This is a genomic window from Kitasatospora sp. NPDC001132, from assembly GCF_053598415.1.
In genome coordinates, this window is record NZ_JBSFKF010000002.1 from 114329 (window position 1) to 228347 (window position 114019).

Below are 114019 nucleotides of genomic sequence, written 5' to 3' on the forward strand. Positions count from 1 at the left end.
CGCCACCCCGACCGGCGACCCGGCGGTGTGGACCCGCTCCACGCTGCGCAACAAGCTGATGGCCGAGATGGACGCCACCGACCCCGGCGTCGCCCTGGCCGACCTCGACAAGATCACCAAGGAGAAGCCGTACACCGTGCGCTTCTGCCACCCGATCGCGCACGAGCTCGGCCACGCGGCGGTCAAGCGCTTCAACGCCGACTTCCAGAAGGTCATCTCCTTCCCGCACGAGACCTGCGCGGCCGGCTACCTGCACGGCGCGGTCGAGGAGATGCTCAACGCCTCCACCCAGCCCGAGACGGACCTGCTCAAGCTCTGCGCGCCCAAGAACAACGGCCCCTGCATCCACGGCGTCGGCCACGGCACGATGTTCGTCGCCAAGCAGGACGTCGCCAAGGCCCGCGACCTGTGCAACAGGTTCCCCTCCGACCAGAACCGGATCCGCTGCTCCGAGGGCCTGTTCATGCAGCTCTTCGGCCCCGACGAGGAGGACGAGCAGGCCAAGGCCAACCTCCCGGCGGACAAGCTCGCCCAGGACCCGCTCTACCCGTGCAAGGACCAGCCGGCGCTGTTCCAGTCCGCCTGCTTCTTCTACGCCCCGACCTTCTACCTGTCCTCGCACGACTACCCGAACCACCCCGAGGTCTACGCCGAGGCCCTCAAGTGGTGCCTCAACGGCAAGGCCGGCGGCGGAGCGGTGGACTGCAGCCGCGGCGTCGGCTCGCGCACCATGAAGTACAACCTGGACCGCGAGGACTGGGCGGCCCAGCAGTGCGCCACCGCCGCCGACGGCTGGCAGCGCAAGGCCTGCGCCGAGGGCCTGGTCAGCTACTACACCGTCAACTACACCGACGGGGGCGCGGCAGGACGGCTCTGCGCCAAGATCACCAACAAGGAGATGCAGGGCTACTGCCGCTCGGCGAGCGGCCTGTCCAGCTCGCTGGACTGAGCCCCGGTCACCCGGACCGACACCCCGCTCTCAGCACGAGGGCCCGCGCCGCACGGCGCGGGCCCGTTTGCGTAGGATCACCCGATCATCGCCTGATCAGGGTGCGCCAAGGACGCCGCGCCCCGCCCCTCCCCGGCCTCCCTGGAGCACGCCATGACCACCGAGGACATCCCCGGCGCCGATTTCCGCCGTGCCGCCCATGCCACCGCCGACCTGGTCTCCGACTACCTCGCCGAACTTCCCGGGCGCCCGGTCTGGCAGCCCATGGACGAGGCCGCCCGACGGGCCCTGCTCGACGCCCCGCTGCCCGCCGAGGGCCGCCCGCTCGACGAGCTGGTCGGCGCCATCGGGCGGGACGTCCTCCCGTACCCGATGGGCAACGGCAACCCGCGCTTCTTCGGCTGGGTCAACTCCGCCCCCGCCCCCGCCGGGGTGCTCGCCACCCTCGCCGCCTCCGCGATGAACCCCAGCTCGGCCGGCGGCGACCACGCCGACGTCCACCTGGAGCGCACCGTGGTCCGCTGGACAGCCGAGCTGGTCGGCTTCCCGCACCCGACCGGCGGCGGCCTGCTCACCTCCGGCACCTCGATGGCGACCATCGTCTGCCTCGCCGCCGCCCGCAACCGCGCCGCCCGGCGGGCCGGCCGGGACGTCCGCGAGGAGGGCCTGGCCGGCCTGCCCCCGCTGGTCGGCTACGTCACCGGCGAGACCCACTCCTGCGTCCGCAAGGCCGCCGAACTCCTCGGCCTCGGCAGCCGCCACCTGCGCACCGTGGCCACCGCCCCCGACGGCCGACTGGACACCTCCGATCTGCGGTCGGCCATCGAGCGCGACCGCGCGGCCGGCCTGCTGCCCTTCCTGGTGGTCGCCTCGGCCGGCACCGTCGGCGCCGGCGCGGTGGACGAGTTCGGCCCGATCGCCGACCTCTGCGAGGAGCAGGGCCTCTGGCTGCACGTGGACGGCGCGTACGGCGCCTTCGGCCGGCTCGACCCGGCCATCGCCCACCGCTACGCCGGACTGGAGCGCGCCGACTCACTCGCCCTCGACCCGCACAAGTGGCTCGGCGTCCCGGTCGACTGCGGCTGCGCGCTGGTCCGCGACACCGAGGAACTGCGCGGCACCTTCAGCCTCGTCCCGTCCTACCTGCGCGACGAGTCGGCCGGCGCGCTCGGCTGGTTCTCCGAGTACGGAACCGAGCAGACCCGCCCCTTCCGAGCCCTCAAGGTCTGGGCCACCATCGCCCACAAGGGCCGCGCCGGCCTCGCCCAGGACATCGCCCACTGCACCGCGCTGGCCCGACGACTCGGCGAACTCATCAAGGCGGACGAGGAGTTGGAGCTGCTCGCCGAGGTGCAGACCTCGATCGTGGCGTTCCGCCACCGCGCCCCCGGACTGGACGAGGCCGCCCGCGACTCCCTCAACCGCGACCTCCCCGTCGCCGTCCAGCGGCGCGGCCGGGTCTTCGTCACCGGCGCCCGCCTCGGCGCCGCCGAGATGCTCCGCGCCTGCTTCCTCAACGCCGCCACCACGGAGGACGACCTGCACCTCCTGCTCGCCGAGGTCAAGGCCGCGGCCGCCGAACTGCTCGGATAGCGGCACCGGATCCGCGCCCACCGCCCCGGCCCGCCTTGCGGGCGCGGATCCGGCCGGCGGTCAGTCCCGCGCCTCAGTCCTCCGCCTCGACCTCGACCTCGACCTCGACCAGGAACTCGTTCACGGAAAGGCTCCGTTCTCCAGGGGTCCGCGGCGGGGTCACACCTCTCGCCGCCCTTCGCACTACCAGGTCTCGCAACTGCCCTGAGCCGCCCTCACCGCGCCGGCGGGGGCGCGGTGAGGGCGGGCCGGCTCAGCCCCGCCCGGCGGGGCGCACCGTGCAGGCCGCGTTGGCGAGCATCGGCCCGAAGCCGCCGAGCAGGGCGCCGATCACCTGGTGGCAGGCGGCGGCCTCCTCGGGCGTCTTGGGGCCGTTGTCGGCGGCGCCGGCCGGCCGGGCGAGGGCGAGCGGCACGGCCAGCAGCAGGGCGCAACAGGCCGTCGCCAGTGCGGAGTTCCTCACGGACGTGGAAGCGGACATCGGAAAGCCCCTTCGGAAGGAGTCGGGATCGGCGGAAAGCCGAGCCATCCCTATCCGAAGGGGCTCCCCCGCTCAGGGATCCTGGGCCATCCGTGAGCGTTTCCGGAGCATTCGATCAGAAGCGGCATCCGGTCAGCGGTGCCGTCCGGTCAGCGCCCCGGGCGCTCGCCGGGCACCGTCCGCTCCACCTCCCGGATCGCGGCGGCCAGCTCGGCCACCCCGTGCTCCCGCAGCACCCCGTAGTGGTCGCCGGCCAGGTCGACCACGGTGGGCGGGGCGGCCGAGTAGCCGCTGCGGCCCTCGATGAAGGAGTAGTCGTCGCCCGCTGCCTTGAAGAGGGTCACCGGCGCCTCCAGCCGCCGCTCGGCGAGTTCGCGGAAGCTGTACTCGAACTCGTAGGTCTCACCGACGATCCCGGTGATCCGCCGGATCAGCTCCTCGTCCAGCTCCGGCAGCATCCGGTGCACGACGGCGACGAAGGTCGACTCGTCCACCGTCTCGGCCAGGCAGCGTTCCAGTTCGGGGCCGCCGATCCGACCGGTGAACACCCCGAACAGGATGGTGAGGTACCCCGGGTCGGTGTACGAGGCCTCACGGCCCCGCCGACGGCCGTCGCCGTGACGCACCTTCGGGTTGCCGGGGCAGATCAGCAGCAGGCGCTCCACCCGCTGCCCGGCCCGCTCCAGCTGCCAGGCCGCCTCGAACGCGACCCGGGCGCCGAAGGAGAAGCCCCACAGCGTGTACGGGCCCCGCGGCTGCACCCGGCGCAGCTCGGCGACGTCGGCGGCGGCCATCTCCCGGATGGTCGGGTACGGCGTCTCGCCGGGGTTGATGCCGTACGCCTGGACGCCGTAGAACGCCCGGCCCCCGCTCGCCTCGCGGCCGAGCGGCCGCAGGTTCATCGGGTAGCCGCCGAGGCCGGGCCAGCAGAACACCGCCCGGCCGGCGTCGCCCGGGTGCAGCGGTATCAGCCGGGAGGCCGCGCCCCCGCCGCCGCTCTCCCCGCGGCCCCCGCCGTCGCCCTCCCCGCGCGCCCGCTCGATGCGCCCGGCCAGGTCACCCAGCCGGGGGCACTCGAAGAGCACCTGCAGCGGCAGGGCGACGCCGAACTCCCGGTTGATCCGGTTGACCAGGGCGACGGCGATCAGCGAGTTCCCGCCGACGGCGAAGAACTCGTCCGTCACCGACACGTCCTCGTAGTTCAGCGCCCGCCCCCAGGCCTCGGCCAGCCACCGCTCGCACCCGGTGGCCGGGGCGACGAACTCGCCGCGCACGTCGGCCGTGCGGACGGCCTCGGACGCGGCCAGCGCCTTGAGGTCCACCTTGCCGTTCGCGGTGAGCGGCAGGGCGTCCAGCACCAGCACCCGGCCCGGCAGCATGTAGTCGGGCAGCAGGGTGGCCAGTTCCTCCTTGATGATCTCGGCCGGGCCCTTCATGTGGACGGTGTCCTCGTGCATGCCCTCGCTGCGGATCTGCTCCTCGCTCACCTTGCCGCCGAGGAAGAAGTACGACGGTCCCGGCGTGATGCCGCGGCCGGCCAGGATCTCGTCGATGCGGCGGGCGGCGGGCAGCGGGTGGCCGGATTTGGAGCTGTAGCCGGAGGACATGAAGCCCATGGCCAGGCCGTTGCGCTGGAGGCGGTGCAGCACCGCGCCGAGTTCGACGTACTGCAGCCACTCCTCCTCGGTTCGGCTGACGGCGGTGATGCCGAACGAGGCCCGGGCGTAGACGGCCTGGTTGATCGCGATCACGTGCCGGGACTCCACCACCTCGTCCGAGCAGTGCGTCAACTCGCCGTCGGCGTACCGGTAGAGGCCGCCGGGCAGGCCGTCCACCCGGCCCTCGTGGGCCTGGACGTACAGCTCGACGCGCTCGGCCCGCGCCGGGCCGCCGGCCCGGACGACGGCGAAGCCGCCCAGGTAGTGGTCCTCCTCGGCGACGTCCAGCCGGTCCTTGACCGCCGGGTCGAGGCCGAGCGGGCGCACGTCCAGCCCGTACCCGGGCAGCACCTCCGCCAGGACGCCCAGCATGTGGCCGGTCTCGAACTCCAGCACCTCCCGGATGTTGTTCTTGTAGACCGGCTCGACGGCGCCGTGCTTCCCGGAGAAGTGCAGCGTCAGGTAGGGCTCGGACGCGGGCTCGGCGGGCCCGATCCGGACCAGGACGTGCTCGACCGGGTGGTAGTAGTACAGCCCGGCGGCGAGCCCGTCCAGGCCGTCGGTCTCCAGGTACAGCTGGGTCGCGTACAGCGCGCCGGGCGAGGCGTAGGAGTACTTGGGCAGCAGCCGCTCCTCGCTGTGGAACTGGCCGAACCACCGCAGGACGCGGCCGAGTTCCGGCAGGCCCAGGAGCTCCGGGTCGCGGCCGCAGGCGCCGGCCGGGCGCGGGGCGAGCAGCGCGGTGAGGTCGTCCCGGGTGACGGCGCCGCCCTCGTAGAACCGGTAGGTCTTGCGGGCGAAGGTCTCCCGGCGCTGCTCCTCGGTCTCCTTCCGTCCGGGCAGCTCGACCCGTTCGCGGCCGGCCAGTCCGCTCCGGTCGCGCAGGCCCGGGTCGGACAGCTGGGCCTTGACCTGGAGCTTGCTGGCCTTGGACTGGTGGTGGCCGCCGTGGCTGCCCTGGTCCATCAGGGCGGCCTCGCGCGGGTTGAGTTCGACGCAGGCGACCAGGTTCGGGTGCCCGGTGCGGTCGTCCCCGGTGACGACCGCGGCCGCGCGGCGCACCCAGGTGTGCTCCTCGATCGCGCGGGCGATCTCGTCCAGCTCGACCCGGTACCCGCGCAGCTTGACCTGGTTGTCCACCCGGCCGGCGAACTGCAGGGTGCCGTCCGGGTTCCACTGCACGAGGTCGCCGGTGCGGTACAGCCGCTCGCCGGGGTCGAACGGGGCGCGGACGAACCGCTCCGCGGTCAGCTCCGGCCGGTTCAGGTAGCCGCGGGCGAGCTGGACGCCGCCGATGTACAGCTCGCCGACGCCGTCGGCGGCGACCGGCAGCAGCTCCTCGTCGAGGACGTAGCACCGGGTGTCGGCCACCGGCCGGCCGATCGGCACCGAGCCCGCGCCGTCGCCCGGAGCGGCCGGGTCCACCAGGTGCGAGGTGGCGTTGATGGTGCACTCGGTCGGGCCGTACAGGTTGACCAGCGCGGCCTGCGGCAGGGCCTGGAGCAGGTCGCGGGCGAGCCGCCGGGAGAGTGCCTCGCCGCCGGCGAACACCCGGGTCAGGCCGGTGCAGTCGGTGAAGCCCTCGGTGTCCAGCAGCGCCCGCAGCAGGGTGGGCACGCACTGGAGCGCGGTCACCCGGTGCCGCCGGACGGCGGCGACCAGCGCCTCCGGGTCGCGGTACAGGCCGGGCGTGCCGGCCACCACCCGGGCGCCGACGGCGGGGGCGAGGATCTCCCACTGCGCGGCGTCGAAGCTCATCGGGGTCTTCTGCAGCACCGTGACCTCGGGGTCCAGGTGCCCGGCGGAGTGCATCCAGCGCAGCTGGGAGACCACCGAGCGGTGCTCGATCATCACGCCCTTGGGCCGGCCGGTGCTGCCCGAGGTGTAGATCACGTAGGCGAGCGACTCCGGCGCGGCGGCGTCCTCCGCCGCGTCCGGCAGCGGCTCGGCGTCCTCGAAGGTGACGACCGCGGTCCCGGCGGGGGCCAGTGCGGCGAGCCGCTCGCGCAGGTGCGCCTGGGTGAGCACGATCCGGGTGCCGCTGTCCTCGAGCATGTAGCGGAGCCGGTCCTCGGGGTACTCGGGCGACAGCGGCAGGTAGCCGGCCCCGGCGTGGAGCACGCCCCAGGCGCCGGCGACCAGCTCGACGGACGGCTCGACGTACAGGCCGACGCAGCCGTCCGGGCCGGCGCCCAGCCGGCGCAGCCGTACGGCCAGCCGGCGGGCCGTCCCGGACAGCTCCCGGAAGGTGAGGCCGCCGCCCTCACCGAGGACGGCCGGCGCGTCGGGCCGGATGCCCGCCTGCCGGTCGAGCAGCCCGGTCAGCGCGGTGCCGACCGGAGCACGGCGGGCGTGCGGGACGGCGGGGGTGGCGGTGTCGGTGTCGGTGGTGGGGACGGACGGGGTGTCGCGCATGAGGAATGACTTTCGATGGTGCGTGGACGGACGGGCCCGGTGCTCCCGCTCACCAGGAGCACCGGGATCGCCACCCACCGTCGGCCGCCCGGCGTCCCGGCCGCATGAGGCACCGGTCGGGACCTGCGCGGGTGCCGTCCCGGCCGACCCGCCCGACGTCCCGGGCGGGAGCCCGCCCGGTCCCACGCCTCCCGAGCGCCGCCGGGCATTCGCGCGTTCACGATCACGTAACCGAACGGAAGCGCACCGTCGGTAGCGTCGGCGGCATGAAGGCATCCCGCACGCGCCCCGAACGGCTCTGGCACCGGCCCTTCCGCAGGTCCGACCGCAGGTGCGCGGCGCCCCAGGGCCAGGCCACCCGGCTGCCCGCGCTCACCGGCGGCCCGTACCGGACCGGCCGGCCGCAGCCGCCCGCGGAGCATGCCGCCGGCCAGGCACCGGAGGCCCCGTCCCGGCTGTCCCTGCCGGACGGGACCGAGCTGCTGCTGCGCCCGGCCGGGCCGGCCGACCGGGCGGCGGCACTGGCGATGCACGGCCGCTGCTCCCCCGCCGCGCTGCGGCTGCGCTACCACGGCCCGGTCCGCGACGCCGGCCGCTACCTGGACCACCTGCTGGACCCCCGGCACGGCCGCAGCCTCGTCGTGACCGCCCCGGACGGGCGGATCGTCGCGCTCGGGCACCTGATGTGGGACGACGGCGAGGCCGAGCTGGCCGTCCTGGTCGAGGACGCCTGGCAGCGGCGCGGGCTGGGCCTGGCGCTGCTGCGGCGGCTGTCGGCGGCGGCCCGGGCGGCCGGCGTGGGGACGGTGTACGCGGTGACCCACGGCGACAACGCCGGGCTGATCGCCGCGATGCGGCGGCTGGACGCGCCGCTGGACTTCCGGGCCGAGGACGGCACCCTGGTGATCACCGCCACGTTGGCCGCCGCGGATCCGGCCGGATGCGCCCACCGTCCGCACCGCTGATCATTTCTTCACCAGATCCTTACCCGGGTCGCTCGGGAACCCCGCGGTGCCCGTGGAGCGTCGTGAAGGAGTGGGGGTTTGGAGCCGATCCCTTGGGGCCGCTCCGTACACCGCTCTCCCCGGCAGGCCGTCAGCGACGCCCGCGAACGCGTCGCAGCAGGCGGCACGGGGTCCGGATCGTCCGGTCGGGCTACGGAGTCGGTAGGCTGACCCCCGTCCCCGCCGCCCGTCGGCCCGTTATCCGGCCACGGGTGGTGCCGCAGCAAGGAGGAACCACTGAGCATGGCAGGCACCGAATCGGAGCCCACAGGCGCACGCGACGCCTCGCTGCCGGCCCGCGCCAAGATCGCGGTCACCGCCGGCCGGGTCGCCGCCGCCGTGTCGCGCAAGGCCGGGCGCGGGAGCGGCTCGGTGATCGGCGGCAAGGTCGCCCTCAAGCTCGACCCCGACCTGCTCGCCACCCTCGCCGACCACCTCGACGTCGTCCTGGTCAGCGCGACCAACGGCAAGACCACCACCACCCGCCTGATCGCCGAGGCGCTGCGCGCCGCCGGCCCGGTGGTCTCCAACGCCCTGGGCGCCAACATGCCGGCCGGCATCACCTCCGCCCTGGCCGGCGGCACGGACGCCCGCTTCGGCGTGATCGAGGTCGACGAGAAGTACCTGGCGACGGTCGCCCGCGACACCCGCCCCAAGGCGATCGCCCTGCTCAACCTCTCCCGCGACCAGCTCGACCGCGCCGCCGAGACCCGGATGATGGCCGAGAAGTGGCGCGAGGGCCTGCAGAACACCGAGGCCGTGGTCATCGCCAACGCCGACGACCCGCTGGTGACCTGGGCCGCCTCCTCCTGCAAGAAGGTGGTCTGGGTGGCCGCCGGACAGGCCTGGAAGGAGGACGCCTGGTCCTGCCCCGCCTGCGGCGGTGTCATGCAGCGCCCCGGCGACGACTGGTTCTGCCAGGACTGCGGCTTCCGCCGTCCCAACCCGCACTGGGCGCTCCAGGGCACCCACGTGATCGACCCGCAGCGCGGCGCCTGGCCGATCCAGCTCCAGCTGCCGGGCCGGGCCAACCTGGCCAACGCCACCAGCTCCGCCGCCGTCGCCGCCGTGTTCGGCGTCGCCCCGCAGGTCGCCCTGGAGCGGATGCGCTCGGTGGCCGCCGTGGCCGGCCGCTACGACGTGGTCCAGTACCAGGGCCGGGACATCCGCCTGCTGCTGGCCAAGAACCCGGCCGGCTGGCTGGAGACCTTCTCGCTGATCGACGGCCCGCCCGCCCCGGTGATCCTCTCCGTCAACGCCCTCGACGCCGACGGCACCGACACCTCCTGGCTGTGGGACGTCGACTACGAGCGCCTCGCCGGGCACCCGGTCTTCGTGATGGGCCAGCGCAAGCTGGACCTGGCCGTCCGCCTGGAGGTCGCCGGGCTCCAGTTCCACGTGGTGGACACCCTGGAGCAGGCCGTCCGGATGGCCCCGCCCGGCCGGATCGAGGCCATCGCCAACTACACCGCCTTCCAGCAGCTGCGGAAGGTCGTGGCCGGCTGATGCCGCGCCCGCACACCAGTCTTTACGTGACGGAAGGCCTTCGAGGATGAGTGAGAGCAGCCTGCGCGTGGTCTGGGTCTACCCGGACCTGCTCAGCACCTACGGCGACCGGGGCAACGCCCTGGTCGTGGAGCGCCGGGCCCGCCAGCGCCACCTCAACGTGACCCGGATCGACGTCCGCTCCGACCAGGCGATCCCCACCAGCGGTGACATCTACCTGATCGGCGGCGGCGAGGACCGCCCGCAGCGCCTGGCCGCCGAGCGGCTGCGCGCCGACACCGGCCTGGTGCGGGCCGCCGAGAACGGTGCGATCATCTTCGGCGTCTGCGCCGGTTTCCAGATCATGGGCCACGAGTTCATCAACGACCTCGGCGAGCGCGAGCCGGGCCTGGGCCTGCTCGACGTCTGGACCACCCGCGGCGAGGGCGCCCGCTGCGTCGGCGACGTGCTCGCCGACGTCGACCCCCGGCTCGGCCTGCCGCAGCTGACGGGCTTCGAGAACCACCAGGGCGTCACCCACCTCGGCCAGGGCGTGCAGCCCTTCGCCACCGTCAACGTCGGTCGGGGCAACGGCACCGGTGACGGCACCGAGGGCGCCTGGCGGGACACCGTGTTCGGCACCTACCTGCACGGCCCGGTGCTGGCCCGCAACCCCGCCGTGGCCGACATGCTGCTGAAGCTCGCGCTGGACGTCAGCGCGCTGCCGCCGGCGGACACCACCTGGTACGACGCGCTGCGCGCCGAGCGCATCGCGGCCGCGACGCGCCCCCAGTAGTACATCCGTACGCCCCGGCCGGGTGCCCGCCATGCGGTCACCCGGTCCGCGGGCGGCCCCGGAAGTACCACAATGGGGCTGCCTACTGCACACCCTCCTCGGCAGCAGGCTGCAATTCCGCGCGGGGGCGCCGACGGCGCCGCTCCCGCGTCGGCTCCTGCCCGGCCGGACCAGGGGCCGTATGCTCGACTTCGCGGCCGTTTTCGGACGTTCTGTCCGGATCGGCCGGTCCTTCACCCCTCGGCCACCTCCCCGCCACCCCGGTGTGGGAGCGACCCGTTACGGTGACGGCTCGTCGTCCCAGCCTGTAGTCCGGCCGTTCCTCGGTTCTGCTCGGGAGTTGCAAAGCTAATGCGTATTGGAGTGCTGACCAGCGGCGGTGACTGCCCCGGCCTGAACGCGGTGATCCGTTCCGTGGTCCACCGGGGGGTGGTCGACCACGGCGACGAGATCATCGGGTTCGAGGACGGGTGGCGCGGGTTCCTGGAGGGCCACCACCGCCCCCTGACCCTGGACTCGGTGAGCGGCATCCTGGCCCAGGGCGGCACCATCCTCGGTTCCTCCCGGGTCCAGCCGAGCCACCTCCGGGACGGCGTCGAGCGGGCCAGGAAGTACTGCTCCGACCTCGGTCTGGACGCGGTCATCCCGATCGGCGGCGAGGGCACCCTGAAGGCCGCCAAGCTGATGAGCGACGCGGGCCTGCCGATCGTCGGCGTGCCGAAGACCATCGACAACGACATCGCCGCCACCGACGTGACCTTCGGCTTCGACACCGCCGTCTCGGTGGCCACCGAGGCGCTGGACCGTCTGAAGACCACCGCCGAGTCCCACCAGCGGGTCATGGTCGTCGAGGTCATGGGCCGCCACACCGGGTGGATCGCGCTGAACGCGGGCATGGCGGCCGGCGCGCACGCCATCGTCGTCCCGGAGCGCCCGTTCCACATCGACAAGCTCACCGAGGTCGTCCGCGAGCGCTTCGACCGGCAGAAGAAGTTCGCCATCGTGGTCTGCGCCGAGGGCGCCAAGCCCGAGCCCGGCACCATGCACTGGGAGGAGGGCACCAAGGACATCTACGGCCACGAGCGGTTCACCGGCATCGCCACCCAGCTCTCCCGCGAGCTGGAGCACCGTCTCGGCAAGGAGGCCCGCCCGGTGATCCTCGGCCACACCCAGCGCGGCGGCACCCCGACCGCCTACGACCGGGTGCTCGCCACCCGCTTCGGCTGGCACGCCGTCGAGGCCGTCCACAAGGGCGCCTTCGGGCACATCACCGCACTGCAGGGCACCAACATCAACCTGGTGCCGCTGGCCGAGGCGGTCGCCGAGCTGAAGACCGTGCCGCAGGACCGCTACCTGGAGGCCGAGACGGTCATCTGACCGCCCGCCCGCACCCACAGGCCCCCGGCCCCCGCCCCGCGCGGTCCGGGGGCCTCGTGCTCGCCGGATCCGGTGGACGACGGCCCCGGCTTCGGGTGGGCGCGGTCTCCCGCCTCGGGTGGGCGCGGCCCGACCCCGGCCGTTAGCGTGTCCGGCATGGAGATCCTCGCGTACGGAGTGCAGGCCGACGAACGGCCACTGCTGGAGCAGGCCTTCGCCGGCCGGCACGGGCTTCGCTGCCTGGACGTGTTCCTCAACCGCGACACCGCGCCGCTGGCCGTCGGCTACCCGGCCGTCAGCAGCAGCGTCAACGCCGTCCTCGACCCCGAGACCCTCGCCATCCTCGCCGCCGGCGGCACCAAACTCGTCGCCCAGCGCTCCACCGGCTTCAACAACATCGACCTCGACGCCGCCGCCAAACTCGGCCTCACCATCGCCCGGGTCTCCCACTACAGCCCGTACTCGGTGGCCGAACACGCCTGGGCCCTCGCCCTGGCCGTCAACCGCCGCCTCACCCGCGCCGCCAACCGCACCCGCGAGTTCGACTTCCGCCTCGACGGCCTGCTCGGCCGGGACGTCCACGGCATGACCGTCGGCGTGATCGGCACCGGCAAGATCGGCGAGTGCTTCGCCCGGATCGCGGCCGGCTTCGGCACCGAACTCCTCGGCTGGGACATCGCGCAGAACCCGGCCTGCCTGGAACTCGGCATGACGTACACCGAGCTCCCCGAACTCCTCACCCACGCCGACCTGGTGAGCCTCCACGTCCCCCTCCTCCCCGCCACCCACCACCTGATCGACGGGGGCGCGCTGGCCCGGATGAAGGACGACGCCATCCTGATCAACTCCAGCCGCGGCGGCCTCATCGACAGCGCCGCCCTGGTCGAGACCCTGCGCGCCGGACGCCTCTCCGGCGTCGGCCTCGACGTCTACGAGGAGGAGACCGGCCTCTTCTTCACCGACCGCTCCATCCAGGGCATCACCGACGACACCCTCGCCCGCCTCGTCACCTTCCCCCAGGTCGTGGTCACCAGCCACCAGGCCTACTTCACCCGCACCGCCGTCGGCCAGATCATCGACGCCACCGCCCGCAACATCGACGACTTCGCCGCCGGCCGCCGCAACGAGAACACCCTCGTCCCCACGAGCAGGTGAGCCGCGGTGCGGCGGCATCCCGGGCCCCAACACGGCGCAGTAGCATGGCCCTTCGGGCACGCCCGCCCCAGTGAACCGACTGGAGGGTGGAACATGGAGCTCGTCGGCCGGCACCAGCAGGTGGGCCTCCTGACCCGTCTGCTGTCCGAGTCGCGGAGCCGGGGCAGTGCCGTGCTGGTCCGTGGCCCGGCCGGAATCGGGAAGACGGCCCTGCTCGCCGAAGCCGCCGTCCTTGCCGAGGCCTCGGGATACCGGGTGTTGCGCACCAGCGGCGTCGAGGCCGAGAGGGGCATCCCCTACGCCGGCCTGCGGATGCTCCTGCGCCCGCTGGCCGCCGGGACGGCGGAGCTCGCGGCGCCGCACCGACAGGCGTTGGAGGCCGCCCAGGGGCACGCCGAGGCCGACATCCCGGACGTCTTCCTGGTCGCCCTGGCGGCCCTCAACCTGATCGCGGACACCGCGGCGGTCGCCCCGGTGCTGGTGCTGCACGACCCGGCGGACCCCGCGTTCCAGGTCGCCCTGCGGCTGACCACCCTCGGCGACCTGGTCGACGCCGCGACGCACTGCGGACGCACGGCGGAGGTGCTGCCCGTCGTGGCGGAACTGGAAGCGGTGGCCGAACTGACGCCCGCCCCGGTCCTGCACGCCGACCTGCGCCTGGCCCGGGCGCTGCTCGCCGCCGACGGCGACGCCGGACCGCTGTTCGAGACCGCGCTGGGCACCGACCTCAGCGCCCTGCCACTGGTCCGGGCCCGCACCCACCTGGCCTTCGGCGAGTGGCTGCGCCGCCGCCGGCGCAGCGTCGAGTCCCGGGACCACCTGCGCACCGCCCGCGACATGTTCGACGCGCTCGGTGCCATCCCCTGGGGGGAGAAGGCCCGCCGGGAGCTGCGGGCGGCCGGCGAGACCAGCCGCGGCCGGGCGCCGGACGTGCGCGACCGGCTGACCCCGCACGAACTGCAGATCGTCCGTCTCACAGCCGACGGCCTGACCAACCGCGAGATAGGCCAGCGGCTCTACCTCTCGCACCGGACGGTCAGTTCGCACCTGCACCGAATCTTCCCCAAACCCGGCGTCGTCTCGCGCACCGAACTGCGCACGGTGGCCGGCGTGCTGCGCCGATCGGCCGTCATGTGACGCTCGATCATCACGCCACGGTGCGCCTACCGTTCCCCCGTCGGGGTTGCGAGGACGAGGGGGTCTCCATGGCGGGGCACGGGCCGCGGACCGGCGCGGGACGGCCACTGGTCGGCCGCTCGGCCGAACGCGAGGTGATCGGACGGTTGCTCGACGCGGTGCGCGAGGGGCTCGGCGGCGTCCTGGTGCTCGTGGGCGAGGCCGGGATCGGCAAGACGCGGCTGCTGGACCACGCGGCGGCCCTGGCCGCCGGCGTGGAGCTGACCAGGCTGGTCGGCGTCGAGGCCGAACAGCCGCTGGGCTACGGCGCGCTGCACCGGCTGCTGCGCCCGCATCTGCACCGCGTCGACCGGCTGCCCGGCAGGCAGCGGGACGCGCTGAACGCGGCGTTCGGCCGGGCCGACGCCGCCCCGCCGGACCGGCACCTGGTGGCCCTCGCGGCCCTGACCCTGCTCTCCGACGTCGCCTCCGAGCAGCCGATGCTCTGCCTGGTGGACGACGTCCACTGGCTCGACCGGGAATCGGCCGAGACGCTGGCCTTCGTCGCCCGGCGACTGCACGCCGACTCGCTGGGCCTGATCTTCGCGGCCAGGGACGACCCCGGCGGCCGCACACTCTTCGAGGCCGTGCCGCACCTGCGGGTCGGCGGGCTGCCCGCCGCCGACGCCCGGCACCTGCTCGCCCTCGCCGTGCCCGGCCACCTGGACTCCGCGGTCGCGGAGCGGATCGTGGCCGGCACCGGGGGCAACCCGCTGGCGCTCATCGAACTGGGCGCCAACCTGGGCGCCGAACAGCTGGCCGGGGTCGCGCCGGTGCCCGAGCCACTGCCGGTGGGCAGGCTGCTGGAGGAGCACTTCCGGCAGTCGGTCGCCGCCCTGCCCCCGGACACCCGGACACTGCTCCAGCTGATGGCGGCGGCGCCGACCGACGACATGGCGGTGGTGTGGCAGGCGGCGGGCGTGCTCGGCCTGCCGGCCCGGGCCACCACCGCGGCCGTCGACGCGGGAATCCTCAACCACGGGGCCGGCGGCGGGTTCCGGCACCCGCTGATCCGGTCGGCGGTCTACGCGGCCGCCTCCGGGGAGGACCGGCGGCGGGTCCACGCCGCGCTCGCGGCGGCCAGCGATCCGGCCCGCGCGCCCGACCGGCGCGCGTGGCACCGGGCCGAGGCGGTCCCCGGCCCCGACGACTCCGCGGCGGCGGACCTGGATGCCGCCTCCGACCGGGCCCGGGCCAGGGGCGGCCACTGCGCCCAGGCACTGTTCCTGTCCAGGGCCGCCGAACTCACCACCGACCCGACCCGACGCGCCGAACGCTACCTCGCCGCGGCCGAGGCCCACCTGGCCTCCGGCGACCACGCCGCGGTGCAACCGCTGCTCGACCTTGCCGTACCCGCCCTCGACCGTCCCGCCGCCCGGGCCCGCGCGCTGCGCATCCGGGCCACGGTCGAGCTGTTCAACACCCGGATCGACCGGGTCCCGGCCATGATGCTCGACGCCGTGGCCGAACTCGGCGACGCGGACCCCCGAACGACCCGGGAACTGCTCTACGAAGCCGTCCACGCCGCCCTCATCGCCGGAGGCCCGGTCTACCGCACCACCTCGGCCGCCGTGGCCCGGGCCGTGACGGCCGCCCCGCCTGAGCCCGACGACCCGGCCTGGAGCCCCGGCGGGCTGATCGAAGGCTTGTGCCTGCGCTCGACCGGCGACTACCGCGGCAGCGTGACGGCCATCCGGGCGGCCCTGGCCCGGCTCCGCTCCGCGGCCGAACCGCGCAACACGGCAAGCCCGTTCAGCGTCATGGTGAGCATCGCCGCGATCGAGGTGTGGGACATCGAGGCGTACGTGGGGATCGTCGGCCGACTGGCGGCCGTGGACCGCGGCAACGGAGCGCTCTACGGCCTCAGCCTGTCCCTGTCGGACCTGGCGTACACCGAGATCTGGAACGGCCGGCCGGACGTGGCGGAGGCGCTCTACGCGGAGGCCGACGACTACGCCACCGCGATCGGGCTCACGACGCACGGGGACCTGCGCCGGGCCCTGCTGTACGCGTGGACGGGCCGGGAGGCCGAGGCGCGCGCCGCCGCGGCGATGACGGAGGCCGTCGCCGGTGCCCACGGACTGGGCCTGCTGCGCCAGTTGGCGCTCCACGCACTCTGCGTCCTGGAACTCGGCCGGGGGTGCTACGAGGAGGCGCTGCGCCATGCGCTGACCGTCTGCCGCGAGGACGCGCCGTCCCAGGGCAACCAGGTGCTGCCGCTGCTGGTCGAGGCCGCCGTCCGCACCGGCGACCGGAGCACGGCGGCGCGTGCGCTGGAGCGACTGGAGGAGCGTGCGCCGCTCGCCGGAACGCCGTGGGCGCTGGGGCTGCTGGCCCGGTGCCGGGCGCTGGTGGCCGAGGGCGACGAGGCGGAGGGGTGGTACGCGGAGTCGGTCGATCTGCTGGGGCGGGTGCCGTTGGCCGCGGAACGGGCCCGGTCGCGCCTGCTGTTCGGCGAGTGGCTGCGGCGGCGCCGGCGCCGCACCGAGGCCAGGGTCCAGCTGCGGGCCGCCTACGAGCAGTTCGAGGCCGGGGGCGCGGCGCTGTTCGCCGAACGGGCCCGGACCGAGCTGCTCGCGACCGGGGAGACGGCGCGCAGACGCGTCCCGGGGACCAGGCTCGATCTCACCCCCCAGGAACGGCGGGTGGCGCTGCTGGCCGTGTCGGGACTGACCAACGCCGAGATCGCCTCCCGGCTCTTCATCACGACCTCGACGGTCGAGTTCCACCTGAACAAGGTGTTCCGCAAGCTCGGCATCACCTCGCGGCGGAAGATCGCCGCCGCCCTCGACCCGACCGCCCTCGACCCGACCGCCCTCGACCCGACCGCCCTCGACCCGACCCGGCTCGCCGACGGTTCCTCGACCTCCGGGTAGGGCCCGCCTCCTGGACTCCGACGGATCACAGCGCGGGCACGGGCCCGTGGCTGCGGGTCTCAGGCAGGGGTCGTTCTCCTCCCGCGGCGAGGGCGGCGGGACCGCGCGTCGTCGCGTGGTCCCGCCGCCCCGGAGCCGGTCCTCGATGGTCAGGGCCGACCGAGGAAGTCGAGCAGTGCGGCGGTCAGCTCCTCGGGGTGCTCCTCGTAGATCCAGTGGCCGGAGTTCGGGACGGTCACGCCGGTGACGTCGGTGGCGTACGCCTTGACCTGGTCGCCGACGGCCGGGCCGAGGCTGCCCGACGCGCCGATGGCGAGCACCGGCATCGGGAGCGGGGTCCGCTGGAACCGCTCGTCGTCGTGGATGTCCTGCGGGAACACCCGGAACCAGGCCAGGCTTGCCGCCAGGTGGGCGGGGTCGCGCAGGTAGTGGGCGTACACCCGGATGTCGTCCTGGCTCACCGCGCCCGGAACGCCCTCGAACCCGCCGATGAAGCCGGCGGTCCAGGTGACCTCACGGCCCCGGATCATGTTCTCCGGCAGGCCGTCGGTCAGGTTGAAGAACCCGAAGTTCCAGACCCCGGGGCCCCGCTCGGTCAGCGAGGGGAACTGGTAGATGCCCTGGTCCGGGATCGGCGCCTCGCTGAGGACCAGCTTCTTGACGGTGGCGGGGTACTGCGCGGCGTAGGAGTAGGCGACCATCGTGCCGATGTCGTGGCCGACGATCCGCACGTCGTCGTCCTTGCCGAGCGACACCAGCAGCGCGTGCAGCTCGGCGGCCATCGTCTTCTTGTCGTAGCCCGAGGGCGGGGCGTCGCTCTGCCCGGCGCCGGGCAGGTCCGGGGCGATGACCGTGTAGTGCTCGGCCAGGGCGGGCATGATGCGGTGCCACTCGTACCAGGTCTGCGGGTAGCCGTGGAGCAGCACCAGCGTCGGCCCGTGGCCGCCGGTCACGTAGTGCAGGCCGATGCCGCCGGCCCGGGTCCGGTGCTCGCTGAACCCCGCGGGGATCCGTTCACCGGCGGACGAGAGGGAGGAGGCGGACGTGGGGGCAGCGGCGGTGCTGACCGCCGTCGTGCCCACGGCGACGGCCACGGCCAGGGCCGCGCCGAGCAGTCGGCGGTTGCCGCGGGTTCCGGGCAGGGGGAATCTCACTGGGCGCTCCAGGGCGGGTGACGGGTGACGGAGGATCGGCGACCCCTGGCTGGGTGCCGGGTTCGGCGGACGTCGGTCGTGCCGCCGTCCGCGAGGTGGTCAGGCCTGCCGGCTCTGGCGGCGCAGCCAGGTCAGCGCCGCGTCCGCGACCTCGCGCCAGCCGCTGTCGATGGTCAGCGAGTGCCCGCGGTCGGGAAAGGCCATGAACTCGGTGACCGCCTCGGAGTGCCGGTACTGCTTGAGCGTGGCCCGGGTGACCGACTCCGGGACGGTGTGGTCCTTGCCGCCGGACACCAGCAGCAGCGGGCCGCGTCCGGAGTTGGCGGTGGCGACCTTGGCCGGCGAGTGGGGGTTGAAGTTCGCCGCGGCGGCCTCGAACAGGGGCTTGCCCGGTGCCGGGATGGTCCACCGCTCGAACAGCCCGTCGGACTCCTCCTCGCTCAGCGCGTTGCCGAACGCGAAGCGGAACTGCTCGGCGGTCAGGGACACCGCGCGGTGCTTGTTCGCCGGGTTCTTGAACACCGGCAGCGTCGACCGCAGTGCGGACAGCGGAAGCGGCAGGACGCCCTTGATCTGGGCCGCGTCGATCGCCACGGCCGCCGCCGCCAGGTCCTGGCCGAGGAGCTTCTGGGCGATCATGCCGCCGAAGGAGTGGCCGATGAGGATCGGCGGTGTTGCCAGGCCGCGGATGATCGTCGCGTAGTGCTCGACGACGTCGTCGATGCCGTGGTCGGCGATGCTCTCCGGGTTCTGCCGGGCCTCCTCCACAGTGTCCGGGTCACCGGGCCAGCCCGGCGCCGACGGGGCGTAGCCCTCGTCGTGGAAGAGGTCGATCCACGGCTGCCAGGAGGCGCTGTGCAGCCACAGGCCGTGGATGAAGAGGACGGGGGTCGGGCCGGTCATGGTCGTGTGCCCTTTCTCGGGAACCGGATCGGGTGGCACTCGGGCCGCTCCTGACGAAGCGGCAGAGACACGTCAGGGGCGGGTGCTGAAGGGGCCGAGGGTCCCGGCGTCGATCCGGAGGGACTCGACCATGGCCGCGGCGTTGTCGAGCGTGAACACGTCGGCCGCGGCGAGGACGCCGGTGTACTTCGCGATCACCGGTGCGGCGGCCCGCTCCGCCACCGCGTCGAGGTAGGTCTTGAAGATCGCCCACGAGTTGCCCTGCGGGCCGTACTTCGCGAAGTACGGGGTGGGGTCCAGGTTCATCGAGGCCCGGGAGGAGGCTTCGAGGTCGGCCGTGTAGGCGCGCTGGAGGTCGCCGTCGGCGCGCACGCCCAGCCGGCCGAGGTGGCCGCCGACCAGGGTCCGCCACGGGTAGCCCATGGCGATGTCCTGCGCCCGCAGCCAGGCCGGGATGTCCTGGGAGACCGCGAGGTTCTTGAACGGCACCCAGCCCGGGTACAGGACGTCGACGACCATCAGGGTCCGGTGTTCCGGCGCGTGGATGAAGATGTTGTCCGGGCTGTGGTTGGGGCCGTGGTAGGCCAGCTCCAGGCACTCGCCGCCGACCTCCAGTGTGTAGCGGTCCTCGAAGGTGACGGTCGGCGCGGGACGGTTCGGGTCGCCGTCGCGCAGCAGCAGGCGCCGGCATTCGGCGTGGCCGATCCGCACGACGTCCTTGCCGAGGATCGACGAGGCGCCCGCGTGGTCGGCGTGCGAGTGCGAGTAGACGAGGTGCGTGACCCGCGACGGCCGGCCGTTGGCCCGCGTCACGTCGGTGATCGCCCGCAGCAGGTTGTGCCCGATGGTCGGCGGGGCGTCGACCAGGACGACGCCTTCCCGGGTGCTGAGGAACATCGCCTGGTAGTTCCCGTCGGTGACCCAGTGGAGGTTCCCGTCGATCCGGCCGACGTGGTAGCCCGCGTCGTTGATCGCCGGCCCCTTCGCCGCGGGCGGGACCGGTGCGAAGTCGGGGAGGCCGGGGGTGCCGGTCGGGGCGGCTGCCGCTGTGCCGCCGAGGGCGGTGCCGGCGGCGGCGACCGCGGGCAGCACGGCAGCCGTGCGCAGCAGGGTCCGGCGGTTCGCCGGGGCGTTCATCGGCTGGCTCATGGAGTGGCCTTTCGCTTCGGTGGGCACTCCCGACAGGACAGCACCGGACCCGGTCCGTTCGAACCGTGGAAAGACCCCAGTCCCAGGGCGCCGTGACCGCATGGCACGACTGGGGACGGCCCCGGTGACGACCGCCGGCCCCCTTCCCGCCCCCGAACCTCACGATCGCCTTCTGAGCGGGATCGGCCGGCGGTGCCGGCACGATGACCGACGTCCTGGTCGTCACGGGCGTGCAGAGGAGCACCCCGACCGCGCTGCCGGCCCGGGTGCGCCGCCGACCCGTGTTCCGTCGCCGTTCTCCGAGCCTCCCTGCCGACCGGTCGGTCGGTCCGGCCAGGACGGGCGCGCGGTGGGGAGCCACCCGTACGGAGGGGGCGGGGGTAGGCCCGAGGTAAGGCCCGCCTAGGCTGTATGCCAAGCAAAAGGGGCGAACCGGACCCGCACCAGGGACCACGAGGACGGAAAGCAGGACCCGCCGATGGGCGACGGAATGTCAGGAATGCACCACCACGGCGGGATGACCCAACTAGGCCCGTTCACCTTGTCGAACGTCTGGACCTGGTCCCCGGACTGGGTGTTCCTGCTCGGCGGTCTCGTCGTCCTGGCGCTGTACGCGGCGGGCGTGGTCCGGCTGTACCGGCGCGGCGACCGCTGGCCGATCGGCCGGATGGTCGGCTGGGCCCTGGGTGTCGCCAGCATGCTGCTGGTCACCTGCACCGGGCTGAACGACTACGGCATGGTGCTGTTCAGCGCGCACATGATCCAGCACATGGTGCTCTCCATGCTGACGCCGATCCTGCTGCTGCTCGGCGCCCCGATCACGCTGGCCCTGCGGGCGCTGCGCCCGGCCGGCAAGGGCCGTCCGCGCGGGCCGCGCGAGCTGCTGGTGGCGCTGCTGCACAGCCGGTACATCCGGATCGTGTCGCACGCGGCGTTCACCATCCCGATGTTCATCGCGAGCCTGTACGGGGTCTACTTCACCCCGCTGTTCGACTTCCTGATGCAGTACCGCCTCGGGCACATCTTCATGATGGTGCACTTCCTGCTCACCGGTCTGGCCTTCTTCTGGCCGATCATGGGCGTGGACCCGGGCCCGCACCGCCCCGGCCACGTGATGCGGATCATCGAGCTGTTCATGGGGATGCCGTTCCACGCCTTCTTCGGCGTGGCGGTGATGATGGCCGGCCACCCGCTGGTCACCACCTTCACCGTGGAGGGCGCACCACCGGGGACGAACCTGCTGGAGGACCAGAAGCTGGCCGGCGGCATCACCTGGGCGTTCGGCGAGATCCCGACCGCGATCGTGCTGATCGCGCTGGTCTACCAGTGGATGGGCTCCGAGCAGCGGCAGGCCCGCCGCCGCGACCGTTCCGAGGAGCGCACCGGCGACGCCGAGCTGGAGGCGTACAACGCCTACCTGGCCTCGCTGCACAAGCGCGACCGCCGCGCGGGTGCGGCTCCGGCCGCCCCGGTCGCCGGCGCCGCCCCGGCGGCCGACGCGGGCTGAGGCCCGCCCTCCGCCGCGGAACGCTCGTTCCCGGGACCCCCGTTCCGCCTCCGGAACGGGGGTCCCGCCGTTACCGGGGCCCGGGACAGCGGTGCCACCCGGTGCGGAACGGTCGTTCCGGCGCGGGCGTTCGAACAGACATGCACGTCCTGCTGATCGTCGCCGTCCTGCTCTGCGGGTACGTCCTGCTCTGGCTGCTCGGCTTCCTCGGCTTGGCGCTGTACCACCGCCACCGCCGGCCCGCGCCGACCGGCTCGGACTACCTGGTGGTCCTGGGCGCCGCGCTGGACGGCTGTGAGCCCGCGGCCCCGCTGGCGGCCCGGCTGGACGCCGCGCTGGAACGTTTCGCCGCCGAGGAGGCCGCCGGGCATGCCCCACTGGTCCTGGTGACGGGTGGGAAGGGCCCGCACGAGGAGTGCACCGAGGCCGCCGCGATGGCCCGCTACCTGGTGGCCAGGGGCGTCCCGGCCGAGCGGATCCGGCGCGAGGAGCGCGCCGTGAACACCGCCCAGAACCTCCGCTTCAGCGCCGCCCTGATGGCCGCCGAGCGCCCCGGCTACCGCTGCACGGTGGTCACCAACGGTTTCCACACCGTCCGCTCCGCGCTGGCCGCCCGCCGGGCCGGCGCCCCCGCAGCGGTGCTCGGCGCGGACGGCCCGCTGGCGCACGGCCCGTACCTCCTGCTGCGCGAGGCCGTCGGCACCGCCCTCGCCCTGCTCGGCCGCGCCTGAACCGGGACAGCCCGAAGGCCCCGGGTCCGATCCGGACCCGGGGCCTTCGTCAGCTCGACTCGACCGGAATCAGCCGAGGTTGGCGAGCGCCTCGTTGAAGGTCTTCGACGGGCGCATCACGGCGGCGGCCTTGGCCGCGTCCGGCTGGTAGTAGCCGCCGAGGTCGACCGGCGAGCCCTGGACGGCGATCAGCTCGTCCACGATGGCCGACTCCTGCTCGGTCAGCGTCGCGGCCAGGCCGGCGAAGGCCTGGGCCAGCTCGGCGTCGGCGGTCTGCTTGGCCAGCTCCTGGGCCCAGTACATGGCCAGGTAGAAGTGGCTGCCGCGGTTGTCGATGCCACCGAGGCGGCGGCTCGGCGACTTGTCCTCGTTGAGGAAGGTGCCGGTGGCGCGGTCCAGGGTGTCGGCCAGCACCTGGGCGCGGGCGTTGTCCGTGGTGCTCGCCAGGTGCTCGAAGCTGGCGGCCAGCGCGAAGAACTCGCCCAGGCTGTCCCAGCGCAGGTAGTTCTCCTTGACCAGCTGCTGGACGTGCTTCGGGGCGGAGCCGCCGGCGCCGGTCTCGAACAGGCCGCCGCCCGCCATCAGCGGGACGACCGACAGCATCTTGGCGCTGGTGCCCAGCTCCAGGATCGGGAACAGGTCGGTCAGGTAGTCACGCAGCACGTTGCCGGTCACCGAGATGGTGTCCTCGCCGCGGCGGATGCGCTCCAGCGAGAACTTGGTGGCCTCGACCGGGGACTTGATCTCGATCTGCAGGCCGGCGGTGTCGTGCTCCGGCAGGTACTGCTTGACCTTCTCGATCAGCACCGCGTCGTGGGCGCGGGTCTCGTCCAGCCAGAACACCGCCGGGACGCCGGTGGCGCGGGCGCGGGTGACGGCCAGCTTGACCCAGTCCTGGATCGGCAGGTCCTTGGTCTGGCAGGCGCGGAAGATGTCGCCCGGCTGGACGGCCTGCTCCAGCACCACGTTGCCCTCGGTGTCGACCAGGCGGACGGTGCCCGCGGCGGCGATCTCGAAGGTCTTGTCGTGCGAGCCGTACTCCTCGGCCTTCTGGGCCATCAGGCCGACGTTCGGCACCGAGCCGATGGTCGCCGGGTCCAGGGCGCCGTGGGCGCGGCAGTCGTCGATGACGGCCTGGTACACGCCGGAGTAGCTGCTGTCCGGCAGCACGGCCAGGGTGTCGGCCTCCTTGCCGTCCGGGCCCCACATGTGGCCGGAGGTGCGGATCATGGCCGGCATCGAGGCGTCGACGATGACGTCGCTCGGCACGTGCAGGTTGGTGATGCCCTTGTCGGAGTCGACCATGGCCAGGGCCGGGCCCTCGGCCAGCTCGGCCTCGAAGGAGGCCTTGATCTCGGCACCCAGGTGCGGCACGTTGTCGAGGCCGGCCAGGATGCCGCCGAGGCCGTTGTTCGGGTTCAGACCGGCGGCGACCAGCACCTCGCCGTACTTGGCGAAGGTCTTCGGGAAGAACGCGCGGACCACGTGGCCGAAGATGATCGGGTCGGAGACCTTCATCATGGTGGCCTTGAGGTGCACCGAGAACAGCACGCCCTCGGCCTTGGCACGGGCGACCTGCGCGGCCAGGAACTCGTTCAGGGCGGCGGCCCGCATCACCGAGGCGTCGACGACCTCGCCGGCCAGCACCGACACCTTGTCGCGCAGCACGGTGGTGGTGCCGTCCTCGCCGAGCAGTTCGATGCGCAGCGCACCGTCGGCGGCGATCACGGCGGACTTCTCGGTGGACCGGAAGTCGTTCTCACCCATGGTGGCGACGTTGGTCTTGGAGTCGGCCGACCAGGCACCCATGCGGTGCGGGTGGGTCTTGGCGTAGTTCTTGACCGACTGCGGGGCGCGGCGGTCCGAGTTGCCCTCGCGCAGGACCGGGTTGACGGCGCTGCCCTTGACCTTGTCGTAGCGGGCGCGGACGTCCTTGTCCTCGTCGGTCTGCGGGTCGTCCGGGTAGTCCGGCAGGGCGTAGCCCTGGGCCTGGAGCTCGGCGATGGCGGCCTTGAGCTGCGGCACCGAGGCCGAGATGTTCGGCAGCTTGATGATGTTGGCACCCGGCGTCTTGGCCAGCTCACCCAGCTCGGCCAGCGCGTCGCCGATCCGCTGCGCCTCGGTCAGACGCTCCGGGAAGCTCGCGATGATCCGCCCGGCCAGGGAGATGTCGCGGGTCTCCACCCGCACACCCGCGGTCGAGGCGTAGGCCTGGACCACCGGCAGGAACGAGTAGGTCGCCAGGGCCGGAGCCTCGTCGGTGTGCGTATAGATGATGGTCGAGTCAGTCATCGGTACTCCGCTTCACGTCTCCAACGTCTTGACGTCAAGATATCTCGTCACAGGCCTCCGACTCCACCTCCCCCCGTCTTCGGGCGCCCACCGGTCCGGCGGAGGGCGTGACCGGGGGAGGCGAGGGAGGCCGAACTCCACGGTGGTCCGGGTCGGGACGCGTGGCAAGCGGAGGGCCCGGGCAGTGGTTTGGCCAGTCGGGTGAGCCGGGCGTCAGGAGTGCGTCAACGCACGACCCCATTCGGTCAACGGCGCGTCAGGACCGGGGATCCCCGGGCCGGGCCGCCCTAGCGTCGAGGCAGTAGTTCCGGCAGGCACCACCACCCCACTCGGGAGCATCCGCATGGCCCGCGTCGTCTGGCACGTTCCGGTCACCACCTCCGGCACCGGAAGCACCACCGCCCTCCGCCTGTTCCGCCTGCGCGACGGCCGCCGCTGCGCGGTCGGATTCTCCAACCCCGAGGCCCTCGCCGCCCTCCTCGGGCCCGGCCAGGCCCACACCGAGCTCGCCGAGCCCGCCCTCCGCGAGCTCACCGCCCCGCTCGGGATCGACACCCTGGTGCTGGACCCGCGAATGGTCGCCCCCTCCGTGTCCACGCCGTCCGCGACCACACGGTCCCTGACGGCCCCGCCCGGCACCGCCCCCGTCGCCCCGGCCCCGACCGTCCAGTTCCAGCACCGGTGACCGCCCCGCTCCAGCTCGTCCCGGACGATCCGGCCCAGGGCCGGCCGGGACCGGGGCGGGCCCGGCCGGCCCGGGCGCTGCACGCGATCGCCCGGATCAGCCACGGACCGGTCCCGCTCGACTTCGACCGTCTCGCGGCGCAGTTCCCGGCCGTCCAGAGCGGTCTGGCCCTGGCCGGCGAGGCCGACCTCGAGCTGCGCCTCGCCTGTACCGGCCCCGAGGAGTTACGGGCGATCGCCGCCGCCCTGCACCGCGCGGGCGCCGCCAGGGTGCACATCGACCTCGTCCTGCGCTCCCTCACCCCCGCCCCGGTCACCCTGCGCCCGGTGCCGTGACGCCGGTGGGGACGGCGCCCCGCTCCCCTGCCCGGGGGCGGGGCGCCCGGCCGTGCTCACTCCTCCCCGGGGCGCGGATCCGGGTTGATCGCCTGGCCGTCGATGGGCTGGCCCCAGGCGTCGTCGCCGGCCGCGTCGACGCAGTAGCCGCTGCCCTCGACGTGCCCGCCCGCACTCCGGCACTGGTCGGCGGTGACGTCCCGGCGCCCGCTCGCCGCCGCCGGTCCTGCGGCGGCGAGCAAGGCCCCGGCGGCGCCCCCGGCGACGGCGGCGAGCAGGAGGACGGAGGCGGCCGCGGCGGCCGACCGGGCCGGGAGTGAGCTGTTCATGCGGACCACGACAGCACGCCGCCAGGCCCCCCGGCGACCACAGGACGCCCGCCCGGGTGGCCGCCGCCCACCGCCCGCCGGTCTACGGCCGCGCCAGCGCCGCGATGGCCGCGAGCAGCAGCGCCGAACCCGCCAGCAGGCCCGCCGTCAGCGGCTCGCCGAGGAACAGCACGCCGATCACCGCCGCGGTCGCGGGCTCCAACAGGACCAGCACCGCGGCCGTGGTGCTGGGCACGGCGGTCAGGCCGGTGAAGTACCAGCGGTAGGCGAACAGGGTGGGGACCGTACCGAGGAAGAGCAGCGCCACCGCGCTCACCACCGGGTCCCCGCCCGTCGGCAGGACGCCCTGGGCGCCCTGGACGGCCGCGAGCGGCAGCAGGCAGAGCAGGCCGGTGGTGAAGGCGCCGGTACCGGCCCTGGCCGAGCCGCCGCCGCGGGCCCAGAGGGTGAGGCCGCTCTGGCCGGCGCCCGCGAGGACGGCCAGCGCGACGCCGAGCGCCGGGCGCGGGCCCGCCGCCGGGGCGGCGACCAGCAGGGCGAGGCCGGCCAGGGCCAGGGCCACCGCGGCCGCGGCGCGACGGGTCAGCCGCTCGCCGATCAGCAGGTGGGCCCCGAGGCTGGTGAACACCGGGCCGGCGCCGATGGTGATCAGGGTGCCCAGCCCGAGCCCGGCGTACCGCACCGAGCCGAAGTAGGCGCACTGGCTGACCGCCAGGGCGAGTCCGGTCAGCCCGGCGGCGCGCCACCGGGCTGTGCCGCGCTCACCGCGCGGTTCACGGCTCGGCAGCAGCACCAGGCAGAGCGCGGCGACGCCGAAGCGCCAGCAGGAGACGCCCGCCGGGCCGAGCCCGCCGGTGCGCATCAGCAGCGCGGACACGGCGCCGCCCACGCCCCAGGCGACGGCGGCGGCGGAGATGGACAGGAGGCCGTGCCGGAAGGGCACGGCGGCGTTCGAGGTCATGCGTAGGTACTCCACGATGAGTTGCCGGTTCGGGTCCGCGGGGTACGCGGGCGGCAGTCATCGCCCCGGCTGCGGGCTGGTCCCGTCAGGCCGGAGTGGGTGGAGTGGGCCGCCCGCTAGCGGGCCGGCGGGGCGAGGATCACGAGACGCACCGGAACAGCCTATGCCGCCGTTCGGTGATCGCTTCAGGCCCCCTCGGGCCACCTACGGGACACCACGGACCAGCCGACCTGCGGCGAGATCGGGTCGGCCGGGCGTCGGCCCCCGTCGAGCGGCGGGCGCTCCCCGCGCCCGCCCCGGCACAGCCCCTCGGCGCGAACCTCGGTGCCCGCGATTTGGCAGGCCGTCATTCCGGTCCGCCATCGCAGGCAGGCCGACAGCACTCCAAATGAGCGAGGGGGGCGGGGCGCGATCCCGCCAACCTCGTCCGCACCGTCAACTCGCGTTGGAGTCAGGGGATTTGAGGCAACGTGACAGCCAGACAAATCGGCCCGGGGGACAGTTCGACGGCGCATCTGACCACCCATTCGGCCCCCGCCGTCAACCATTTGGCACGGATTAATATGACAAGGAATTAGCCAGTCGATACGTTCATTCATGTCGGCACCAAGCCGATCCAGTCCAGAACAGGAAACCAGGAGAAGGTCCATGAAGAACATGACCACCGCCATTGTCCTCGCGGCGTCGGCGGCCGTGGCCGTGACCGGCATCACCTACGCCTCGGCCGCCTCCGAGCCCGTGACTCAGGCGGCCCCGGTCGTTCAGAAGGCCGTCCCGGCGGCCGCTCCCGCCCCGGCGGCCGCCCCCGCCCCGGCGGCCGCCCCCGCCCTGGCTCCGCTCGACGGCGGCTCGAAGGGCAACGAGGGCAAGGGCAACGAGGGCAAGGGCGAGGAGCGTCGCCACCACAAGGGTCACGAGCGTCGCGGCATCATCCACGTCAACGAGCGGTCGTACTCCGCCGACGACTTCGGCTGCATCACCGTGATCAGCGGCCTGGGTGCCAAGTCGCTCAACGTCCGCAACGACAGCCACCGGTCCGTCGAACTCTTCAGCGGCGCGGTCTGCGACAACGGCGCCCCCATCGCCACCGTCGGGCCCCACAGCTCCAGCGACGGTGTGCGCCCGCGCCTCCACCACGGTGAAGGCATCGAGGTCGAGGACGGCGTCGTCGGCAGCTTCCGCGTCGTGAGCCACGACTTCGGCTACGGCTACGGCGAGCACGGCGGCGGCGGGCACGGCGGCGGCTACGACAAGAAGAACTGATCCAACGGCATAAGTGGAGCCCCGGCCCGCCGTAATCGGGCCGGGGCACCGACATGGGCATCCTCCCACAGGTCCACGCGCTCCGCCGCGAACGATCACCGCTGCGGCGGCGCGGCAGCGACCGCCCTCCCCCTGATCCGGATACCTGAACTCACCACATCCACAGCACCTCGGGGCGACGCTGCGCGGAGGTCCCGCGATCCGGTCGATCGGATCGCGGGACCTCTTCACGGTCACCCGCGGCCACCGCTCGACACCCGCCGGCCCGCGCCCGCCCACCCCGTGTCATGGCTATGCGAAAGCTGCCATTCCCATGCGCGGCTGGGCGCTCCACCTTGCCAGGACCGAAGAGGGAAGCTCAATTCGCGCTCAAACGGTGAACCTACCCACCGGTCACGTAACAGACGACTGAACAGACAGCCTCCTACCTGCAAGGACGTCCAGAAAAAAATGTAAACATTCAGTAATGAAATCTGTGCAGGGGCACCTGAAAAGTCCTACTGTGTGGCAACTCTCATCGCTCCGCCCACCTCGGGGCCCCCACCCACAGAGAGATCGTTCATGGCTTCCCTCAACCAGATCTCACCGCCCGATCAGGGCACCGGCTCCGATTCCGGGACCACCCACCGGTCGCTGCGTCGCCACGTCGGGCTCGTCGGCCTCATGTGGGCCTCGGTCGGCTCGATCATCGGCTCCGGCTGGCTCTTCGGCGCGAAGGAGGGCGTCATGGCGGCGGGCCCGGCCGCCGTCCTGTCCTGGGGCATCGGCACGGTCGCGATCGTGCTGCTCGCGCTCGTCCACGCCGAGCTCGGCAGCATGTTCCCGGTCTCGGGCGGCACCGCGCGCTACCCGCACTACGCCTTCGGCGGCCTGGCCGGCATGTCCTTCGGCTGGTTCTCCTGGCTCCAGGCGGCCACCGTCGCGCCGATCGAGGTCGAGGCGATGATCGGCTACGCCCGGCACTGGCCCTGGGCGGCCGGCCTGCTCAACGACAACAACACCCTCACCGTCAGCGGCTTCGTCGTCGCCACCGTGCTGATGGCGGTGTTCGTCGCGGTGAACTTCCTCGGCGTGCGCGTGCTGGCCCGCACCAACAACATCGCCACCTGGCTGAAGATCTTCGTCCCGCTGCTGACCATCTTCGTGCTGGCCGTGACCAACTTCCACGGCTCCAACTTCACCTCGCACGGCTTCGCGCCGTTCGGCGCCAAGGGCGTGCTCGCGGCGATCAGCACCAGCGGCATCATCTTCGCCCTGCTCGGCTTCGAGCAGGCCATCCAGCTCGCCGGCGAGAGCCGCAACCCCAAGCGCGACATCCCCCGCGCCGTGCTCGGATCCGTCGCCATCGGCAGCCTGATCTACACCCTGCTCCAGGTCGTCTTCATCGGCGCCCTGCCGGTCAGCACCTTCGCCAACGGCTGGGACAAGCTCGACTTCCCCGGCATCGACGGCCCGTTCGCGGGCCTCGCCACCCTGGTCGGCCTCGGCTGGCTGGCCTGGGTGCTGTACGCCGACGCCGTGGTCTCCCCCGGCGGCAGCGGCCTGATCTACACCACCTCGACCTCCCGCATCTCCTACGGCCTGAGCCGCAACGGCTACGCCCCGCAGCGGTTCGAGGAGCTGGACAGGAACGGCGTGCCGTGGTTCGGCCTGGTGATCGCCTTCGTCACCGGCGTGATCTGCTTCCTGCCGTTCCCGAGCTGGCAGGAGCTGGTCGGCTTCATCACCTCCGCCAGCGTGCTGATGTACGCCGGCGCCCCGCTGGCCTTCGGCGCGATGCGCCGCCGCCTGCCCGGACACGAGCGCCCCTACCGGCTGCCGGCGGGCGGGCTGATCTCCCCCGCCGCGTTCGTGGTCTCCAGTCTGATCATCTACTGGTCCGGCTGGCACACCCTCTCCCGCCTGGGCATCGCGATCGTGCTCGGCTACCTCCTGCTCGGCAGCTACGCCGCGTACGCGATCAGGAAGGGCCTGCCGAACGCGCCCCGGCTGAGCTGGAAGTCCGCCCAGTGGCTGCCCCCGTACCTGGTGGGCCTCGGCCTGATCTCCTGGCAGGGCGGCTTCGGGGACGGCACCGGCCGGATCCCGATGTGGGGCGACATGGCCCTGGTGGCGGCGTTCTCGCTGGTCATCTACTACTGGGCGATCCGGGTCGCGCTGCCGACCGAGGCGATCGAGCAGGAGATCGCCGACGTCGAGGTGGTCGACGAGGGCGGCCACTGACCGACCCCGGACAGACGCGGAAGGGCCCGCCGGCCGTGCGACCGGCGGGCCCTTCCGCGTCCCGTCCTCAGAGGCCCAGAACCGTCCGCAGCACCGTGGTGAACTCGGCCTCCGCGTCCTGCGCCGGGCCGGTCGAGCGCCAGGCGACGAAGCCGTCCGGGCGGACCAGCACCGCACCCTGGGGGCCGATGCCGTGCAGCGCGGCGAAGTCCGCGCCGGGCTCCGGCGCCAGGTCGTCCTCGGCGCCGTCGCCGATCCGCAAGCCGTCCAGCGGGACGGCCAGCCGGTCGGCCGCGCGCCGGGCGCCCGCCTGCCAGGCGCCGCCCTCCGGGCCGGTCAGCAGCACCATCGCCTGCTCGTACAGGTCCAGCGTGGACAGCCGCACCCCCGCCCGCAGCAGCCACTGGTGCGGGGCCCGGCTGCCCGGCTCGCCCGCCGACTCGAACTGCTCGGGGACGACCGGGCCGTCGCGGTCCGCGCCGACCACCGCGCCCACCGGGTAGCGGTAGCCCAGCGCCACCGCCAGCACCCCGGCCTGCCGGCCGACGCCCGGCACCACCGCGTAGCCCGGGTGGCTGTGCTCGGCGGAGCGGGCCGAGGCCCGCTCACTGGTCACCCGGGCGACCGGGCGGCGCTCCTGCCCGTACGACTCCAGCAGCCGCGGCCCGGCCCAGCCGCACAGCACGGCGGCGATCTTCCAGGCCAGGTTGTGGGCGTCCTGGATCCCGGTGTTGGAACCGAACGCGCCGGTCGGGGACATCTCGTGGGCGGAGTCCCCGGCGAGGAAGACCCGCCCGGCGCCGTACCGGTCCGCCACCCGCTCGGCGGCGTGCCAGGGCGCCCGGCCGGTGACCTCGACGTCCAGCTCCGGCAGCCCGACGGCGGTGCGGATGTGCCGCTCGCAGCGCTCGTCGGTGAAGGCCTCCAGCGCCTCGCCGTGCTCGGGGTGCCAGGGCGCGTGGAAGACCCACTCCTGCTGGTTGTCCACCGGCAGCAGCGCGCCGTCCGCCTCCGGGTTGGTCAGGTAGCAGGCGATGAAGTGGCGGTCGCCGACCACCTCGGCCAGCCGTTTGGACCGGAAGGTGATGCTGACGTTGTGGAACAGCTCGCCCTTGCCCGACCGGCCGATGCCCAGCCGCTCACGGACCGGGCTGCGCGGGCCGTCCGCGGCGATCAGGAACTCCGAGCGCACCACCCGCTCCTCGCCGCTCTCCCGGCTGCGCAGTACCGAGGTGACGCCGTCCGCGTCCTGCTCGAAGGAGACCAGCTCGGTGCTGAACCGCAGGTCGCCGCCGAGCTCGCGGGCGGCGCGCCGCAGCACCGGCTCCAGGTCGTTCTGGCTGCACAGGCACCAGGAGCTGGGGCTGAACCGGACCAGCCGGCCGCCCGGGTCGATCTCCCGGAACAGCCACTCCTGCTCGGCACCGGTCAGCGACGGCGCCTGGAGGATGCCGTGGTTGGGGGCGAGGATCGAGGCCGCCTCGCGGATCGCCGGCTCGACCCCGGCCACCCGGTACAGCTCCATGGTGCGGACGTTGTTGCCGCGCCCCCGCGGATGGTGCGAGGTGTCGGCGTGCTTCTCGACCAGCAGGTGCCCAACCCCGAGCCGACCGAGGAAGAGTGAGGCGGACAGCCCCACCAGCGAGCCGCCCACGATCAGGACCGGCACCCGGTCGTCAACCTTCGGATTCATCGATTGCTCCGCCCTGTCAGGGGATTCCGCGGCCCGGCGGTTGGGCTCGGCGCCGCCCACGACGGGCCCGCTCAGCCGGGGGCCCCGCTCTTCCATCCCCCGCCGGAGGGGGCCTGTGGCGCCCCTTCGCCCGGATGGCCCGCAAATCTCGCGCCGCGCCCGGTGCGCCGCCCACGATCGACCTCAGGCCTGGCGCCGACTCGCCCGGCCGAACCGCCGTCGCACCGCACTCCCAGGCCGGGGAGCACCCGCCGGACACGGCCGACACGGCCCGCAGCGTGCGGCCCAGAGCAGAAAGTGGATCATGACGACTCTGTCAGAACCCCAGCCGAAGCAGCAGGACGAGGCCGACACCCGGCTGCGGGTGGTGCTGATGCTGGAGATCCAGGACGGCGCCCAACAGCGCTTCCTCGACGTGTACGAGCAGCTGCGCCACCAGGTGGCCTCGGTCCCCGGCCACGTCAGCGACCAACTGTGCCAGTCGATCAACGACCCGCGCCAGTGGCTGATCACCAGCGAGTGGAAGGACCAGGAGACCTTCCTGGAGTGGGTGGACAGCCCGGCCCACCGGGAGATGGTCAAGCCGATGCACGGCTGCGTCAGCGACAACTTCCGCTCGCTGCGCTACGCCGTGCTGCGCGAGACCTCGGCGGCCGGCTCGACCGGCACCCGGGCCCCGATGGAGGTGCCACCCGGGCTGCCGCGCACCGCGCCCGCCGGGCACGTCGGCCCGCCCAAGGCCGAACCGGGCCCTGACGGCATCGTCCGCCACGCGCTGACGTTCACCGTCAAGCCCGGCAGCGAGCCCGAGGTGGCCCGCATCCTCTCCGGCTACTCCTCGCCCCGGGCTGACGTGGACCAGCACACCCGGCTGCGCCGCACCTCGCTGTTCATGCTCGGCAACCGGGTCGTCCGCGCCGTCGAGGTGATCGGCAACCTCGGCGACGCGCTGCGCCACGTGGCGATGCAGCCCGAGGTGCGGGCCGTCGAGGAGGCGCTCAACCCGCACCTGGAGGAGGCCCGCCAGCTGGGCGACCCGCAGGCCGCCCGGGCGTTCTTCGCCAGGGCCGCGCTGCCCGCCCGGCACCAGGCGATCGCCAGCTCCCCCGCCTCCGCGCGGCTGCACCGGCACGCCGTGCTCTACCCCGTCCGCCCTGGCCGCGGGCAGGCCGTGGCCGAGCTGCTGGCCGAGCACGACAACCTGGCCACCGCCGACCCGACCGGGCCGGTCGCGGCGGCCACCGTCTTCCACCGCGAGGACGTGGTGGTACGCCTGGTCGACCTGCGGGTGCCGGCCGAGGCCGACCCGGCGGCCGCCCTCGGCGTGGCCGACGACGAGCGGGCCGCCGTGCTCGCCGGGCTGCTCGACCTCGGCCCGCACGGCGACCTGCGCACCGCGGCCGGACTCGGCGCCTTCCTCGCCGCCCGCGCGATGAACCCGGTCACCGACCGCACGTCCCCCGATCCGATCAACAACTGACGCTCCGACACCTTCACGGGAGAACTCCATGACCACGCAGTCCCCACGGATCGTCAGCGTCCACGAGGCACCGGAGAACCGCCGCCACGGCGCCGAGCTGCGCACCATGCTCACCCCGACCACCTGCGGCGCGACCAGCGGCTTCATGGGCCTGGCGATCGTCAAGCCCGGCGAGCGGATCGGCGAGCACTACCACCCGTACTCCGAGGAGTTCGTGTTCGTCGTCTGCGGCGAGCTGGAGGTGGACCTCGACGGGAAGCCCCATCCGCTCAAACCGGACCAGGGCCTGATGATCCCGATCAACATGCGCCACCGCTTCCGCAACGTCGGCGACACCGAGGCCCGGATGGTCTTCCACCTCGGCCCGCTCGCCCCACGCCCCGACCTCGGCCACGTGAGCACCGAGGGGACCGCGGCCTCCGGCCCGCCGGAACACGCCAAGGTGGGCTCGTGACCCGGCGCGTCGCCGTCACCGGGATCGGTGTGGTCGCACCCGGCGGGGTCGGCGTCCCGGCGTTCTGGGACCTCCTGACGGCCGGCCGCACCGCGACCCGGGGCATCACGCTCTTCGACCCCACCGGGTTCCGCTCCCGGATCGCCGCCGAGGTCGACTTCGACCCGGCGGCCCACGGGCTGGGCCCGGAGGACGTCCAACGGGCCGACCGCTACGTGCAGTTCGCGATGGTCGCGGCCGACGAGGCGATCGCCGACGCCGGCCTGGACCTGGCCACCGAGGACCCGTGGCGGATCGCCGTCTCGCTCGGCACCGCCGTCGGCGGCACCACCCGGCTGGAGCACGACTACGCCCTGGTGAGCGCGTCCGGCACCCGCTGGGACGTGGACCACCGGCAGGCCGAGCCGCAGCTGCACCGGGCCTTCGCGCCCAGCACGCTGGCCTCCGCGGTGGCCGAGCGGACCGGCGCGCACGGCCCGGTGCAGACCGTCTCCACCGGCTGCACCTCCGGACTGGACGCGATCGGCTACGGCTTCCAGGCGGTCGAGGAGGGTCGCGCCGACATCTGCGTCGCCGGCGCCTCCGACTCCCCGATCTCCCCGATCACCGTCGCCTGCTTCGACGCCATCAAGGCCACCAGCGAGCGCAACGACGACCCGCAGCACGCCTCCCGCCCCTTCGACGCCGACCGGGACGGCTTCGTGCTCGGTGAGGGCGGCGCCGTCCTGGTGCTGGAGGAACTGGAGCACGCCCGCCGCCGCGGCGCCCGGATCTACGGCGAGATCGGCGGCTTCGCCACCTTCGGCAACGCCTACCACATGACCGGCCTCACCAAGGAGGGGCTGGAGATGTCCCGGGCGATCGACCACGCGCTCGCCCACGCCCGGGTGGACCGCACCGAGGTGGACTACGTCAACGCGCACGGCTCGGGCACCAAGCAGAACGACCGGCACGAGACCGCCGCGGTCAAGCGCTCACTGGGCGGGCACGCCTTCGGGACCCCGATGAGCTCGATCAAGTCGATGGTCGGGCACTCGCTCGGCGCGATCGGTGCCATCGAGGTGGTCGCCTGCACCCTGGCGCTCGTCCACGGCGTGGTGCCGCCGACCGCCAACTACGAGACTCCGGACCCGGAGTGCGACCTCGACTACGTGCCGCGCACCGCGCGCGAGCTGCCGCTGAGCCACATCCTCTCGGTCGGCAGCGGATTCGGCGGATTCCAGTCCGCCGTCGTGCTCAACAGAACGGGGTGAGTTCCATGACGTCACGTCAGCAGGGCCGCCGGGCGGTGGTCACCGGCCTCGGCGTGGTGGCGCCGAACGGCGTCGGGGCCGACGCCTTCTGGAAGGCCACCAGGCAGGGCGTGAGCGTCCTGGACCGGATATCCCGCGAGGGCTGCACCGATCTGCCGCTGCGGATCGCGGGCCAGGTGAACGGGTTCGATCCGCATGCGGCGATCGACAACCGCTTCCTGGTGCAGACCGACCGCTTCACGCACTACGCGATGGCCGCCGCCGACATGGCAGTGTCGGACGCCGGGTTCCGGCCCGACCCGGAACAGCCCTTCGCGGTCGGCGTGGTGACCGCCGCCGGCTCCGGCGGCGGCGAGTTCGGCCAGCGCGAGCTCCAGCAACTCTGGGGCCAGGGACCGAAGTTCGTCGGCCCGTACCAGTCCATCGCCTGGTTCTACGCGGCCAGCACCGGCCAGATCTCGATCCGCGGCGGCTACAAGGGCCCCTGCGGGGTCGTCGCCAGTGACGAGGCCGGTGGGCTGGACGCCGTCGCGCACGCCGCCCGGGCGATCGAACGCGGCACCGACGCGGTGGTGGTCGGCGCCGCCGAGGCCCCGCTGGCGCCGTACTCGATGGTCTGCCAGCTCGGCTACCCCGAACTCAGCCTGGCCGAGCGGGCCGATCGGGCGTACCTGCCGTTCACCGCGCAGGCCTGCGGCTTCTCCCCCGCCGAGGGCGGCGCGATGCTGCTGCTGGAGGACGAGCAGTCGGCCCGCCTGCGTGGCGCCCGCGTCCGGGCGCAACTGGCCGGCCACGGCGCCACCTTCACCGGGGCCTCCCGCTGGACGGAGTCCCGGGAAGGACTGGCGGCCGCCATCCGGATCGCGTTGGAGGACGCCCGCATCGCGCCCGAGGAGATCGACGTGGTCTTCGCGGACGCCCTGGGGCTGCCCGCCGCCGACCGCGCCGAGGCCCTGGCACTGGCCGACGCGCTCGGCCCGACCGCCGAGCAAGTGCCGGTCACCGCGCCCAAGGCCGGTACGGGGCGCGCCTACTGCGGCGCGCCGATGCTCGACGTGACCGCCGCCGTGCTGGCCATGGAGGACGGCGTGCTGCCGCCCACCCCCAACGTCACCGAGATCTGCCACGACCTCGCCCTGGTGACCGGCCGCGCCCGCCCGGCCGAACTGAACACCGCGCTGGTGCTCAGCCGCGGGCTGATGGGCTCCAACTCCGCGCTGGTGCTCCGGCGCGCGCGGCCCTGAACCACTCCTCACACCTCCGAAGGGAAACCCCGTGAGCAACACCCTCAGCTATCCGGAACTCGCCGAGCTGCTCCAGGCCCGGGCCGGCGTCACCGTCGCCCCGGGCGACCTGGCGCAGCCGGGCGCGGAGTTCGACACGTTCGGCATCGACTCGCTCGGCCTGCTCGGCGTCGTCGGCGAGCTGGAGAACCGGCACGGCTTCAAGGTCACCTCGGGCGCCGAGTCGGCCAAGACCCCGGCCGAGTTCCTGGAGCTGGTCAACTCCTCCCTCTCCGCGAAGGCTGGTGCCTGAGATGCCCGGACACACCGACAACGAGATCGTCATCGCCGCTCCGCTCGACCTGGTCTGGGAGATGACCAACGACCTGGAGAACTGGCCGCAGCTGTTCAGCGAGTACGCCTCGGTGGAGGTGCTGGACCGGCAGGGCTCCCGGGTCCGGTTCCGGCTCACCATGCACCCGGACGAGAACGGCCAGGTGTGGAGCTGGGTCTCCGAGCGGGAGACCGACCGGGACGCGCTCTCGGTGCGCGCCCGCCGGGTCGAGCCCGGCCCGTTCGAGTTCATGGAGATCCGCTGGGAGTACGCGGAGGTGCCGGCCGGCACCAGGATGCGCTGGATCCAGGACTTCGCGATGAAGCCGACCGCCCCCGTCGACGACGAGGGCATGACCGGCCACATCAACCGCAACTCCAAGATCCAGATGCAGCTGATCCGGGAGAAGGTCGAGAAGCGGGCGGCGGAGCTGTGACCGGCGTGCACAGGGCGCTGATCGTCGCCCGGATGAAGCCCGAGGCCGCACCGGACATCGCCGAGGTGTTCGCCGAGTCCGACCAGGGCGAACTGCCGCACCTGATCGGCGTCACCGGCCGCAGCCTCTTCCAGTTCGGCGACGTCTACCTGCACCTGATCGAGGCCGACCGCCCGCCGGGCCCGGCCGTCGCCAAGGTCGTCGGACACCCGGAGTTCCGGACCGTCAGCGACCGCCTGACCGCCTTCGTGCAGGCGTACGACCCCGCCACCTGGCGGGAACCCAAGGACGCGATGGCGCGGGAGTTCTACCGCTGGGACCGGTGACCCCGCGCCCCCGCTGATCCGCGGCTCCCTGATGGGCCCGCCCCCGGCCGCGTGCCGGGAGCGGGCCCACGCGTGTCCGGCGGCCGGGTGACCGGACGGATTCACCCGGATCGACCGGCCGACCGGGTGAACACTCCCGGGACTCCACCCGAAGGGCGCACGCTGCGCACCGGCGCTGCCACGCTCCGGTGGCAGGCGGCCGCACGGTGGATGACGGTGGATCAGGCGCACCCACCGCGAGTCCCCTTGTCCGACGCCGTGTCGGACAGTCGCGGTCCTGCGCGCCGGAAGGATCATCCTCATGCGTTCTGCACGCACGCTGCTCGCCGGGGCGGCCGTCGCCGCCGCGCTCACCGTCGGCACCCCCGTCGCATTCGCCGACGGAGCCGCCGACCAGGGCAAGAACCTCACCTGGCAGGAGAAGCAGGACAAGTCCGAGAGGGCCTCCGACAACGAGCGGAACTCCGGCAATTCCAAGGGCGACGACGACAGGAAGGGGGGTGGCTCCGAGGAGCGCAAGGGTTCCGACGAGCGCAGGGGCGAGGACCACAAGGGCTCCGACGAGCGCAAGGGTTCGGACGAGCGCAGGGGCGAGGACCACAAGGGCTCGGACGAACACAAGGGCGAGGACCACAAGGGCTCCGACGAACACAAGGGCTCCGGCGAGCACAAGGGCTCCGAGGCCAAGGGCGAGGACCACAAGAGCCCGCACGGAGGCGTGCACACCGGTGGCGGCGGCCTGGCGCTGTCCGGTGGCGGGCTCGCCTCCGGCGCGGTGCTGCTGCTCGGCGGGCTCGGGGCGGGCGCGTTCGCCCTGCGCCGCCGCCGTTCCTCCGGCGCGGTCGCCTGATCCCCGGCGCCATGCTTCCGCCGCCTCCGGGCGCCCGCCCCGCACGGGGCGGGCGCGCCGGGGGCGGCGGGCCGTTGCGGAACCGGTCGATCGGAGGACAGGAATGACGGGCGCTCCCGCCTCTGGAATGCCCCGGCTGCTGCGCGCGGGAATGGGCGCGGCGGCGGTCGGGCTGCTGCTGATCTACAACTCGGTGGACACCGGGCCGAACGCCGGCGCGCAGGACGGCCGGCCCGCTCCCCCGGCGGCCGCCGCGCCGGCCGCCGCGCCGGCCGTCCCCGGGCCTTCCGCCGCCGCCTCCACGGCCCCGGGCGCGACGTCACAGGCGCCGGTGCTCAAACGCGCCAAGCCGACCCGGCTGCGGATCCCGCAGATCGCCGTGAACGCGCCGTTCACCGAACTGGCCCTCAACCCGGCCGGCCAACTGGACGCGCCGCCACCGAACGACAAGAACCTGGTCGGCTGGTACCGGGACGGCGTCAGCCCGGGCGAGCGCGGCAGCGCGGTCGTCGCAGGGCACGTGGACACCTCCAAGGGCCCGGCGGTGTTCCTGCTGCTGAGCTTCCTGCTGCCGGGCAACAAGATCGAGGTGAGTCGCGCGGACGGGACGGTCGCGGTGTTCTCGGTGGACTCCGTGGAGACCTTCGCCAAGAAGGACTTCCCCGACGCCAAGGTGTACGGCAAGACCCCCGACGCCCAGCTCCGGCTGATCACCTGCGGCGGCACGTACGACAAGAAGCGGCGGGACTACCTGGACAACGTCGTGGTCTTCGCCCACCTGGAGTCCTCGCACCCCGGGTGACCCGGCCGGCCGCGCGTGTACGACCGCCGGCCCCCGGGGAATCCGGGGGCCGGGGGCCGGCGGTCGTGCGGCCGTACGCGCGTAGGGGTGTACGGGCCGGGGCGGCGGTTCAGCCGTTCACGACGGCCTCGAAGGCGTGCAGATAGGGGTTGACCGGGCAGACCCCGGTGACCGTCAGTCCGGCCTCGGCCATCAGCCCGACCATGCTCTCCTCGGAGTGCTTGGCACCTCCCACGTTGAGCATCAGCATCAGGTCCATGGCGGTGGTGAAGCGCATCGACGGGCTGTTGTCGACCAGGTTCTCCACGACCACGACGCGGGCGCCGGAACCGGCCGCCTTCACCACGTTGGAGAGGGTGCGGCGGGTGCTGTCGTCGTCCCACTCCAGGATGTTCTTGATGATGTAGAGGTCGGCGTGGACCGGGATCTCCACCCGGCAGTCGCCGGGGACCAGCCGGGCCCGGGCGGAGAAGACGCCGCCCTCCTGGAGCCGGGGATCGGCGCCGGCCACCACCTTGGGCAGGTCGAGCAGGGTGCCGTGCAGCCCCGGGTGCTTCTCCAGCAGGCTGGCCAGCACGTGGCCCTGGCCGCCGCCGATGTCCGCCACCGAGTCGATGCCGGTGAGGTCCAGGTACTCGGCGAAGTCCTCGGCGGACTGCCGGCTGGAGGTGGTCATCGCCTTGTCGAAGACCTTCGCCGAGTCGCCCGCGTCGCTGTGCAGGTACTCGAAGAACTCCTTGCCGAACAGGTCGGGGAAGACGTTGCGGCCGGAGCGGACCGCCTCGTCCAGCTTCGGCCAGGCCTCCCACGTCCACGGCTCGGTGCACCAGAGGGAGATGTAGCGCAGCGAGTTGGGGGCGTCCTCGCGCAGCAGCCGGGACATCTCGGTGTGCTCGAAGCGGTCGTCGCCGCTCTCCGCGAAGATGCCGTAGCAGGCGAGCGCGCGCATCAGACGGCGCAGCTGGCGGGGCTCGGTGTCGAGGGCGACGCCGAGGTCGGTGACGCTGGTCGGGGTGTCGCCGAGCACGTCGGCGACACCGAGCCGGGCGGCCGCGCGGACGGCCGCGGCGCAGGCGGCGCCGAAGACGAGCTCGCGCAGCCGCATCGCGGCCTGGGAGGTGGTGTGGGCGGTTGCGGTGGTCATGGCTGGGTTTCCTCGGGTCCTTGGAGTTCCTGGGCGGCGGGCGGCGAGGGGGTGCCGGGGCTCAGCAGCGGTCGTCCGGCTCGGAGCGCTCACAGGTGTTGTGGGCGAAGGTGTTGTCCGCACCGGAGTCGCGGTCGGCGAGGTCAGCCGGGCCGTTCCCGCTCAGCGTGTTGCCGATGATCACGGCGCGGGCGTTGGAGACGCCGACGACGCTCCTGAAGAGGACGATGCCGCCGGAGAAGTCCGAGGTGCCCGTGTTGTCGCGGACCTCGTTGTCGGTCACCCGGACGTCCTCGGTGCCGGTGAGCACGATGCCGGCGCCCTGGATGGCGCCCAGGCGCGGGTTGGCCGGGCAGAACTTGTTGTTGGCGACGACGGTGTTGCGCCGGACGTCGAGGTCCCCGGCGCGCGGCACGCCCTCGTCGCCGACCACGAAGACGCCGGCGCAGTTGCCGCTGATCCAGTTGTCCTGGACGGCCAGCCCGCGCAGCCGGCGGACGGTGACGCCGACCCGGTTGCCGGTCAGCTCGTTGCCCTCGACCACGGTGCCGCCGGTGTCGGGCGAACCGCCCTCGCGATAGGCGTAGTTGGCGAGGAAGACGCCGGACTGGCCGTTGTCCGTCGAGCGGTTGTCGCGGATGGCGGCCCGGGTGGACATCTCCTGGCTGATGCCCTGCTGGGCGTTGTCGTGGACGTAGGTGCGGCTGACGGTCAGACCGGTGGTGCCGCTGGCGTCGATGCCGTTCTTGCGGAAACCGGTGACGGCGAGGCTGTCGATGGTGACGTCGGACAGTGGCTGCTCCTCGGTGCCGACCACGCAGATGCCGTGCCCGGCGGTGGCGCAGGCGTTCTCGGTGCTGTCCCCGGGGGTGATCACGGTGTCGGCGCCGGAGCCGCGCAGGGTGAGGCCGGGGGTGGTGATGCGGACGCTGCCGTGGAAGGTGCCGGGGAGCACCTTGACGGTGTCGCCGGGGCTGGCGGCGTCGACGGCTTGCTGGATCGATTCGCCGGGGTGGACGAAGTGCATCGGGAAGCCACTGTCGGCGTGGGCCGCGGGGGCGGCGGCCAGCGTGGTGAGGACGGTGGCCAGGACGGTGGTCAGGGCGGTGGCGGCGGCGGTGGCCGCGGCGAGGTGGTGGACCCGTCGCGTGGGCATGAGTGGTGACCTGGTTTCTCTCGGCGCGTTTCTTTCGGCGCGCGCGGTGTTCGTGCGGGTGTGTCGTGGTCTCCCGCACGGTCCGGCGGTGTGCGCTGACGCGCTGTGCACGGGCGGGGACGGCCGGTGGGTGCGGCCGTGTCGACGGTATGGGCGGCCGGGTGGGCCCGCCACCAGGGCTGGGCTGCGGGGCTGAACGGGGCGTCGACCGGAGGTGGGACGGCCCGGCGTGGCGCGGGGGCGGGCGCGCCGGGCGTGGCGCGGGGGCGGGGGCGGGCGGGCGACGGGGGGTGGGCGACGGGAGGCGCCTTGGTGTGAGCCTTGGGTGGATCTTGGGTGGGGGATGGGGCGACGCGCCCGACCGCGGGTGGCGGTCGGGCGCGTCGGGCGCGTCGGGTGCGCCGGCTATGTCGCGTGTGTCAGGTCGCGGCCTGCGGCCCGAGGCGGACGGGCAGCGCGGCGAGGTGCCAGGCGGCCGGGTTCGGTCCGCGCTCGACGGCCTCCGGCCCGACGGCGAGCGCCAGCTCCGGGTACGTCCGCAGCAGCGTGCCGAAGGCGACCACCGCCTCCTGGTGCGCCAGCACCGCGCCCAGGCAGCGGTGGGTGCCGTGGCCGAAGCCCAGGTGAGCCTCGTGGTGCCCGGCGCGGTCCGGCCCGCCCGCCCGGCAGACGTCCAGGCGCTCCGGCTCGGCATAGGCCCGCGGGTCGTGGTTGGCCCCCGCCAGGATCGGCATCACCGCCTCGCCCTTGCGGACCGGGGTGCCCGCCAGGATGAGGTCCTGCGTCGCGTAGCGCGGCACCCCGCCGATCGTCGGGCCGCACCAGCGCATCAGCTCGTCGACGGCGGCGGGCAGCAGGCCCGGGTCGGCCCGGACCAGCTCCCGCTGTTCCGGGTGGGCGAGCAGCGCGGCCGTGCCGTCGCCGATCAGGGTGGCGGTGGTCTCGTGGCCGGCCACGATCAGGTTGAGGATCAGCGAGACGGTCTCCACCGGGGCGAGGGTGTCGCCCTCGGCGGCGGCCAGCCGGAAGACCAGGCCGTCGGCCGGCGGCGCTCGACCAACTCCCGGGCGGCGGCCACCATGGCGCGCAGCGCCTCGTCCAGGCCGGGCCCGGCACCCCGGCCGAGGTAGGAGCTCCAGCGGCGCCACTGCGGGCGGTCCGCCTCGGGGATGCCGAGCAGCTCGCAGATCACCGCGACGGGCAGCGGGTAGGCGAAGTGCGCGACCAGGTCGACCACGCCGTCCGGGCCGGCGTGCTCGGGCAGCGCCCGGGCGTACTCCGCGGCGAGACGTTCGATCCTGGGCCGCAGCCGCTCCACGGCGCCGGCCGTGAAGGCGGGGTGCACCAGGCCGCGCATCCGGCGGTGCCGGGCGCCGTCGGCCCCGAAGACCCCGGCGCGCAGGTGTTTCCGGGCCGGATTCACTCGATCGGGGACAGCGGATCGTTTCTCCGGTTCGCCGGGCGCCCGGCCTCCGGGCCCCTGACCTGGCCCGCCCGACGACCGCGTCCGGGCGCGTGACATGCTCGGGGCCATGACCACCGTGCCCGTGCCGTCCGTACCCTCCGTCGCCGCCCTCCGCAACCCGATCGGCGCCCACGTCCCGGTGGCCGGTCGCGGGCTGGCGGGCACAGGACTGGCGTACGCGGACCGGGTCGGCGCGGAGACGGTGCAGGTGTTCGTGGCCAACCCGCGAGGCTGGGCCACTCCCCCGGGCAACCCGGCCCAGGACGAGGAGTTCCGCACCGCCTGCGCCGAACAGGGCGTCCCGGCCTGGGTGCACGCCCCGTACCTGATCAACTTCGGCTCGGACAACCCGGCCACCCGGGAGCGCTCGGCCGACTCCCTGTGGCACTCGCTGCGCCGCGGCCACGCCATCGGCGCGCTCGGCGTCGTCCTGCACACGGGCTCGGCGGTCGGCACCGCGCCCGGCGGCGGCTCGCGCCGGGCCGAGGCGATGGCGCAGGTCCGGGCGGACGTCCGGCCGTTGCTGGAGGAGCTGGACAAGCTCGGCGAGGACGCGCCCTGGCTGCTGCTGGAGCCGACGGCGGGCCAGGGCAGCTCGCTCTGCTCGCGGCTGGAGGAGCTGGCCGAGTACGTGGAGGCGCTGGACCACCACCCCAAGGTGGGAGTTTGCCTGGACACCTGCCACGCCTTCGCCGCCGGGCACGACCTGGCGAAGCCCGGCGGGGTGACGGCCGCGCTGGACGCGCTGGCCGCCGCGGCCGGGCCCGGCCGGCTGCGGCTGATCCACGCCAACGACTCCGAGGACGTCGTCGGCGCCCGCAAGGACCGGCATGCCAACATCGGGGCCGGGATGATCGGTGCCGAGCCGTTCCGCGAGCTGTTCGAGCACCCGGAGACGGCCGGGGTGCCGCTGGTGGTGGAGACCCCGGACCGCAAGCACGGCGGGGACGGCACCGGGCACGCGATGGACATCGCGGTGCTGAAGGAGCTGCGGGACCGGGCGGCGGTCCGCGCCTGAGACCGCCTGGCCGGACCAGCCACCGTCTGGCCGCAGGGCCGCGGCCGGACAGCCGTGAGCCCGGAGGCCGACGGACGGCCTCCGGGCTCGGGGAGCTGAGGAGATCAGCAGCCGCAGTCGCTCTCGCCGTGCTCGGCGAAGTTGAACCAGGTGGCGTGCGGGCCGAACAGGCCGACGCCCGCGCTGCCGGACTCCAGGCTCTGTCCCTCCGACTGCGTCGGAGCGAAGCCCCCCGCCATGGCCGAGGTCGGGACCGCCACCACGGCACCGGCCACGGCGACGATCACGGCGAGCTTGCGGATCTTCCCACGAAGCGACATCTGATGTCCTTTTGGTTCGTCTCTGGTCCTCGGACCCGTGCCCCCGACCGGCCGGACCGGCCGCCCGACGGACCGGGCGACGCCCCACCGGGGAGGCGCCGGGCCCACGCTTGCACACGAACCCGCACCTCAGGGCACGCGCCGCAACCGGGCTGAGGCATTCGGGTGAGGCAACTCCCCCGGCCGGGCGAACCCGGGCGCACACCGGACGAATCCGGGCGTACATCCGTGAATCCGATCGAACGGCCTGCCGGAGGGCGCCCGGACGAGTGCCCGTCCGGGCGCCCCGCGACCGCAAGTCTTGCGGTGACGGACCGGGCGAACTGAACAAATCCCGGCGATTTGGCGCACGGTCCAGCCTCATCCGAGCATGAAAAGTCGCTCCACGGCGCTCCACCGGGAGCGAGCAGGACCACGAAAGGCGCACCACCCTCATGCAGACCAGTCCCGCCGCACCCCCGCAGGCGGCTCGACCGAGCGTTCCGGAGACCCCGGGGCCGGTCGGCTCCGCGTCCCCGGGCCCGACGCCCCAGAAGAACAGCCGCCGCTTCGGGCTGGCGACCGCCACCGCCCTGGTGATGGGCAACATCATCGGCGGCGGCATCTTCATGATCCCGGCCGCCGTGGCCCCGTTCGGGACGGTCAGCCTGCTCGCCTTCGCGGTGCTCACCGTCGGCGCGATCGCGCTGGCGCTGGTCTTCGGGCAGCTGGCCCGCCGCAGTCCGCGCACCGGCGGACCGTACGTCTACGCCCGCGAGGCCTTCGGGGACTTCGCCGGCTTCCTGTCCGCCTGGTCGTACTGGATCACCACCTGGGTCAGCAACGCCGCGCTGGCCGTGGCCGCCGTCGGGTACCTGGACGTTCTGCTGCCGCTCCACCACTCCATCCCGCTGGAGATCACCGCCGCGCTGGCCTTCCAGTGGCTGCCGGCGCTGGCCAACCTGGCCGGCACCCGTTACGTCGGGGCGGTCCAACTCGTCTCCACCGTGCTGAAGTTCATCCCGCTGGTGCTGGTCTCGATCGGCGGCCTGTTCTTCTTCGACCCGAAGAACCTCGGTCCCTTCGACGCCACCGGCCACGGCTGGGCGGGCGGCATGTCCGCCGCCGCGGCGATCCTGCTCTTCAGCTACCTGGGCGTGGAGTCGGCCGCGATGAGCGCCGGCCAGGTCCGTGACCCGGAGCGCAACGTCGGCCGGGCCAGCGTGCTCGGCACCACCGGTGCGGCGGCGGTGTACCTGCTCGGCACGGTCGCGGTGTTCGGCACCGTCGCGCACGAGCAACTCGTCCACTCCAGCGCGCCGTTCTCGGACGCCGTGGACGCCATGTTCGGCGGTACCTGGGGCGGCACGGTGATCGCGGTCGCCGCGCTGGTGTCGATGGCCGGCGCCCTGAACGGCTGGACCCTGCTCTCCGCCCAGGCCCCGTACGCGGCCGCCAAGGACGGCCTGTTCCCCGCCGCCTTCGGCAAGGAGCGGCGCGGGGTGCCGACCTTCGGTGTGGTGGTCGGCGTCTCCCTGGCCTCGGCCCTGACCGTGATCAACTTCGCCAGCGGCGCGAAGGGCGCCTTCGAGATCCTGGTGCTGGTCACCACCTTCACCGCCACCGTGCCGTACCTGCTCTCCACCGCCGCCCAGCTGTACTGGCTGGTGCGCGGGGCCGGCGAGCGGGTCGACCGCGGACGGCTGGTGCGGGACGCCGTCCTCGGCCTGGGCGCCTTCGGCTTCTCGCTCTGGCTCGTCGCCGGAGCCGGCTACGCCGCCGTCTACCAGGGTGTCCTGTTCCTGTTCGCGGGCGTCCTGGTCTACGTCTGGATGGCGGGCCGCCGCCGCGACTGAACGCCCGGCCGCACCTTGGCAGCGGCCGGAAAACCGGACACATCAACATGAACCACCGTGACGCGCACCGGACTTGTCCGGTGCGCGTCCAATATCCACGAGGATTTCACTTCCCCGATCTACCCGCGTAGGTGACGGGATCGCCACACTGGCGCACGCAATTCAGCAGTTCATCCGATCTGATGATGGAGCGTCCGCCATGGCCCCCACCGCACCCGCGCGCCGGTTCCTGTCCGTCATACCGGCCGCCGCCGCCCTCGCCGCCGTGACCGTGGTCACGGCCGGCACCCCCGCCCAGGCCGCCCTGCCGACCCCGATCTCCGCCGCCACCGCCCGCAGTTACCTCGCCGCGATGCCCGCCACCGCGGAGACCCACGGGGACACCTACGACCGCACGCTGTTCCCGACCTGGATCACCATCAGCGGCACCTGCGACACCCGCGAGTGGGTCGTCAAGCGGGACGGCAGCAACGTCGCCACCGACACCTCCTGCAAGTCCACCAGCGGCAACTGGTCCTCGCCGTACGACGGCGCGACCACCACCAACGCCTCCTCCTTCGACGTCGACCACCTGGTGCCGCTCTCCGAGGCCTGGGCCTCCGGCGCCTGGTCCTGGACCACCGCGCAGCGCCAGGCCTTCGCCAACGACGTCACCCGCCCCCAGCTGCTGCTGGTCTCCGCCAGCAGCAACCGCTCCAAGGGTGACCGCGACCCGGCCGAGTGGCTCCCCCAGGCCTCCTACCGCTGCACCTACGCCCGCGCCTGGGTGCAGGTGAAGCAGTACTACGGCCTCAGCGTGGACAGCGCCGAGAAGACCGCGCTCACCGGCATCCTCGACAACTGCTGAACCCGGCAACCACCGCGGCCCGGCGCTCACCCCGCGCCGGGTCGCGGTGCCGTGCGCGTCGGACCGGTCGACCGGTGCTCGGGGCAGCCGGCCCCGGGCCGGTCGACCGTCGAACCGGTCAGTCGGTCGAGTCCGGCGGGAAGGCGACCGGGTAGGCCTCGGCGAAGTCGGCCGAGCGGGCCACCTCGCGCCACCTGGTGTCCTCCGCCAGGAGCTGTCGGTCCATGGCGATCGAGCCCTCGGCCGCGTTCACCCCGAGCGGCAGGTGGTGCGGGATGTCGCGGCGCTTGGCCACCCGCACCAGGATCTCGGCGGCGCGCACCGGGTCACCCGCGGCGCCGGCGCCGCCCTGCCGCAGCCGCCGGTTCATGGCGCCGACCGTCTCCTCGTAGGCCTCCGGGACGTCGTGGACGACCATCGAGGAGCCGGCCCAGTCGGTGCGGAAGCCGCTGGGTTCGACCACCAGCACCCGCACGCCGAACGGCGCGGTCTCGGTGCGCAGCACCCGGCTGAACCCGTCGATGGCGAACTTCGCGGCCTGGTACGAGGCGATGCCCGGCGAGCCGCCGACCCGCCCGCCCACCGAGGAGAACTGCACGACCAGCCCGCCCTTCTGCTCGCGCAGCAGCGGGAGCGCGGCCTTCGTGACGTGGTAGACGCCCCAGAAGTTGGTCTCGAACTGGGCGCGGAAGTCCGCGTCCTCGGTGGTCTCGATCGGCGAGACGTTGGCGTAGCCGGCGTTGTTCACCAGCACGTCGATCCGGCCGAAGGCGGCCCGCGCCTCGGCGATGGCCGCGCGGGCCGCCGCCGGGTCGGTGACGTCCAGCGCGATCGGGTGGATCCGGTCGCCGAACTCCTCGACGAGATCAGCGAGCTGCTCGGGCTTGCGGGCGGTCGCCGCCACCCGGTCGCCGGCTTCCAGCGCGGCGCGGACGAGGGCGCGGCCGAAGCCGCGCGAGCTGCCGGTGATGAACCACGCCTGTTCCGTGCCCTGCTCCGTGTTCTGCTCCATGCCGCTAGTAAAACACCGTTGCGTTATTAGTGCAACAGCGTTGCGCTAATACGGCAACAGCGTTGCCCTACCATGGGTGAGTGGATGAAGCATCGGAGTTCCAGCGGGCGCGCTCTCCCGAGGCCAAGCGCCGGCGCGAGGCCGCGATCCTGGCGGCGGCGCGGTCGCTCGGCCGCGAGCAGGGCATCAGGGACATCACCCTGACCGACATCGCCGCGGCCGTCGGGATGCACAAGTCGGCGCTGCTGCGGTACTTCGAGACCCGCGAGGAGATCTTCCTGCGGCTGACCGCCGAAGGCTGGGCCGAGTGGTCGGACGCCCTCACCGCACGGCTGCGGAAAACCACGGAACCCGGCCCGGCCGCCGTGGCCGGGGCGTTCGCCTCCACCCTCGCAGCCCGCGGGATGTTCTGCGACCTGCTCGCCCACGCACCGCTCAACCTCGAACGCAACGTCTCGCTCGACGCCGTACGCGACTTCAAACTCGCCACGCTCGCCGCCCGCGTGCCGATCAGCGCGGCCGTCCGAGCCCAGCTGCCCGCCCTGGACGAGCAGGACGTCGTCGACCTGGTCGCCACCGCCGTCTCGCTGGCCGGGGCCATGTGGCAGATCGCGAACCCGGGCAGCGAGGTCGCCGCCCTCTACCGCTCCGACCCCCGGCTGGCCCACGCCGTCATCGAGGTCGAACCCCGGCTCACCCGCATCCTGACCGCCACCATCACCGGGCTGGCCACCGGACGGAGCTGAGCGCGGCCCGCCCCGTCCGCCTGCCCCGTCCGCCCGGGCCGGCACCCGTTCCGGGCCGCCGCTGTGTGCACTCGGATGGATCATCTGACGTGCCGCGCAAGGGATTTGACCCTACGGTGCAGTGCCAGGGGGTCATCCGAGCGGAAGGCTGATTCTGAACATGGCTGGCAAATTCGAGCTGTTCGTGGACGAGGGCGGCATGCACCGGTTCCGGCTCAAGGCGAGCAACGGGGCGATCGTGGTGACCGGCGACCCGAAGGAGAGCAAGGACGACTGCCTCAAGAGCATCGAGTCGATCCGCAAGCTCGCGCCGTACGCGGAGCTCAAGGAGACCGCCGGATCGGTGTGACGGGCCGGACTTCCGAGGACGCGGGTCGGTGGTGCAAATCGCCGACCCGCGTTCGCCTCCACGACAGATCCCTTTGGCCGGGTGCACGCCGGACGCGGACAGAACATCGGCATGCGCGTCGTCATCGTCACCGAATCCTTCCCGCCCGAGGTCAACGGAGTCGCCCACAGCGTGCTGCGGACGGCCGAGCACCTGGTCCGCCGGGGCCACCGGCCCCTCGTCGTCACCCCCGCCCCGGCACGGGGCGCCGAGTGCCCGCCGGAAACCTTCGGCGGCGGGCACTCGGCCGGGGAGATTCCCGTGGTGCGCATCCCGTCGGTGCCGCTGCCGGGGTACCCGCAGGTGCGGATCGCACTGCCCAGCCGGCAGCTGGCGGCCGCCGTCGCCGGGCACCGGCCCGACATCGTCCACCTGGCCAGCCCCTTCGTGCTCGGCGCGCGCGGGATGCAGGTCGCGGCACGGCTCGGGGTGCCCGCCGTGGCCGTCTACCAGACCGACCTGGCCGGGTACGCCCACGCCTACCGGGCCGGGCGGGGCCTCGGCGAGGCCGCCGCCTGGCGGCGGATCCGGGCCGTGCACCGCGCCGCGGCCCGCACCCTGGCACCCTCCACCCCCGCCGCCCAGGACCTCACCGCGCACGGGGTGCCCCGGGTGCAGGTGTGGCCGCGCGGAGTGGACTCGGCGCGGTTCCACCCCCGGCACCGGGACGAGGCGCTGCACCGGGCGCTGGCACCGGGCGGGGAGGTGCTCGTCGGGTACGTCGGACGGCTGGCGCCGGAGAAGCGGGTCGACCTGCTGGCCGCCGCCTCGGCGCTGCCCGGCGTCCGGGTGGTGGTCGTCGGGGACGGCCCCTCGGCGCCCGGCCTGAAGGCCTCGATGCCCGGCACCGTGTTCCTCGGCCGCCGCACCGGTGACGAGCTGGCGCGCTGCTTCGCGACCCTCGACGTCTTCGTGCACACCGGCCCGCTGGAGACCTTCTGCCAGACCATCCAGGAGGCGATGGCCAGCGGCGTGCCCGTGATCGGCCCCGCGGCGGGCGGGCCACTGGACCTCGTCGCCCACCACCGCACCGGCCTGCTGGTGCCGCCCCGGGACGGCACGGCGGTGGCCCGGGCGGTCGCCGAGCTGGCCGCCGACCCGGCGCGGAGGGCCGCGTACGGGCAGGCCGGGCGGGCCGAGGTGACCGCCCGCACCTGGGAGGCGGTCGGAGACCTGCTGCTGCGGCACTACGCCGAGGTGCTGGCGGAGCACCGCGGGCTGCCGCTGCCGGCGGCCGCCGCCGCGCCGGCCGAGCCGGTGGCGCCCGTCCTGCCGGAGGAGCTGCCGGCATGACCTCCGGAACCGGCCGCGAGACGCCGACCGCTTCCGACGACGGGGCGCCGACCGCTCCCCACGGTGCGACGCCGGCGGTCGGCCGGGCGTCGGAGGTCGGCGCGGCGCCGAGCGCGGGTGAGGCCCTGACGATCGTCCGGCTCGCCAACTTCGTCACCCCGGTCTCCGGCGGCCTGCGCACCGCGCTGCGCCACCTGGGTGCCGGGTACCGGGCAGCCGGGCACCGCCCGGTACTGATCGTCCCCGGGGAGCGGCGCTCCGAGGAGGAGACCGAGCAGGGCGTGGTGGTCACCCTGCCCGGCCCGGTACTGCCGGCCAGCGGCGGCTACCGGCTGCTCACCGACCGGCGGGCGGTGGCCGCCGAGCTGACCAGGTTCTCCCCCGACCGGCTGGAGGTGTCGGACCGCACCACGCTGCGCTGGACCGGCGCCTGGGCGCGGCGGCACGGGGTGCGCTCGATGATGGTCTCGCACGAGAGCGCCGCCGGAGTGCTGCGCACCCGGGGCCTGCCCGGCCCACTGGCGGACGCCGCGGCCGACCGGCTCAACGCGGCCACCGCCCGCGCCTACGACTCGGTGCTCTGCACCACCGACTGGGCGGCGGCGGAGTTCCGGCGGCTGGGCACCCCGAACCTGGTCCGGGCCCCGCTGGGAGTGGACCTGGACGCGCTGCGACCACCGCCGCCGGCCGCACGGGCGGCCGAGCGGGCACGGTACGCCGCGCCGGACGAGACCCTGCTGGTGCTCTGCTCGCGACTCTCGGCGGAGAAGCGGCCCGAACGGGCGATCGACACCCTGGCCGCCCTGCGGGCCGGACGGCGGCCCGCCGTCCTGGTGGTGGCCGGCACCGGCCCGCTGCGGGAGCAACTGGCGGACCGGGCCGCCCGGCTACGGCTGCCGGTGCGCTTCCTCGGGCACCTCGGCGGACGCGCGGAGCTGGCCCGGCTGCTGGGCTGCGCGGACGTGGTGCTCGCCCCCGGGCCGGTGGAGACCTTCGGGCTGGCCGCGATGGAAGCGCTGGCCTGCGGGACCCCGGTGGCGGTCAGTCGCTCCTCCGCACTGCCCGGCCTCGTCGGGCTCGCCGGGGTGGCGGCCGTCGACACCGGCAGTGGATTCGCCTCCGCCGTAAGGCAGTTGCTGGACCGGCCGGAGGAACTGCGGCGGGCCGCCGCCCGGGCGCAGGCCGAGCGGTACGGCTGGCCGGCGGCGGTGGCGGCGTTCCTGGCGGCGCACGGCGTACGCGACGACGAAGCGGTGGACGGGGGTCGGGATGAGCATGCTGGAAGCCGGGCGTGACCGGACGGCGCGGGAGCACCCTGCGGCGGGCGAGCCGCTGCGCTTCGTCGCACTCGGGGACTCGCTCACGGAGGGGGTCGGCGACCAGGTCGGCGAGGGCTGGCGCGGCTGGGCCGCCGTGCTGGCCGACTCGCTGGCGCCCGAGGGGCGGAGCGTCGAGTTCACCAACCTGGCGTACAGCGGGGCGCTCACCACGGACCTGACGGCACGTCAACTACCGGAGGCGATCGCGCAGCGGCCCCAGCTCACGGCGGTGGTGGTCGGCGGCAACGACACCCTGCGCACCGGCTTCGACATCCGGCGCGCCACCCTGGAACTGGACGCCACGATGGGTGAACTCTCCGGCTACGGGGCCAGGTTGCTGACCGCCTGCCTCCCCGACCCGGGCAGCCTGCTCCGGCTCCCCGCGCCACTCGCCCGCCCGCTGGCACGCCGGATGCGGGCGGTCAACACCGTGGTGCACGCCCTCACCGAACGCCACCGGGCGGTGCACCTGCACATCGCCGAACTGCCCTGGCTGACGGAACGACGGCTGCTGAGCGTGGACCGCCTGCACCCCAGCGCCGAGGGCCACCACCTGATCGCCCGACGGTTCCACGACCTGCTCACCGAGGCCGGCCACCCCCTCGGCCCACCCCCGGCCGCCGCACCCGCCGAACCCCCACCGACCCTGGCCGCCGACCTCTGGTGGATGGCCACCCGGGGCACCCGCTGGCTCGCCGCCCGCAGCACCGACCTCCTGCCGGGCCTCCTCGCCCTCGCGGCCACCGAAGGCGCCGCCCGCCTGCGCGGCGGAAGCGGGCGACACGACGAGCAGATGGCCCGGGCGGCGGCACAGGCGCTCGCCTCCCTGGGGTGAGGAGCGCGGCAGGGGCAGAAACTCACCGGCCCCACGGCCCCCACCACTTCGGCGGCAGCGGATCAGCCGGGGGCGTTCGCCCCGGGAGCCCAGGGCCTGCGCTGCTTCGCGGGCCGTCTGCTCGTCGAGCCGCCCGCCTGCGTCGAGGGGCCGGGCGTGTCCCGGCCGTGAACCCCGGGTCGCCCGATCGTGGTGGTCGGGGGTGCCGTCGGGTGGGAACCATCGGGGTGGCCCGGGTGGTCGTGTCCGGGGAGGGTGCGGCGGAGGGAGTCAGGGTGGAGAGCGCGGGTGCGGGCGGCCGGGAGGTCATGGCGGCGGCGGGGGTGCTGTTCCCGGACGGGGCGGGGCGGGTGCTGGTGGTGCGGCTGCCGTACGACCGGAAGCATCCGGTGGCGATCCCGGGCGGCGGCTGGGAGCCGGCCGACCGGTCGCCCCGGGAGACCGCGCTGCGGGAGATCCGCGAGGAGTTGGGCTTCTCGCCCCGGCTGGGGCCGCTGGCCGGCGTGGACTGGGCGCTGCTGCGGGACGGCGACCGACCGATCGTGGTGTACCTGTACTGGGCCGAGCCGCTGACGTCCGAACAGGTCGCGGCGTTCCGGCCGGACGCGGCGGAGGTCGGCGGCTGGACCTGGCTGACGACGGAGCAGGCCGGGCACGCGCTGCCGCCACGGCTGTCGCGCCGGATGACGGCCTGTCTGCGGGCGCCGCGCGAGGCCTGGCCGCTGGAAATGGAGGACAGCCGGCCGGTCGGGCACACGCTCGGCTGGCTGCCCGCCGACGGTCCGGTACCCGCGTACGCCGGGCTGGCCGCCGCCCCCGGGCTGACGCCGTCGGCCGAGGAGCGGCCGGAGCCGCCGATGGACCGGGACACCTACTACGCCACCCGGCCCCGCATCCGGGCGAAGGCGCGGGCGCTGTTCACCGACGACGCCGGCCGGGTGCTGCTGGTGCGGCTGCGGCCGTGGGACGGGCCGCGCGGGCGGGTCCCGTACTGGACGCTGCCGGGCGGCGGGGTCGAGGCGGACCGGGAGATGCCCCGGGCGGCGGCCCGGCGGGAGATCCGCGAGGAACTCGGCTGGGAGGTCGAGCCGGGGCCGCTGCTGGCACTGGACTGGCAGCCGGGTGCGGCGGCCGACCCGAAGGCGGACCCGGCGACCGGCCGGGACACCGCCGTCCTGGTGTACGTGTACGACGGGGGCACGGTGACGGAGCGGATGCTCGGTTCGATCGTGCTGCCGGAGGCCGAGCTGGTGGAGTGGCGGCTCTGCGATCCGGCCGAGGCGCGGACCCTACTGACCGGCCCCTCCTGGGACCGCACGGCCGCCGCGCTGGCCGCCCGGGAGCGGCCGGGCGGGCCGGTCGAGCTCGTGCGCGGACGGGCCGTGGAGCCGGACCCGCCCCGGGGGTGAGGACTGACGGAGGGGACCCCGGCGTGCCTGAGCCGCCGGGGTCTCGTCCGGTCCGGAGGTCCGACCCGCCGGGAGCGGTGCGTCAGACCTCCAGATCGGCCTCGATCCGGCTCAGCTGGTGGCGGGCCATCGCGAGGTTGGCGCGCGACTTGTCCAGGGCGAGGTAGAGGAACAGGCCCTTGCCGGTGCGGCCGGTGAGCGGGCGGATCAGGTGGTACTGGCTGGTGAGGGTGATCAGGATGTCCTCGATCCCGTCCTGGAGGCCGAGCATGTCCATGGTGCGCATCTTGGCGCGGACCACGTCGGTGTTCCCGGCGGCGGCGACGTTGAGGTCCAGGCCGCCGGGGCCGTCGAGGGTGGCCAGCGCCATGCCGCTGTTGTAGTCCACCAGGGCTGCGCCGATGGCGCCCTCGATGCTGGTCATGGCCTGCTTGAGCGCGCCGGCTGCGTCGGTCATCTGGGTAACTCCCGTTCGATGGTGGGTGGTTCGGGTGGGTTATGGCGGCGGTGGTCGGCCCGGGTCAGCCCGCTTCGCGCGGGTCCTTGGGCACGAGGGCTTCGTTGAGCAGCCCCGCGATGCGCTGCGCGCTGCGGCGGGCCTCGAGGTGCAGTCGGCCGACGTTGACATCGGGGTGCGCCAGCAGGGTCAGCACGCAGCTGCCGCCGGCCGCGTACGTGGCGACGTAGCCGTTCTCACCGCGCACCAGCGACTCGCGGAACTCGCCCTGGCCGGTGGTGTCGGCGAGCCGCTGGGCCAGCGAGAGCGAGGCCGCCGTCATCGCGGCCAGTCCGGAGGGTTCGGTGCCGTGGGTGTCGTGCGCGATCAACAGGCCGTCCACGCTGGCGACCAGCCCACCCGCGAGGTGCGGGACGCGGTGTTTGACGGCGCGCAGTTCGGCGAGCAACTCGCTCTCCAAGGCGATCAGTTGTCTCCTTCCGACACGCTGTTTGAGGGCCCGCCTCATGGCCGGAAGAACGGGGTCGCGGGCGGGGAGTGGGTCAAAGTCGGGCCTCCAGAAGGTTTCGGACCCGGGTCAGCAGCGCGATGTCCGGGTCGGGGACGGCCAGCGGGTGGGCCGCTGCCGCGGTGGGCGGGCGTTCGGAGCGTGTGGGGGCGTCGGGGGTGGCGTGGCTCCCGGCTTCGGACCCGGCGTGGGTCCCGGTGCGGGGTGCGGCGGGTGCGGGCGCGAATCCGGGTGTGGCCGTGATCGGGGCGCCGGGGAGTCCGGCACCCCGCAGGCTGGCGCCGGGGACCCTTCGGTGCAGCCCTCCGGCCGGTCTGCTCGCGACTGGCGGGCCGACTCCGGCCGCGGGTGAGGATGTTGACGGATCATCGGGCAGCAGGGCCGCCTTCGGCGCGGCGGCCGGATGCGTGGCGGCCGGGTGCGTGGCGGCCGGGTGCGTGGCGGCCGCTTGGCGCGAGGCGCCCGGCGGACGCTGGACGTCGGACGGCCGCTGCGCGTCCAGCAGTCCGGCGGCGGCCAGTCGGCGGACGTCGGCCGTCACGCCGAAGCCGGAGCGGCCGAGCAGTCGGGCCAGGTCCGCCGGGGTCCTGCGGCCGTCGGCGTGGTCCAGCAGCTCGCGGCGCCGGCGGCCGGAGGGGCGATGGGACGGCCGGCGGCCGTGCACGGCCGGTCGGACGGGCGCGGTGTCGAGCTGCCCCCCGGGCCAGATCCCGTCGAGGAGTCGGCGTCGGCGCTCGACCTCACGGCGGATCCGGGCGGCGGCGACCTGGGCGACCGGTCCGAGCCAGTGCCTGGCGTCGGCCTCGAACCGCCAGACGCCGCCGCCCGGGTCGGCGAGGACGAAGAAGGCGGCGTCGAACAGCGTTCCCAGGTGGCCGAGTTCGAGCTCTCCCCGGGTGAGCAGCCGCCGCTCGACGAGCGCGTCGCCGACCGTGGCGCGCGGGCCGTGGACCCGGAGCAGCTCCGTCCAGTCCTCGGGGGTGATCCGGCCGCAGCCGGTGAGCAGGTCGGCCAGGCCGGGCGCCCGGGGGGATTCGGCGGCGGTCACCTGGCCGTCGACCAGGTGGAGGCTGCCGAGCGGCCCGTGGAGGGCACCGGTGGCGCGGCGGTCGGCGAGCAGGGTGAGTGCCTCGCCCGGGGTCCTCGGGGTGGCGGTTTCCAGCGGGGGCGGCGGCACGGTGCCGGTTGCGGCGGTCACGCGCTCACCCCAGCACCAGTTCCTCGGTGAGCGCCTGGAGGCGGAAGCGGGCGGCGGCGAGGTTGCCCTCCGCCCGGTCCAGCCAGAGGTGCAGGACGAGCCTGCTGTCGAAGACGGTGTCGATGAAGCGGATCAGGTGGTAACTGCTGCCGGCGGTGACGATGATGTCCTCCAGCGGGGCCCGCCGGTCCTCCGCCGCGGTGAAGGTCTGGCTCTCGACGGCCGCCCGGACCAGGTCGGTTGCCTCGGCGGCTGAGGTCTCGTGCTCTCCGGTCGGGCTGTCGCCGAGGCTCCCGAGGGCGAGCCCGCTGCTCCAGTCGACCAGGCTCGCGGCGCGGGCCCCGGGGATCGCCATCGCTCCGGAGAGGCATTCGTCGATACCGGGCACACCGGCTCCTTCGCGGGGTCTGGGCGGCCGGGCACGGCGCCGACCGATTCACCACCAGCAGTGGCTACTTCGACACGGAAGGCTACTGCCGGATTCCGTACGACGAACATTCCAATGGCATATTCACATCAGTAGAGGCCAGTTCCGGCCAAGAACTGAGGTGGCATCAGAACGGGTCGGACGGCCGCGCCACTGGTGGACCGGGACCGTTGGGGCACCGTTCATCGGCCACCTGGCACGGCACCTTGGCCGACATCGAGCCCCGAGAGAGGGTTTCGAGCCTGAAAGTGCGATAAGAGGACATGGCCTTGGGGTGCGAACACGACGAAGGGGCCCGTTCCGCTGGACGGAACGAGCCCCTTCGATGGGAGCGCCAGGCCCGGATCGCACGGACTCTCCCTACTGAAAGTAGGGCGTGCTCTGGTAGCACCGCTGACGCCTGTTCGAGATCCGTTTCCCGGAAGGTCACTTCCTCTCGACGGGAAGAACACTAGCAGGTCATCACGCCTGGTCAGAAATCCCGGCCGGGGCGCCCGGACCGGCCTGAAGCGGTCGGTCCAGCAGCGCCCGGTAGCCCTCGACCAGCGCGGTGAGCCCGAGCCCGAAGGCCCGGTCGGCGCGCTCGCGCCCGGCGGGGACGGCGCCCAGGGCCCCGGCCAGTCGCGGGGTGGCGGCGCGGTCGACGGCGTCGACCATGACGTCCGGGGCGACGAGGTCCAGCGCCGAGCCCAGGATGAAGCTCTCCAGGGCGGTGATCAGGCCCATCACGTCCTGGGCGGCGAAGCCCGCGTCCTCCAGGGTGGCGACGGCCCGCTCGTACAGCTCATGCATGAACGATTCGGCAAGCGGCGCGGTAGCCAGCAGCCGGACGATCCCGGGGTGTTCGGCGAAGGCGTCCCGATACGCGTGCGCCCAGGTGCGCAGCGCGGCGTCCCAGGGCTGGTCCCACATCGACTGCTCGCCGATCGTGCGCACCAGCTCGGCGCGCATCAGGGCGACGATCTCGGCCCGGCCGGCCACGTGGTGGTAGAGCGCGGACGGGCTCACCTTGAGCGCACCGGCCAGCGCGGGGATGGTGAGGTCCCCCGCCTCGTCGACCAGCCGGAGCGCGGTGTCCACGATGCGCTGCCGGTCCAGCAGGGGTGTGCGCGGCCTGGGCATGCCCGGTTCCTCACCTTCGGGGTCGCCGAGCCGCCCGTCGGCCCCGGCAGACCAAGATCGTCGTTATCCAAGCGTTACTGAACGGCTTTCAGTAAAACCCTTCCGCACCCGCCGGTGCCGCGCCTACGGTAACCGAACCCCATTCGGTTAGGCAGGCCGCGCACCCGTCGGCCCGCCCTGCCCCGGAGAGGACGCACACCCCCGCATGCGTGCCGAAACGATCTTCAGCGGCGGCCGGATCCACACCGGTGACCCCGCCCTCCCCCGCACCCACGCCCTCGCCGTCAGCGCGGGGCGGATCGCCGCCCTCGGCGACGCCGCCCTCGCCCTGCGCGACGAAGGCACCGAGACCGTCGACCTCGGCGGCGGCGCCCTGCTGCCCTCCTTCGGCGACGGCCACGTCCACCCGCTGCTCGGCGGCATCGGCCTGCGCGGCGTGCCGGTCCGCGACTGCACCAGCCTGGAGCAGGTCGTGGCGGCCGTCCGCGACTGGGCGCAGCGCCACCCAGAGGCCGAGTGGATCACCGGCGACGCCGTGGACCCGTGGCTGGCCGAGGGCGGACTGTTCGACGCCCGGCTGCTCGACGCCGCCGTCCCGGACCGGCCGGTGCTGCTGCGCACCATGGACCACCACACCGGCTGGGCCAACAGCGAGGCGCTGCGCCGGGCCGGGTACGGGCCGGACACGCCCGAGCCGGTGGGCGGCGAGATCGTCCGCCGGCCGGACGGCAGCCCGCTCGGCACCCTGCGCGAGTTCGGCGCGCTCAACCCCGTCCTCGCGCTCGTCCCGCCACCGCCGTTGGCCGAACAGGTCACCGCGCTGCGGGAGACCACCGCCGCGCTCGCCGCCGCCGGACTCACCTGGCTCCAGGACGCCTGGGTCGAGCCCGCGCAGGTGGACACCTGGCTGGCGGCCGTCGCCGGGGAGGGCCTGCCGGTCCGGGCCGGGCTCGCCCTGCTGATCGAACCGGACGGCTGGCGCGAGCGGCTCCCCCGCCTGGCCGCCGACCGCGACCGGGTCGAGGCCGCCGGACGCGGGCAACTCACCGCGCGGGCGGTCAAGTTCTTCGCCGACGGCGTCATCGAGTCCGGGACGGCCGCGCTGCTGGAGCCGTACAGCGACTGCCCGCACTCCCACGGCGTCGCCAACTGGACCGGCGCCGAGCTGGCGGACGCCGTCACCGCCGTGGACGCGCTGGGCTTCCAGCCGCACATCCACGCGATCGGCGACCGCGGTGTGCGGATCGCGCTGGACGCCGTCGAGGCCGCCGTCCGCCGCAACGGCACGCGCGCCCGCCGGCCGGTGATCGCCCACGTCCAGCTGGTCCACCCGGACGACCTGCCGCGCTTCGCCGAACTCGGCGTGATCGCCAACTTCGAGCCGCTGTGGGCACAGACCGACCCGCTGATGACCGAGCTGACCCTGCCCCGGATCGGCCAGGAGCGCGGCTCCCGGCAGTACCGGATCGCCGCCCTGCTGCGCGACGGCGCCCGGGTCTCCTTCGGCAGCGACTGGCCGGTCACCCGCTACGAACCACTGGCCGGGCTGGCCACCGCCGTCACCCGGCAGACCCCGGACGGCCTGCCTGACGGCGGCTGGCTGCCCGAGGAGCGGATCGGGCTCCCCGAGGCGCTGGCGGCGTACTCGGCGGGCGTGGCGCACCAGGCCTTCGAGGAGACCGAGTGGGGTGTGCTGCGGCCGGGCATGCGGGCCGACCTGGTGCACCTGGCCACCGACCCCTACGCGGTGCCGGCCGGCGAGCTGGCCTCGATCGAGGTGGCCGGCACCTGGCTCGGCGGGCGGCGCACCCACGGTGGGCCGCCCGGTGGCGGCCGCGGCCGCGGCCGCTCGACGGGCTCGGCGGGCTCCACGCGCGAGAGCCGCTGAGGCGTCCCGTTCGCCCGGCCGTCCGGCCGCGTGCCCGCTCCGACGGGCTCGCGACCGGTTCCGGCTGGTTCCGACTGGTTCCGGCCGTCCCCCACGGTGGCCGTGCCTCGTTCCCCGGTCGGCGGCCGACGCCCCGTCCGCCGCCGACCGTCCCACCCCCGTTCGTACGACCCCAGGAGAGCTCCCCCATGACCCCGCCCTCCGACGCGGCCTCCTCCTCCGCACTCCGTCCGCCCGGCTCCGCTACTCCCAACGCCTCATCCGCCGCCGCACCAGACCCGGCCGGTTCGGCCGGGTCGCCCGGCGGGCTGGGGCGCGGGGTGCTCGGCACCGGCGACATCGTCTTCTTCGTCGTGGCCGCCGCCGCGCCGCTGACCGTGATGGCCGGCGTGGCGCCGTTCGCGATCTCCTTCGGCGGCATCGGCGCGCCGGTCGCCTACCTGGCCACCGGGGTGGTGCTGGCGCTCTTCGCGGTCGGGTTCACCGCCATGACCGCGCACATCCGCAACGCGGGCGCCTTCTACGCCTATGTCACCCGCGGCCTCGGCCGGGCGGCCGGACTGGGCGCGGCACTGCTCGCGGTGCTCTCGTACAACGCGATCCAGATCGGCATGTTCGGCGCCTTCGGGTTCTTCGCCCACACCACGGCCGCCGACCTGCTCGGGCTGGACCTGCCCTGGCCGGTCTGGGCGCTGCTCGGGGTCGCGGTGGTCTGGTTCCTCGGCTTGCGCTCGATAGACCTCGGGGCCAAGGTGCTCGGGGCGCTGCTGATCGCCGAGACCGGCATCCTGCTGGTGCTCGCGGTGGCGGTGCTGGTCAAGGGCGGGGCGCACGGGCTGAGCCTGTCCTCGTTCGCCCCGGAGCACGTGTTCTCCGGCGGGATGGGCGGGGTGCTCGGGCTCTCCTTCGCCGCCTTCATCGGCTTCGAGGCCACCGCGATCTACCGCGAGGAGGCCCGGCAGCCGCACCGGACCGTGCCGCGCGCGACCTACGCCGCGATCGCCTTCCTCGGCCTCTTCTACACCTTCGTCACCTGGATGATCGTGCAGGCCTTCGGCGACGCCGAGGCCGTCGCGACCGCCACCGCCGACCCGGCCGGGATGTTCTTCACCGCGATGACCGACTACGTCGGCGGCTGGGCGACGGACGTGCAGCGGGTGCTGATCGTCACCAGCCTGCTCGCGGCGCTGCTCGCCTTCCACAACACCATCACCCGGTACGGCTACGCGCTGGCCGCCGAGGGGGCCGCCCCGGCCGCGCTCGGCCGGATCCACCCGCGCCACGGCTCGCCGTGGATCGGCGGCATCGCGCAGTCGGTGCTGGCGGCGGCGGCCGTCGGGGTGGCGGCGCTGGTCGGCGCGGACCCGTACAACCAGTTCTTCCTCTGGGTGAACTCCCCCGGGGTGGTCGGCATCCTGGTGCTCCAGGCGCTGGCGGGCCTCGCGGTGTTCGCCTTCTTCCGCCGCGAGCGGGCGGCCGCCGCGAGCACCGGGGCGTTCCGTACCGTCGTGGCGCCGCTGGCCGCCACGGTGCTGCTGTGCGGGGCCACGGGGCTGGTGGTGTGGCGGCTCGACCTGTTCACCGGCGCCGGACCGGAGGTCAACTGGCCGCTGGTCGCGATCGTGCCGGTGGTGTTCCTGACCGGCGTCGGGATCGCGTTGCGGCTGCGGGCCCGCCGGCCCGAGGTGTACGCGCGGCTCGGCACCAGCGAGGTCGACGCGGGCTGAGCGGCGGGCGGCTGTCGGGTGGCGGGTGAGCGGGGTCCGGGGTCTGGGGGGCCGGGGCCCGGTGAGGCCCCGGTTCGCCCCGGGCCCCGCTCAGGCCTGGCCGACGGCTTCGGCGAGGAGCCGGTACGAGTCGAGCAGCGCGGTGCGGTCGTAGGTGCTGGTGGTGACCAGGAACTCGTCCGCCCCGCTGCGCTCGACCAGCGCCGCCAGCTCGGCGGCGGCCTGCTCCGGGGTGCCCACGATGTGGCCCTTGGACGACTGCTCGAACGCGGCCCGCTCCCGGGCGGTCATCTCCCGGGCCAGGATCTCGGCGGCGGGGGCCAGTGGCGGGAACTCCCCGTGGGTGCGGGAGTACGCCCCCGACCAGGCCTCCGGAACGAGCAGCTCACGCGCCCGCTCGGCCGTCTCGGCGACGGCCACCGTGCCCGAGACCACCACGTACGGCTCGGCGGCCTGCGCGGAGGGGCGGAACCGGCTGCGGTAGCGGTCGATCGCCGCGAGCATCCGCTCCTTCCCGCGCGGGGCGGCGACCACCAGCGGCAGCCCGGCCTCGGCGGCCAGATCGGCGCCCTCGCCGGTGGCCAGGACGAAGGCCGGGACGTGCAGGCCCTCGGCAGGCCGGGCGTGAACTCCGCGGTGCGCCTGCTGCGAGCCGTCGAAGTAGCCGAGCAACTCGGCCAGCTGGGCACCGAAGCCGTCCGCGGCGTCCTTCTCCCGCCCCAGCGCCCGCCGGACACCGTCGGTGAAGCCCACCGAGCGCCCGAGCCCCATGTCGATCCGCCCCGGGAACAGCGCGGCCAGCACCCCGAACTGCTCGGCCACCACCAGCGGCTGATGGTTGGGCAGCATCACCCCGCCGGTGCCGACCCTGATCCGTGTGGTGGCCGCCGCCACCGCCGCGGCGAGCACGGTGGGCGCCGATCCGGCCGCCCCCGGCACGCCGTGGTGCTCGGACACCCAGAACCGGTGGTAGCCGAGCTGCTCCGCCTCCCGGGCGAAGGCCACCGTGTCCCGCAGTGCCTGGGCCGGCTCCTGGCCTTGTCTGGTCCGGGAGCGGTCGAGCACGGAGAGCCTGATCGTGGGCACGGCACTGGTCACTCGACGGACAACGCCCGCCCGCCGCACGGGCATTCCCGAACAGCCGGGCCGGGGCCGACACCGACTGCCGGAGCCGGGGCGAAGACCGAAGGTCGGAGCCGAGGCCGAGACCGAGACCGAAGGCCGGCCGGTCAGGCGCCCGCCCCGGGTATTCGGCCCGGGCGGGGATGCGCGGGCTCGACCCCGGTGCCGGCCCCGGCTCCGCCCCCGGCCGTGACCTTGCGGCGGCCCCAGGGCTTGTACACCGAGAGGACCACGCTGACCAGGTAGAGCGTCAACGCCACCGCCGGAACGATCACCGTGTTGTAGCGGACGAAGCCGAGGTCCGCCACCGTGATCGGGCCGGTCGGATGCGCGTCCGCCACCCGCACCGCGTCGTGCAGCCGGTCGGGGAGGGCGAGGACGGAGGCCGTCACCGCCCCGAGCGTCAGCCAGAACTTGGCGCTCACCCAGTGGTACCGGAACAGCCCCCAGGGCGTGCCGAGCCCGAGCACCACCCCGCTCAGGAAGGTGAGCAGGCTCAGCGGCAGGATCAGCGTGTCGCCGAGCAGGCCCATCGCCCGGTAGGCGGTGCGCAGCCGCTCGGCATCCCCGGCCGTCAGCGCCGTCACCGCCAGGGTGAGCAGGCAGAGCATCAGCGCCAGCCAGCTCACCGAAGCGACGACGTGCAGGACGACCAGTGGTTTGCGCGCCGCCGGCGGCAGGCGGCGGCGCGCGGACGCGGACGCGGACACGGGCATGGGCACGGGCACGGATGCCGCCCCGGCCTGTGGCGTCGGCTCGGACGCCGGGACGGCGCCGGTGGGCGAGCGCACGGGTACCTCCTTCGAGTCGGGGTCACGAGGACGGCCCCAGGCTCTCCCGTCCGCGCCTCATCAGGCATCTGACGGTGGAAGTAACCTCGCCTACTCCCAGGCGAGTACGCGCCCCCGACGGCAGCGGCGCCGCGCCTCCCCCGGGAGCAGCGCCGCTCTCAGTCGACCACCGCGAACCCCTGTGCCGCGCCGAGCCGGTTCAGCGAGGCCTGCCCGGGAATCCCGTCCGCCGCGCCCGCCTCGTACCCGCACCGCCGCTGCCAGGCCGCGTACGCGGAGACCGTCCGGCTGCCGAACGAGCCGTCCACCCACCGCTGGTCGAGCAGCCCCTCGTCGACGAGCGCCTGCTCCACGATCGCCGCCTCGGACCCGTACGTCAGGTGCCCCTGCTCGGCTCCCGGGTCGGTGCGGGCGGCCGCGATCACGTGGGACACCGAGACCGTCCGCGGACCGGGCAGGTAGCCGAGCAGCCGGCGCAGCGAGCCCTCGCCCGGGACGCCGTCCGCCGCCTGCCCGGAGTAGCCCAGACTCCTTTGGTAGTCCGCGTAGTTGTCGGTGTCCGCGTCCGTCCATTCCGGGCCGGGGCCGGAGCGGTAGTGGTCGCCGAAGCCGTGCGAGACCAGCGCCCGCCCGACCACCGTCACCTGGTAGCCCCGGGCGCCGTAGCCGTACGGCAGGCCGTTGATGCTGACCTGGTAGCGGGCGGGCGTGGCCGGGGGCACCGGGTGCTGCTGCGAGGGCGGGTCGTCCGGGAAGCCGGGCCCGGCGGTGAAGTCGGGCCAGGAGCCGGGGTCGGTGTGGTCGTTGTAGGGCACGTGGGCGTGCGCGTACCAGCCTCCGAAGGCCTCCCAGGCCCGCTCGTCACGGTGGCCGGAGAAGTCGGTCGGCCGGCCCATCGGCCAGATGTCGGGCACGCCCCAGGAGGAGATCCAGGCGTGGATCCGGTTCCAGCCCGCGCAGGGGGTGTCGACCAGCCGCGGGTAGACGCGGCCCTGGTAGCGGCAGTAGGGGAAGAACACCGCCTCGATCTGGATCACCACCCGCCCGGCCCGGTTGGTGCGGGTGGGGCTCTGGGCGGGGCTGAGCAGGCTCTTCGAGCGGGAGTCGGCCGGGAACAACTGCGCCGTGCGGCCGCTGAACGGGTCCCAGACCAGGTGCGGCGCGTCACCGGCGCCGCTGCCGGTGAAGTAGCCGACCAGGTCCTCGTAGGGGCACCAGTCCTGCGGCGCCGTGGCGGTCGCGTTGCGGTCCCAGGTGATGTGGGCGATGGCCTTCGGCGGGTACTGCTGATCGGTCGGCGCGTGGTCGCCGAGGTCGTGGATCTCGGCTCCGGGCAGCCACAGGTCGGGCATGACGGGCTCCTCCGAACGGCGTAACGGCATCACCTCCGGTATCGGCAGCTGGGGCTCGCGGATTGACCCCGACGGCGTGATGCCCGGCGGTGAACCCCCGGCGCCCGTAGGGCCGTTCGACTCGACGGGGGACATTCGCCCCCGCGTGCGATTCGAGCGCCCGTGCGGGGGCACCCGGTCGCCCGGAAGGGGGCGCGTTCCACCCCCGGCGGGGCCTCGCTGTCAATCCTTGGCCTCACAAGTGGTCTGGTCCACGGTTGTCCGGCGGACCGGTCCGAGCTTGCACAAGGGGTCCTCGTGTGCGCCCAACCGGCCTTTGCCGAAAGGAATCTGACGAAACCGACGGAGACGCGCGGCGCACCTGCGCAACGACGACTTCGACTACCAGGTCGTCGACGGCCGGAAGACGGCCGGAAGATGTTCCCGATCCACCACGAGCTGCTCTCGATCGGCCGGCCGGCGAGGCGGTAGCCGTGATCCGGGTGGGCAGCGTGCCGCTGCTCGTACGAGTCGAGGCTCCTGGCACCGACCTCGACACGTCCGGGCCCCTCGGACTCGCCCGGTTGGCAGCCGAGCGCGCCCGGCAGGCACAGGAGGGGGAGCTGCCCGATTCCTCCCGGCCGACGGCGACCCGACGGGACCGACCGGAGCCGCGGCCGGCCCGGGCCCGCCAAGCGCCGACTGCCGACCCGCCGGGGCAGCGGGCCGTCGCCCGAATGCATGTATCGGTCTCTTGACTGGCGTCACCGACGCGCGATACTGGGCTCACTCCCAGCTCGCACAACGAGGTGCCGCCCATGGAGCTCTCACCCTCGGCGCACGTGGACACGTTCTGTCGAGACCACCTCCCACCCTTCGAGCAGTGGCCCGAACTCCTCTTCGAACTCCCCGAGTTGGCGTATCCCGACCGTCTGAACTGCGCCGCCGCCCTGCTCGACGACACCATCGAAAGCCTCGGACCCGACCGCCCCTGCCTGCTCACCGCCACCGAGCGGTGGACCTACGGCGAACTGCGCGACCACGCCGACCGGATCGCCCGCCTGCTGACCGAGGACCTCGGCCTCGTCCCCGGCAACCGGGTTCTGCTGCGCGGCCCCAACACCCCTTGGCTGGCGGCCTGTTGGCTCGGCGTACTGAAGGCCGGCGCAGTGGCCGTCACCACGGTGCCGCTGTTGCGCGCCGCCGAGCTGACCGAGCTGCACGACATCGCCGGGCCCGTCCTCGCCCTGTGCGACCACCGCTTCCTGGACGAGCTGCACCGGGCGCGGACGCCCGGCCTGCACGTCCTCGGCTACGGCGGCACCGGCCCCGAGGACCTCACCGCCCGCTGCGCCGCGAAGCCCGCCGGATTCCCCGCCGTCCGCACCGCCGCCGACGACGTCGCGCTGATCGCCTTCACCTCCGGCACCACCGGCCGCCCCAAGGCCACCCTGCACTTCCACCGCGACGTGCTCGCCATCGCCGACACCTTCTCCCGCCACCTGCTCCGCCCCACCCCCGAGGACCTCTTCACCGGCACCCCGCCGCTCGGCTTCACCTTCGGCCTGGGCGGCCTGCTGGTGTTCCCGCTGCGGGCCGGGGCCGCCAGTCTGCTGCTGGAGCGAGCCACCCCCGAGCAGCTCGCCGAGCAGGTCCGGCGCCACGGGGTGAGCGTGCTGTTCACCGCGCCGACCGCCTACCGGGCGATCCTCGCCGCCGGGCTGGCCGACCGGCTGGCCGGGGTGCGGCACTGCGTCTCGGCGGGCGAGCCGCTGTCCGCCGCCCTCTGGCAGGCCTTCCACGCGGCCACCGGGCAGCGGCTGATCGACGGCATCGGTGCCACCGAGCTGCTGCACGTGTTCGTCTCGGCCGCCGGCCAGGACATCCGCCCCGGCTCCACCGGCCGGCCCGTCCCCGGGTTCCGGGCCGCGGTGCTGGACGGGCAGGGCCGCCCGGTGCCGGACGGCGAGCCCGGGCTGCTCGCCGTCAAGGGCCCGACCGGCTGCCGCTACCTGGACGACGAGCGCCAGCTGGACTACGTCCGCGGCGGCTGGAACCTCACCGGCGACACCTACGTCCGGGACCACGACGGCTACTTCTGGTTCCGGGCGCGCGACGACGACATGATCGTCTCGGCCGGTTACAACATCGCCGGGCCCGAGGTGGAGCACGCGCTGGCCGCCCACCCCGACGTGGCCGACTGCGCGGTGGTCGGCGCGCCGGACGAGCGGCGCGGCACGGTGGTCAAGGCGTACGTGGTGCTGCGTGCGGGCGTGCCGGCCGGGCCCGAGACGGCGCGCGGGCTCCAGGAGCACGTCAAACGCACCATCGCACCGTACAAGTACCCGCGGGCGGTCGAGTTCGTGCCCGAGCTGCCGCGCACCGCGACCGGCAAGCTGCACCGCGCCGAGCTGCGCCGACGGGCCGCGCGGACTCCCGCCAGTGTCAGCATCGAGCGCCGGGTGGAGTGGTTCGACACCGACGCCGCCGGGCACTACCACTTCTCCGCCGTGCAGCGCTGGGCCGAGGCGGCGGAGGCGGCCCTGCTGCGCCGGCTGGGGCTGGCCGACCTGTTCGGGCGGATCCCCCGGGTGCACTTCGAGGCCGACTACCGCGAACGGCTCTGGTTCGGCGACCTCGTCCGCACCGAGCTGCGGGTGGACCGGGTCGGCGGATCCTCGCTGCACTACGCCTTCGAGGTGCACGGTCCGCACGGGCTGGCCGCGAGCGGACGGATGTCGGTGGTGCACTCGGCCCCGCACGACGGGGGCGCCCAGCCGTGGCCCGCGCAGGTCCGCCGGACGCTGGCGGAGGCCGGGCCGCAGCGGCCGGAGGTGGTCGCATGAGCCCCCGGGCAGCCACGAGCCAGGAACCGGCCACCAGCCCCGAGGCGGCCACAAATCCCGACGCGGCCACCAGCCCCGAGGCAGAGACATGACCGCGGCACGCGACCGCGCCCGGATCGCGGTGGTCGGCGCCGGCCCCGGCGGGCTCTACTTCGCCGCCCTGGCCAAGCAGTCGGCGCCCGACCGGGAGATCACCGTCTTCGAACGGGACGCCCGGGACGACGAGTCCGGCTTCGGCGTGGTCTTCTCCGACGAGACCCTGGACGGCATCGCCCGGGCCGACCCGCGCGTCTTCGCCGCGCTCAGCGCCGAGTTCGCCCGCTGGAGCGACATCGACATCCGCTACGCGGGCGAGGTCCGCACCAGCGGCGGCCACGGCTTCGCCGCCCTGGACCGCAACCGGCTGCGCGCCATCCTGCAACAGCGCTGCGCCGAGCTGGCGGTGGACGTGCGCTACCGCACCCCCGCCCCGCCGGTGGACCGGCTCTGCGCCGAGTACGCCCTGGTGGTGGCCGCCGACGGCATCCGCTCCGGCACCAGGGCCGCGTATCCGCAGAGCTTCCGCCCCGACCTGGACGAGCGCCACTGCCGCTACATGTGGCTCGCCACCGACAAGGTCTTCGAGGCCTTCACCTTCATCGTCGAGCGGTTCGACTTCGGCGTCCTCCAGGTGCACGCCTACCCGTACAGCGCCACCCGCTCGACCTTCATCGTCGAGGCGGCCGCGGACCCCTGGCGCCGTGCGGGCTTCGAGGCGCTCGCCGCGCGGGAGCCGGCGCGCGGCGAGAGCGACCTGGCGAGCGTGCGGCGCTGCGCGGAGCTGTTCGCCGGGCACCTGGACGGCCACCGGCTGATCCCCAACGCCTCCCGCTGGATCCGCTTCACCACGGTGCGGAACGCGAGTTGGCGCCACCGCAACGTGGTCCTGCTCGGCGACGCCGCGCACTCCGCGCACTTCTCGATCGGCTCGGGCACCAAGCTCGCCCTGGAGGACGCCCTCGCCCTGGCCGCCGCGCTGGGTGAACAGCCCACCCTGGACGAGGCCCTGGCCGCCTACGAGGCCGAGCGGCGCCCGGTGGTGGAGTCCACCCAGCGTGCCGCGCAGGCCAGTCTGGAGTGGTTCGAGACCATCGGGCGGCGTGTCGGCCAGGGCCCCGACCAGTTCGCCTTCAACCTGCTCACCCGCAGCCGGCGGGTCACCTACGGCAACCTGCGGGCCCGCGACCCCGCCTTCGTGGACGCCGTGGACACCGCCCTCGGCGGCTCGCCCGGGGTGCCGCCGATGTTCCGGCCGCTGGAACTGGGCGCGTTGGAGCTGCGCAACCGCGTCGTGGTGCCCCCGCTCGCCACCTACACCTCCCCCGACGCGCTGCCCAGCGACTTCGACCGCGCCCAGCTGACCGGCCACGCGCTCGGCGGCGCGGGGCTGGTGCTCGCCGGAATGACGGCGGTCTGCCCCGAGGGCCGGGCCACCGACCGCAGTCCGGGCCTGTGGACCGACCGCCAGGAGGGCGCCTGGCGTCAACTCGTGGACGCGGTAAGGGCGGTGAGCAACACTCCGCTCGGCATCCAGCTGACCCACGCCGGACGCCGGGGCGCGACCGACACCCCCGGGCCGGACGGCGTCGGGCGCCCGCTCGCCGACGGCTGGCCGCTGATCGCCCCCTCGGCCATCCCCTGGGACCCGGACAGCCCGGTGCCGCACGAGGCCAACGACATCCAACTGGCCGCCGTCACCGCGGACTTCGCGGCCGCCGCCGAGCGGGCCGCGCGGGCCGGCTTCGACGTGCTGGAGCTCCAGTTCGGCCACGGCCACCTGCTCTCCTCCTTCCTCTCCCCGCTCACCAACCACCGCACCGACCGCTACGGCGGCCCGCTCTCCCACCGGCTGCGGCTGCCGCTGGAGGTGCTGACGGCCGTGCGCGCCGTCTGGCCCGCCGGCCGGCCGCTGCTGGTGCGGATCTCGGCGAGCGACTGGGCGCCCGGCGGCACCACCGAGGAAGAGGCCGTGGCGATCTGCCGCGCGCTCGCCGGGGCCGGGGCCGACGCGCTGGACGTCTCCACCGGCGAGGTGGTGTCGCACCAGCGGCCGCCGTACGGGCGCGGCTACCAGACGCCCTTCGCCGAGCTGATCCGCGCCGCCACCGGAGTGCCGACCATCGCGGTCGGCGCGATCTCCGGCTTCGACGACGCCGATTCCGTGCTGCTGGCCGGACGGGCCGACCTGGTCGCGGTCGGCCGCGCCCAGCTGTACGACCCGCTCTGGACGCTGCACGCCGCCGCCGAGCAGGGCTACACCGGGCCGGGCGCCCGCTGGCCGGAGCCCTGGCGAGCGGGCAGCCGCAAGCCGCCGGGCCCGAACGCCGACCGGGTCGCCCCGCACCTGCGGCTGCTGCGCGAGCCGTCCCCGCCCGTCCACCGCCGCTGGTCACCGCCCCGTCCCGACGACGCCCCCGAGGAGTGACGAGGAACCATGCCGCAGCTGCCCCGCTTCACCGCCGCCGCCGTCCAGGCCGCCCCGGTCTACCTGGACCCGGCCGCCACCGTCGACAAGGCCGTCGCGCTGATCCACGAGGCGGCCGGGCACGGCGCCGAACTGGTGGTCTTCCCCGAGGTCTTCGTGCCCGGCTACCCGTACTGGAACTGGACGATGAACCCGGTGCAGGGCTCGCCCTGGTTCGAGCGCCTGTACCGGGCCGCCGTGGACGTTCCCGGCCCGTACGTCGACACCCTGCGGGCCGCCGCCCGGCAGGCCGGCGTGGTGCTGGTGATCGGGGTCAACGAGCGCGGCGGCCCCGGCCTCGGACTGCTGTACAACACCCTGCTGACCATCGACGCGGACGGCGAACTGCTCGGTGCGCACCGCAAACTGGTGCCGACCTGGGCCGAGAAGCTGACCTGGGGGCAGGGCGACGGCAGCACGCTCACGGTGCACCCCACCGCCGTCGGCCCGCTCGGCGCGCTGGCCTGCGGCGAGAACACCAACCCGCTGGCCCGCTTCGCCCTGCTGGCGCAGGGCGAACTGGTCCACGTCGCCTGCTACATCGCGCTGCCGGTGGGCCCCGAGGACTACGACATGGCGGACTCGATCGCGCTGCGCACCGCCGCGCACTGCTTCGAGGGCAAGGTGTTCTCCGTGGTCTCCTGCTCCACCGTCTCGCCCGAGATCGTGGACCTGATCGCCGGCGACGACCCGCAGGTCCGCAAGCAGCTCGCCCGGCCGCACAGCGCCCTGTCCGGGATCTTCGGACCGGACGGCCGCCCGGTCACCGAGCCGCTGGTGGACGAGGAGGGCGTCGTCTACGCCGAGATCGACCTCGGCCGCTGCGTCCAGCCCAAGCAGATGCACGACATCGTCGGCCACTACAACCGCTTCGACGTCTTCCGGCTGCACGTGGACAACCGTCCGCTGCGGCCGCTGGTGCTCCCCGAGGAGGAGGCATGACCAGCACCGACCGCACCCCCGGGCCCGTCACCGCGAGCGCCCCCGAACCCCTCGTCGAGCGCGCCCCCGCCCGTGACGACGACCGTGACGATATCCACGACGACGACCGGATCGGCCGGGCCAGGGTCACCGACAGCCCCGAACTGCTGGCCTACTACGAGGAGTTGGCGGAGCACCAGGCCGGCGCCCTGTGGACGGTCGCCAACGAGATCGAGCCCTGGTACCCCCAGCCGCGGTCCGTCCCGGTGCTCTGGCGCTACGCCGACCTCCGTCCGCTGGTGCGCAAGGCGCTGCCGCTGGTGAAGGCCGACGACGCCGGGCGCCGGGTGGTGATGCTGGTGAACCCCGGCCGCCGCGAACTGAGCGCCGCCGTCGGCCTGTTGTACACCGGACTGCAGATCATGGGCCCCGGCGAGGCGATGACCGCGCACCGCCACCAGGCCTCCGCCCTGCGCTTCGTCCACGAGGGCACCGGCGCCTGGACTGTCGTGGACGGGCAGAAGCTCAAGGTCGGCCCGCGCGACTTCGCGATCACTCCGAACAACACCTGGCACGAGCACGGCAACGAAGCCGACGACGCCCCGGTGATCTGGCAGGACGGCCTGGACATCCCGCTGGTCAACACCCTCGACGCCAACTTCTACGAGGTCCACCCGGAGCTGTACCAGCGGCCCGGACCGGTCGTCAACTCCTCGCTGCTCAGCCACGGCGGCAACCTGCTGCCGTACGGCGTCGAGAAGTGGACCCGGCCCTACTCGCCGCTGCTCGGCTGGCCCTGGGAGCCCAGCTACGAGGCGCTGTGCCGGCTCGCCCGCGCCACGGAGGGATCGCCCTACGACGGCGTGATCATGGAGTACACCAACCCCGTCACCGGCGGGCCGGTGATGCCGACCATGTCCGCCCACCTGCAGCTGCTGCGCCCGGGCCAGGCCACCCGCGCCCACCGGCACACCGGCTCGGTGGTGTACACCGCGGCCAAGGGGCGCGGCGTCTCGGTGATCGCCGGACGGCGCTTCGAGTGGCGGCAGGGGGACGTCTTCGTCGTCCCGTCCTGGGCCTGGCACGAACACGCGAACCTCGACCAGGGCGAGGACGCCTGCCTGTTCTCCTTCAACGACTTCCCGGTGATGCACTCGCTCGGCCTGCACCGCGAGGAGGCCCACCCGGACGGGCAGCAGCCCACCACCACCGCCTGACCAGGAGCCCCGCCACCATGCACCTGCTGACCTTCCGCACCGACGACGCCGACGGCACCGACGGCACCGACACCCCCCGTCTCGGCGCCCGGATCGACGGCGACCGGGTCGCCGACCTGACCGCCCTCGCCACCGCCGCCGGGGCCCAACTGCCCCCCGACCTCCTCGGGTTGATCCGCGCCGGGGAGCCGGCCCTGGCCACCGCCCGCCGGCTGCTCGCCGGGGCCCCCGCCACCAGGCCGCTCGCCGAGGTCTCGCTGTGCGCGCCGCTGCGCCCCGGCAAGATCGTCGGTGTCGGCCTCAACTACGTGGAGCACGTGGCGGAGTCGCACCGCACCCTGGACACCGACCGCGAACTGCCCGACCGCCCGGTGCTGTTCGGCAAGCCCTCGACCGCCGTCACCGGCCCGGGCGGGCCCATCCCGCACAACGCCGCCCTCACCAAGCAGCTCGACTGGGAGTGCGAACTCGCCGTGGTGATCGGCGCACCGGCCTTCCGGGTCGCCGAGGAGGAAGCGCTGCGGCACGTCTTCGGCTACAGCATCGTCAACGACATCAGCGCCCGCGACCAGCGCCGCTCCGGCCAGTGGTTCTTCTCCAAGGGCCAGGACGGCTACGCCCCCTTCGGCCCGGTCGTGGTGACCGCCGACGAGATCCCCGACCCGCAGCGGCTCGACCTCTCGCTGAAGGTCAACGGCGAGCTGCGGCAGGACTCCAACACCCGCCACATGCTGTTCGGCGTCGCCCGGCTGATCGCCGACATCTCCTCCGGCGTCACCCTGGAACCGGGCGACGTGATCGCCACCGGCTCCCCCTCGGGCGTCGGCGCCGGGATGGTGCCCCCGCAGTTCCTCCAGCCCGGAGACCTGGTCGAGGCCACCATCGAGCGGATCGGCACGCTCGCCAACCCGGTGATCGACGCCCGCTGACCCGCCCCGGACCGGAAGGAGCACCCACCCGATGACCACCTACCGGATCGGCCAGATCGTCCCGAGTTCCAACGTCACCATGGAGACCGAGGTCCCCGCGCTGCTGCGGGCCCGCGAGGCGGTCGCGCCCGAGCGGTTCACCTTCCACTCCAGCCGGATGCGGATGACCAGGGTCACCCCCGAGCAACTGCGGGCCATGGACGGCGAGTCCGACCGCTGCGCCGCCGAGCTGTCGGACGCCCGGGTGGATGTGATCGGCTACGCCTGCCTGGTCGCCGTGATGGCCACCGGCCCCGGCTACCACCGCCAGGCCGAGCGGCGGCTGCACCTGCGCACCGTCCGGAACGGCGCCCCCGCGCCCGTGGTCACCAGCGCCGGCGCGCTCGTCGCCGGGCTGCACGAACTCGGGGCCGCGAAGGTCGCGATGGTCACCCCGTACCTGCGCCCGCTGGCCCGCACGGTGGTCGAGTACCTCGCCGCGGAGGGCATCGAGGTGCTCGACCACGCCGCCCTGGAGATCGCCGACAACCTCGACGTGGCCGCCCACGACCCGGCCCGGCTCCCCGCGATCGCCCGCGCGCTCGCGTACACCGAGGCGGACGCCGTGGTGCTCTCGGCCTGCGTGCAGATGCCGTCCCTGTCCGCCGTCGAGGAGGCCGAGCAGCAGCTGGGCAAGCCGGTGATCTCGGCCGCGGTCTGCACCGCCCACCAGCTCCTGCGGGCCCTCGGCCTGCCCGCCTTCGCGCCCGGGGCCGGGCACCTGCTCTCCGGCGCCTACGCGTAGCGGGTGTGTCCGGCGGCACCGGTCGCAAGCGCGGGGCCGGTCGCCGGACACCCCTTGGCAGACCCGCTCCGCCGTTCCCGCCCGATCGGCGGAGACGGCGAAGACCGGCAAGACACCGCCCAGGACCCGCAGCCTCGTTATGATCGCCACCAGTCGCCGGGGAGGAGGGCCCGCGCATGTCCGAGCACACACCCCGGCCGAGCTCCCTGATCCACACCGTCTACGGCGAGTTCGTCCGCCGCCTCGGCGGCTGGATATCCATCGCCGACCTGATCGCCCTGCTGGCCGAACTGGACGTCGACGGCCCGGCCGTCCGCTCGGCGACCTCCCGGCTGAAGAAGGCCGGCACCCTGCTCCAGGAGCGCCGCGGGGGGACGGGGTACCGGCTCGCCGGGGCGATGGAGCCGGTCTTCGAGGAGGGCGACCGGCGGATCTTCCACAGCCTGGAGCCCGCCGTGCTCGCCGACGGCTGGGTGGTGGCGGTCTTCTCGGTGCCCGAGTCCGCCCGCGCCCACCGCCACCAGCTGCGCTCGCGGCTGAGCTGGCTCGGCTTCGGCAACGCCGCCCCCGGGGTCTGGCTGGCGCCCGCCCGGCTGCTGCCGGACGCCCGTCGGCTGCTGGACCGGCTCGGGCTGAGCGCCTACGTCCACCTGTTCCTCTCCGCCGAGTACGCCGGCTTCGCCGATCCCCGTACCGCGGTGGCGGGCTGGTGGGACCTCCCCGCGATCGAGGCGCAGTACGCGGCCTTCTCCGACGCCTGGCGCCCGGCCGCCGAGAAGCTGCGCGGACGGCCCTCGATCGATCCGGCCGAGGCGTTCCGCGACTACGTGTCGATGCTCACCCGGTGGCGCCGGCTGCCGTACCTCGACCCCGGGCTGCCGGCGCAGCTGCTGCCCGCCGACTGGAACGCGGTGCCGGCCCGCGCGGTGTTCACCGAGTTGCACGGACTACTCGCCGAGCCCAGCCTTCGGTACGTGGAGAAGGTCACCGGGCTGTCCCGTTCCCAGGAGCCGCGATGACCGACCCCGCCCCCGCCGACCTGCTGATCCGCGCCGCCGCCGTGCACACCCTGGTGCCCGGCGAGCCGCCCCGCCGGGCGCTCGCCGTCACCGGCGGGCGGATCACCGCCCTCTCCCCCGCGCCCGACGGGCTGGACGCCCTGATCGGCCCGGGCACCGAGGTGCTGGACGCCCCGGGCTCGACCGTGCTGCCCGCCTTCGACGACACCCACACCCATCTGATCCTGGCCGGGCACAGCGTCCACGGCGTGCCGGTGCACCGGGCCCGCGATCTCGCCGGGTTCCTCGACCTGATCCGCGAGCGCGCCGCCCGCACCCCCGCCGGGGAGTGGATCCACACCACGGTCAACTGGCAGGAGATCCTGCTGGCCGAGCAACGGATGCCCACCACCGGGGAGTTGGACACGGCCACCGCCGACCACCCGGTCCTGGTGCGCCGCGGCGCGTACAACATGGTGCTGAACTCGGCGGCGCTGCGGCTGGCCGGGATCACCGAGGCCACCGAGGCGCCGCCGGGCGGTGTGATCGAGCGCGACGAGCGGGGCCGGCTCACCGGGCGGCTGATCAACCGGGCGGTCGAGCTGGTCGAGCGGGTGGTGCCGCGCCCCTCCCTCACGGAGCGGATCGAGGGCCTGCGCGCCGCCTCCGCCGATTTCGCCGCCACCGGGATCGGCACCGTCCGCGACTGCCTGGTGCCGGCCGAGGACCTCGACGTGCTGGACGCCGCCCGGGCCGAGGGCGCGCTGGCCGTCCGCGTCCGGGCGCTGGTCTCCGGCTTCGCCGCCCGGACACCGGAGCAGGTGGACGCACTGCTGGACCGGATGGACGACTGGCGGGCCGCCGGCCGGGACGACGACCGACTGCGGCTCTGGGGCGTCAAGTTCGGCATCGACGGAGGTTTCGAGGCGGCCGCGGTGGAGGAACCGTACCGGGGGCAGCCGTGTTACCACGGCCGGCTGCTCTGGGAGCCGGCCGAGCTGCTCGCGGCGGTGGAACGGGTGGTCGGGCGGGGCCGGCGGGTGGGCGTGCACGCCTGGGGTGACCGTGGACTGCGCGTCCTGCTGGACGTCTTCGATCAGGTGGTCGCCCGCCACCCCGGCCTGCCGCCCGGCACGCTGGTGGTCGAGCACGGCGGTCTGGCCCGGCCGGAGCTGCGGGCCCGGGCGATCGCCCTCGGCATCCCGGTGACGGTCCAGCACCCGCTGCTGCACGACGGCGCGCTCACCCAGCAGCGGGCCTGGGGCGAGGAGCGCACCGCCGCGGTCTTCCCGCTGCGCGAGTGGCTGGACGAGGGCGCGCTGATCACCGGCGGCTCGGACTTCCCGGTCGGCCCGTACGGCGCGATGGTGTCGGTGTGGGGCATGACCACCCGTGGCACAACGGCCGGGGTGGTCGGCCCGGAGCACGCGATCGGCCGGTCCGAGGCGGTCGCACTGCACACCGTGAACGCGGCCCGGCTGACCGGCGAGAGTGCGGTGCGCGGCAGCCTGCGGCCGGGGGCGTTCGCCGACCTCACGGTGTGGCCGGTCGATCCGCTGGACTGCCCGGTGGACGCGCTGCGCGAGCTGCGGCCCACCCGGACGATCGTCGACGGGCGGACCACCCACCGGAGTTGACGGCCCGTCAGGCTGCCGCGAGCTCCCGCAGGTCGATGCCGCGGTGCAGCGCGCGCAGGTCCTCGTGCAGCGTGGACGGCGGGACGGTGAGCACCCCGCAGCGGGCCCGGCTCAGGCAGCGCCGGGTGACCGAGCGGCGCGCCAGCCTGCGCAGCCCGACCCGCAGGCCGCCCTGCTCGCCGGTGCTGACCACCAGCAGGTCTCCCGGACGGTCGGCGAGCCCGGTCAGCACCGCCGCGGCCTCGCCGCGCACGACCAGCGGCCGCACCGGCACGCCGATCGGCAGGCCGCCGAAGGCCTGCTCCAGCACGTCCGCCATCCGCGCCTCGGCGAGCTCCTGCCAGGCGCGCAGCAGCGGCGGGCAGGGCCGGGCGCGGTAGCTGCGCTCGCCACCGACCGGCGTCCAGGCGAGCACCGGCACCAGGACGGCCTGCCGGGCCCGAGCCTCCTCGGCCGCCCGGTGCAGGGCCGTCAGGCTGTGCAGTGAACCGCTGACTCCGACGATGACGCGGGCGCCGTCCGACATGATCCTTCACTTTCCGATGTCAAAGCTCTTCAATGTCTGCGATTAGGCTGCCACATTCCCGGTTTGACCTGCAAATCGAAGGCATTCACTGAATATTACCTTGCATAGCCCGGCATATTCATGCCCTGACCCGGCCCACCCTGACCCGAACCGCCCCGGTCCGACCCGCCCTGACCCCGGCCGTCCTGATCCCGGCCGTCCATCGGGCGGACCTCCTGGAGCAGCCCCCAGGTGAAGTCGGCCTCGCACGGACGCGGCCGCCCGTCGGCGTCCGGTGCCGCGAAGTCCAGCCGGAACCTGGTCGGCGCGCTCCCCTCGCGCGGCACGGCCGGCGGGAACGCGGCCCCGACGTCACCCACCACACAGCTCCACGGCGCGAGGTCGGCCAGGGTGCGCAGCGCGGGGGCCGGCGCATCCGCCGCCCGCACCAGCCACTCGTTGAGCAGCGGCCCGCCGATCTCCGCCGGGCCGAGCAGGATCTCGAAGCGCAGCTCGGGCCAGAGCGGCAGCGTCCACTGCCGGGCGACACAGGCGAGGTCCCCGATCCGGCGCGGGGCGCTCGCCTCGGCCGGCCCGAGCACGGCGGCGTAGCGGGCGGCGCCGCGCGGGAACCGAGGGGCGCGGACCATCGCCTGCCAGCGCTTGTTGGCCTCGCGCATCGACGCCCGGGTGGCGCCGAGCCGACGCACCGCCTCCTCGACCAGCCCGGGCTGGAAGTCGGCCATCCTGCGCAGCAGTACCAGCTGGAACTCGGTGACCCCGAAGCCGTTGATCGCCATACCCGCAGCCTAGAACTCGAATATTCGAGCATGCGTTCGAACGAAGGCGTACGCTGGTCCCATGCACGGCACCGTCCACCTCCAGCCCTCGCTGTTCGACGACACGGAGCCCGGCGGCATCCGCCTCGGCCCGCTCGACGGCCTGCGACGGCAGCCGCTCGGCGACGGCGCCTGGCTGGACCTGCTCCCCGGCTGGCTGCACGGGGCGGACGAGCTGTTCGAACAGCTGGCCGCCACCGTGCCCTGGCGGGCCGAACGCCGCGAGATGTACGAGCGGACGGTCGACGTCCCGCGCCTGCTGGCCTCCTACCCGGCGCACGCCGAACCGCCCCACCCGGTGCTCGGCCTGGCCCGGGCGGAGCTGAGCCGGCACTACGCCCAGGAACTGGGCGAGCCCTTCCAGACCCTCGGGCTCTGCTACTACCGGGACGGCCGGGACAGCGTGGCCTGGCACGGCGACCGGATCGGGCGCGGCGCCCGCGAGGACACCATGGTGGCGATCCTCTCCGTCGGCGAGCCGCGCACCCTGGCGCTGCGGCCCCGCTCCGGCGGCCCGGCGGTCGTCCGCCACCCGCTCGGCCACGGGGACCTGGTGGTGATGGGCGGCTCCTGCCAGCGCACCTGGGAGCACGCGATCCCCAAGACGGCCCGCCCGGTGGGCCCGCGGATCAGCATCCAGTTCCGGCCGCACGGGGTGTCCTGAGACGTGCCTGCGGGCACCCCGCTTGCCGCCCACCCGCCGGGCGCGGAGGCTGGCGGGTGGGGCCGGTGGCGCTCGGCGCGCCGGGCACCGAAACGCCGGGCCCACCAGGAGGGCCGCATGCCGAAGCCGGGCAGCTACCACGCCGGGGTCCCGTGCTGGGTCGTGCTCACGACGCCGGACCCGGGCCGGGCGCATGCCTTCTACGGCGCCCTGTTCGGCTGGGAGTTCGTCCCGACCGCCCCCACCGAGGCGGTGGCCACCCGGTACGGCGCCCAGGTCGCGGCCGTCGAACGGGCACTGCCGGCCGAACCGCCCGCCTGGACCACCTTCCTCGCCTGCCCGGACCCGCTGCGCACCGCCACCGCCGTCCGGGCCGCCAGCGGGCGCCTCGCCCGTGAGCCGTACGAGGTGCCCGAGCAGGGCCGTGCCGCGCTCGCCGTCGACCCGCTCGGCGCCCGCTTCGGGCTCTGGCGGGCCGGCACCATCGACGGCGCGGGCCTGGTCGACGAGCCGGGCGCGCTCGCCTGGAACGAGCACCTCTCCTCCGACCCCGACGCCGCCCGGGCGTTCTACCGCCGGGTCTTCGGCTACACCTACGACCGGCCGCGGGCGGGCCACGCCCTCGCCCGGGTGGGCGGCCTGCCCGCGTGCAGCATCGGCCCCTCCCGCCCCGGCCGGGGCGCGGGCGCGCGCTGGCTGGTCCACTTCGCGACCGAGGACACCGACCGCACCGCCGACCGGCTGCGCGCCCTCGGCGGCACGGTCCTCTCCGGGCCGGCTCCGGCGCCGTACGGCCGCGCCGCGCTGGTCAGGGACGACGCCGGCGCGGAGTTCGTGCTCGTCGCCGTCCCGTCCCACGGCTCCGCGGCGGTGGCCTGAGCCCGGGCCGCCGACGCCTGCGGCCCCACTGCCCCGGAGCCGGCGCCATCCCTTCCGATCAGTCAACTTGCCTCGGTGGCAAGATGGTTCAGTGCGGTCACCGGCGCCCAGGACGATCGGCCCCGCCCGGCCCGCTGTCCGTTGCGACCGCTACCGTGCTGGCATGAGTTCCTTCCTGAGCGCATACCTGGTCGACCCCGCGGAGCTCCGCGCCCGCGTCGGCAGCCGCAACGACGGGGCGGTCGACGAGGCCCTCGCGTACTTCGGCCCGTCCCTGGACAGGTCCGACGAGTACTTCGCCGACGAGATCGCCCAGGGCGCTCCGACCGCCCGGGAGGCCCTGCGCGCCGTGGTGCACGGCGGGCCCTTCGCCGCGGACGAGGACCACGCCTTCCAGTACGGCTACGCCTACCGGCGGCTGTGCTGGCTGGTCGGGCAGCCCCTGGAGGTCGACTCCTTCGGCCCGTTCCGGGGCGACTGGCTGGAGGTCGTGGACGGGGGCCTGAAGGCGTACGGGATCACCGCCGTCTCGGTCGCGGAGTTCCGGTACGGCGGCCTGCCCGACGGACTGCCCCACTGCGACGTGCCCTCCTGCAGCACCTGGTCGGCCGAGGACTGCCGGACGGCGCTGGACCAGTTCGAGCGGGCCGAGCGCGAAGGCCGCACCCCCGTGCCGGAACGCGAGGTGGCCGAGGCCGTGGCGGAGGTCGCCGGCTGGCTCCGGCTCGCGCAGCGCTGGAGGGACGGTCAGATCGTCGGCTTCGTCTCCTGAGCCGAACGGCCACGGCCGTCGGCATGGGCCCGGACCGCCGCGGGAACCGGACGGCCGCGGTCCTCCGACGGCTGCGAGCATCTGACGGCCGCGGTCCTCTGACGGCTGCGAGCATCTGACGGCCGCGGTCCTCTGACGGCCGCGGGAGTCCCGGCCGACGGCGGGGACTCCCGGGTGCGCGGCCCTCGGCCGACGTCAGTCCTTCACCGCGCCGGCCAACCCGGAGACCAGCCTGCGCTGCACCGCGATGAAGAAGATCAGCACCGGCACGGTCATCAGCGTGGACGCCGCCATGATGCCGCCCCAGTCGTTCTCGTCCGGCTTGAAGAAGACCAGCAACGCCGAGGGGAGCGTCTGGTTCTGGGTGGCGCTGATGATGAAGGTCTTGGCGAAGACGAAGTCGTTCCACGCCGCGATGAAGGAGAACACGCTGGTCGCGGCGAGGCCGGGTGCCACCAGCGGCAGCAGGATCCGCCACAGGATGCGGGTCCGGCCGGCCCCGTCGATCTGCGCCGCCTCCTCGATCGAGACCGGGACGGCCGCGACGAAGCCGCGCATCATCCAGATCCCGAACGGCAGCGAGAACGCCAGCTGCACCAGGACCAGCGAGGCCAGGGTGTTCAGCCCGATGCCCGGGGCGAACCGGCCGGCGTCGCGGAACATGAAGAACAGCGGGATGGTCAGCGCCTCGACCGGGATCATCTGGGCGATCAGGAACATCACCATGATGGTGGTGCGGAACCTGAACCGGAACCTGGTCACGGCCACCGCCGCCAGGAAGACCACGACCGCCGACAGCACCACCACCGACAGCGCCACCACCAGGCTGTTCGCGAAGTAGCGGCCGAAGCCGTCCACGCTGAGCACCTGACGGAAGCTGTCCAGCGTGGGGTGGGCGGTCCACGGCCTGGGGTCGAGCGACTGGATCTCGCCCTTGGGCTTGAAGGCCGAGAGCACCATCCAGAAGATCGGGAAGGCGGTGACCACGGCCAGCACGATCGCGCCGGTGTCGGCGGCCAGCCGCCACCGGCCCCGGATGTTCCGGCGGCCACCGACGGACCTGGCCGATGCCGGCGTGGGCGTCGGCGCCGACGCTGGCGCCGATGCCGGCGCAGCGGCGGGGAGGGAGTTCGCCGGGCTCACAGTTCGTTCCCCGTCCGTCGCAGCGTGCGGATGTACAGGACCGTCGGGATCACCAGGATCAGCAGCATGATCACGCCGATCGCCGCGCCCAGCCCGTACTGCGAGGAGGCGAACGCCTTCTGGTACGCGTACACGTTGAGCACCAGGTTCTGGCCGGCGATGCCGCCGCCCTCGGTCATCACGTAGATCTGGGTGTAGACCTTGAAGTCCCAGATCACCGACTGGATCACCACGACCGTCAGGATCGGCCGCAGCATCGGCGCGGTGATCCGGCGGAAGGTCGTCCAGGTGCCGGCGCCGTCCAGGGCGGCCGCCTCCAGGATCTCCTCCGGGATGGCACGGATGCCCGCGTAGAGGGTGACCATCACGAACGGGTAGGAGTGCCACACCACCACGGCGCCGACGACCAGGAACGCCGTCCACTTGTCGTAGAACCAGTTGAACTCGTGGAAGCCGGAGAGCCCGAGCCCCTCCAGGGTGTGGTTGACCAGGCCGAGGTTGGTGTCGAACAGGAAGCTCCACACCGTCGAACCGGTCATCGCCGGCGCCGCCCAGGCGGCCATCGCCGCGGTGGTCAGCACCAGCCGCGGCCACCGGCCGACCCTGGTGAGCAGCACCGCGAGGGTGGCGCCGACGGCCAGGGTGGCGACCACGCAGAACGCGGCGAAGCCGATGGTCTGGACGAGCACCGTCCAGAACTGCTCGTCCTCCAGGATCCTCGTGTAGTTGCCGAAGCCGACGAAGGAGGTCGGGGCGCCGCCGGAGGCCTGGGCCTGCCCGAAGTCCAGGACGGACAGCAGGCCGAGCTGGTAGATCGGGTAGGCGACCAGCGGGATCAGGACGACCGCGGCCGGCAGGAGCAGCAGCAGCGGGGGCGGCCGGCGCCGGCCGCCCGGGGGTGCGGCCGGCGCCCTGCCCCCACGGCGCCGCTGCGGGGAAGGCGGCGCCGGGGCGGTCGGGGTGGATACGGACACGTGCGGGACCTGCTCTCTGAGGCGAACCGGGAGGGGGCCGTCAGTGCGCGGCGAAGGCCGAGGAGATCTGCGCGGCGGCGTCGGCCGAGGCCTTGGCCACGTCCGCCTTGCCGGTGACGACCTGCTGGAGCATCGTCGGGATCACCGACTGGGCGTCGATCTGCGCCCACGCCTGGTCGAGCGGGACGAACTTCGTGCCGGCCGCGATGGTGTCGGTGAAGGGCTTCAGGAACGTGTCCTTCGCCGCGACCCTGCCGCTGACGGACTTGAGCGTCGGCAGGTTGCCCATCGCGTCGTACATCTGCTCCTGGTACCCGGGGCCCGCCAGCAGCTGCGCGAACTCGACCGCCAGCGTGCGGTGCTTGGCCGCCTTCATCACGCCCAGGTTGTTGCCGCCGGCGAAGGCCGGGGCGATCGAGCCGGGCTTCTCGCCGGGCAGCGGCACCACGCCGTACCTGCCCTTGACCGCGCCCGCGTCCACCTTGCTGCGGGCGGAGTTGGGCATCAGCGCCATCGCGGACTTGCCGGCCGCGAACAGGTCGATGATCTTGCCGCCGGTCAGGTCCGCGCACTGCTGGGCGGGGCAGCCGTCCGGGCCGAACAGGTCGGTGTAGCGCTTGATGCCGGCCTGCGAGGCGGGCGAGTCGATCGCCGCCTTGAACGTGGAGCCGTCCTTGGCGGCGATGTCGCCGCCCGCGTCCCAGACGAAGGGCAGCGCGCCGAAGGTGTACTTGCCGCCGACGGCGATGCCGAAGGTGTCCGGGTGCGCGGCGTGGACCTTCTGGTTGGCGGCGACCAGCTCGGCGTACGAGGTCGGCGGGGTGAGGCCGGCCTCGGTGAACAGGTCGGTGCGGTAGTACAGCGCGCGCACGCCGACCCACCAGGGCAGGCCGTAGGTCTTTCCGTCGACGACGGCGGTCCTGGCGATCGCCGGGTCGAGGTCCCCCTTGTCCTGCCACCTGTCCAGGTCGGCGGAGATGTCGGCGAGGCCGCCGGCGGCGACGTAGCCGGGCAGGTCGGTGTTGCCGAACTCGACCAGGTCGGGGGCGCTGTTCGGGTCGTTGAACGCGCCCTTCATCTTGGCCGCACGGGCCGAGGCGTCGGTGTCGATGTAGCTGACGTTGACGGTGACGCCCTGGTGGGAGGCCTGGAACTCGGTCACGGCCTTGGCGATCACGGCCTCCTTGGCCGCGTTGCCCGCCTCGCTGTACAGCCAGACCTGCAGCGTGCCGGTCCGGTCGTCGGCGGCCTTGCCGCCCACCGACGAGGCGGTGCCGGGGGCACAGGCGGTGGCGGCCAGGCAGCCGGCGGCGAGCACGACGGCCGCGGCGGTCCGTCCGATGAGTCGCATGGTGGAGACCTCCCCTCCCGACAGCTGCCGCCGAGACGTCCGCCGCCGGGGACGGGCACGTCGAAGCAGGCCCTGACCGGGGCCGATGGTGGGTGAAGTGGTGGGGGTACGGCAGGGTGCAGCGCTCGGGTGGGGCGACGTCGCCTGCTCGATGGCAGGGACGTTAGGCGGGGGCGATCGGCGCCAACAAGGGGGAGTTGGCGAAAGTTTTGCACTGCACAACGTTGTGTCGAGGATGCGGCGATCCGGCCGCGAACGGGTACGTTCTGACCACCGCCGCCGACCAGCGGGGGAACACCGCCGGAACAACACCAGGGAACGGACCCATGACGGAGACGGCGCCCAAGAAATCCGCGACCGAACGCAACCAGTCCTCCTCGCTGCGCCGCGCGCTCGCCGTCCTCGGCTACGTCCGCGACCACGGCGACGGGCGCGGCGTCCCGCTCGCCCAGCTCGCCGACGGACTCGGCCTCAACAAGAGCACCGTGCTGCGGCTGGCGGGCCCCCTGCTGGACGAGCACCTCCTCGACCGGGACCGCGAGACCGGCTGGTTCCGGCTCGGCCACGGTTCGCTGCGGCTCGGTCAGGCCTACCTGACCACCCTCGACCTGCGCAGCGTCGCCGCCGAGCACCTGCGCCGGCTCCAGCGCGAGGCGGGCGAGACCGTCCACCTGACCGTCTGGCAGGCCCCCGGCATCGTCTACCTGGACAAGGTCGAGGACGAGACCAACGTCCGGATGGCGTCCCGGGTCGGCAGCCGGGCCCCCGCCTACTGCACCGCCACCGGGAAGGCGATCCTCGCCTGGCTGCCCGAGGAGGCCGTCGCCGAGGTGGTCGAGGCCGGCCTGCGCCCGGTGACGGCCTGGACCATCGCCGACGAGCCCCGGCTGCGCGCCGACCTGGCCCGGATCCGCGCCCGCGGCTACTCGATCGACGACAGGGAGAACGAGCCCGAGGTCCGCTGCGTCGCCGCCCCGATCTTCGACCACACCGGCGAGGTCACCGCCGCCCTGTCCGTCTCCGGTCTCACCTCACGGATGACCGCCGCCCGGGTCCGCGCCCTCGGGCCGGTCGTCGCCCAGGTCGGCCTGCGGATCTCCCGCGAGCTGGGCTCCGACCGCCAGCCGTCCTGATTCCGTCTCCTCCCGGAAACGCGGACGGGGCCCGGCGCCGATTCCTCGGCACCGGACCCCGTCCGATCCGGAGCGCCAGGCCCGGGTCGCACGGACTCTCCCTACTGAAAGTAGGGCGTGCTCTGGTAGCACCACTGACGCCTGGCGAGGAATCACTCCCTCGCGACGAGAAGTACAGTAGCAGCCCCGTGATCATTCACCGAATCGGAGAGGAACCCCGGATGACGGGCACTCGGCTCGAGGTGGTTCCGTACACCGCCGGGCGGCTGATGGACGTCCGCGTTCCGGCCGCCGGCGCCACCTGGGCGGCCGGGCTGTCCTAGGGATTGCCGGAGACGCTCCGGCTGCGGTTCCCCGCCGCCGACTCCCTGAACCCGTGGCCACGTCGGAGGGCCTCCAGATCCCGCTGCAACGGCGGCTGCGGGACGGCCAGGACGGGGCAGGTGGCGTGCCGGACGCAGTAGGCGGCGACCGAGGGGTGCACCAGTCGGGCGAGAGGGCCGCGCTGCCGTCCGGCGCCGAGGACGAGCAGGTCCCCGGGCCGGTCGGCGCACCGCACCAGGGTGTGGCCGGTGTCGCCGCGGACGGCCTGGCAGCGCAGCCGGACGCCCGCGTGGCGGCCGGCGAAGGCCTCGTCGAGGGCCTGCCGCAGCCGGGCCACGGCGGCGTCGCGGCCGGCGTCGACCACCGGCGGGCACGGGGTGCGGCGGTAGCCGAGTTCGTCGCCGGGCGGGGTCCAGCAGAGCACCCCCAGCACCTCGGCGTCCGTCCGGCGGGCCTCGGCCACCGCGTGGTGCAGCGCGGCGAGGCTGCCGAGCGAGCCGCTGACGCCGACCACGATCCGGCGCTCGTCCGCACCACTGTCCCTCATGGCCCCGCTCCCGCCTCTCCGTCCGCCCGCGCGTCCTGGTGCCCGGCCGCCCGTGCACCGGACCGCGCCGATTCCACCCCAGCAAAGCGGCCCGCACCCCCGCGGCTCCGGCCCGTTGACACGGCTCTGACGCGGCGGCCGCGCTTCCGTACGCGTCCCTGATGCCTGTGCGCGCTCCGGTACAGCGCGTGCTCAGGCCTGCGGCGGCTCCGCCTCCCAGAGGTCCGCGAACATCCGGTCCAGGTGCTCCTCACCGATCGGCGGGACCGGCAGCGGATGGGCGGCCCGGGCGCGGAAGCCGTCGAGCAGGAGCGCGAGGTAGCGGCGCCAGAGGTCGGGCCGCAGCTCGGTGGCGGCGGGCAGGGCGCGGCAGAGCGGGCCGAGGAGGAAGAGCAGGTCCATGGTCACCACGTCGCGGCGCATGGTGCCCTGGTCCTGGGCGCGGGCGATCAGGGCGCCGACGGTGGCGGCGTGCCGGCGGCTGATCTCGGTCATTCCGGGGATGGTCGGGATGGCCTGGGTGACCAGGTCGTTGATGCCCCGGTCGGCGGCGACCAGTTCGAAGATCCGCCCGAAGTACCGTTCGAGGCCGCTCCAGGCGTCCTCGGCGGCGAGCGCCTCCTCGCCCGCGGCGGCCAGTCCGCCCCCGGCGTCCGCGAACACCTCGCCGACCAGCGCCTCGCGGGTGGGGAAGTGCCGGTACAGGGTGGCGTTGCCGACCCCGGCCTCCCTGGCGATCTGGTCCAACGGCACGTCCAGGCCGTGCCGGGAGAACATGTCGCGGGCGGCGGCGAGCAGCAGGTCACGGTTGCGCTGCGCGTCCCGCCGGAGCCGCCCCGGGGGGTTCGCGCTGCTCGGTGGTGCCATGCCCCCGACCCTAGGGCGTGTCCGACGATCCGCGCCAGGCGGGGCCGCCCACCACGCTCGCGGGTACCGCCCGCCACACTCGCGGGTACCGCCCACCACGCCGACCGGGGCCCTCAACTACCCTCTGGGGTCGGCACGATCCACGGAACGCGGACGCCAAGGGGGCGGCAGGACGATGGCCACGGTGACGGAGCTGCGGTACTACCCGGTGAAGGGGTGCGCCGCAGTGGCGGCCGCGCAGGCGGAGCTCACCCCGGCGGGGCTGGCCCACGACCGGGCGTTCATGGTGGTGGACGAGGAGGGCGTGTTCCGCTCCCAGCGCCTGGATCCGGCGCTGGCCACCGTCCGCCCGACGGTGGCGCAGGACGGCCGCACGCTGACGCTGGCCGCCGCGGGGGTGGAGCCGGTGTCGGTCGCGGTGGACGCCGAGGGCCCGCGCCGCCCGGTGCGGCTGTTCAAGCTGCCGCTCCTCGGCATCGACCAGGGCGAGGAGGCCGCCGGCTGGCTCTCCGAGGTGCTGGGTGCGCGCAGCCGGCTGGTCCGGGTGCCGCCGGAGCACGACCGGGTGACCGACGGACTGGTCCCGGGCACCTCGGGCTACGCGGACAGCTGCGCCGTGCACATGCTGTCGCGCGCCTCGCTGGAGCGCTTCGACGAGCTCTCCGGTGCCCGGCCGATGCCGATGGACCGGTTCCGCCCGAACGTGGTGGTGGACGGCTGGAGCGAGCCGCACACCGAGGACCTGGTCCGCCGGGTCGAGGTGGGCGGGGCCGAACTGGGCTACGCCAAGCTGGCGATCCGCTGCGCGGTGACGCTGGTGGACCAGGACCGCGGCACCAAGGCCGGCCCGGAGCCGCTGCGCACGCTGGCCCGGTACCGCCGGGCGGCGGCCGGCGGGGTGGCGTTCGGCAGCAAGTTCGCGGTGCTGCGGCCCGGCACGCTGCGGGTCGGGGACGAGCTGACGGTGGGGGCCTGGGGGCCGTCCGAGCTCTGAACCCGGCCACGGCTGCCGCGCTGCTGCGGCAGTCGCGGCCGGGTGGCGGGAACTCAGCAGGTCTGGTCGATCAGGGAGAACGTGGCGTAGTGGTCGCCGGTGTAGTAGTCCTCCTGGTAGGCCTGGCCGGTCACGATCCGGCGGGCGCCGCGGGTCGGGGAGCCCGGGGTGACGACGGTGTACTCGTGGTAGTAGCCGTAGGACTCACTGGGCAGGACGCCCTCCCGGTTCTGGAAGACGACGCCGTCCTGGGAGTAGGGGAACGGCCCGTCGGAGGCGATCAGGTCGAGGGTGTCGGTGGCCTGCGGCGGGAGGGCGGAGAGGCAGACCGAGCCGCTCACGTCGGCGTGCGCGTCGGTGGCGACGGCGACCGGGGCGAGGGTCATCAGGGCGACGGCGGTGATGGCGGCGGCGCGGGACTTCCACGCGCGTAGAGGGCGAGTCATGTCCACCAGTGTGGCGAGACACCGTCAACTCCGGAAGCTTTCGGGGAAACTATTAACCAGCGAGTAACTACCCTTTACCCAAGGGGACTTGAGCCGTACGCACGCTGCCTCGGCCGACTCTCGAACCGACTGCGGAACGTCCGCGAACCGCCCGCCCGACGCAGGGGCCGACCGTCGTCGAACGGGCGCCGAGGCCGTCCCGCGCGCCCGATCCGGCCCTCGCCGCGCCCCGACCGCACCGCATAGAGTGACGGATCACGGCGGGCCGGACGATCTCTGACGGGGTGGACATGGGTACGGGCTCGGGCACGGCACTGACGGCCCACCAGTTGATCGGCCTGCTGGTCGACCCGGGCGGCTTCCGCGGCTGGGACGAGCCGCCGGCCGTCGACCGGGCCGACCCCCGCTACCGGGCCTCGCTCGACCGCGCCCGCGAGCGCACCGGCCTGGACGAGGCGGTCCTCACCGGCGTCGGCCTGATCGACGGCCGGCCGGTCGCCCTGGTCGCCTCCGAGTTCGGCTTCCTCGGCGGCTCGATCGGCGTCGCCACCGCCGAGCGGATCACCCGCGCCGTCGAACGCGCCACCGCCGAGCGGCTGCCGCTGCTCGCCCTGCCGGTCTCCGGCGGGACGCGGATGCAGGAGGGCTCCGCGGCCTTCCTCTGCATGCTGCGGATCACCGCCGCCGTCCAGACCCACCGCGCCGCCGGCCTCCCCTACCTCACCTACCTGCGCAACCCCACCATGGGCGGGGTCTTCGCCTCCTGGGGCACGCTCGGGCAACTGGTCCTCGCCGAGCCGGGCGCCCGGCTCGGCTTCCTCGGCCCGCGCGTGTACGAGGAACTGCGCGGCGTGGAGCTGCCGCCGGACGTCCAGCGGGCCGAGACGCTCGCCGGCCAGGGGCTGGTGGACGCCGTCGTCCCGCCGCAGGAGCTGCGCGAGCTGCTCCGCCGCACGCTCGCCGTCCTCGCCGCCACACCGCCCTCCCCTCCTACTGCGCCACCGTCTCCCACGGCAGCGGTGTCCCCCGCTACGGACCCCGCGCGCACGCCGGGAGACCCCGACGCCTGGGACTCCGTCCGCCGCACCCGTCGCCCGGACCGCCCGGGCACCCGCGAGCTGCTGCGGCACACCACCGAGGAACTCGTCCTGCTGGACGCCCCCGGCGGCCGTGACGGCGCGCTGGTCCGGGCGCTGGCCGTGCTCGGCGGGCGGCCCGTCCTGGTCGTCGGCCAGCAGCGCCGGACCCCGGAGCACGATCGCCCCTTCACCGCCGCCGACCTGCGGGCCGTACGGCGCACCGCCCACCTGGCCGAGCAACTCGGGCTGCCGCTGGTCACCGTGGTGGACACGGCGGGCGCCGAGCTGTCCGCCGCGGCCGAGCTGGAGGGCATCGCGGTGGAGATCGCCCACTGCCTGACCACCCTGCTCGCACTGCGCACGCCCGTCCTGGCCGTGCTGCTCGGCCAGGGCTCGGGCGGCGGGGCGCTCGCCCTGCTCCCGGCGGACCGGGTGATCGCCGCCGAGCACGCCTGGCTGGCGCCGCTGCCGCCGGAGGGCGCCTCGGCGATCGTCCACCGGGACGGCGCCCACGCCGCCGAGCTGGCCCGCTCCCAGGGGATCGGGGCGCGCCATTTGGCCGAGGTCGGGCTGGTCGACGAGGTGGTCCCGGAGCTGCCGGACGCCGCCGAGGAACCGGAGGCCTTCTGCACCCGGCTCGGGCAGGCGGTCGGTGCGGCGCTCGGCACCCTGGCGGCGGCCACCGAGGCGGACCGGCTCGCGGCCCGCGCCCTCCGGCACCGGCGGCTGGGCGACCTGCGCTGAGGAGGGCGTCCTGACCACCGCCGTGTGGCGCGCCGGCCTCGGGGTGACGGTGTGGCGCCGGTCTCAGCGCCGGGTTGATCGTCTGTACCCACCGTGCCGCGCCCGGGCCGGGGCGTGACGCCCACCGGGCCCCGCACGGTGAGTGCGCTCACACGTGATCAACCACCACGACGGGTGGTAGTAGAGGCCTCCGGGGCGCCCGCGCCGCCCCACACCCCCCGCGTTCGCGCAGCTCAGCGCCGCCCGGCGGGCCCCGCGCGAGCGCGCTTTCGAATCCATGGCCGGCCGTTCCGGTACGACCGGGAGTCGTACCGAGGGGGTCTTGGCGACGGCCCGCCCGGTCTGCCAACAATGGCTCCGTCGTCAGCCGCACCGGCTCCTGTCCCACCGGTGAACGGCTTGCCGCCGATTCACGCCCCGTGACCTTTCCGGCCCCTGTTCGGCCGTGGTCCTGGGCGGGGAGTGATTCGGCCCAACCCGATTGAGGTCCTTTTCTTCATGCCCGCTTTCAAGCTCCGTAAGCGCACCTCCGCCGCGATTCTCGCCGGCGCCGCCGGTCTGACCGCCCTGGGCGCGGGTGTCATGCCCGCCACCGCGAACGCCGCCACCGCCTCCCCGCAGGCGATCGCCGCCCAGATCGTGCCGGCCAACCAGCTGGCGTCGTTCAGCCAGATCATCGCCCACGAGTCGAGCTGGAACGTGACCGCGACCAACCCGAGCTCGGGCGCGTACGGCCTGGCTCAGGCGCTGCCGGGCTCCAAGATGGCCTCGCACGGCTCGGACTGGAGGACCAACCCGACCACCCAGATCAAGTGGGCGCTGGACTACATGAACTCCCGCTACGGCAGCCCGAACGCCGCCTGGAACTTCTGGCAGTCCCACCACTGGTACTAAGCCGACCCACCGGCTCACCGAACTCCACCCGTGACCTGACCACTCCCCCACACCCCGGGGGTCGGACAGGGGCCACCGGGGTGCCCGAGAGGGCCCGGACCCGCGCGACCCGCGTGGTCCGGGCCCTCTCGTGGTTGCCGGTGGCCCGGGTGCGGCTCCCCGGGGCGGCGTGGCTCCGCGGGTGGCCCGGACGGTCCGTCCGCGGACTACAGCTCGCCGGTGAGCCCGAGCAGCTCGCGCATCCGCGCGTACTTGGCGCTCAGCCGCTCGGCGGTCGCCGGGTCCAGCGTGGCGAGGCGGGCCGGATCGGAGTTGTGCGCCAGGTCCGCGCGCTTGACCAGCAGCGCGCCCGGCGTGTCCAGGATGCGCGCGGTGTACTCCTCGACCGGCTCGTCCGGGCGCCGGGTGAGCGCGTCCACGATCGCCTTGGTCTCCTGCGGCAGCGCGGCGCCGGCCAGCCACTCCCGGCTCAGCCGGTCGTCCTCGACGGTGTCGTGCAGCCAGCCCGCCGCGATCTGCGCGTCGCTGCCGCCGCGCGCCGCCGTCCCGCGGGCGACCGCCGCGATGTGCTCGCCGTACGGGTGGCCGTTCTTGTCCACCTGCCCCTGGTGGGCCCGGCGCGCGATCGACTCCACCTCGGACAGGCTCAGGTACTGATGATCCTCCATCGGCTCATCGTAGGCCCGGACGGTCGGCCCGGCCCGGGGGCGGGCTCCGTACCACCGGCCCTGCTCCCGTACGACCGGCCTCCTCGGACCGCTCCGGGCCGGGCCCGTCGACCACCCCGCCGGCGGCCACTGCTTTACTGCCCCGGGGGTTCATGGGCTTCGGGGGTCACCGCGCTCGGGAGTCGCGCCCCCGACGGGAGACCCCCGTCGCACCCGGCAGACCCGTCCGAGCGATCCGAGGAACCATGCCAGCCCTGCACCCCCTGCTGTCCGCCTTCGCGCCGATCTGGGCACTCACCGGCGTCGGCTACGTGGTCGGCCGTACCGGGCTGCTCGGACCGCAGGCCGAGACGGTGCTCAACCGGTTCGTCTTCCACGTGGCGATGCCGGCCGCGCTGTTCCTGATGATCTCCCGCACCCCGCTGGACCGTTTCGCCAACGCCTCGATGCTCGCCTTCACAGCGGGCACCGTGGTCGCGATCGGCCTCGGGCTGCTCGCCGGGCGGCTGCTGTTCCACCGCAAGCCCGGCGAACTGGCCGTCGGCGCGATGGCCTCCGGCTACGTCAACTCGGCCAACCTCGGCATCCCGGTGACCATGCAGGTCCTCGGCGACGCCTCCTTCGTCGCGCCCGTCGTGCTGTTCCAGATCCTGGTGGTCACCCCCGCCGTCCTGGCCGTCCTGGACGGCGGCGCGGCCGGCCGGCGGGCCCTGCTCACCCTGCCCGTCCGCAACCCGATCCTGCTGGCCACCGCACTGGGCGCGCTCGCCTCGGCGACCGGCGCACACCTGCCCGCCGAGCTGAATCGTTCCTGCGAACTGCTCGGCGGCGCGGGCGTTCCGACCGCCCTGGTCACCCTCGGCATCTCGCTGCACAACCGCCCGCCGGTCGACAGCCGTCCACGCCGCACCGAGGTCGGGCTGACCGTCGTGCTCAAGACCCTGGTCCAGCCGTTGGTCGCCCTCACCGTGGCCGGCCCGCTGCTCCACCTGCCCGCCCACCAACTCCTCACCGTGGTGCTGTTCTCCGCGCTGCCCACCGCGCAGAACGTGTACACCTACGCCCGCGAGTACCGGCAGGGCACGGCCCTCGCCCGGGACGCGGTGCTCTGGTCGACGCTGCTGTCGATGGCGACCCTGTCGGTGATCAGCTGGACCCTCGGTCCCGCGTAGCCGCGGCCGTTCACCTCTCCCGGGCGGCCGCCACCACCTCGGCCATGGCCGTCAGGAAGCGCCGGGCCGTGTCCAGCTCCCCCGGCCCGAACTGCCGCATCGCCGCGAGCAGATCGCCGATCAGCCCGCCGAAGAAGCTCTCCCCGAGCTCCATCGCCCGCTCCTCCACCAGCAGCCGCACCCGGCGCCGGTCCTGCGGGTCGCGCTCGCGCCGGATCAGCCCGAGCCGCTCCAAGCGGTCCACCAGCCCGGTGGTGCCGGCCGAGTTCAGACCCAGCGCCTCGCCGAGTCGACCCGGGGTGACCACCTCCCCGGCCCTGGCCGCATCCAGCAGATGGATCAGCGCCCGCAGGTCGGTCGGGTGCAGACCGTTGCGGGACGCGAACTCGGCGCCGAACAGATCGAGTTCGACGGTCAGACCGCGCAGCAGATGGACCAGCCGCATCGGCTCGGCAACCTCGGACACCCTGTCGTCCTTCCTCGGGCAGGCATGTGCCACTATTCTCTCGTTCAGCGAGATACTTGCTCAGCGTGACACTTGTCGGGCGAGTGGTCCAGCCACTCGGCCGTCATCACACCACACCAGCGGAGGCCCAGATGTCCGCCCGCACCGCCCCCTCCCTCACTCCCTTCCTCGCCGCCTACGACGCCCTGCTCGCCCGCTGGCCCGTCCCGGTCGAGGCGCTCACCGTCCGCACCGCCCACGGCACCACCCGGATCAACGCCTGCGGACCCGCCGACGGCCGCCCGCTCGTCCTGCTCCACGGCGGCGGCGCCACCTCCACCATGTGGTTCGCCAACGTCGGCGCCTGGGCCCGGGCCGGACACCGCGTCCTCGCCGTCGACCTCATCGGCGACCCCGGCCGCAGCGTCCACGACGGCGCCGCCCTCGACGGCGTCCCCGGGCTGCTCGGCTGGATGGACGCCGTCCTCGACGAACTCGGCGTCCCCCGGGCCGACTTCTGCGGCCACTCCTACGGCGGCTGGATCGCCCTGGAGTACGCCCTGCACGCCCCCGCCCGGGTCGGCCGGCTCGCCCTGCTCGATCCCAGCCTGTGCCTCACGGGCTACCGCCCCGGCTACCTGCTGCGCGCCCTCCCCCTGTTCCTCCCGGGCCGCACTCCGGCCCGTGCCCACTCCTACCTCGACTGGGAGACCGCCGGCACCCCCGCCCTCGACCCCGCCTGGCGCGAGCTGTACGCCCTCGGCTACGCCGACTTCCCCGCCTCCCGCGTCGTCACCGGCCCCCGCCCCTCGGCCGAACGCCTCCGCACCCTCACCGCCCCCGTCCTCGCCCTCCTCGCCGCCCACAGCCGCGCCCACGACCCCCACCACGCCGCCCGGACCGCTCGGACCCTCCCCCGCGCGGAAGTCGCCGTCCTCCCCGACAGCTCCCACCACAACCTCCCCATGGCCGCCGCCCGAACCCTCAACCCCCTCCTCACCACCTTCCTCTCCCCCGCCCATCACCCCTGACCGGCACATGCCACTCTCCTGGCCCCGGGTCCGGGGCACCCTCGGCCTCCCCCACCGAAACCGCCCCGCCACAGGCTGGCCTCCGCCCACTGCCTCCACGACAATGACCTTCGTCGGCAGAGCGAGCGGGGGCACCATGGGCGATCGGCGCGACGGGCAGCGCTACTTCAAGGCGCCGATCCGGTTCCGGCGGACGGGCCGGAGGACCCTGGTCCTCTTCCCGACCACTCTGGCCTGTGCCCTCGCCTTCGTCCTCACCGCGGCGGCCAAGGGCCCGAATCCCGCGGTGACCGCCCTCTTCGCGGCCTGTTTGATCGTCGCCTACGTCATCGCCGCCTCCTTCGTGGGCCCCTTCTGCGGCAGTACCACCGTGCACACCGCGGGCCTCACCACCCGGACCCTGCTGCGGACACGGGTGGTCACCTGGCCGCAGGTGCGCTCGTTCGGGTTCTCACCGGAGGTCAACCGCGGCATCGACCACTGCCTCCTCGAGGTACGCCTGCACAAGGGGCGGGCGGTCGTCCTGCCGGGCCTGGTCGCCTCGAGCGCCGACGACCCGGAACTCAGGTCGCGCCTCTCGGCGTTGCGGGCCGCGTGGGCCGCGGCCCAGCCCGGTGCCGCGACCGAGTGATCCGGAGGACGTCACGGGAGGACGTCACGGGGAGGACGTCCCGGGAGGGCGTCCCCACCGGGCCCGGGCGGCCGCCGCCTGACGCGGCAGCGGCTAGGACAGCAGCTGCGCGGGAACGTCGGTGGCCCGGGTGAACACCGAGAGCGGGAGCTGGGTGTCGCAGTACTTGTTGCCGGTGGAGACCACCCCGATCACCACGCCGCCGACGACCAGCGGCCCGCCCGAGTCCCCCTTGCAGACACTGTCGGTCGTACCGGCCCGCGGCAGACCGCAGACCTTGAGCAGCGGCGAGTCGCCGGGCGAGGTGTACGGGTCGCAGGAGGCCGGCGGCGCCAGCGTCAGCTGCGCCTGCTTGAGGTGCGTGCCGGGCCCGTCCGAGCCGGTGCGCCCGAAGCCCAGCAGCGTGGCCGTGCGGCCGTACCGGTACAGCGCCGCGTCCCCCTCCCGGGCCACCCGGGCCAGCGTCTGCGGCAGCGGACGGTCCAGGGTGAGGACGGCGGAGTCGTGGTCCAGGGCGGCGGTGTAGCGCGGGTCGATCCGGTAGCCCTTCACCCTGCGGACCTGGCCGCCGGAGCCGGTCAGGTCGGTCCGCCCGGCGATCACCCGCAGTGAGCTCGGGTCCTGCGCCTCGGCGACGCAGTGGCCCGCGGTGAGCACCTTGGTAGGCGCGATCAGCGCGCCGGTGCACCACTGCTCGCCCGTGGCGGTCTCCAGGGCCACGACGAACGGGTGGGCCTTGGTCGTGGTGTCCGATCCGCCGTGGACGGCGGCGGCCGGGGTGGCCCCGGCGGCCAGCAGTCCGACGGCGGCCAGGAGGGCGGCGGTCAGGCCTCGGTTCGAGGTGCGCATGGCGGGGATTCCTTCTGGATCGGTGGTGCGTGACGGAGCGTTCGATGCCGTGGCCGCGTACGGCGGCGGGCGGACGACGTCGGGCGCCCGCCCCTCGGGCTCGGTGCCGATCGCCGCCGGACCACAGACTGTCCCGGGATCCGTCCCGCCCGCCAGCCGCGCCCGGCGGTTCGGGACGCTGGAACGGTGACACCTGCGGTGACCTGCGTATTCGTCCTTTCCTGGAACGCCGTGGCGGGACGCGGGAGGCCCTGGAACGGGCGGTGTGGGAGCGGCGGCATGCGGGTGACGGCGAGGCGGGTGACGGCGGGGCGGGCCGGGCGTGGATGCGGCTGACATGCGGTCATTCCGGTGGCGGACCCACCAGCAGCAGCACGCTGAGCAGCGCCGCGTACGGCAGCCCGGCCATCGGCAGGGCCCACACCGTGCCGTCGTCCCACCCGCACAGCCGCACCACGGCGAGCACGGCCGGGCCCAGCAGCAGCACCCCGCACCCGATCAGCGCGGCGCGACGCCAACGGCCTCTGCCGGCGGGCGACGCGCTCTTCGACCTACCGTCCGTCACGGTGCTCCTTCCAGGGGCGGCGGCCGACAGCCGTGATCATCGGCCGCCGTCGTGAAGGACGGACGCGCCCGCCCGGGGCCCGGTTCTGCGCCTCCGGTCGAGGCCCGGGCCCTCGGGCCCGCAGGTCTTTCAGCCTTCAGACCTTCAGGCCTTCAGGCCTTCAGGTCGTAGAAGCGGATCGGCGAGTTCGGCTCGAACCCGATGCGTGGGTAGACGGGCGCCCCGGCGACCGTCGCGTGGAGGGTGGCGCGGGTCAGCCCGGTGGCGCGGGCGCCCTCGTGGAGGGCCTTGCGCGTGACCGCCTCGCCGTAGCCCCGGCGCTGCCACTGCGGGTCGGTGGCGACCAGGACGACGAAGAGGCGGCCGTCCGTCTCCACGGTGGCGGCGCAGGCGACCGGGACGCCGTCGCGCAGGGCCAGGTAGGCGTGGACGTCCTTCTTCCACAGGACGGATCCGAGCAGACCGTCACGGCCGTCCTCCAGGGGGAAGCCGTACCCGCGGGAGTTGATGTCCGCGTAGGCCCGCAGGTGCTCGTCGGTCGCCACCCGGACGAAGGTCAGCTCGGGGTGGGCCGGCTCCGGGATGGGCAGGAGGTCCCCGGCCATGCCCGTCCCCGGGAAGGCGTACCGGAGGCCCGCCTCGTCGGCCGCCGTCGCCAGCGCCGCCCGGGCCTCGTCGGTGAGCAGGTCCTCGAACAGCCAGAGGAAGCCAGGGTGTTCCTTGGCGCGCATGAGGTCCGCGGCCTGCCGCAGCCGTTCCCCGACGAGGTCCGCGCCCGCGCCCACCTCGGTCAGCGTGAGGCAGTTCCAGAACGCGAACCGGCAGTCGGCCCAGCGCACGGCTATGCCGGGGAGGTCCCGCACGTCGGCGCCGGCGTCGCGGTCGAGCACCATGGCCCGCCAGCCCGCGGCGAGTTGCCGGACCGATTCGATGGAGTCCGAGAGGTCTGTCACCGCGCCCCCAAGCGTCAAGAAGGTTGCCGAACAAGGGACTTGCCAAGATCGGTACGTACCCTACCGGGCCGACGCGGCGCGGTGGCCGGCCATGCCGAGGGTCCGCCCCCCGCGAACGGGGACGGACCCTACTCCCTTGGTGGGAAACGGACTTCGGGACGAGAGGCGAAGCGCCGGCTCCCCCCGGGAGTTCCCGCTCAGTGCAGGACGTCGAGGACGTTGTCGGCGTTGTTGACGAAGTAGACGGCGTCGCGGTCGAGGTCCAGTGCGAGGCCGAAGAGCGCGCCCGCGCCGGGCGGGGTGCCCTCGTTGTTGATCTGCTTGACCGCCACCTGCCGGCCGGCCGGGGTGGTCTCGACGATGTTGCCGTCCCCGCCGTTGACCGTCAGGACGTCGCCGCGGGGCGTGAGGGCCATCCCCAGCGGGCCGTTGAGGGCGCCGCCCGAGGTGACGACCCGCCCGGTCCCGGCGCTGTCCTGCCGGTCCAGCGCGTGCGGGATCGCGGTGATCCGGCTGAGCACCGCGTCGGCGACGAACAGCGTGCCGTCGTGGCCGAGGCCGACGCCGGTCGGGCCGACCACCAGGGCCGCCGGGTCCGTCCGTTCGGGGAAGCCCGACCCGATCTCGGTGGTGGCCACCCGCTGCGGCAGGCCGCCCTCCTCGGTGCACAGGGTGATCCGCAGGACGGTCCCCTGGTCGACCTGGGCACCGCCGGCGGCGACCGTCCCGTTGAGGACGTTGGTCACGAACAGCTCGCTCCGCTCGCCGAAGCTGACGGCGGTCATGTCCCACGGCCCGTTGATGCCGTCCCCCGCGATGGTCTCGCGGACCGTGCCGTGCTTGTCGAGCACCAGCAGACACCCGGCCTGGGCGGTGTCGGACGTGCCGTCGGCGGTGGGGAGGCTGCCGACCACGACCCAGCCGCCGGGCAGCACCGTCAGCGCCGTGGTGAGCCCGACCCCGCCGGGGCAGGGGCCCGGAAGGTTGTTCGGGTCGATGGTGGCGAACGTGGTCCTGGTCCCGTCCGGGGTGATCTGGACCAGCGTCGTGCCCCGGCCCTGCTCCCCCGCGGGCGGGTTCGCCGCGTTGTTGAAGTTGCTGACCAGGACGTTGCCCCGGTGCAGGTTGCCGGCGCTCTCCTGGATCGTGAACACGCCGTACGGGTTGACGTCGCCGTTCTCGGGGACGGTGGACGCGACGGTGGACACGGTGTTGAGCCGGTCCAGGAACGGCTGGCCGCCGCCCCCGGACGGGGACGCGGCGGCGGTCAGCGCGAGGGTGAGCGCGCCGGTCACCAGCGCGCTCGAACATGCCCGAAGCTTCATGTGTACTGCCTTCTGGAAGGCGGACGGGACCGGTCGTCCCGACCCGCGGAAGTTCTCCGTGTGGCCCCCGGGTCGCCACGCTAGACATCCGCCGCCTCCGCCGCCCGGCGGCATCGGCCGAATGCCCATCACGCTGGTGGCGGCCAGGGCGTGGAATGTTCGCGGGCCGGTGCGCCGGCCCGAAGGCCGCGCGGGCTCACCGGCGGCCTTCGGCGCGGGCCCGGGTCCAGGCGGCCTCGCGCAGCAGGCACAGGCCGTTGAGGCCGACGATGACGGTGGAGCCCTCGTGGCCGAGGACGCCGAGCGGCAGCGGGAGGATGGCGACCAGGTCCCAGACCGCCAGTCCGGTGATGAACACCGAGGCGATCACCAGGTTCTGCACCACGAGGGCGCGGGCCCGGCGGGAGAGGGAGACGACGGCGGGGACGGTGGCGAGTTCGTCGCGCACGATCACCGCGTCGGCGGTCTCCAGGGCGAGGTCGGAGCCGGCCCGGCCCATGGCGATGCCGGTGTGGGCGGCGGCCAGCGCGGGGGCGTCGTTGACGCCGTCGCCGATGACCAGCACCTTCCGTCCGGCCTTCTCCCGCTCCCGGACGGCGGCGACCTTGTCCTGGGGCAGCAGCCCGGCGCGCACGTCGGCGATGCCGACCTCGGCGGCCAGGCGGGCGGCGGCGCGCGGGTTGTCGCCGGTGACCAGCACCGGTGCCGTGCCCGTCAGGGTGGTCAGCGCGGTGACGGTGGCGGCGGCGTCCGGGCGCAGCCGGTCGGCGAGGCCGAGCACGCCGACCGGAACGCCGTCGGCCTCGACCAGGACCGTGGTGCGGCCGCCGTCCTCCAGTTCGGCGACGAGGGCGGAGACGGCGCCGTCGGCGCCGTTGCCGAGCCGGGCCGGGGCGCCGACCGCGACGGCGCGGCCGGCAACGGTGGCGGTGACGCCGATGCCGGGGGCGGAAGTGAAGGCCTCGGCCGGCGCCAGGGCCAGGCCGCGGGTGCGAGCGGCGTCGACGACGGCGCGGGCGAGCGGGTGCTCGCTGGGGTGCTCGGCGGCCGCCGCCAGTGCCAGCAGTTCCTCCTCCGTCAGTCCGGCGTCGGCCAGGGGGCGGATGTCGGTGACGTGGGGCGTGCCCTCGGTGAGGGTGCCGGTCTTGTCCAGGGCAACGGCGTCGACCGCGCCGAGCCGCTCCATGACGACGGCGGACTTGACGAGCACGCCGTGGCGGCCGGCGTTGGCGATCGCGGACAGCAGCGGCGGCATGGTGGCCAGCACGACGGCGCACGGGGAGGCGACGATCATGAAGGTCATCGCCCGGAGCAGCGAGCCGGTGAACGCGGCGCCGAAGGCCAGCGGGACCGCGAAGACGGCCAGGGTCGCGATCACCATGCCGATCGAGTAGCGCTGCTCGACCTTCTCGATGAACAGCTGGGTGGGCGCCTTGGTCTCGGAGGCCTCCTCGACCATCTTCACGATCCGGGCGATCACCGAGTCGGAGGCGTCCCGCTCGACCTTGATCCGCAGCGCGCCGGTGCCGTTCAGGGTGCCGGCGAACACCTCGTCGCCCGTCTCCTTGGCGACCGGCAGCGGCTCGCCGGTGATGGTGGCCTGGTCGACTTCGCTCGCGCCGTCCAGGACCCGCCCGTCGGCGCCGATCCGTTCGCCGGGCCGCACCAGCACGGTGTCGCCCACGGCCAGCCGCCCGGTCGGGACGGTCTCCTCGGCGCCGCCGTCCGCCAGCCGGGTCGCCGTCGCCGGGGCGAGGTCGAGCAGGCCGCGTACCGAGTCGGCGGTGCGGGCGGTGGCGACGGCCTCCAGCGCGCCGGAGGTGGCGAAGATGACGATCAGCAGGGCGCCGTCCATCACCTGGCCGACCGCGGCGGCGCCGAGCGCGGCGACGATCATCAGCAGGTCGACGTCGAGCGTCTTCTCGCGCAGCGCCTGCAGCCCGGCCCAGGCCGGCTCCCAGCCGCCGGTGGCGTAGGCGAGAGCGTGGAGCGGGCCCCAGGCCCAGGCCGGGGCGCCGGTCAGCTGCAACGGCAATGCGACCAGGAACAGCACTGTCGCGGCGAGGGCCCACCGGGCCTCGGGCAGCGAGAGGATCCGCGTCCGCCGACGGGGGGCGGCGTCGGCGGACGCGGCGGACGCCGCGGGGGCGAAGCGTTCGGTCAGGGTGGAGGACATGGCAGGCAGGACCCTTCGCACAGGCCACGGGCAGGAGTGACGACCCGGTCCACGATACAGGAATACATGAACACCTCTTCATGTGTCGTCTGTAGTATTGGCGCATGGGTCATGGAGCCGCTCCCGCGAACAACGCCGTCCCGCGCACCCGCCTGGACGCGGACAACGCCGTGCGGGTGGCGACCACCCTGCAAGCCCTGGCCACCCCGTCCCGGCTGCTGATCCTCGCCCGCCTGCGAGAAGGGCCCTGCGCGGCCACCGAACTCGCCCACGCCGTCGGCATGGAGCAGTCCGCCTGCTCCCACCAGCTGCGGCTGCTGCGCAACCTCGGCCTGGTCGTCGGCACCCGGCAGGGCCGCTCGGTGGTGTACGCCCTGTACGACAACCACGTCGCCGAACTCCTCGACCAGGCCGTCTACCACACCGAGCACCTGCGCCTCGGGCTCAGCGACACCGCCGGCGCCGAGGACGCGGACCTCGTGGACCACCCGGCGGCCCGCCCCACATCCTGACCGGCCCCCGCTCACCCGCCCCCGCCGCGCGCGAACGCCGCTGCCCGGCCCGCTCGTACGGAGCGGGCCGGGCAGCGGCGGACAGGGAGGGTGCGGCCGGTCAGCCGTCCGTCTCGTCGTAGCGGCCGTGGCCGAGGCGGCGCAGGTCGAAGGACCAGATGCCGCGGCCGAAGGTGGCGGCGTAGAGCTTGCCGTCAGGGCCGGTCTTCAACTGCTGCACCGCAGTGGTGGGCAGGTTGCGGCCGAGGACCCGCCAGTCGGTGGTGCCCGGTGCGCGGTAGAACGCGGCGAGGTCGCCGCCGAGGACGAGGCCGCCGTTGGGCAGGATCCTGACCGAGGTGGCGGGGACGTCGGGCAGGTTGGCCGAGACGTCGGTCCAGTTGGCGCCGCCGTCGCGGGTCTCGAAGAGGTGGCCGACACCGGCGCCGGGGCCCTCGGTCCAGGTGCGGGAGAAGCCGTTGAAGGCGACGAAGACGTGCTGGGCGTCGTTCTCGTCCACCGCGAAGGAGGAGATGTAGCGGTTGGGCAGGGTGCCGTCGACCGGCAGGGCGAGCTGGTGCCAGCCGGTGCCGTCGGTCTTGCCCACCGCGATGCCGCGGCTGAAGCCGACGTTGTTGCACGGGCCGCACCAGCCCGCGTACACCGTCCCGTTCACGGTCGCCACCGCGGTGGCGACGTGGCCGGCGCCCAGGTCGTAGGCGCTGGTCCATTCGCTGCCGCTGCGGATCGCGTAGCCCTTGTGCTGCACCCAGACGTGCCGGCCGCCGGCGATCCAGGTGTCGATGTCCTTCGGGTCGGCGGTGATCGGCGCGATGAAGCGGGCGGTGCCGGCTTCCTTGTCCGGCGGGGCGACCTCGTACGAGGTGGCCTTGGCCGGGTCGGTCTTCCAATTGCCGTTGTTGACAGCGCAGTTCTGGGTGACCCAGATGTCGAGGTAGACGTACTCCTCGGCGATGTTGCAGCCGTTGTTCGGGTCGACGATGGTGTCGGCGCCGTCGCCGCCGAAGTTGGAGCCCATCACCTTGTCGTGGGCGCGCAGGATCGACTCGCCGTTGTCCTGCATGCCGCCGCTGACGATCACGCCCCGCCCGGAGCGGTCCGCCGGGTCCTTGCCGACGCCGACCGAGTAGTACTGCAGGGTGTCCATGGTGCCGTCGGCCAGGGACTTCCAGTCCGTGGCGTGGCCGGAGGCGTCCGCCGCGCCGTTGACCGGGCGGCTGTAGATGCCACCGTCGTTGCCGACGTACACACTGGACTTGCCCTTGTTCGCGCCGAAGGCGACGGCGTGCTGGTCGGAGTGGGTGGTCTGCGGGCAGTCACCGCTCTGCTTGGCCGGGTCGATGCTCCAGCACGGGAAGCCGAAGTTCCAGTACGGGCCCGGGACGGTCCAGGTGGAGCCGCCGTTCTTCGTCTCCAGGACCTCCTCCAGGCCCGCGTAGACGTGGTCCGGGTCGGCCGGGTCGACCTGCAGGGACTGGTTGTACCAGGCCTGGATGCCGGGCTGGTAGCCCTCGTCCTGCAGCGCCGAGCCGGAGTTCCTGAGCTTCTCCTTGTCCGCGATCTGGGTCCACGGCCCGAACGGGGAGCCGGACTTGGAGACGTAGATTCCCTTGAGGCCGGTGTCGGGGTCGGTCGCCGCGACCTCGGGTGACTGGTCGATGGCGTAGTAGCGGGAGCCGTCCGCGGAAGCGGCGAAGGTCACGTTGCCGACGTTCGCGGCGTCGGTCGGAAGGTCGCCGAGCGAGCCGACCCGCTGCCAGCTTCCGTCCGCGGCCTTGCCGTAGAAGCCGTTGTAGGTGTCGCCGCCGCGCCAGCCGACCGCCAGGACGACCTTGCCGGGGTCCCTGGGGTCGATCGCGATGTCGTTGGCGATGTTCTTGTACGGCGCGGCCGGGTCACCGGCCTTCGAACCGCCGGGCAGGTACTCGGGGTTGGGGGCGAACTCCAGCACCCACGGGCCCGAGAGGTCCGTCGTGGAGTGGCTCCACACGCCCCGGCTGGTGGCCGCCCACACCTTGCCGCCGCCGAAGCGCAGCGCGTGGATGACGGTGGACTCCAGCTCGGCGCCGCCGACCCGCATGCCGGGCTGGAACTCGCCGCGCTTCGGGTCCGCGAGCACGTACACGCCGGTGCCGACGTACGAGGTCGCGCCGGTGTTGGACTCACCGGTGGCGTACCAGAGCCGGCCGCCGCGGTCCAGGTTCAGGGTGCCCGTCGAGAGGGACGGGAGCTTGTCCGAGATGGACTGCCACTGGCCGCCGCCGGTGCGGGAGCGGAACACGCCGCCGTTGGCGCCGCCCGCGTACACGTAGCCGTCGGCGTCGGCCGCGATCCCGGTGATCCGGCCGGTCACGTACCCGGATCCGCCGCTGGAGTTGGAGTTGACGTCCCGGTAGCGCGGGTCGTCGGAGTCGTACGGCTTGTCCGTGACGTGGTCCCAGTTGCCGCCGGTGTGCGGCATCGACTGCAGCTGCGCCCAGGCCGCGCCGTAGGCGCCCGGCGCGATCACGCCGGGGGCGGTGCGGGCCTCGGTGTACTGCGCGGTGCCCTCGGCGGAGTTCTCCGCCTCGTCGCCCCCGTCCTCCCCGGGGGCCTCGGCCTTGGCGCTGAACGACGGGCCGGAGGCAGCCGCCTGGTCCCGGACCTTCTTCGCGTGCTTCTGCCCGATCTCGGCCTGGTGCTGGGCCTGGTGCGGACGCGGCCCGGGTTCGCCGCCGGGCGCGGCGAGGGCCTGGGTGGTGGTCAGCCCGAGCACGGTCAGGGTGACGGCGGGCAGCAGCAGCCGTCGGTGTTGCCTCTTGGGCACGATGGTGGGTCCTCCCCGTACGGCGCCGGCGGCGCGGTCGCGCGTTCCGGCGGAAACAGAGCGAAGCCTTGCGGGTCTGCCGTCGCTGAGGAAGGTCGGCGACCATAACGAGTTATTAAAAGCGTTACTGTTGAGGGCTTGTCGCATTCACCGTATGGCAGGGCGCCGACCGGGAACTGCTTCTCCGTCACCCCTGCCGGGTGTTGCCCGCATCCGGAGGTCGCCCGGTCCGAAGGACGCTCCCAGGACGGGGCGGAGCTTCCCCTGGCCGAGCAGGTGTTCCGGGCTCCAGCGGGCGGCGATCGTGGCGAGGGCGCCGGTGGCCTCGGGACCGACGTCTGAGCCGGGGCCCGCCGGCCTGCCCGGGGCCTCACACCAGCACGTTGTCCGGAACTCGAAGACTTGGGAGAGTTGGGCCATGCCCAGGAAACGCCGACGTCCCGAGACCATGGCCGAGATCACGGCCGCGCTGCCGCCGGTCGAGTACTGGTACGGCGAAGGCATCCCGTCCCCGGCCAGCCGTACGGAGTTCACCGACGACGACGGCCGGCTGTGGCGCAAGGTCCGCGGTCCGCTCCACCGCAACCTCGCCAGGCGTCTGGCGACCCAGGCGAACGTGCTGATCGTGGGAGAGGGCGCCGGCGGACACTTCCGCCACGTCCCGGCGGCCGACCGGCTCGCGGCCTGGCACGAGATCAAGGACCGGCTGCACGCGGACGAGGCACCGAGCTACCACCCCTACGAGTTCGCCTCCGCGGACGGCCTCCTGACCCTCCTCTACATCGAGGAGAGCTGCTGAGGCCTCCGGTGGGCGGGAGGGGGTTGGAGCCGATGCCGGTGCCGGATCGGGTTCGGTTCCCGACCCGGCACCGGCTCCGGCTCCGGCGGCAGCGGCTCCGGCTCCGGCGGCAGCGGCTCCGGCAGCGGCAGCGGCTCCGGCAGCGACCGCGGCCGTCGCCCCGGTGCTACCGCTCGGTCAGCGCCCGCGCCCGGACGGCGCGGCGCAGCGTGTCCAGCTGGTCCACCAGTCCGCGCCGGGTCGCCGCGGTGAGGTCCGGGTCGGCCAGGCAGGCCTCGGCCGCCCGCACCGTCTGCTCGGTGGCGGCGAAGGCCGGGAAGCCCGCCGTGGTGAGCACCCGGGCCAGCGCGGGGCCGCGGCGGCCGGCGGCCGGCCCCAGCTCCTTGAAGTAGCGCGCGATCAGCTCCTCCAGCAGGTCGGCCTGCTCGGGCTGCCACAGCCCCCGGGCGGTGGCGATGGCCAGGTAGTTGGAGAGCTCGCCGTGGAACAGCGCCTGCCAGGCGGCCTCCTTGGCCGCGGGGTCGGGCAGCGCGGCACGGCAGCGGGCGGCGCCCTCCTGGCTGGTGCTGCTGGGGTCGGCGGCGAGTTCGGCGGCGATCTCCGGCTCACCCGCCGCACCGAGCACGCACAGCCGCAGCAGCAGCTGCCAGCGCAGGTCCGGGTCGAGCACCGGCCCGCCGGGTACCGTGCCGGCCGCCAGCCAGTCGCGCAGCTCGGCGGCCTGCGACTCGCCGTCGGCGGTGGCGATCACGCCGCGCACGGTCACCAGGCGCAGATCGGTGCGGCCCGGCTCGCCCTCGGTGCGTCGCAGCAGGGTGCGGCAGACCTGAGCCAGTGCGGCCAGTGCCTGCGGGCGCCCGGACTGCGGCAGCGCGCAGTCCACCACGAACTCGCGGGCGAAGGAGAGCACCGCGTCCACCAGGTGCACCGAGGTCTCACCGGGCAGGTGGTCGGCGACCAGCCGCAGGTACTCGCCGGGCGCCAGCTCCCCGTCGCGCACCTGGTCCCGGGCGGCGCTCCAGAGCACCGCCCGGGCCAGCTCCTCGGGCACGGCGCCGAGCGAGGAGCGCACGGCCTGCCAGGAGCCGGGGTCGAGGCGGATCTTGGCGAAGGTGAGGTCGGTGTCGTTGAGCAGGGTCAGCTCGGCACCGGCCGGCGGCGTGACGGTGGCACCGGCCGCCAGGTCGACCGACACGCGGTCGGCCTGCTCCAGGGCTCCCTCGGCGGTGCGCCGGTAGTGGGCCACGGTCAGCTGGTGCGGGCGCAGCGTGCCGTCGGCCGAGGTCTGCTCGATCCGGCCGTCGGTCAGCCGCAGGGTGTCCACGCCGGTGGTGCGCAGCCAGCGGTCGGCCCAGCCGTGGACGTCGCGGCCGCTCGTCGCCGCCAGGGCCCGGAGCAGGTCGTCGAGGGTGGCGTTGCCGAAGGCGTGCTCGTCGAAGTAGTCGTTGACTCCGGCCAGGAAGGCATCCTCGCCGAGCCAGGCGACCAGTTGGCGCAGTGCGGCGGCGCCCTTGGCGTAGGAGATGCCGTCGAAGTTCTGCAACGCCTGGGCGGTGTCGTCCACCGTGCCGGGTGCCACCGGGTGGGTGGAGGGGCGCTGGTCGGCGTCGTAGCCCCAGGTCTTGCGGTTGGCGGCGAAGCCGGTCCAGGCGCTGGTGAAGCGGGTGGAGGAGGCGGTGACGCTGTAGGCCATGTACTCGGCGAAGGACTCGTTCAGCCACAGGTCGTCCCACCACTTCATGGTGACCAGGTCGCCGAACCACATGTGCGCCATCTCGTGGATGACCACCATGGCGCGCTCCTCGCGCTTGGTGTCGGGCACGGCGGACCGGAAGACGAACTCGTCGCGCAGGGTGACGCAGCCCGGGTTCTCCATCGCGCCGGCGTTGAACTCCGGTACGAAGCACTGGTCGTAGCTGTCGAAGGGGTACCGGTGCCGGAAGACCCGGTGGTAGTGGTCGAAGCCCTGCCGGGTGATCTCCAGCAGCTCGTCGACGTCGGCGTCCAGGTGGTCGGCGAGCGAGCGGCGGCAGTGCAGGCCGAGCGGGATCCCGTCGTGCTCGGCGCGCACCGAGTGCAGCGGGCCGGCCACCACGGAGACCAGGTAGCTGCTGATCGCCGGGGTGGGCGCGAACTCCCAGCGGCCGGGCGAGACCTGGCGGCCCAGGCTGTTGCCGACCACGGTCCACTGCTGCGGCGCGGTGACGGACACCGTGTACCGCGCCTTGAGGTCGGGCTGGTCGAAGGACGCGAACACCCGCGGGCCGTCGTCGAGGAAGGACTGGGTGTAGACGTAGTCCTCGCCGTCGGCGGGGTCGGTGAAGCGGTGCATGCCCTCGCCGGTGTGCGAGTAGGCCATGTCGGCCTCGACGGTGAGCTCGTTGTCGGCCGCCAGGTCAGTCAGCGGGAAGCGCCCGGCCCGCAGGGCGGCGACGTCCAGTTCGCGGCCGTTCAGCGCCACCCGGTGCAGGGCGGCCGGCTTGACGTCCAGGAACGTCCCGGCGCCCGGGGTGGCGCAGCCGAAGCGGATCACCGTGGTGGAGCCGAACAGCTCCGGTCCGCGGGTCAGGTCGAGGTCGACGTGGACGGTGTGGACGTCGAGCAGCCGGTGGCGCTCGACGGCCTCGGCGCGAGTGAGTACTGAGGTATCGGACACAGGGGCCATGCTGCTCCATCCAAGGGGCGAACGGTACGGGCTTTTCGGCTCCGGGCGCGCGGGCTTCGTGACATCCGGCCACGGCGCCCGCGCGGGAACCGTCGGCGGATCGCGGTGACGACTGCTACTTTGCCGGAGGCCTCGCGAGAGAACGAGGAGGTGGTACCCGTGAACGCAGCATCGACATAGGTGCTCCCCTCCGGGGTCACGGTCGGACGACAGGTCGTCGTCCGGGAGCGCCGTCTCTGAGCGCCCCCGAAAGGCACGACCATGCACTTCGCCTCCGAGCAACGCCTCGACGACGACGTCCTCGAACGCGAATTCACCCTCGACTTCACCCTCGGCGAGATCCCCGGCACCCTGTGGACGTCTCCTGACTCCACGTCCGCACCGGCTCCGCTGATCCTGCTGGCCCACAACAACGGCCTGCCCAGGCGGGAACCCCGCCTGGTGGCCCGGGCCCGGTATTGCGCGGCGCAGGGCTACGCGGCGGTCCCCATCGCCGCCGCCGGCTTCCTCGCCGGGGGCTACGTACCCCACGCCCAGCGCGAGGCGGCCCGGAAGGTCACCGTTCCCCTGCTGTTCCTGCTGCAGTGGGACGAGGAGGGCAACCCCCGCCAACGGGCCCTGGACCTGTTCGACACCTTCGGCAGCCAGCAGAAAACCCTGCACGCCAACCTGGGCGGGCACGTCGGCACCCCGTGGTTCGAGATGGAGGACGGCGGCCGCTTCTACGACCGCCACCTGAGGTGACGCCGGGCCGCCAGCAGGCAGCACCGGCGCCGACCAGGACTCCGCTTGTCGAGGAGGGACGGGGCCCTCCTCGACGAGCGGCGGCCCGGCCACCATCGCCTCCATCAGCTGGGACAAGCCTGTGAAGTGCCCAGGTCGGGTATCACGGGGCACCGGTTGCCGCTGTCGCTCATCTGGAGAGGGGTCTATCAGAAACTAGAGCACACTTTGGCCTGCCCACACCCGGACTTCTGCAACAAGCTTTAGCCCTAGTGACCCAGTGGCTCAAAGACCCATGGCTCATCGACCGAATTACGGAAGGCAATGTATCCGGGCGGCAAGACGGCCGTTTCGGCCAGCCGATAGTCACGCTCAGCAAGCCAGGCAAGACACTGTACCTGGCATGCGCCAGGAACATTGGGGTCGTTGACACCGTCGCCAACAGCCCAGTCTCCGCTGACATTATGGATCACTTCTAGTGCTGGCAGCATCCCCTCGGTCACAGTCCGTTGAACAACCGCGCCAAGGCTATGAGGGAACTTCCCTTCCGGGAAGGGGAAGTCAACGTAACGGAAGACTTCGTGCTCTTCATGCGACATAGGGGTAGTTTGCCATGCAGGAACAGATGAAGCGATGGTCGTAGGCTTGTCGCCGCTCAGCTTGCCGGGCCTGCGCCTTCTCGCGCCGCGCCGCGAGCGGATCGGCGGGATGGTGTCGATGAGCGGGCTCAGGGCCTGGCTGTAGTAGACGTTGGCCCCGGAGATCGCGACCGACAGGGGTAAACCGGTGCGTTCGATGAGCAGGTGGATCTCTTTGCCCACACTTACCTGTCGCCCACCTTTTTTGAGGATCTCATGTTCACCGAGTCGACCGCACACCTCGACGAGTCCAGCTCGCTGCACGGGCCGAGCTCATCCGGGACGACTCGGTGAAGCTTGACCCACACGCTAGCCGTGCTCCATTCGGTGAGGCGCCGGTGGGCGGTAGGCCTCGACTGAAACAGCTCTCCCAACTCGCCCGGAACGAGGCACTCCACGAGCGTCACACCTGTAGTCTACTCAGCCATCCAAATGAGATGCCCTCTTAGTTGGAGAATTAATTCCAGCAAAGACCTTGGAAACTGCGTCCAGACATGGCCTGACTCCAGTCATAAACTCAACCCAGTCAACATATGATGCGGCCGTTAGATCCCCATAGAGGAGCTCGAAAACATATTCCGCACCATCGGCATTCGATCCGCCAGGTAGCACAACTTGACCAGTCTCCCATATTCTCCTACCAGTCAAGATCCACAGGCATGCAGTAACATCAAAGAAGCCATCGAGCTGAAAGCTCGGCTCTCGAGTATAACGTCCAAGAACCGGAGGGATATCCTCCAGCAGACCCGACCAGTGCACCCTCGGACTGACCCGCCAAGGAGATATCTGGGCATTCTTGTCGAACCCATAGGCAAAGACCCCTGCCGGATCAAATACTATTCGATGAAATCCACCAGCCCCGTCATCCATGTGACTTAGCGAAACTCCATCCCTCCAGTTCGAATCGAACCACCGCGTCCGCGCCTCGGGGAAGAGCACCGCATCGAGCTCGGCTAGCACTCGACACCTACGCCGAAGCACCTCAGGGGTCGGGAAACGCCCAATTATATCGTGAATTGTCATACTGGCGACAGCACCCCAATCGAAGCTTGCACTTTCAAAAATTCACCTTCGAGGGGGCTAAGGTCACCTAGACTTAGGCGACCTTAGCCCCCCACCTAGCTCAGGCTAGCCATCCTGCCTATTCCCAGCCCCCCTATTGCAAGGTATGCATTCTATTCTGACATTTCGCTGATATTCATCGATGACCTCTGGGCGCTTGACATTTGGCGAGAACTGCCGGTTGCTCCAGGCGGTTGGATAGTGCCCCATGTCGCCGGTGACCTGATCTCCAGTGGGATTCCGGAAGACCTCGCCGGCACAGTTCGGCCCCTGCCGCGGGCACATGACTCCACCATTCGGCCCCGCGGTTCCTCCGGCCCAAGCATCGTCGAGGGTCTGAGCCCGCCAGTTTGCGCGGCTTGTTACGTGTCCAGGTTCATTGGTTCCGCGGAGCATCCCATCTGCGTCCAGCTCGCCGGGCTGGAGTGCATTCGGATCGGTCGCGAACCGCCCAGCGGGATCACGGCACTCATTGTGAACAAGAACCGGCGTCTCGCCCGCCACAACATAGTACGTGTGGAGCTGGGCGACGGTGAGGTTGCGGGCTTCCTGGGGGGCGGTCTCGTAGTTGTGGACGGTCTGGACGGTGAGGAGGGTGCCGTTGGCTGCGCGGAGCTGGTCGCCTGAGTGGAGGTCAGCGGCTTCGGTCCAGCGCTGGGTGGTTTCGTTCCAGTAGGGGTGGTGCTGGGTGGAGGTGCTGGTGACGGGCGGGGCCCGGGGGCCGGCGTCGGAGGTGAGGGTGAGGTCGGTGAACTCGTGGTCGTCGGGGGTGATGATGACGTCGGTGACGGGTTCGGTCGCGGTTTCGCCGGTCTGAGGATCGGTGGCGAGGACCGAGTCGCCTGCCTGAACGTCGCCGATGGGTTTACTGCTGCCGTCGGCTAGTAGGACCAGTGTTCCTGGTGTGAAACTGTGTTTTACACCTCCGATCGGGCAACTGCCCACGACCTGTTCGGCCTCGCGGGCGAGCTTGGACTCCTTGCGCCAGGCCTGGAAGCCGTCCCAGAGTTCACTGGCGAGCCGCTTGATGGTCTTGACCAGTTCCCAGGCCTTGTCCCAGTGGAACGCGTACTTCTTGGCGAGCTTGGCAAGCGGGCCGCCACCGATGAGGCTGGTGACGACGTTGAGGGCGGTCTCGCCGCAGGCTCCGAGGTCGCCCTTGGTGACACAGTCGAAGGCATCGGTGATACCGAGCTCGTCGGCGGCGATCTTCGCCAGCTGCTTGCCGGCGTTCATCACCTTCAGCTTCGTTTCGTCAGCCCTCTTCTTCGACGCCTCCGCCTTCTCCACAGCAAAGACCTGCTGCACGAACTCGGGGTGCTCGGTCGCCAGGGTCACAGCCGTCTGCACACCAGCCGCAACCACATTTGCGGCATTGCTGATCATGCTGGCGATGATGTCGAACGAGAACAGCCCGCTCGGGTCGGACCTGTTGACCGGATCGTTGTTGCTGTAGGCGTAGGCGTTCCACTGCTGCGGGTCGGCGCTGCTGAGGATCGGGTCCGGGTTGAGGAAGCGCCCTGTGGTTGGTTGGTACTGGCGGGCGCCGAGGTTGGTGAGGCCGGTGACGTCGTCCTTGGTACCGCCGACGAAGCCGCGGTCGCCGGCCCAGGCCGAGGGCTGGGTGCCTCGGGGGTTGCCGAACGGGTCGGTCGGCCGGCGGGATTCGGTGAGGGTGGCGGAGTCGAGCGCCAGGCCGCCGGTGCCGTGGTGGTCGGCGATCTGGTAGGTGAGCCGGCCTCCGCCCTGGCGGACGAGGGTGGTGCCGCCGGGAATGCTGTAGTAGCGGGTGCCGACGGTGGCCTTGGTGTTGGTGTCGTAGACGAGTTCGTCGTCGCCGATGGTGATGGTGGTCCTGCCGGGGTTCCGGCGGATCAGCTGGTTGCCTTCGGGGTCGTACAGGTACGTCGTGGCGCCCGCGCTGGTCTTGGCGAGCGATTCGAGCTTGCCCTCGCTGTTCCAGGTGAGCGTCGCCGTGCCGGCGGTGTCGGTGATGGCGGTCGTGTTGCCGACCTGGTCGTACTGCGTGGTGCTGGTGGTCGGCGCGTTGTTGCCGGTGCGGCTGCTTGAGGTGAGCAGGGCGTGCGGGCCTCCGGTGCCGCCGCCGGTGTTGGGGGCGCTGGTGGGGGTGTTGCGGGTGCCGCTGGACCGGAAGGTCTGGGTGACCGTCGTGTCCTTGGTGGTGTCACCGCCCGGGTCGTGGGCGACGAACTGCGTGCGGTTGCCCGTCAGGTCGTACTGGTAGGTGTGCCAGTACGGGACGCTCCCACCGACGGTGGTCCGAGCGGGTGCCTGGGCTCCGCTCGTGGGGCTGTTGTTGGCGCAGGCGCCCTGTCCCCCGACGCTGGGACCGGGCACCTGGTTGAGCCGGCCCGTGTCCGTCCAGGCGGTGGTCAGGCGTCCGAGGTAGTCGTAACCGAAGCACTGGAGGTCCGTGGCGTTCGGGTCGCTGTTCGGGATGGAGCGGATCGCCGTGATGCGTCCGGACTGGTCGTAGGCGTAGGTGGTGTTCTGGACGACGCCGGTGGTCGAGGTCTGCTTGTCGACGAACTGGGTGAGCAGACGTCCGGTCGACTCGTCGTACGTGTTGGTGGTGACGACCTGGGTACCCCAGGGGTTCATGGTGGAGCGGATGTTGCGGCCGTAGGCGTCGTAGTCCGACTGGAGGTCGTACGTCTGGCCGGCGACCGCGCCGAACGTCAGAAGCGGTCCGTATTGCTCGTAACCGTATTCGATGGTCTCGGAGAAGACGTCGCCGACGGTGGGTCGGGTCTCTTCTTTCAGTGCGCCGGTGATGGGGTCGTACTTCGCCTTGCTGGTGAAGGTGACGTTGCCGGTCTTGCCGATCTCGCTGCCGGGGATGGTCAGCGTGGTCTTGGTCGGACGGTAGGCGATGTCGACGCTGAGGACGGCCTTCGTGTAGGAGGCGCCGTTGGAGTAGCGGGTGGAGCTGTCGAGCTGTCCCTTGGCGACGGTGTCGTACGCGAAGCCGGTCAGTTGGTTGGCCGGGGAGATGGTGCCGTCGTACGTCCCGGTCTTGCGGCCCAGGAGGTCATAGGTGGTCGCGATGGTCTTGCCGCGGCCGTCGGTCATGGAGGTGACTCGCCCGGCATTGTCGTAGACGGTGGTGCTGTTGCCCGTGTCGGGGTCGCTGGCGCTGGTCTGGCGGCCACGCTGGTCGTAGTTGTAGCTCCAGGTGTTGCCGGCAGCGTCCGTACGCGACGTCTCCTTGCCCGCAGGGTTGTAGGTGTACGTCGTGACGTCCGCGTCGCCGGCGTTGCCGGTGGCGGTGGGTGTGCGGTACTGCCAGAGCTGGGTCGTGCGGCCGCGCGAGTCGGTGACCTTGCTGCCCGGGGTCGCTCCTGCCGGAGGCGTGACGTCGGTACGGTCGACGCCCGGGAATGCGGTCGTGATGGTGGACTGGGTGGTTCCGAAGGCGCGGGTCTGCGTGCTGACGGCCCGGCCCATGCCGTCGAAGACGGTGTAGGTCTGGTTGGGGACGGTCGCGTCGTCGGGTTCGAAGCGGGTGGTGCTCGGACCCACGAGGTCCTTGTAGTAGGTGTTGTTGACGCGCGGAGTGCGGCCCTGGGAGTCGTAATACGTGTCGGTGATCAACCGGCCGGTGTACGCGGAGATCGCCGGGTCGGTCTGGGTCTGGATGACCCGGGCCAGCCCGTCCAGGATCTGGATGGATGTCGCGTAGCTGCTGCCGTCGGCCCGCAGGGTCCGGCTGGTGATGGTGCTGGGCTTCGCCGAGCCGTTGAGGTCGTAGGTGAAGACCTGGCTAGCGGGATCGGCGGTGGTGCGGCCGGCCTGCCACACGGAGGTCAGCCGGCCGAGGCCGTCGTAAGCCTCGGTGGTGGAACGGCCGTTGGCGTCCGTGCTCACCAGGGGCAAGGAGCGGGCTGGGTCGAGGGTGACGGTCGAGACGCGGCCGGTGTCCGCGTCGGGGGCGCCCGCGGGCGCCGGGGCGGTGATCGTCGTCTGGTTGGGCAGTTCACCGGGGTTGGCGGAGCTGCGCGTGGTGGTGGTGGACGCACCGGAGGGGTGCTTGGCGTCGGTGACCGTCGGATCGGTGACGGTGACCGTACGGCCGTAGACGTCGTAGGTGGTCAGCCCGGTGGTGATCCAGCGGGCGTTGCCGTTGGCGTCGTAGCCGTCGAGGGCCTGGATACCGCTGACGAGGCCCTTGGAACCGGCGGAGCCGTAGGGCTGGCTGTCGAACAGCGTGCGGGCGCCGCTGATGGTGTTGGCCGCAGTGGCGGCGGTGGTGCAGGCGTTCGCCCCGGAGACGGAGATCGTC

At 73.4% G+C, this 114019-nt stretch carries 97 protein-coding genes and 1 pseudogene (2 of these 98 cut by a window edge); 56 read left to right on the plus strand and 42 right to left on the minus strand.

The window, feature by feature from the left end; translation table 11 throughout:
- Window positions 1-949, plus strand: partial view of a hypothetical protein gene (locus tag ACWDBE_RS02730; RefSeq protein WP_449807026.1) — the 3' portion only. 167 nt of this gene lie to the left of the window's left edge; the window shows 949 of its 1116 coding nt (coding positions 168-1116); the start codon falls outside the window, past its left edge; its stop codon occupies window positions 947-949.
- Window positions 950-1102: 153 nt separating this feature from the next.
- Window positions 1103-2542, plus strand: coding sequence for a pyridoxal phosphate-dependent decarboxylase family protein (locus ACWDBE_RS02735; protein ID WP_449787494.1), 1440 nt, complete (start codon window positions 1103-1105; stop codon window positions 2540-2542).
- A gap of 253 nt (window positions 2543-2795) precedes the next feature.
- Here ACWDBE_RS02735 and ACWDBE_RS02740 read toward each other — a convergent pair whose 3' ends face one another.
- Together ACWDBE_RS02740 and ACWDBE_RS02745 are read right to left on the minus strand one after the other, a co-directional pair.
- On the minus strand, window positions 2796-3023 hold the full coding sequence (locus ACWDBE_RS02740; protein ID WP_449787495.1) for a hypothetical protein: 228 nt from the start codon (window positions 3021-3023) through the stop codon (window positions 2796-2798).
- A gap of 149 nt (window positions 3024-3172) precedes the next feature.
- Window positions 3173-7096: a non-ribosomal peptide synthetase family protein gene (locus tag ACWDBE_RS02745; protein ID WP_449807027.1), complete on the minus strand. Its 3924-nt coding sequence runs from the start codon at window positions 7094-7096 to the stop codon at window positions 3173-3175.
- A 266-nt stretch (window positions 7097-7362) separates the two neighbouring features.
- On the opposite strand from ACWDBE_RS02745, the gene ACWDBE_RS02750 reads away from it, so the two are divergent.
- From ACWDBE_RS02750 to ACWDBE_RS02780, 7 genes are all read left to right on the plus strand, one after another.
- The gene (locus ACWDBE_RS02750) at window positions 7363-8061 is read left to right on the plus strand and encodes a GNAT family N-acetyltransferase (protein WP_449807028.1); all 699 of its coding nucleotides are present in this window, start codon (window positions 7363-7365) and stop codon (window positions 8059-8061) included.
- A 282-nt stretch (window positions 8062-8343) separates the two neighbouring features.
- Window positions 8344-9606 (plus strand): MurT ligase domain-containing protein, encoded by a 1263-nt coding sequence (locus ACWDBE_RS02755; RefSeq protein ID WP_224281748.1) that lies wholly within the window; start codon window positions 8344-8346, stop codon window positions 9604-9606.
- A gap of 46 nt (window positions 9607-9652) precedes the next feature.
- Window positions 9653-10381: a type 1 glutamine amidotransferase gene (locus ACWDBE_RS02760; RefSeq protein WP_392876158.1), complete on the plus strand. Its 729-nt coding sequence runs from the start codon at window positions 9653-9655 to the stop codon at window positions 10379-10381.
- 351 nt (window positions 10382-10732) lie between these two features.
- The gene (locus tag ACWDBE_RS02765) at window positions 10733-11758 is read left to right on the plus strand and encodes a 6-phosphofructokinase (RefSeq protein WP_392876160.1); all 1026 of its coding nucleotides are present in this window, start codon (window positions 10733-10735) and stop codon (window positions 11756-11758) included.
- A gap of 156 nt (window positions 11759-11914) precedes the next feature.
- On the plus strand, window positions 11915-12913 hold the full coding sequence (locus ACWDBE_RS02770) for a 2-hydroxyacid dehydrogenase (protein ID WP_449807029.1): 999 nt from the start codon (window positions 11915-11917) through the stop codon (window positions 12911-12913).
- Between the two features lie 93 nt (window positions 12914-13006).
- Entirely contained in the window at window positions 13007-14050 is a 1044-nt protein-coding gene (locus ACWDBE_RS02775) for a helix-turn-helix transcriptional regulator (RefSeq protein ID WP_449787499.1), read from the plus strand.
- 68 nt (window positions 14051-14118) lie between these two features.
- On the plus strand, window positions 14119-16965 hold the full coding sequence (locus ACWDBE_RS02780; protein WP_449807030.1) for an AAA family ATPase: 2847 nt from the start codon (window positions 14119-14121) through the stop codon (window positions 16963-16965).
- A 149-nt stretch (window positions 16966-17114) separates the two neighbouring features.
- Here the strand turns inward: ACWDBE_RS02780 and ACWDBE_RS02785 are convergent, their stop codons facing one another.
- The 3 genes from ACWDBE_RS02785 to ACWDBE_RS02795 all read right to left on the minus strand — a co-directional run bounded on the left by ACWDBE_RS02785 (window position 17115) and on the right by ACWDBE_RS02795 (window position 20171).
- Complete coding sequence (locus ACWDBE_RS02785) at window positions 17115-18119, minus strand: alpha/beta fold hydrolase (RefSeq protein WP_449807031.1); 1005 nt, start codon at window positions 18117-18119, stop codon at window positions 17115-17117.
- Window positions 18120-18218: 99 nt separating this feature from the next.
- Window positions 18219-19022, minus strand: coding sequence for an alpha/beta hydrolase (locus ACWDBE_RS02790; RefSeq protein WP_449807032.1), 804 nt, complete (start codon window positions 19020-19022; stop codon window positions 18219-18221).
- A gap of 72 nt (window positions 19023-19094) precedes the next feature.
- Entirely contained in the window at window positions 19095-20171 is a 1077-nt protein-coding gene (locus ACWDBE_RS02795) for an MBL fold metallo-hydrolase (RefSeq protein ID WP_449787503.1), read from the minus strand.
- Between the two features lie 499 nt (window positions 20172-20670).
- On the opposite strand from ACWDBE_RS02795, the gene ACWDBE_RS02800 reads away from it, so the two are divergent.
- Window positions 20671-21678, plus strand: a complete 1008-nt coding sequence (locus ACWDBE_RS02800; protein WP_449787761.1) for a cytochrome c oxidase assembly protein — start codon at window positions 20671-20673, stop codon at window positions 21676-21678.
- 140 nt (window positions 21679-21818) lie between these two features.
- On the plus strand, window positions 21819-22409 hold the full coding sequence (locus ACWDBE_RS02805; protein WP_449787504.1) for a YdcF family protein: 591 nt from the start codon (window positions 21819-21821) through the stop codon (window positions 22407-22409).
- A gap of 69 nt (window positions 22410-22478) precedes the next feature.
- On the opposite strand, the gene ACWDBE_RS02810 is transcribed toward ACWDBE_RS02805, so the two are convergent.
- Entirely contained in the window at window positions 22479-24701 is a 2223-nt protein-coding gene (locus ACWDBE_RS02810; RefSeq protein ID WP_449807033.1) for an NADP-dependent isocitrate dehydrogenase, read from the minus strand.
- A gap of 343 nt (window positions 24702-25044) precedes the next feature.
- Here ACWDBE_RS02810 and ACWDBE_RS02815 point away from each other — a divergent pair, with 343 nt between their 5' ends.
- Both ACWDBE_RS02815 and ACWDBE_RS02820 read left to right on the plus strand, forming a co-directional pair.
- Window positions 25045-25386 carry an SAV_915 family protein gene (locus ACWDBE_RS02815; RefSeq protein WP_449787506.1) on the plus strand — a complete coding sequence of 114 codons (342 nt, stop codon included), beginning with the start codon at window positions 25045-25047 and terminating at the stop codon, window positions 25384-25386.
- Window positions 25383-25721, plus strand: a complete 339-nt coding sequence (locus ACWDBE_RS02820) for a hypothetical protein (protein ID WP_449807034.1) — start codon at window positions 25383-25385, stop codon at window positions 25719-25721. Before ACWDBE_RS02815 ends, ACWDBE_RS02820 begins: the two co-directional genes overlap by 4 nt.
- A gap of 56 nt (window positions 25722-25777) precedes the next feature.
- Here ACWDBE_RS02820 and ACWDBE_RS02825 read toward each other — a convergent pair whose 3' ends face one another.
- Window positions 25778-26050: a hypothetical protein gene (locus ACWDBE_RS02825; RefSeq protein ID WP_449787508.1), complete on the minus strand. Its 273-nt coding sequence runs from the start codon at window positions 26048-26050 to the stop codon at window positions 25778-25780.
- Between the two features lie 82 nt (window positions 26051-26132).
- Complete coding sequence (locus tag ACWDBE_RS02830; RefSeq protein ID WP_449787509.1) at window positions 26133-27011, minus strand: EamA family transporter; 879 nt, start codon at window positions 27009-27011, stop codon at window positions 26133-26135.
- A 648-nt stretch (window positions 27012-27659) separates the two neighbouring features.
- On the opposite strand from ACWDBE_RS02830, the gene ACWDBE_RS02835 reads away from it, so the two are divergent.
- Together ACWDBE_RS02835 and ACWDBE_RS02840 are read left to right on the plus strand one after the other, a co-directional pair.
- The gene (locus tag ACWDBE_RS02835; RefSeq protein ID WP_449787510.1) at window positions 27660-28274 is read left to right on the plus strand and encodes a hypothetical protein; all 615 of its coding nucleotides are present in this window, start codon (window positions 27660-27662) and stop codon (window positions 28272-28274) included.
- 561 nt (window positions 28275-28835) lie between these two features.
- The gene (locus ACWDBE_RS02840; protein WP_449787511.1) at window positions 28836-30497 is read left to right on the plus strand and encodes an APC family permease; all 1662 of its coding nucleotides are present in this window, start codon (window positions 28836-28838) and stop codon (window positions 30495-30497) included.
- Window positions 30498-30564: 67 nt separating this feature from the next.
- Here ACWDBE_RS02840 and ACWDBE_RS02845 read toward each other — a convergent pair whose 3' ends face one another.
- Window positions 30565-32286 carry an FAD-dependent oxidoreductase gene (locus ACWDBE_RS02845; protein ID WP_449807035.1) on the minus strand — a complete coding sequence of 574 codons (1722 nt, stop codon included), beginning with the start codon at window positions 32284-32286 and terminating at the stop codon, window positions 30565-30567.
- 208 nt (window positions 32287-32494) lie between these two features.
- On the opposite strand from ACWDBE_RS02845, the gene ACWDBE_RS02850 reads away from it, so the two are divergent.
- The 9 genes from ACWDBE_RS02850 (at window position 32495) to ACWDBE_RS02890 (ending at window position 39348) form a co-directional block, all read left to right on the plus strand.
- Window positions 32495-33670 (plus strand): SchA/CurD-like domain-containing protein, encoded by a 1176-nt coding sequence (locus tag ACWDBE_RS02850; protein WP_449787513.1) that lies wholly within the window; start codon window positions 32495-32497, stop codon window positions 33668-33670.
- 28 nt (window positions 33671-33698) lie between these two features.
- Window positions 33699-34124: a cupin domain-containing protein gene (locus ACWDBE_RS02855; RefSeq protein ID WP_392876212.1), complete on the plus strand. Its 426-nt coding sequence runs from the start codon at window positions 33699-33701 to the stop codon at window positions 34122-34124.
- Window positions 34121-35377: a beta-ketoacyl-[acyl-carrier-protein] synthase family protein gene (locus ACWDBE_RS02860; RefSeq protein WP_449807036.1), complete on the plus strand. Its 1257-nt coding sequence runs from the start codon at window positions 34121-34123 to the stop codon at window positions 35375-35377. The genes ACWDBE_RS02855 and ACWDBE_RS02860 overlap by 4 nt, the downstream gene beginning before the upstream one ends.
- Window positions 35378-35382: 5 nt before the next feature.
- A complete protein-coding gene (locus ACWDBE_RS02865; protein ID WP_449807037.1) occupies window positions 35383-36621 on the plus strand; it encodes a ketosynthase chain-length factor in 1239 nt (412 codons plus the stop codon).
- A gap of 31 nt (window positions 36622-36652) precedes the next feature.
- Entirely contained in the window at window positions 36653-36913 is a 261-nt protein-coding gene (locus ACWDBE_RS02870) for a phosphopantetheine-binding protein (RefSeq protein ID WP_449787516.1), read from the plus strand.
- Between the two features lies 1 nt (window position 36914).
- Window positions 36915-37370: an SRPBCC family protein gene (locus ACWDBE_RS02875; protein ID WP_449787517.1), complete on the plus strand. Its 456-nt coding sequence runs from the start codon at window positions 36915-36917 to the stop codon at window positions 37368-37370.
- A 5-nt stretch (window positions 37371-37375) separates the two neighbouring features.
- Window positions 37376-37696 carry a TcmI family type II polyketide cyclase gene (locus tag ACWDBE_RS02880; RefSeq protein ID WP_097235013.1) on the plus strand — a complete coding sequence of 107 codons (321 nt, stop codon included), beginning with the start codon at window positions 37376-37378 and terminating at the stop codon, window positions 37694-37696.
- A 301-nt stretch (window positions 37697-37997) separates the two neighbouring features.
- Window positions 37998-38546 carry a hypothetical protein gene (locus ACWDBE_RS02885; protein WP_449787518.1) on the plus strand — a complete coding sequence of 183 codons (549 nt, stop codon included), beginning with the start codon at window positions 37998-38000 and terminating at the stop codon, window positions 38544-38546.
- A 103-nt stretch (window positions 38547-38649) separates the two neighbouring features.
- Window positions 38650-39348 carry a class F sortase gene (locus ACWDBE_RS02890; protein WP_449807038.1) on the plus strand — a complete coding sequence of 233 codons (699 nt, stop codon included), beginning with the start codon at window positions 38650-38652 and terminating at the stop codon, window positions 39346-39348.
- A gap of 109 nt (window positions 39349-39457) precedes the next feature.
- On the opposite strand, the gene ACWDBE_RS02895 is transcribed toward ACWDBE_RS02890, so the two are convergent.
- The 4 genes from ACWDBE_RS02895 to ACWDBE_RS02910 all read right to left on the minus strand — a co-directional run bounded on the left by ACWDBE_RS02895 (window position 39458) and on the right by ACWDBE_RS02910 (window position 43071).
- Complete coding sequence (locus tag ACWDBE_RS02895; protein WP_449787520.1) at window positions 39458-40492, minus strand: methyltransferase; 1035 nt, start codon at window positions 40490-40492, stop codon at window positions 39458-39460.
- 61 nt (window positions 40493-40553) lie between these two features.
- Window positions 40554-41648, minus strand: a complete 1095-nt coding sequence (locus ACWDBE_RS02900; protein WP_449807039.1) for a right-handed parallel beta-helix repeat-containing protein — start codon at window positions 41646-41648, stop codon at window positions 40554-40556.
- A 419-nt stretch (window positions 41649-42067) separates the two neighbouring features.
- Window positions 42068-42637, minus strand: coding sequence for a cytochrome P450 (locus ACWDBE_RS02905; RefSeq protein ID WP_449807040.1), 570 nt, complete (start codon window positions 42635-42637; stop codon window positions 42068-42070).
- Complete coding sequence (locus ACWDBE_RS02910) at window positions 42619-43071, minus strand: hypothetical protein (RefSeq protein WP_449807041.1); 453 nt, start codon at window positions 43069-43071, stop codon at window positions 42619-42621. The genes ACWDBE_RS02905 and ACWDBE_RS02910 overlap by 19 nt, the downstream gene beginning before the upstream one ends.
- A gap of 109 nt (window positions 43072-43180) precedes the next feature.
- Here ACWDBE_RS02910 and ACWDBE_RS02915 point away from each other — a divergent pair, with 109 nt between their 5' ends.
- A complete protein-coding gene (locus ACWDBE_RS02915; RefSeq protein WP_449787523.1) occupies window positions 43181-44131 on the plus strand; it encodes a deoxyribonuclease IV in 951 nt (316 codons plus the stop codon).
- A 104-nt stretch (window positions 44132-44235) separates the two neighbouring features.
- Here the strand turns inward: ACWDBE_RS02915 and ACWDBE_RS02920 are convergent, their stop codons facing one another.
- Window positions 44236-44451, minus strand: coding sequence for a hypothetical protein (locus tag ACWDBE_RS02920; protein WP_049652123.1), 216 nt, complete (start codon window positions 44449-44451; stop codon window positions 44236-44238).
- A gap of 434 nt (window positions 44452-44885) precedes the next feature.
- Here ACWDBE_RS02920 and ACWDBE_RS02925 point away from each other — a divergent pair, with 434 nt between their 5' ends.
- A complete protein-coding gene (locus ACWDBE_RS02925; protein WP_449787524.1) occupies window positions 44886-46286 on the plus strand; it encodes an amino acid permease in 1401 nt (466 codons plus the stop codon).
- Between the two features lie 199 nt (window positions 46287-46485).
- The gene (locus tag ACWDBE_RS02930; protein WP_449787525.1) at window positions 46486-47133 is read left to right on the plus strand and encodes an HNH endonuclease family protein; all 648 of its coding nucleotides are present in this window, start codon (window positions 46486-46488) and stop codon (window positions 47131-47133) included.
- A 118-nt stretch (window positions 47134-47251) separates the two neighbouring features.
- Here the strand turns inward: ACWDBE_RS02930 and ACWDBE_RS02935 are convergent, their stop codons facing one another.
- Complete coding sequence (locus ACWDBE_RS02935; protein WP_449787526.1) at window positions 47252-48145, minus strand: SDR family NAD(P)-dependent oxidoreductase; 894 nt, start codon at window positions 48143-48145, stop codon at window positions 47252-47254.
- A gap of 80 nt (window positions 48146-48225) precedes the next feature.
- On the opposite strand from ACWDBE_RS02935, the gene ACWDBE_RS02940 reads away from it, so the two are divergent.
- The 6 genes from ACWDBE_RS02940 to ACWDBE_RS02965 all read left to right on the plus strand — a co-directional run bounded on the left by ACWDBE_RS02940 (window position 48226) and on the right by ACWDBE_RS02965 (window position 54135).
- Window positions 48226-48891, plus strand: a complete 666-nt coding sequence (locus ACWDBE_RS02940; protein ID WP_449807042.1) for a TetR family transcriptional regulator — start codon at window positions 48226-48228, stop codon at window positions 48889-48891.
- A 160-nt stretch (window positions 48892-49051) separates the two neighbouring features.
- The gene (locus tag ACWDBE_RS02945; RefSeq protein ID WP_449787528.1) at window positions 49052-49240 is read left to right on the plus strand and encodes a YegP family protein; all 189 of its coding nucleotides are present in this window, start codon (window positions 49052-49054) and stop codon (window positions 49238-49240) included.
- Window positions 49241-49351: 111 nt separating this feature from the next.
- The gene (locus ACWDBE_RS02950; RefSeq protein WP_449787529.1) at window positions 49352-50572 is read left to right on the plus strand and encodes a glycosyltransferase family 4 protein; all 1221 of its coding nucleotides are present in this window, start codon (window positions 49352-49354) and stop codon (window positions 50570-50572) included.
- The gene (locus ACWDBE_RS02955; protein WP_449807043.1) at window positions 50569-51867 is read left to right on the plus strand and encodes a glycosyltransferase; all 1299 of its coding nucleotides are present in this window, start codon (window positions 50569-50571) and stop codon (window positions 51865-51867) included. Before ACWDBE_RS02950 ends, ACWDBE_RS02955 begins: the two co-directional genes overlap by 4 nt.
- Window positions 51842-52726, plus strand: a complete 885-nt coding sequence (locus ACWDBE_RS02960; protein WP_449807044.1) for an SGNH/GDSL hydrolase family protein — start codon at window positions 51842-51844, stop codon at window positions 52724-52726. The genes ACWDBE_RS02955 and ACWDBE_RS02960 overlap by 26 nt, the downstream gene beginning before the upstream one ends.
- Before the next feature lie 212 nt (window positions 52727-52938).
- Window positions 52939-54135: an NUDIX domain-containing protein gene (locus ACWDBE_RS02965; RefSeq protein WP_449807045.1), complete on the plus strand. Its 1197-nt coding sequence runs from the start codon at window positions 52939-52941 to the stop codon at window positions 54133-54135.
- Between the two features lie 82 nt (window positions 54136-54217).
- Here ACWDBE_RS02965 and ACWDBE_RS02970 read toward each other — a convergent pair whose 3' ends face one another.
- The 5 genes from ACWDBE_RS02970 to ACWDBE_RS02990 all read right to left on the minus strand — a co-directional run bounded on the left by ACWDBE_RS02970 (window position 54218) and on the right by ACWDBE_RS02990 (window position 57847).
- Window positions 54218-54592: a hypothetical protein gene (locus tag ACWDBE_RS02970; protein WP_449787533.1), complete on the minus strand. Its 375-nt coding sequence runs from the start codon at window positions 54590-54592 to the stop codon at window positions 54218-54220.
- A 64-nt stretch (window positions 54593-54656) separates the two neighbouring features.
- The gene (locus ACWDBE_RS02975; RefSeq protein ID WP_449787534.1) at window positions 54657-55052 is read right to left on the minus strand and encodes a roadblock/LC7 domain-containing protein; all 396 of its coding nucleotides are present in this window, start codon (window positions 55050-55052) and stop codon (window positions 54657-54659) included.
- A gap of 82 nt (window positions 55053-55134) precedes the next feature.
- Window positions 55135-56298, minus strand: a complete 1164-nt coding sequence (locus tag ACWDBE_RS02980; protein ID WP_449807046.1) for a hypothetical protein — start codon at window positions 56296-56298, stop codon at window positions 55135-55137.
- A 4-nt stretch (window positions 56299-56302) separates the two neighbouring features.
- Complete coding sequence (locus tag ACWDBE_RS02985; protein WP_449787536.1) at window positions 56303-56686, minus strand: hypothetical protein; 384 nt, start codon at window positions 56684-56686, stop codon at window positions 56303-56305.
- A 501-nt stretch (window positions 56687-57187) separates the two neighbouring features.
- Window positions 57188-57847, minus strand: a complete 660-nt coding sequence (locus ACWDBE_RS02990; RefSeq protein WP_449807047.1) for a TetR/AcrR family transcriptional regulator — start codon at window positions 57845-57847, stop codon at window positions 57188-57190.
- 205 nt (window positions 57848-58052) lie between these two features.
- Here ACWDBE_RS02990 and ACWDBE_RS02995 point away from each other — a divergent pair, with 205 nt between their 5' ends.
- Window positions 58053-59735 carry an amidohydrolase gene (locus ACWDBE_RS02995; protein ID WP_449807048.1) on the plus strand — a complete coding sequence of 561 codons (1683 nt, stop codon included), beginning with the start codon at window positions 58053-58055 and terminating at the stop codon, window positions 59733-59735.
- 188 nt (window positions 59736-59923) lie between these two features.
- The gene (locus ACWDBE_RS03000; RefSeq protein ID WP_449807049.1) at window positions 59924-61462 is read left to right on the plus strand and encodes an APC family permease; all 1539 of its coding nucleotides are present in this window, start codon (window positions 59924-59926) and stop codon (window positions 61460-61462) included.
- A 90-nt stretch (window positions 61463-61552) separates the two neighbouring features.
- Here ACWDBE_RS03000 and ACWDBE_RS03005 read toward each other — a convergent pair whose 3' ends face one another.
- The 3 genes from ACWDBE_RS03005 to ACWDBE_RS03015 form a co-directional block, all read right to left on the minus strand.
- Window positions 61553-62560, minus strand: coding sequence for an LLM class flavin-dependent oxidoreductase (locus tag ACWDBE_RS03005; protein WP_449787540.1), 1008 nt, complete (start codon window positions 62558-62560; stop codon window positions 61553-61555).
- Window positions 62561-62691: 131 nt separating this feature from the next.
- A complete protein-coding gene (locus tag ACWDBE_RS03010) occupies window positions 62692-63375 on the minus strand; it encodes a DUF2269 domain-containing protein (RefSeq protein ID WP_449807050.1) in 684 nt (227 codons plus the stop codon).
- Window positions 63376-63533: 158 nt separating this feature from the next.
- Window positions 63534-64727 (minus strand): peptidoglycan-binding protein, encoded by a 1194-nt coding sequence (locus tag ACWDBE_RS03015; RefSeq protein WP_449807051.1) that lies wholly within the window; start codon window positions 64725-64727, stop codon window positions 63534-63536.
- A gap of 797 nt (window positions 64728-65524) precedes the next feature.
- Between ACWDBE_RS03015 and ACWDBE_RS03020 the strand changes: the two genes are divergently transcribed.
- From ACWDBE_RS03020 to ACWDBE_RS03055, 8 genes are all read left to right on the plus strand, one after another.
- Entirely contained in the window at window positions 65525-67552 is a 2028-nt protein-coding gene (locus tag ACWDBE_RS03020) for an AMP-binding protein (protein WP_449807052.1), read from the plus strand.
- Window positions 67553-67640: 88 nt separating this feature from the next.
- Window positions 67641-70016 (plus strand): oxidoreductase, encoded by a 2376-nt coding sequence (locus tag ACWDBE_RS03025; RefSeq protein WP_449807053.1) that lies wholly within the window; start codon window positions 67641-67643, stop codon window positions 70014-70016.
- 9 nt (window positions 70017-70025) lie between these two features.
- Window positions 70026-70997: a carbon-nitrogen hydrolase family protein gene (locus tag ACWDBE_RS03030; RefSeq protein ID WP_449807054.1), complete on the plus strand. Its 972-nt coding sequence runs from the start codon at window positions 70026-70028 to the stop codon at window positions 70995-70997.
- Window positions 70994-72193 (plus strand): cupin domain-containing protein, encoded by a 1200-nt coding sequence (locus ACWDBE_RS03035; RefSeq protein ID WP_449807055.1) that lies wholly within the window; start codon window positions 70994-70996, stop codon window positions 72191-72193. The genes ACWDBE_RS03030 and ACWDBE_RS03035 overlap by 4 nt, the downstream gene beginning before the upstream one ends.
- A gap of 17 nt (window positions 72194-72210) precedes the next feature.
- Window positions 72211-73122, plus strand: coding sequence for a fumarylacetoacetate hydrolase family protein (locus ACWDBE_RS03040; RefSeq protein ID WP_449807056.1), 912 nt, complete (start codon window positions 72211-72213; stop codon window positions 73120-73122).
- 31 nt (window positions 73123-73153) lie between these two features.
- Window positions 73154-73906, plus strand: coding sequence for a maleate cis-trans isomerase family protein (locus tag ACWDBE_RS03045; protein WP_449807057.1), 753 nt, complete (start codon window positions 73154-73156; stop codon window positions 73904-73906).
- Window positions 73907-74082: 176 nt separating this feature from the next.
- Window positions 74083-74925 (plus strand): PaaX family transcriptional regulator, encoded by an 843-nt coding sequence (locus ACWDBE_RS03050; protein ID WP_449787549.1) that lies wholly within the window; start codon window positions 74083-74085, stop codon window positions 74923-74925.
- Window positions 74922-76541 carry an amidohydrolase gene (locus ACWDBE_RS03055; RefSeq protein WP_449807058.1) on the plus strand — a complete coding sequence of 540 codons (1620 nt, stop codon included), beginning with the start codon at window positions 74922-74924 and terminating at the stop codon, window positions 76539-76541. The genes ACWDBE_RS03050 and ACWDBE_RS03055 overlap by 4 nt, the downstream gene beginning before the upstream one ends.
- 7 nt (window positions 76542-76548) lie before the next feature.
- Here the strand turns inward: ACWDBE_RS03055 and ACWDBE_RS03060 are convergent, their stop codons facing one another.
- The gene (locus tag ACWDBE_RS03060) at window positions 76549-77067 is read right to left on the minus strand and encodes a universal stress protein (RefSeq protein WP_449787551.1); all 519 of its coding nucleotides are present in this window, start codon (window positions 77065-77067) and stop codon (window positions 76549-76551) included.
- A gap of 95 nt (window positions 77068-77162) precedes the next feature.
- The gene (locus ACWDBE_RS03065; RefSeq protein WP_449807059.1) at window positions 77163-77846 is read right to left on the minus strand and encodes a hypothetical protein; all 684 of its coding nucleotides are present in this window, start codon (window positions 77844-77846) and stop codon (window positions 77163-77165) included.
- Between the two features lie 61 nt (window positions 77847-77907).
- Between ACWDBE_RS03065 and ACWDBE_RS03070 the strand changes: the two genes are divergently transcribed.
- The 3 genes from ACWDBE_RS03070 to ACWDBE_RS03080 all read left to right on the plus strand — a co-directional run bounded on the left by ACWDBE_RS03070 (window position 77908) and on the right by ACWDBE_RS03080 (window position 80200).
- On the plus strand, window positions 77908-78549 hold the full coding sequence (locus ACWDBE_RS03070) for an alpha-ketoglutarate-dependent dioxygenase AlkB (RefSeq protein WP_449787553.1): 642 nt from the start codon (window positions 77908-77910) through the stop codon (window positions 78547-78549).
- 117 nt (window positions 78550-78666) lie between these two features.
- Window positions 78667-79428 carry a VOC family protein gene (locus ACWDBE_RS03075; RefSeq protein ID WP_449807060.1) on the plus strand — a complete coding sequence of 254 codons (762 nt, stop codon included), beginning with the start codon at window positions 78667-78669 and terminating at the stop codon, window positions 79426-79428.
- 163 nt (window positions 79429-79591) lie between these two features.
- On the plus strand, window positions 79592-80200 hold the full coding sequence (locus ACWDBE_RS03080; RefSeq protein ID WP_449787555.1) for a DUF7691 family protein: 609 nt from the start codon (window positions 79592-79594) through the stop codon (window positions 80198-80200).
- Between the two features lie 195 nt (window positions 80201-80395).
- Here the strand turns inward: ACWDBE_RS03080 and ACWDBE_RS03085 are convergent, their stop codons facing one another.
- The 3 genes from ACWDBE_RS03085 to ACWDBE_RS03095 all read right to left on the minus strand — a co-directional run bounded on the left by ACWDBE_RS03085 (window position 80396) and on the right by ACWDBE_RS03095 (window position 83668).
- Window positions 80396-81187 carry a carbohydrate ABC transporter permease gene (locus ACWDBE_RS03085; RefSeq protein WP_449807061.1) on the minus strand — a complete coding sequence of 264 codons (792 nt, stop codon included), beginning with the start codon at window positions 81185-81187 and terminating at the stop codon, window positions 80396-80398.
- Window positions 81188-81339: 152 nt separating this feature from the next.
- Entirely contained in the window at window positions 81340-82317 is a 978-nt protein-coding gene (locus ACWDBE_RS03090; protein WP_449807062.1) for a carbohydrate ABC transporter permease, read from the minus strand.
- Between the two features lie 40 nt (window positions 82318-82357).
- The gene (locus tag ACWDBE_RS03095; RefSeq protein ID WP_449807063.1) at window positions 82358-83668 is read right to left on the minus strand and encodes an extracellular solute-binding protein; all 1311 of its coding nucleotides are present in this window, start codon (window positions 83666-83668) and stop codon (window positions 82358-82360) included.
- Between the two features lie 326 nt (window positions 83669-83994).
- On the opposite strand from ACWDBE_RS03095, the gene ACWDBE_RS03100 reads away from it, so the two are divergent.
- Window positions 83995-84801 carry an IclR family transcriptional regulator gene (locus tag ACWDBE_RS03100; protein WP_449787558.1) on the plus strand — a complete coding sequence of 269 codons (807 nt, stop codon included), beginning with the start codon at window positions 83995-83997 and terminating at the stop codon, window positions 84799-84801.
- A gap of 319 nt (window positions 84802-85120) precedes the next feature.
- Here ACWDBE_RS03100 and ACWDBE_RS03105 read toward each other — a convergent pair whose 3' ends face one another.
- Together ACWDBE_RS03105 and ACWDBE_RS03110 are read right to left on the minus strand one after the other, a co-directional pair.
- A complete protein-coding gene (locus ACWDBE_RS03105; protein WP_449807064.1) occupies window positions 85121-85672 on the minus strand; it encodes a universal stress protein in 552 nt (183 codons plus the stop codon).
- Between the two features lie 192 nt (window positions 85673-85864).
- Window positions 85865-86539 carry a TetR/AcrR family transcriptional regulator gene (locus tag ACWDBE_RS03110; RefSeq protein ID WP_449787560.1) on the minus strand — a complete coding sequence of 225 codons (675 nt, stop codon included), beginning with the start codon at window positions 86537-86539 and terminating at the stop codon, window positions 85865-85867.
- A gap of 175 nt (window positions 86540-86714) precedes the next feature.
- Here ACWDBE_RS03110 and ACWDBE_RS03115 point away from each other — a divergent pair, with 175 nt between their 5' ends.
- A complete protein-coding gene (locus ACWDBE_RS03115) occupies window positions 86715-87533 on the plus strand; it encodes an MOSC domain-containing protein (RefSeq protein ID WP_449787561.1) in 819 nt (272 codons plus the stop codon).
- A 53-nt stretch (window positions 87534-87586) separates the two neighbouring features.
- Here the strand turns inward: ACWDBE_RS03115 and ACWDBE_RS03120 are convergent, their stop codons facing one another.
- Window positions 87587-87979 (minus strand): ribonuclease, encoded by a 393-nt coding sequence (locus ACWDBE_RS03120; protein ID WP_449787562.1) that lies wholly within the window; start codon window positions 87977-87979, stop codon window positions 87587-87589.
- Between the two features lie 290 nt (window positions 87980-88269).
- Here ACWDBE_RS03120 and ACWDBE_RS03125 point away from each other — a divergent pair, with 290 nt between their 5' ends.
- Together ACWDBE_RS03125 and ACWDBE_RS03130 are read left to right on the plus strand one after the other, a co-directional pair.
- Window positions 88270-89802 (plus strand): carboxyl transferase domain-containing protein, encoded by a 1533-nt coding sequence (locus tag ACWDBE_RS03125; protein ID WP_449787764.1) that lies wholly within the window; start codon window positions 88270-88272, stop codon window positions 89800-89802.
- Window positions 89803-90300: 498 nt separating this feature from the next.
- Entirely contained in the window at window positions 90301-90696 is a 396-nt protein-coding gene (locus ACWDBE_RS03130) for an aggregation-promoting factor C-terminal-like domain-containing protein (protein WP_449787563.1), read from the plus strand.
- 206 nt (window positions 90697-90902) lie between these two features.
- On the opposite strand, the gene ACWDBE_RS03135 is transcribed toward ACWDBE_RS03130, so the two are convergent.
- The gene (locus tag ACWDBE_RS03135; protein ID WP_449787564.1) at window positions 90903-91364 is read right to left on the minus strand and encodes an HD domain-containing protein; all 462 of its coding nucleotides are present in this window, start codon (window positions 91362-91364) and stop codon (window positions 90903-90905) included.
- Window positions 91365-91609: 245 nt separating this feature from the next.
- Here ACWDBE_RS03135 and ACWDBE_RS03140 point away from each other — a divergent pair, with 245 nt between their 5' ends.
- Window positions 91610-92536, plus strand: a complete 927-nt coding sequence (locus ACWDBE_RS03140) for an AEC family transporter (RefSeq protein WP_449787565.1) — start codon at window positions 91610-91612, stop codon at window positions 92534-92536.
- Window positions 92537-92546: 10 nt separating this feature from the next.
- Here the strand turns inward: ACWDBE_RS03140 and ACWDBE_RS03145 are convergent, their stop codons facing one another.
- A complete protein-coding gene (locus ACWDBE_RS03145) occupies window positions 92547-92981 on the minus strand; it encodes a MarR family winged helix-turn-helix transcriptional regulator (protein ID WP_449787765.1) in 435 nt (144 codons plus the stop codon).
- Window positions 92982-93133: 152 nt separating this feature from the next.
- On the opposite strand from ACWDBE_RS03145, the gene ACWDBE_RS03150 reads away from it, so the two are divergent.
- Window positions 93134-94012 carry an alpha/beta fold hydrolase gene (locus tag ACWDBE_RS03150; RefSeq protein ID WP_449807065.1) on the plus strand — a complete coding sequence of 293 codons (879 nt, stop codon included), beginning with the start codon at window positions 93134-93136 and terminating at the stop codon, window positions 94010-94012.
- Window positions 94013-94148: 136 nt separating this feature from the next.
- On the plus strand, window positions 94149-94643 hold the full coding sequence (locus tag ACWDBE_RS03155; RefSeq protein ID WP_449807066.1) for a PH domain-containing protein: 495 nt from the start codon (window positions 94149-94151) through the stop codon (window positions 94641-94643).
- 93 nt (window positions 94644-94736) lie between these two features.
- Here ACWDBE_RS03155 and ACWDBE_RS03160 read toward each other — a convergent pair whose 3' ends face one another.
- The 5 genes from ACWDBE_RS03160 to ACWDBE_RS03180 all read right to left on the minus strand — a co-directional run bounded on the left by ACWDBE_RS03160 (window position 94737) and on the right by ACWDBE_RS03180 (window position 100511).
- The gene (locus ACWDBE_RS03160; protein ID WP_449807067.1) at window positions 94737-95492 is read right to left on the minus strand and encodes a S1 family peptidase; all 756 of its coding nucleotides are present in this window, start codon (window positions 95490-95492) and stop codon (window positions 94737-94739) included.
- A gap of 343 nt (window positions 95493-95835) precedes the next feature.
- On the minus strand, window positions 95836-96057 hold the full coding sequence (locus ACWDBE_RS03165; protein WP_449787569.1) for a hypothetical protein: 222 nt from the start codon (window positions 96055-96057) through the stop codon (window positions 95836-95838).
- 152 nt (window positions 96058-96209) lie between these two features.
- Window positions 96210-97010, minus strand: a complete 801-nt coding sequence (locus tag ACWDBE_RS03170; RefSeq protein WP_449787570.1) for a GNAT family N-acetyltransferase — start codon at window positions 97008-97010, stop codon at window positions 96210-96212.
- A gap of 197 nt (window positions 97011-97207) precedes the next feature.
- Entirely contained in the window at window positions 97208-98335 is a 1128-nt protein-coding gene (locus ACWDBE_RS03175) for a hypothetical protein (RefSeq protein ID WP_449787571.1), read from the minus strand.
- Window positions 98336-98531: 196 nt separating this feature from the next.
- Window positions 98532-100511: a heavy metal translocating P-type ATPase gene (locus tag ACWDBE_RS03180; RefSeq protein ID WP_449787572.1), complete on the minus strand. Its 1980-nt coding sequence runs from the start codon at window positions 100509-100511 to the stop codon at window positions 98532-98534.
- A 104-nt stretch (window positions 100512-100615) separates the two neighbouring features.
- Here ACWDBE_RS03180 and ACWDBE_RS03185 point away from each other — a divergent pair, with 104 nt between their 5' ends.
- Window positions 100616-101023 carry an ArsR/SmtB family transcription factor gene (locus ACWDBE_RS03185; RefSeq protein WP_449787573.1) on the plus strand — a complete coding sequence of 136 codons (408 nt, stop codon included), beginning with the start codon at window positions 100616-100618 and terminating at the stop codon, window positions 101021-101023.
- Between the two features lie 100 nt (window positions 101024-101123).
- On the opposite strand, the gene ACWDBE_RS03190 is transcribed toward ACWDBE_RS03185, so the two are convergent.
- Complete coding sequence (locus ACWDBE_RS03190; protein WP_449787574.1) at window positions 101124-103829, minus strand: glycosyl hydrolase; 2706 nt, start codon at window positions 103827-103829, stop codon at window positions 101124-101126.
- Window positions 103830-104247: 418 nt separating this feature from the next.
- On the opposite strand from ACWDBE_RS03190, the gene ACWDBE_RS03195 reads away from it, so the two are divergent.
- Entirely contained in the window at window positions 104248-104628 is a 381-nt protein-coding gene (locus tag ACWDBE_RS03195; protein WP_449787575.1) for a hypothetical protein, read from the plus strand.
- 166 nt (window positions 104629-104794) lie between these two features.
- On the opposite strand, the gene pepN is transcribed toward ACWDBE_RS03195, so the two are convergent.
- Window positions 104795-107284, minus strand: coding sequence for an aminopeptidase N (gene pepN, locus ACWDBE_RS03200; protein WP_449807068.1), 2490 nt, complete (start codon window positions 107282-107284; stop codon window positions 104795-104797).
- Between the two features lie 270 nt (window positions 107285-107554).
- Here pepN and ACWDBE_RS03205 point away from each other — a divergent pair, with 270 nt between their 5' ends.
- The gene (locus tag ACWDBE_RS03205) at window positions 107555-108037 is read left to right on the plus strand and encodes a hypothetical protein (RefSeq protein WP_449807069.1); all 483 of its coding nucleotides are present in this window, start codon (window positions 107555-107557) and stop codon (window positions 108035-108037) included.
- Between the two features lie 623 nt (window positions 108038-108660).
- Here ACWDBE_RS03205 and ACWDBE_RS03210 read toward each other — a convergent pair.
- Both ACWDBE_RS03210 and ACWDBE_RS03215 read right to left on the minus strand, forming a co-directional pair.
- A pseudogene (locus tag ACWDBE_RS03210) lies at window positions 108661-109001 on the minus strand (IS5/IS1182 family transposase); the annotation flags it as partial.
- A 781-nt stretch (window positions 109002-109782) separates the two neighbouring features.
- Window positions 109783-114019, minus strand: the 3' portion of a protein-coding gene (locus tag ACWDBE_RS03215; RefSeq protein WP_449807070.1) for a polymorphic toxin-type HINT domain-containing protein. It continues 2546 nt past the right edge of the window; only the last 4237 of its 6783 coding nucleotides appear in the window; the start codon falls outside the window, past its right edge; it ends in the stop codon at window positions 109783-109785.

Bases quoted from the DNA above. Each gene is read 5' to 3' on its own strand.
- ACWDBE_RS03075 (WP_449807060.1), top strand. From the start codon at position 78,667: ATGCCGAAGCCGGGCAGCTACCACGCCGGGGTCCCGTGCTGGGTCGTG.
- ACWDBE_RS02935 (WP_449787526.1), bottom strand. From the start codon at position 48,145: ATGGAGCAGAACACGGAGCAGGGCACGGAACAGGCGTGGTTCATCACC.
- ACWDBE_RS02770 (WP_449807029.1), top strand. From the start codon at position 11,915: ATGGAGATCCTCGCGTACGGAGTGCAGGCCGACGAACGGCCACTGCTG.
- ACWDBE_RS03045 (WP_449807057.1), top strand. From the start codon at position 73,154: ATGACCACCTACCGGATCGGCCAGATCGTCCCGAGTTCCAACGTCACC.
- ACWDBE_RS03135 (WP_449787564.1), bottom strand. From the start codon at position 91,364: ATGGAGGATCATCAGTACCTGAGCCTGTCCGAGGTGGAGTCGATCGCG.
- ACWDBE_RS02845 (WP_449807035.1), bottom strand. From the start codon at position 32,286: ATGGAAGAGCGGGGCCCCCGGCTGAGCGGGCCCGTCGTGGGCGGCGCC.
- ACWDBE_RS03040 (WP_449807056.1), top strand. From the start codon at position 72,211: ATGCACCTGCTGACCTTCCGCACCGACGACGCCGACGGCACCGACGGC.
- ACWDBE_RS03125 (WP_449787764.1), top strand. From the start codon at position 88,270: ATGGGTACGGGCTCGGGCACGGCACTGACGGCCCACCAGTTGATCGGC.
- ACWDBE_RS03000 (WP_449807049.1), top strand. From the start codon at position 59,924: ATGACCCCGCCCTCCGACGCGGCCTCCTCCTCCGCACTCCGTCCGCCC.
- ACWDBE_RS03110 (WP_449787560.1), bottom strand. From the start codon at position 86,539: ATGGCACCACCGAGCAGCGCGAACCCCCCGGGGCGGCTCCGGCGGGAC.
- ACWDBE_RS02950 (WP_449787529.1), top strand. From the start codon at position 49,352: ATGCGCGTCGTCATCGTCACCGAATCCTTCCCGCCCGAGGTCAACGGA.
- ACWDBE_RS03020 (WP_449807052.1), top strand. From the start codon at position 65,525: ATGGAGCTCTCACCCTCGGCGCACGTGGACACGTTCTGTCGAGACCAC.
- ACWDBE_RS02915 (WP_449787523.1), top strand. From the start codon at position 43,181: ATGACCACCGTGCCCGTGCCGTCCGTACCCTCCGTCGCCGCCCTCCGC.
- ACWDBE_RS02795 (WP_449787503.1), bottom strand. From the start codon at position 20,171: ATGAGCCAGCCGATGAACGCCCCGGCGAACCGCCGGACCCTGCTGCGC.
- ACWDBE_RS02995 (WP_449807048.1), top strand. From the start codon at position 58,053: ATGCGTGCCGAAACGATCTTCAGCGGCGGCCGGATCCACACCGGTGAC.
- ACWDBE_RS02745 (WP_449807027.1), bottom strand. From the start codon at position 7,096: ATGCGCGACACCCCGTCCGTCCCCACCACCGACACCGACACCGCCACC.
- ACWDBE_RS02765 (WP_392876160.1), top strand. From the start codon at position 10,733: ATGCGTATTGGAGTGCTGACCAGCGGCGGTGACTGCCCCGGCCTGAAC.
- ACWDBE_RS02955 (WP_449807043.1), top strand. From the start codon at position 50,569: ATGACCTCCGGAACCGGCCGCGAGACGCCGACCGCTTCCGACGACGGG.
- ACWDBE_RS03105 (WP_449807064.1), bottom strand. From the start codon at position 85,672: ATGAGGGACAGTGGTGCGGACGAGCGCCGGATCGTGGTCGGCGTCAGC.
- ACWDBE_RS03120 (WP_449787562.1), bottom strand. From the start codon at position 87,979: ATGACTCGCCCTCTACGCGCGTGGAAGTCCCGCGCCGCCGCCATCACC.
- ACWDBE_RS03145 (WP_449787765.1), bottom strand. From the start codon at position 92,981: ATGCGGCTGGTCCATCTGCTGCGCGGTCTGACCGTCGAACTCGATCTG.
- ACWDBE_RS02810 (WP_449807033.1), bottom strand. From the start codon at position 24,701: ATGACTGACTCGACCATCATCTATACGCACACCGACGAGGCTCCGGCC.
- ACWDBE_RS02895 (WP_449787520.1), bottom strand. From the start codon at position 40,492: ATGACCACCGCAACCGCCCACACCACCTCCCAGGCCGCGATGCGGCTG.
- ACWDBE_RS02865 (WP_449807037.1), top strand. From the start codon at position 35,383: ATGACGTCACGTCAGCAGGGCCGCCGGGCGGTGGTCACCGGCCTCGGC.
- ACWDBE_RS02875 (WP_449787517.1), top strand. From the start codon at position 36,915: ATGCCCGGACACACCGACAACGAGATCGTCATCGCCGCTCCGCTCGAC.
- ACWDBE_RS02930 (WP_449787525.1), top strand. From the start codon at position 46,486: ATGGCCCCCACCGCACCCGCGCGCCGGTTCCTGTCCGTCATACCGGCC.
- ACWDBE_RS03155 (WP_449807066.1), top strand. From the start codon at position 94,149: ATGGGCGATCGGCGCGACGGGCAGCGCTACTTCAAGGCGCCGATCCGG.
- ACWDBE_RS03140 (WP_449787565.1), top strand. From the start codon at position 91,610: ATGCCAGCCCTGCACCCCCTGCTGTCCGCCTTCGCGCCGATCTGGGCA.
- ACWDBE_RS02970 (WP_449787533.1), bottom strand. From the start codon at position 54,592: ATGACCGACGCAGCCGGCGCGCTCAAGCAGGCCATGACCAGCATCGAG.
- ACWDBE_RS02815 (WP_449787506.1), top strand. From the start codon at position 25,045: ATGGCCCGCGTCGTCTGGCACGTTCCGGTCACCACCTCCGGCACCGGA.
- ACWDBE_RS02885 (WP_449787518.1), top strand. From the start codon at position 37,998: ATGCGTTCTGCACGCACGCTGCTCGCCGGGGCGGCCGTCGCCGCCGCG.
- ACWDBE_RS02775 (WP_449787499.1), top strand. From the start codon at position 13,007: ATGGAGCTCGTCGGCCGGCACCAGCAGGTGGGCCTCCTGACCCGTCTG.
- ACWDBE_RS02825 (WP_449787508.1), bottom strand. From the start codon at position 26,050: ATGAACAGCTCACTCCCGGCCCGGTCGGCCGCCGCGGCCGCCTCCGTC.
- ACWDBE_RS02830 (WP_449787509.1), bottom strand. From the start codon at position 27,011: ATGACCTCGAACGCCGCCGTGCCCTTCCGGCACGGCCTCCTGTCCATC.
- ACWDBE_RS03185 (WP_449787573.1), top strand. From the start codon at position 100,616: ATGGGTCATGGAGCCGCTCCCGCGAACAACGCCGTCCCGCGCACCCGC.
- ACWDBE_RS02990 (WP_449807047.1), bottom strand. From the start codon at position 57,847: ATGCCCAGGCCGCGCACACCCCTGCTGGACCGGCAGCGCATCGTGGAC.
- ACWDBE_RS03065 (WP_449807059.1), bottom strand. From the start codon at position 77,846: ATGGCGATCAACGGCTTCGGGGTCACCGAGTTCCAGCTGGTACTGCTG.
- ACWDBE_RS02790 (WP_449807032.1), bottom strand. From the start codon at position 19,022: ATGACCGGCCCGACCCCCGTCCTCTTCATCCACGGCCTGTGGCTGCAC.
- ACWDBE_RS03160 (WP_449807067.1), bottom strand. From the start codon at position 95,492: ATGCGCACCTCGAACCGAGGCCTGACCGCCGCCCTCCTGGCCGCCGTC.
- ACWDBE_RS03050 (WP_449787549.1), top strand. From the start codon at position 74,083: ATGTCCGAGCACACACCCCGGCCGAGCTCCCTGATCCACACCGTCTAC.
- ACWDBE_RS02800 (WP_449787761.1), top strand. From the start codon at position 20,671: ATGCACCACCACGGCGGGATGACCCAACTAGGCCCGTTCACCTTGTCG.
- ACWDBE_RS02890 (WP_449807038.1), top strand. From the start codon at position 38,650: ATGACGGGCGCTCCCGCCTCTGGAATGCCCCGGCTGCTGCGCGCGGGA.
- ACWDBE_RS03015 (WP_449807051.1), bottom strand. From the start codon at position 64,727: ATGCCCGACCTGTGGCTGCCCGGAGCCGAGATCCACGACCTCGGCGAC.
- ACWDBE_RS02780 (WP_449807030.1), top strand. From the start codon at position 14,119: ATGGCGGGGCACGGGCCGCGGACCGGCGCGGGACGGCCACTGGTCGGC.
- ACWDBE_RS03080 (WP_449787555.1), top strand. From the start codon at position 79,592: ATGAGTTCCTTCCTGAGCGCATACCTGGTCGACCCCGCGGAGCTCCGC.
- ACWDBE_RS02925 (WP_449787524.1), top strand. From the start codon at position 44,886: ATGCAGACCAGTCCCGCCGCACCCCCGCAGGCGGCTCGACCGAGCGTT.
- ACWDBE_RS03100 (WP_449787558.1), top strand. From the start codon at position 83,995: ATGACGGAGACGGCGCCCAAGAAATCCGCGACCGAACGCAACCAGTCC.
- ACWDBE_RS03030 (WP_449807054.1), top strand. From the start codon at position 70,026: ATGCCGCAGCTGCCCCGCTTCACCGCCGCCGCCGTCCAGGCCGCCCCG.
- ACWDBE_RS02960 (WP_449807044.1), top strand. From the start codon at position 51,842: ATGAGCATGCTGGAAGCCGGGCGTGACCGGACGGCGCGGGAGCACCCT.
- ACWDBE_RS02840 (WP_449787511.1), top strand. From the start codon at position 28,836: ATGGCTTCCCTCAACCAGATCTCACCGCCCGATCAGGGCACCGGCTCC.
- ACWDBE_RS02805 (WP_449787504.1), top strand. From the start codon at position 21,819: ATGCACGTCCTGCTGATCGTCGCCGTCCTGCTCTGCGGGTACGTCCTG.
- ACWDBE_RS02755 (WP_224281748.1), top strand. From the start codon at position 8,344: ATGGCAGGCACCGAATCGGAGCCCACAGGCGCACGCGACGCCTCGCTG.
- ACWDBE_RS03150 (WP_449807065.1), top strand. From the start codon at position 93,134: ATGTCCGCCCGCACCGCCCCCTCCCTCACTCCCTTCCTCGCCGCCTAC.
- ACWDBE_RS03055 (WP_449807058.1), top strand. From the start codon at position 74,922: ATGACCGACCCCGCCCCCGCCGACCTGCTGATCCGCGCCGCCGCCGTG.
- ACWDBE_RS02945 (WP_449787528.1), top strand. From the start codon at position 49,052: ATGGCTGGCAAATTCGAGCTGTTCGTGGACGAGGGCGGCATGCACCGG.
- ACWDBE_RS02835 (WP_449787510.1), top strand. From the start codon at position 27,660: ATGAAGAACATGACCACCGCCATTGTCCTCGCGGCGTCGGCGGCCGTG.
- ACWDBE_RS03175 (WP_449787571.1), bottom strand. From the start codon at position 98,335: ATGAAGCTTCGGGCATGTTCGAGCGCGCTGGTGACCGGCGCGCTCACC.
- ACWDBE_RS02855 (WP_392876212.1), top strand. From the start codon at position 33,699: ATGACCACGCAGTCCCCACGGATCGTCAGCGTCCACGAGGCACCGGAG.
- ACWDBE_RS03180 (WP_449787572.1), bottom strand. From the start codon at position 100,511: ATGTCCTCCACCCTGACCGAACGCTTCGCCCCCGCGGCGTCCGCCGCG.
- ACWDBE_RS02740 (WP_449787495.1), bottom strand. From the start codon at position 3,023: ATGTCCGCTTCCACGTCCGTGAGGAACTCCGCACTGGCGACGGCCTGT.
- ACWDBE_RS02750 (WP_449807028.1), top strand. From the start codon at position 7,363: ATGAAGGCATCCCGCACGCGCCCCGAACGGCTCTGGCACCGGCCCTTC.
- ACWDBE_RS03195 (WP_449787575.1), top strand. From the start codon at position 104,248: ATGCCCAGGAAACGCCGACGTCCCGAGACCATGGCCGAGATCACGGCC.
- ACWDBE_RS03205 (WP_449807069.1), top strand. From the start codon at position 107,555: ATGCACTTCGCCTCCGAGCAACGCCTCGACGACGACGTCCTCGAACGC.
- ACWDBE_RS02760 (WP_392876158.1), top strand. From the start codon at position 9,653: ATGAGTGAGAGCAGCCTGCGCGTGGTCTGGGTCTACCCGGACCTGCTC.
- ACWDBE_RS03130 (WP_449787563.1), top strand. From the start codon at position 90,301: ATGCCCGCTTTCAAGCTCCGTAAGCGCACCTCCGCCGCGATTCTCGCC.
- ACWDBE_RS03115 (WP_449787561.1), top strand. From the start codon at position 86,715: ATGGCCACGGTGACGGAGCTGCGGTACTACCCGGTGAAGGGGTGCGCC.
- ACWDBE_RS03095 (WP_449807063.1), bottom strand. From the start codon at position 83,668: ATGCGACTCATCGGACGGACCGCCGCGGCCGTCGTGCTCGCCGCCGGC.
- ACWDBE_RS02735 (WP_449787494.1), top strand. From the start codon at position 1,103: ATGACCACCGAGGACATCCCCGGCGCCGATTTCCGCCGTGCCGCCCAT.
- ACWDBE_RS03025 (WP_449807053.1), top strand. From the start codon at position 67,641: ATGACCGCGGCACGCGACCGCGCCCGGATCGCGGTGGTCGGCGCCGGC.
- ACWDBE_RS03060 (WP_449787551.1), bottom strand. From the start codon at position 77,067: ATGTCGGACGGCGCCCGCGTCATCGTCGGAGTCAGCGGTTCACTGCAC.
- ACWDBE_RS03070 (WP_449787553.1), top strand. From the start codon at position 77,908: ATGCACGGCACCGTCCACCTCCAGCCCTCGCTGTTCGACGACACGGAG.
- ACWDBE_RS02850 (WP_449787513.1), top strand. From the start codon at position 32,495: ATGACGACTCTGTCAGAACCCCAGCCGAAGCAGCAGGACGAGGCCGAC.
- ACWDBE_RS02900 (WP_449807039.1), bottom strand. From the start codon at position 41,648: ATGCCCACGCGACGGGTCCACCACCTCGCCGCGGCCACCGCCGCCGCC.
- ACWDBE_RS02920 (WP_049652123.1), bottom strand. From the start codon at position 44,451: ATGTCGCTTCGTGGGAAGATCCGCAAGCTCGCCGTGATCGTCGCCGTG.
- ACWDBE_RS03035 (WP_449807055.1), top strand. From the start codon at position 70,994: ATGACCAGCACCGACCGCACCCCCGGGCCCGTCACCGCGAGCGCCCCC.